At 71.8% G+C, this 112,394-nt stretch carries 97 protein-coding genes, 6 tRNA genes, 3 pseudogenes and 1 riboswitch (1 of these 107 running past the window's edge); of the genes and pseudogenes, 52 read left to right on the forward strand and 54 right to left on the reverse strand.

Going from position 1 to position 112,394, the window contains the following annotated elements; all coding sequences use genetic code 11:
• Positions 1-35: 35 nt before the first annotated feature.
• Positions 36-503: a hypothetical protein gene (locus ACBJ32_RS13240; protein WP_375126957.1), complete on the forward strand. Its 468-nt coding sequence runs from the start codon at positions 36-38 to the stop codon at positions 501-503.
• Positions 504-538: 35 nt separating this feature from the next.
• Here the strand turns inward: ACBJ32_RS13240 and ACBJ32_RS13245 are convergent, their stop codons facing one another.
• From ACBJ32_RS13245 to ACBJ32_RS13255, 3 genes are all read right to left on the reverse strand, one after another.
• Positions 539-967: a YybH family protein gene (locus ACBJ32_RS13245; RefSeq protein WP_375126958.1), complete on the reverse strand. Its 429-nt coding sequence runs from the start codon at positions 965-967 to the stop codon at positions 539-541.
• A 299-nt stretch (positions 968-1,266) separates the two neighbouring features.
• Positions 1,267-1,431 carry a hypothetical protein gene (locus tag ACBJ32_RS13250; RefSeq protein ID WP_357892021.1) on the reverse strand — a complete coding sequence of 55 codons (165 nt, stop codon included), beginning with the start codon at positions 1,429-1,431 and terminating at the stop codon, positions 1,267-1,269.
• Positions 1,432-1,553: 122 nt separating this feature from the next.
• Entirely contained in the window at positions 1,554-1,970 is a 417-nt protein-coding gene (locus ACBJ32_RS13255) for a GNAT family N-acetyltransferase (RefSeq protein WP_375126959.1), read from the reverse strand.
• Between the two features lie 179 nt (positions 1,971-2,149).
• Here ACBJ32_RS13255 and ACBJ32_RS13260 point away from each other — a divergent pair, with 179 nt between their 5' ends.
• Positions 2,150-2,896: a BTAD domain-containing putative transcriptional regulator gene (locus tag ACBJ32_RS13260; RefSeq protein ID WP_375126960.1), complete on the forward strand. Its 747-nt coding sequence runs from the start codon at positions 2,150-2,152 to the stop codon at positions 2,894-2,896.
• Between the two features lie 64 nt (positions 2,897-2,960).
• On the opposite strand, the gene ACBJ32_RS13265 is transcribed toward ACBJ32_RS13260, so the two are convergent.
• The 7 genes from ACBJ32_RS13265 to ACBJ32_RS13295 form a co-directional block, all read right to left on the reverse strand.
• Positions 2,961-3,146 carry a hypothetical protein gene (locus ACBJ32_RS13265; RefSeq protein WP_375126961.1) on the reverse strand — a complete coding sequence of 62 codons (186 nt, stop codon included), beginning with the start codon at positions 3,144-3,146 and terminating at the stop codon, positions 2,961-2,963.
• 34 nt (positions 3,147-3,180) lie between these two features.
• Positions 3,181-3,339, reverse strand: a complete 159-nt coding sequence (locus ACBJ32_RS13270) for a hypothetical protein (RefSeq protein WP_357892033.1) — start codon at positions 3,337-3,339, stop codon at positions 3,181-3,183.
• A complete protein-coding gene (locus ACBJ32_RS13275; protein ID WP_375126962.1) occupies positions 3,312-5,207 on the reverse strand; it encodes an ABC transporter ATP-binding protein in 1,896 nt (631 codons plus the stop codon). The genes ACBJ32_RS13270 and ACBJ32_RS13275 overlap by 28 nt, the downstream gene beginning before the upstream one ends.
• A complete protein-coding gene (locus tag ACBJ32_RS13280; RefSeq protein ID WP_375127745.1) occupies positions 5,197-5,619 on the reverse strand; it encodes a S26 family signal peptidase in 423 nt (140 codons plus the stop codon). The genes ACBJ32_RS13275 and ACBJ32_RS13280 overlap by 11 nt, the downstream gene beginning before the upstream one ends.
• A 5-nt stretch (positions 5,620-5,624) precedes the next feature.
• Positions 5,625-6,137 carry a TlpA family protein disulfide reductase gene (locus ACBJ32_RS13285; protein WP_375126963.1) on the reverse strand — a complete coding sequence of 171 codons (513 nt, stop codon included), beginning with the start codon at positions 6,135-6,137 and terminating at the stop codon, positions 5,625-5,627.
• Entirely contained in the window at positions 6,137-6,652 is a 516-nt protein-coding gene (locus ACBJ32_RS13290) for a MauE/DoxX family redox-associated membrane protein (protein ID WP_375126964.1), read from the reverse strand. Before ACBJ32_RS13290 ends, ACBJ32_RS13285 begins: the two co-directional genes overlap by 1 nt.
• 105 nt (positions 6,653-6,757) lie before the next feature.
• On the reverse strand, positions 6,758-7,933 hold the full coding sequence (locus ACBJ32_RS13295; protein WP_375126965.1) for an erythromycin esterase family protein: 1,176 nt from the start codon (positions 7,931-7,933) through the stop codon (positions 6,758-6,760).
• Between the two features lie 205 nt (positions 7,934-8,138).
• Here ACBJ32_RS13295 and ACBJ32_RS13300 point away from each other — a divergent pair, with 205 nt between their 5' ends.
• The 3 genes from ACBJ32_RS13300 (at position 8,139) to ACBJ32_RS13310 (ending at position 10,619) form a co-directional block, all read left to right on the forward strand.
• Positions 8,139-8,981, forward strand: coding sequence for an alpha/beta fold hydrolase (locus ACBJ32_RS13300; RefSeq protein WP_375126966.1), 843 nt, complete (start codon positions 8,139-8,141; stop codon positions 8,979-8,981).
• Between the two features lie 98 nt (positions 8,982-9,079).
• Positions 9,080-9,559 (forward strand): MarR family winged helix-turn-helix transcriptional regulator, encoded by a 480-nt coding sequence (locus tag ACBJ32_RS13305; RefSeq protein WP_375126967.1) that lies wholly within the window; start codon positions 9,080-9,082, stop codon positions 9,557-9,559.
• Between the two features lie 139 nt (positions 9,560-9,698).
• Positions 9,699-10,619 carry a CAP domain-containing protein gene (locus ACBJ32_RS13310; protein ID WP_375126968.1) on the forward strand — a complete coding sequence of 307 codons (921 nt, stop codon included), beginning with the start codon at positions 9,699-9,701 and terminating at the stop codon, positions 10,617-10,619.
• 319 nt (positions 10,620-10,938) lie between these two features.
• Here ACBJ32_RS13310 and ACBJ32_RS13315 read toward each other — a convergent pair.
• A pseudogene (locus ACBJ32_RS13315) lies at positions 10,939-11,316 on the reverse strand (nuclear transport factor 2 family protein); the annotation flags it as partial.
• A 7-nt stretch (positions 11,317-11,323) separates the two neighbouring features.
• On the opposite strand from ACBJ32_RS13315, the gene ACBJ32_RS13320 reads away from it, so the two are divergent.
• Positions 11,324-12,346 (forward strand): serine hydrolase domain-containing protein, encoded by a 1,023-nt coding sequence (locus ACBJ32_RS13320; RefSeq protein WP_375126969.1) that lies wholly within the window; start codon positions 11,324-11,326, stop codon positions 12,344-12,346.
• A 61-nt stretch (positions 12,347-12,407) separates the two neighbouring features.
• Here ACBJ32_RS13320 and ACBJ32_RS13325 read toward each other — a convergent pair whose 3' ends face one another.
• Positions 12,408-14,021: an amidohydrolase family protein gene (locus tag ACBJ32_RS13325; RefSeq protein WP_375126970.1), complete on the reverse strand. Its 1,614-nt coding sequence runs from the start codon at positions 14,019-14,021 to the stop codon at positions 12,408-12,410.
• A 137-nt stretch (positions 14,022-14,158) separates the two neighbouring features.
• Complete coding sequence (locus ACBJ32_RS13330; protein WP_375126971.1) at positions 14,159-15,232, reverse strand: TetR family transcriptional regulator; 1,074 nt, start codon at positions 15,230-15,232, stop codon at positions 14,159-14,161.
• Positions 15,233-15,396: 164 nt separating this feature from the next.
• Here ACBJ32_RS13330 and ACBJ32_RS13335 point away from each other — a divergent pair, with 164 nt between their 5' ends.
• The 6 genes and pseudogenes from ACBJ32_RS13335 (at position 15,397) to ACBJ32_RS13360 (ending at position 21,745) form a co-directional block, all read left to right on the forward strand.
• Positions 15,397-16,785: an MmgE/PrpD family protein gene (locus ACBJ32_RS13335; protein ID WP_375126972.1), complete on the forward strand. Its 1,389-nt coding sequence runs from the start codon at positions 15,397-15,399 to the stop codon at positions 16,783-16,785.
• On the forward strand, positions 16,785-17,729 hold the full coding sequence (locus tag ACBJ32_RS13340; RefSeq protein WP_375126973.1) for an ABC transporter substrate-binding protein: 945 nt from the start codon (positions 16,785-16,787) through the stop codon (positions 17,727-17,729). The genes ACBJ32_RS13335 and ACBJ32_RS13340 overlap by 1 nt, the downstream gene beginning before the upstream one ends.
• 100 nt (positions 17,730-17,829) lie before the next feature.
• Positions 17,830-18,603 (forward strand): annotated as a pseudogene (locus ACBJ32_RS13345) (amino acid ABC transporter permease); the annotation flags it as partial.
• A 153-nt stretch (positions 18,604-18,756) separates the two neighbouring features.
• On the forward strand, positions 18,757-19,512 hold the full coding sequence (locus ACBJ32_RS13350; RefSeq protein ID WP_375127746.1) for an amino acid ABC transporter ATP-binding protein: 756 nt from the start codon (positions 18,757-18,759) through the stop codon (positions 19,510-19,512).
• A gap of 27 nt (positions 19,513-19,539) precedes the next feature.
• Positions 19,540-20,700, forward strand: coding sequence for an FAD-binding oxidoreductase (locus ACBJ32_RS13355; RefSeq protein ID WP_357892075.1), 1,161 nt, complete (start codon positions 19,540-19,542; stop codon positions 20,698-20,700).
• A 58-nt stretch (positions 20,701-20,758) separates the two neighbouring features.
• A complete protein-coding gene (locus ACBJ32_RS13360; RefSeq protein ID WP_375126974.1) occupies positions 20,759-21,745 on the forward strand; it encodes a substrate-binding domain-containing protein in 987 nt (328 codons plus the stop codon).
• Positions 21,746-21,789: 44 nt separating this feature from the next.
• Here ACBJ32_RS13360 and ACBJ32_RS13365 read toward each other — a convergent pair whose 3' ends face one another.
• The 3 genes from ACBJ32_RS13365 to ACBJ32_RS13375 all read right to left on the reverse strand — a co-directional run bounded on the left by ACBJ32_RS13365 (position 21,790) and on the right by ACBJ32_RS13375 (position 27,768).
• Entirely contained in the window at positions 21,790-23,061 is a 1,272-nt protein-coding gene (locus ACBJ32_RS13365; protein ID WP_375127747.1) for a M1 family metallopeptidase, read from the reverse strand.
• Entirely contained in the window at positions 23,058-26,888 is a 3,831-nt protein-coding gene (locus tag ACBJ32_RS13370; RefSeq protein WP_375126975.1) for a Pls/PosA family non-ribosomal peptide synthetase, read from the reverse strand. The genes ACBJ32_RS13365 and ACBJ32_RS13370 overlap by 4 nt, the downstream gene beginning before the upstream one ends.
• Positions 26,889-27,081: 193 nt before the next feature.
• Positions 27,082-27,768 (reverse strand): GntR family transcriptional regulator, encoded by a 687-nt coding sequence (locus tag ACBJ32_RS13375; protein WP_375126976.1) that lies wholly within the window; start codon positions 27,766-27,768, stop codon positions 27,082-27,084.
• Between the two features lie 75 nt (positions 27,769-27,843).
• On the opposite strand from ACBJ32_RS13375, the gene ACBJ32_RS13380 reads away from it, so the two are divergent.
• The 8 genes from ACBJ32_RS13380 (at position 27,844) to ACBJ32_RS13415 (ending at position 34,816) form a co-directional block, all read left to right on the forward strand.
• Positions 27,844-28,641 carry an FAD binding domain-containing protein gene (locus ACBJ32_RS13380; protein WP_375126977.1) on the forward strand — a complete coding sequence of 266 codons (798 nt, stop codon included), beginning with the start codon at positions 27,844-27,846 and terminating at the stop codon, positions 28,639-28,641.
• Positions 28,642-28,719: 78 nt separating this feature from the next.
• Positions 28,720-29,277, forward strand: a complete 558-nt coding sequence (locus ACBJ32_RS13385; protein WP_375126978.1) for a (2Fe-2S)-binding protein — start codon at positions 28,720-28,722, stop codon at positions 29,275-29,277.
• The gene (locus ACBJ32_RS13390) at positions 29,277-30,656 is read left to right on the forward strand and encodes a xanthine dehydrogenase family protein molybdopterin-binding subunit (protein ID WP_375126979.1); all 1,380 of its coding nucleotides are present in this window, start codon (positions 29,277-29,279) and stop codon (positions 30,654-30,656) included. The genes ACBJ32_RS13385 and ACBJ32_RS13390 overlap by 1 nt, the downstream gene beginning before the upstream one ends.
• Positions 30,657-30,659: 3 nt before the next feature.
• The gene (locus tag ACBJ32_RS13395; RefSeq protein WP_375126980.1) at positions 30,660-31,676 is read left to right on the forward strand and encodes a xanthine dehydrogenase family protein molybdopterin-binding subunit; all 1,017 of its coding nucleotides are present in this window, start codon (positions 30,660-30,662) and stop codon (positions 31,674-31,676) included.
• Positions 31,666-32,523, forward strand: a complete 858-nt coding sequence (locus ACBJ32_RS13400) for an AAA family ATPase (RefSeq protein WP_375126981.1) — start codon at positions 31,666-31,668, stop codon at positions 32,521-32,523. The genes ACBJ32_RS13395 and ACBJ32_RS13400 overlap by 11 nt, the downstream gene beginning before the upstream one ends.
• Entirely contained in the window at positions 32,516-33,631 is a 1,116-nt protein-coding gene (locus ACBJ32_RS13405; RefSeq protein ID WP_375126982.1) for a VWA domain-containing protein, read from the forward strand. Before ACBJ32_RS13400 ends, ACBJ32_RS13405 begins: the two co-directional genes overlap by 8 nt.
• A gap of 5 nt (positions 33,632-33,636) precedes the next feature.
• Positions 33,637-34,539: an amidohydrolase family protein gene (locus tag ACBJ32_RS13410; RefSeq protein ID WP_375126983.1), complete on the forward strand. Its 903-nt coding sequence runs from the start codon at positions 33,637-33,639 to the stop codon at positions 34,537-34,539.
• A gap of 1 nt (position 34,540) precedes the next feature.
• Complete coding sequence (locus ACBJ32_RS13415; RefSeq protein ID WP_375126984.1) at positions 34,541-34,816, forward strand: YciI family protein; 276 nt, start codon at positions 34,541-34,543, stop codon at positions 34,814-34,816.
• Positions 34,817-34,863: 47 nt separating this feature from the next.
• Here ACBJ32_RS13415 and ACBJ32_RS13420 read toward each other — a convergent pair whose 3' ends face one another.
• Positions 34,864-35,292: a nitroreductase family deazaflavin-dependent oxidoreductase gene (locus ACBJ32_RS13420; protein ID WP_375127748.1), complete on the reverse strand. Its 429-nt coding sequence runs from the start codon at positions 35,290-35,292 to the stop codon at positions 34,864-34,866.
• A 136-nt stretch (positions 35,293-35,428) separates the two neighbouring features.
• Between ACBJ32_RS13420 and ACBJ32_RS13425 the strand changes: the two genes are divergently transcribed.
• From ACBJ32_RS13425 to ACBJ32_RS13445, 5 genes are all read left to right on the forward strand, one after another.
• Entirely contained in the window at positions 35,429-36,703 is a 1,275-nt protein-coding gene (locus ACBJ32_RS13425; protein WP_375126985.1) for an ABC transporter substrate-binding protein, read from the forward strand.
• A 93-nt stretch (positions 36,704-36,796) separates the two neighbouring features.
• A complete protein-coding gene (locus ACBJ32_RS13430; RefSeq protein ID WP_375126986.1) occupies positions 36,797-39,646 on the forward strand; it encodes an AAA family ATPase in 2,850 nt (949 codons plus the stop codon).
• Between the two features lie 74 nt (positions 39,647-39,720).
• Complete coding sequence (locus ACBJ32_RS13435; protein ID WP_357892117.1) at positions 39,721-39,864, forward strand: hypothetical protein; 144 nt, start codon at positions 39,721-39,723, stop codon at positions 39,862-39,864.
• 25 nt (positions 39,865-39,889) lie between these two features.
• The gene (locus ACBJ32_RS13440; protein WP_375126987.1) at positions 39,890-43,927 is read left to right on the forward strand and encodes a S8 family serine peptidase; all 4,038 of its coding nucleotides are present in this window, start codon (positions 39,890-39,892) and stop codon (positions 43,925-43,927) included.
• Positions 43,928-44,161: 234 nt separating this feature from the next.
• Positions 44,162-47,176, forward strand: a complete 3,015-nt coding sequence (locus ACBJ32_RS13445) for an NACHT domain-containing protein (protein WP_375126988.1) — start codon at positions 44,162-44,164, stop codon at positions 47,174-47,176.
• Between the two features lie 1,004 nt (positions 47,177-48,180).
• Here ACBJ32_RS13445 and ACBJ32_RS13450 read toward each other — a convergent pair.
• The 4 genes from ACBJ32_RS13450 to ACBJ32_RS13465 all read right to left on the reverse strand — a co-directional run bounded on the left by ACBJ32_RS13450 (position 48,181) and on the right by ACBJ32_RS13465 (position 49,913).
• Entirely contained in the window at positions 48,181-48,474 is a 294-nt protein-coding gene (locus ACBJ32_RS13450; RefSeq protein WP_375126989.1) for a hypothetical protein, read from the reverse strand.
• A gap of 356 nt (positions 48,475-48,830) precedes the next feature.
• The gene (locus tag ACBJ32_RS13455; protein ID WP_375127749.1) at positions 48,831-49,076 is read right to left on the reverse strand and encodes a phosphotransferase; all 246 of its coding nucleotides are present in this window, start codon (positions 49,074-49,076) and stop codon (positions 48,831-48,833) included.
• Positions 48,994-49,476 carry a hypothetical protein gene (locus tag ACBJ32_RS13460; protein ID WP_375127773.1) on the reverse strand — a complete coding sequence of 161 codons (483 nt, stop codon included), beginning with the start codon at positions 49,474-49,476 and terminating at the stop codon, positions 48,994-48,996. The genes ACBJ32_RS13455 and ACBJ32_RS13460 overlap by 83 nt, the downstream gene beginning before the upstream one ends.
• 35 nt (positions 49,477-49,511) lie before the next feature.
• The gene (locus ACBJ32_RS13465; protein ID WP_375126990.1) at positions 49,512-49,913 is read right to left on the reverse strand and encodes a hypothetical protein; all 402 of its coding nucleotides are present in this window, start codon (positions 49,911-49,913) and stop codon (positions 49,512-49,514) included.
• Between the two features lie 9 nt (positions 49,914-49,922).
• On the opposite strand from ACBJ32_RS13465, the gene ACBJ32_RS13470 reads away from it, so the two are divergent.
• Complete coding sequence (locus tag ACBJ32_RS13470) at positions 49,923-51,128, forward strand: hypothetical protein (protein ID WP_375126991.1); 1,206 nt, start codon at positions 49,923-49,925, stop codon at positions 51,126-51,128.
• A gap of 68 nt (positions 51,129-51,196) precedes the next feature.
• Entirely contained in the window at positions 51,197-52,123 is a 927-nt protein-coding gene (locus ACBJ32_RS13475) for an endonuclease/exonuclease/phosphatase family protein (protein WP_375126992.1), read from the forward strand.
• 56 nt (positions 52,124-52,179) lie between these two features.
• Here the strand turns inward: ACBJ32_RS13475 and ACBJ32_RS13480 are convergent.
• The 11 genes from ACBJ32_RS13480 to ACBJ32_RS13530 all read right to left on the reverse strand — a co-directional run bounded on the left by ACBJ32_RS13480 (position 52,180) and on the right by ACBJ32_RS13530 (position 62,970).
• A tRNA-Leu gene (locus ACBJ32_RS13480) sits at positions 52,180-52,253 on the reverse strand.
• Between the two features lie 117 nt (positions 52,254-52,370).
• Positions 52,371-52,446 (reverse strand) — tRNA-Pro (locus ACBJ32_RS13485).
• Positions 52,447-52,658: 212 nt separating this feature from the next.
• Complete coding sequence (locus ACBJ32_RS13490) at positions 52,659-53,726, reverse strand: mechanosensitive ion channel family protein (protein WP_375126993.1); 1,068 nt, start codon at positions 53,724-53,726, stop codon at positions 52,659-52,661.
• A gap of 12 nt (positions 53,727-53,738) precedes the next feature.
• Positions 53,739-54,734, reverse strand: coding sequence for a ribonucleotide-diphosphate reductase subunit beta (locus ACBJ32_RS13495; RefSeq protein ID WP_357869579.1), 996 nt, complete (start codon positions 54,732-54,734; stop codon positions 53,739-53,741).
• Between the two features lie 13 nt (positions 54,735-54,747).
• Entirely contained in the window at positions 54,748-56,904 is a 2,157-nt protein-coding gene (locus tag ACBJ32_RS13500; RefSeq protein WP_375126994.1) for a ribonucleoside-diphosphate reductase subunit alpha, read from the reverse strand.
• A gap of 109 nt (positions 56,905-57,013) precedes the next feature.
• A riboswitch (cobalamin riboswitch) is annotated at positions 57,014-57,210 on the reverse strand.
• 4 nt (positions 57,211-57,214) lie between these two features.
• Positions 57,215-58,276, reverse strand: a complete 1,062-nt coding sequence (locus ACBJ32_RS13505) for a Bug family tripartite tricarboxylate transporter substrate binding protein (protein ID WP_375126995.1) — start codon at positions 58,274-58,276, stop codon at positions 57,215-57,217.
• A gap of 97 nt (positions 58,277-58,373) precedes the next feature.
• A complete protein-coding gene (locus ACBJ32_RS13510) occupies positions 58,374-59,150 on the reverse strand; it encodes an SAM-dependent methyltransferase (RefSeq protein WP_357869571.1) in 777 nt (258 codons plus the stop codon).
• 70 nt (positions 59,151-59,220) lie between these two features.
• Positions 59,221-61,041 carry a glutamine--fructose-6-phosphate transaminase (isomerizing) gene (gene glmS, locus ACBJ32_RS13515; protein WP_375126996.1) on the reverse strand — a complete coding sequence of 607 codons (1,821 nt, stop codon included), beginning with the start codon at positions 61,039-61,041 and terminating at the stop codon, positions 59,221-59,223.
• An 11-nt stretch (positions 61,042-61,052) separates the two neighbouring features.
• Positions 61,053-61,328 (reverse strand): hypothetical protein, encoded by a 276-nt coding sequence (locus ACBJ32_RS13520; RefSeq protein WP_357869566.1) that lies wholly within the window; start codon positions 61,326-61,328, stop codon positions 61,053-61,055.
• 69 nt (positions 61,329-61,397) lie between these two features.
• Positions 61,398-62,174: an ABC transporter permease gene (locus tag ACBJ32_RS13525; protein WP_375126997.1), complete on the reverse strand. Its 777-nt coding sequence runs from the start codon at positions 62,172-62,174 to the stop codon at positions 61,398-61,400.
• Positions 62,158-62,970, reverse strand: coding sequence for an ATP-binding cassette domain-containing protein (locus ACBJ32_RS13530; RefSeq protein WP_375126998.1), 813 nt, complete (start codon positions 62,968-62,970; stop codon positions 62,158-62,160). The genes ACBJ32_RS13525 and ACBJ32_RS13530 overlap by 17 nt, the downstream gene beginning before the upstream one ends.
• 58 nt (positions 62,971-63,028) lie before the next feature.
• On the opposite strand from ACBJ32_RS13530, the gene ACBJ32_RS13535 reads away from it, so the two are divergent.
• The 6 genes from ACBJ32_RS13535 (at position 63,029) to ACBJ32_RS13560 (ending at position 66,356) form a co-directional block, all read left to right on the forward strand.
• Positions 63,029-63,640: a TetR/AcrR family transcriptional regulator gene (locus tag ACBJ32_RS13535; RefSeq protein ID WP_375126999.1), complete on the forward strand. Its 612-nt coding sequence runs from the start codon at positions 63,029-63,031 to the stop codon at positions 63,638-63,640.
• A 66-nt stretch (positions 63,641-63,706) separates the two neighbouring features.
• Positions 63,707-65,893 carry an N-acetylmuramoyl-L-alanine amidase gene (locus ACBJ32_RS13540; protein ID WP_375127000.1) on the forward strand — a complete coding sequence of 729 codons (2,187 nt, stop codon included), beginning with the start codon at positions 63,707-63,709 and terminating at the stop codon, positions 65,891-65,893.
• 91 nt (positions 65,894-65,984) lie between these two features.
• A tRNA-Gly gene (locus ACBJ32_RS13545) sits at positions 65,985-66,056 on the forward strand.
• Positions 66,057-66,071: 15 nt separating this feature from the next.
• Positions 66,072-66,142: transfer RNA gene (locus ACBJ32_RS13550), tRNA-Cys, on the forward strand.
• A 49-nt stretch (positions 66,143-66,191) separates the two neighbouring features.
• Positions 66,192-66,263 (forward strand) — tRNA-Gly (locus ACBJ32_RS13555).
• Between the two features lie 21 nt (positions 66,264-66,284).
• A tRNA-Val gene (locus ACBJ32_RS13560) sits at positions 66,285-66,356 on the forward strand.
• 7 nt (positions 66,357-66,363) lie between these two features.
• Here ACBJ32_RS13560 and ACBJ32_RS13565 read toward each other — a convergent pair.
• Positions 66,364-67,041, reverse strand: coding sequence for a GNAT family N-acetyltransferase (locus ACBJ32_RS13565; protein WP_375127001.1), 678 nt, complete (start codon positions 67,039-67,041; stop codon positions 66,364-66,366).
• Between the two features lie 170 nt (positions 67,042-67,211).
• Here ACBJ32_RS13565 and ACBJ32_RS13570 point away from each other — a divergent pair, with 170 nt between their 5' ends.
• A complete protein-coding gene (locus ACBJ32_RS13570) occupies positions 67,212-67,997 on the forward strand; it encodes a hypothetical protein (protein WP_375127002.1) in 786 nt (261 codons plus the stop codon).
• Positions 67,998-68,080: 83 nt separating this feature from the next.
• Here ACBJ32_RS13570 and ACBJ32_RS13575 read toward each other — a convergent pair whose 3' ends face one another.
• Both ACBJ32_RS13575 and ACBJ32_RS13580 read right to left on the reverse strand, forming a co-directional pair.
• Complete coding sequence (locus tag ACBJ32_RS13575) at positions 68,081-68,392, reverse strand: DUF6401 family natural product biosynthesis protein (RefSeq protein WP_357869552.1); 312 nt, start codon at positions 68,390-68,392, stop codon at positions 68,081-68,083.
• Positions 68,393-68,419: 27 nt separating this feature from the next.
• A complete protein-coding gene (locus ACBJ32_RS13580) occupies positions 68,420-69,589 on the reverse strand; it encodes a 4-hydroxybenzoate 3-monooxygenase (protein ID WP_375127003.1) in 1,170 nt (389 codons plus the stop codon).
• A gap of 79 nt (positions 69,590-69,668) precedes the next feature.
• Here ACBJ32_RS13580 and ACBJ32_RS13585 point away from each other — a divergent pair, with 79 nt between their 5' ends.
• Entirely contained in the window at positions 69,669-70,418 is a 750-nt protein-coding gene (locus ACBJ32_RS13585) for an IclR family transcriptional regulator (RefSeq protein WP_375127004.1), read from the forward strand.
• Between the two features lie 22 nt (positions 70,419-70,440).
• Here the strand turns inward: ACBJ32_RS13585 and ACBJ32_RS13590 are convergent, their stop codons facing one another.
• Positions 70,441-72,207 (reverse strand): thiamine pyrophosphate-dependent enzyme, encoded by a 1,767-nt coding sequence (locus tag ACBJ32_RS13590; protein WP_357869543.1) that lies wholly within the window; start codon positions 72,205-72,207, stop codon positions 70,441-70,443.
• A gap of 88 nt (positions 72,208-72,295) precedes the next feature.
• Between ACBJ32_RS13590 and ACBJ32_RS13595 the strand changes: the two genes are divergently transcribed.
• Positions 72,296-73,189 (forward strand): SDR family oxidoreductase, encoded by an 894-nt coding sequence (locus ACBJ32_RS13595; RefSeq protein ID WP_375127005.1) that lies wholly within the window; start codon positions 72,296-72,298, stop codon positions 73,187-73,189.
• 71 nt (positions 73,190-73,260) lie between these two features.
• Complete coding sequence (locus ACBJ32_RS13600) at positions 73,261-74,679, forward strand: NAD(P)/FAD-dependent oxidoreductase (protein WP_375127750.1); 1,419 nt, start codon at positions 73,261-73,263, stop codon at positions 74,677-74,679.
• A gap of 79 nt (positions 74,680-74,758) precedes the next feature.
• On the opposite strand, the gene ligD is transcribed toward ACBJ32_RS13600, so the two are convergent.
• Together ligD and ACBJ32_RS13610 are read right to left on the reverse strand one after the other, a co-directional pair.
• On the reverse strand, positions 74,759-75,958 hold the full coding sequence (ligD, locus tag ACBJ32_RS13605; protein ID WP_375127006.1) for a non-homologous end-joining DNA ligase: 1,200 nt from the start codon (positions 75,956-75,958) through the stop codon (positions 74,759-74,761).
• 47 nt (positions 75,959-76,005) lie between these two features.
• Positions 76,006-76,755, reverse strand: coding sequence for a crotonase/enoyl-CoA hydratase family protein (locus ACBJ32_RS13610; RefSeq protein ID WP_375127007.1), 750 nt, complete (start codon positions 76,753-76,755; stop codon positions 76,006-76,008).
• Positions 76,756-76,979: 224 nt separating this feature from the next.
• On the opposite strand from ACBJ32_RS13610, the gene ACBJ32_RS13615 reads away from it, so the two are divergent.
• Positions 76,980-79,298 (forward strand): DUF4132 domain-containing protein, encoded by a 2,319-nt coding sequence (locus tag ACBJ32_RS13615; RefSeq protein WP_375127008.1) that lies wholly within the window; start codon positions 76,980-76,982, stop codon positions 79,296-79,298.
• On the opposite strand, the gene ACBJ32_RS13620 is transcribed toward ACBJ32_RS13615, so the two are convergent.
• On the reverse strand, positions 79,279-80,949 hold the full coding sequence (locus ACBJ32_RS13620) for an acyl-CoA dehydrogenase family protein (RefSeq protein WP_375127009.1): 1,671 nt from the start codon (positions 80,947-80,949) through the stop codon (positions 79,279-79,281). The two genes, ACBJ32_RS13615 and ACBJ32_RS13620, sit on opposite strands and share 20 nt — an antisense overlap.
• A gap of 49 nt (positions 80,950-80,998) precedes the next feature.
• On the opposite strand from ACBJ32_RS13620, the gene ACBJ32_RS13625 reads away from it, so the two are divergent.
• Entirely contained in the window at positions 80,999-81,700 is a 702-nt protein-coding gene (locus tag ACBJ32_RS13625; protein WP_375127010.1) for a PaaX family transcriptional regulator C-terminal domain-containing protein, read from the forward strand.
• On the opposite strand, the gene ACBJ32_RS13630 is transcribed toward ACBJ32_RS13625, so the two are convergent.
• The 3 genes from ACBJ32_RS13630 to ACBJ32_RS13640 all read right to left on the reverse strand — a co-directional run bounded on the left by ACBJ32_RS13630 (position 81,690) and on the right by ACBJ32_RS13640 (position 84,926).
• A complete protein-coding gene (locus ACBJ32_RS13630; RefSeq protein ID WP_375127011.1) occupies positions 81,690-82,718 on the reverse strand; it encodes a hypothetical protein in 1,029 nt (342 codons plus the stop codon). The two genes, ACBJ32_RS13625 and ACBJ32_RS13630, sit on opposite strands and share 11 nt — an antisense overlap.
• A 63-nt stretch (positions 82,719-82,781) precedes the next feature.
• Positions 82,782-84,179, reverse strand: a complete 1,398-nt coding sequence (locus ACBJ32_RS13635) for a glutamate--cysteine ligase (RefSeq protein WP_357869514.1) — start codon at positions 84,177-84,179, stop codon at positions 82,782-82,784.
• A gap of 36 nt (positions 84,180-84,215) precedes the next feature.
• A complete protein-coding gene (locus ACBJ32_RS13640; RefSeq protein WP_375127012.1) occupies positions 84,216-84,926 on the reverse strand; it encodes an SDR family oxidoreductase in 711 nt (236 codons plus the stop codon).
• A gap of 102 nt (positions 84,927-85,028) precedes the next feature.
• Here ACBJ32_RS13640 and ACBJ32_RS13645 point away from each other — a divergent pair, with 102 nt between their 5' ends.
• Positions 85,029-85,859 (forward strand): helix-turn-helix transcriptional regulator, encoded by an 831-nt coding sequence (locus tag ACBJ32_RS13645; RefSeq protein WP_375127013.1) that lies wholly within the window; start codon positions 85,029-85,031, stop codon positions 85,857-85,859.
• Between the two features lies 1 nt (position 85,860).
• Positions 85,861-86,889 (forward strand): zinc-dependent alcohol dehydrogenase family protein, encoded by a 1,029-nt coding sequence (locus tag ACBJ32_RS13650; protein WP_375127014.1) that lies wholly within the window; start codon positions 85,861-85,863, stop codon positions 86,887-86,889.
• Between the two features lie 7 nt (positions 86,890-86,896).
• Here ACBJ32_RS13650 and ACBJ32_RS13655 read toward each other — a convergent pair whose 3' ends face one another.
• Positions 86,897-87,385 carry a carboxymuconolactone decarboxylase family protein gene (locus ACBJ32_RS13655; RefSeq protein ID WP_357869504.1) on the reverse strand — a complete coding sequence of 163 codons (489 nt, stop codon included), beginning with the start codon at positions 87,383-87,385 and terminating at the stop codon, positions 86,897-86,899.
• A gap of 171 nt (positions 87,386-87,556) precedes the next feature.
• Between ACBJ32_RS13655 and ACBJ32_RS13660 the strand changes: the two genes are divergently transcribed.
• Positions 87,557-88,165, forward strand: coding sequence for a response regulator transcription factor (locus tag ACBJ32_RS13660; protein ID WP_357869501.1), 609 nt, complete (start codon positions 87,557-87,559; stop codon positions 88,163-88,165).
• A 5-nt stretch (positions 88,166-88,170) separates the two neighbouring features.
• On the opposite strand, the gene ACBJ32_RS13665 is transcribed toward ACBJ32_RS13660, so the two are convergent.
• The 6 genes from ACBJ32_RS13665 to ACBJ32_RS13690 all read right to left on the reverse strand — a co-directional run bounded on the left by ACBJ32_RS13665 (position 88,171) and on the right by ACBJ32_RS13690 (position 97,730).
• Positions 88,171-90,156, reverse strand: a complete 1,986-nt coding sequence (locus ACBJ32_RS13665; RefSeq protein ID WP_375127015.1) for a prolyl oligopeptidase family protein — start codon at positions 90,154-90,156, stop codon at positions 88,171-88,173.
• A complete protein-coding gene (locus ACBJ32_RS13670; RefSeq protein ID WP_375127016.1) occupies positions 90,153-91,823 on the reverse strand; it encodes an ATP-binding cassette domain-containing protein in 1,671 nt (556 codons plus the stop codon). The genes ACBJ32_RS13665 and ACBJ32_RS13670 overlap by 4 nt, the downstream gene beginning before the upstream one ends.
• A complete protein-coding gene (locus ACBJ32_RS13675; RefSeq protein ID WP_375127017.1) occupies positions 91,820-93,715 on the reverse strand; it encodes an ABC transporter ATP-binding protein in 1,896 nt (631 codons plus the stop codon). The genes ACBJ32_RS13670 and ACBJ32_RS13675 overlap by 4 nt, the downstream gene beginning before the upstream one ends.
• Before the next feature lie 66 nt (positions 93,716-93,781).
• Positions 93,782-93,913, reverse strand: coding sequence for a SapB/AmfS family lanthipeptide (locus ACBJ32_RS13680; protein WP_103955008.1), 132 nt, complete (start codon positions 93,911-93,913; stop codon positions 93,782-93,784).
• The gene (gene lanKC, locus ACBJ32_RS13685) at positions 93,900-96,446 is read right to left on the reverse strand and encodes a class III lanthionine synthetase LanKC (protein WP_375127018.1); all 2,547 of its coding nucleotides are present in this window, start codon (positions 96,444-96,446) and stop codon (positions 93,900-93,902) included. The genes ACBJ32_RS13680 and lanKC overlap by 14 nt, the downstream gene beginning before the upstream one ends.
• 135 nt (positions 96,447-96,581) lie before the next feature.
• Positions 96,582-97,730, reverse strand: coding sequence for a sensor histidine kinase (locus ACBJ32_RS13690; RefSeq protein WP_375127019.1), 1,149 nt, complete (start codon positions 97,728-97,730; stop codon positions 96,582-96,584).
• Positions 97,731-97,939: 209 nt separating this feature from the next.
• Between ACBJ32_RS13690 and ACBJ32_RS13695 the strand changes: the two genes are divergently transcribed.
• Together ACBJ32_RS13695 and polX are read left to right on the forward strand one after the other, a co-directional pair.
• Positions 97,940-98,908, forward strand: a complete 969-nt coding sequence (locus tag ACBJ32_RS13695; RefSeq protein ID WP_357869484.1) for an aldo/keto reductase — start codon at positions 97,940-97,942, stop codon at positions 98,906-98,908.
• Positions 98,909-99,127: 219 nt separating this feature from the next.
• A complete protein-coding gene (polX, locus tag ACBJ32_RS13700; protein WP_375127020.1) occupies positions 99,128-100,807 on the forward strand; it encodes a DNA polymerase/3'-5' exonuclease PolX in 1,680 nt (559 codons plus the stop codon).
• Here polX and ACBJ32_RS13705 read toward each other — a convergent pair whose 3' ends face one another.
• The gene (locus tag ACBJ32_RS13705) at positions 100,808-101,155 is read right to left on the reverse strand and encodes a hypothetical protein (RefSeq protein WP_375127021.1); all 348 of its coding nucleotides are present in this window, start codon (positions 101,153-101,155) and stop codon (positions 100,808-100,810) included. It abuts the gene before it with no gap.
• 197 nt (positions 101,156-101,352) lie between these two features.
• Between ACBJ32_RS13705 and ACBJ32_RS13710 the strand changes: the two genes are divergently transcribed.
• The 3 genes from ACBJ32_RS13710 to ACBJ32_RS13720 all read left to right on the forward strand — a co-directional run bounded on the left by ACBJ32_RS13710 (position 101,353) and on the right by ACBJ32_RS13720 (position 104,554).
• Complete coding sequence (locus ACBJ32_RS13710; protein ID WP_375127022.1) at positions 101,353-101,514, forward strand: hypothetical protein; 162 nt, start codon at positions 101,353-101,355, stop codon at positions 101,512-101,514.
• 198 nt (positions 101,515-101,712) lie between these two features.
• A complete protein-coding gene (locus ACBJ32_RS13715; RefSeq protein WP_375127023.1) occupies positions 101,713-102,759 on the forward strand; it encodes a sulfite oxidase in 1,047 nt (348 codons plus the stop codon).
• Between the two features lie 142 nt (positions 102,760-102,901).
• Entirely contained in the window at positions 102,902-104,554 is a 1,653-nt protein-coding gene (locus tag ACBJ32_RS13720; RefSeq protein WP_375127024.1) for a wax ester/triacylglycerol synthase domain-containing protein, read from the forward strand.
• On the opposite strand, the gene ACBJ32_RS13725 is transcribed toward ACBJ32_RS13720, so the two are convergent.
• The gene (locus ACBJ32_RS13725; protein WP_375127025.1) at positions 104,492-105,037 is read right to left on the reverse strand and encodes a TetR/AcrR family transcriptional regulator; all 546 of its coding nucleotides are present in this window, start codon (positions 105,035-105,037) and stop codon (positions 104,492-104,494) included. The genes ACBJ32_RS13720 and ACBJ32_RS13725 overlap by 63 nt on opposite strands.
• Before the next feature lie 212 nt (positions 105,038-105,249).
• Here ACBJ32_RS13725 and ACBJ32_RS13730 point away from each other — a divergent pair, with 212 nt between their 5' ends.
• Positions 105,250-105,825, forward strand: coding sequence for a TetR/AcrR family transcriptional regulator (locus ACBJ32_RS13730; protein WP_375127026.1), 576 nt, complete (start codon positions 105,250-105,252; stop codon positions 105,823-105,825).
• Positions 105,822-107,336, forward strand: coding sequence for an MFS transporter (locus tag ACBJ32_RS13735; protein WP_375127027.1), 1,515 nt, complete (start codon positions 105,822-105,824; stop codon positions 107,334-107,336). The genes ACBJ32_RS13730 and ACBJ32_RS13735 overlap by 4 nt, the downstream gene beginning before the upstream one ends.
• 195 nt (positions 107,337-107,531) lie before the next feature.
• Here ACBJ32_RS13735 and ACBJ32_RS13740 read toward each other — a convergent pair whose 3' ends face one another.
• On the reverse strand, positions 107,532-107,966 hold the full coding sequence (locus ACBJ32_RS13740) for a helix-turn-helix domain-containing protein (RefSeq protein WP_357869460.1): 435 nt from the start codon (positions 107,964-107,966) through the stop codon (positions 107,532-107,534).
• A gap of 144 nt (positions 107,967-108,110) precedes the next feature.
• Here ACBJ32_RS13740 and ACBJ32_RS13745 point away from each other — a divergent pair.
• Positions 108,111-108,449, forward strand: a pseudogene (locus ACBJ32_RS13745) (STAS domain-containing protein); the annotation flags it as partial.
• A 161-nt stretch (positions 108,450-108,610) separates the two neighbouring features.
• On the opposite strand, the gene ACBJ32_RS13750 reads toward ACBJ32_RS13745, so the two are convergent.
• Positions 108,611-109,540 (reverse strand): aldo/keto reductase, encoded by a 930-nt coding sequence (locus tag ACBJ32_RS13750; RefSeq protein WP_375127028.1) that lies wholly within the window; start codon positions 109,538-109,540, stop codon positions 108,611-108,613.
• A gap of 36 nt (positions 109,541-109,576) precedes the next feature.
• Here ACBJ32_RS13750 and ACBJ32_RS13755 point away from each other — a divergent pair, with 36 nt between their 5' ends.
• A complete protein-coding gene (locus tag ACBJ32_RS13755) occupies positions 109,577-110,545 on the forward strand; it encodes an alpha/beta hydrolase (RefSeq protein WP_375127029.1) in 969 nt (322 codons plus the stop codon).
• Here ACBJ32_RS13755 and ACBJ32_RS13760 read toward each other — a convergent pair.
• Positions 110,538-111,560, reverse strand: coding sequence for a polyprenyl synthetase family protein (locus ACBJ32_RS13760; RefSeq protein ID WP_375127030.1), 1,023 nt, complete (start codon positions 111,558-111,560; stop codon positions 110,538-110,540). The two genes, ACBJ32_RS13755 and ACBJ32_RS13760, sit on opposite strands and share 8 nt — an antisense overlap.
• A 120-nt stretch (positions 111,561-111,680) precedes the next feature.
• On the opposite strand from ACBJ32_RS13760, the gene ACBJ32_RS13765 reads away from it, so the two are divergent.
• A protein-coding gene (locus ACBJ32_RS13765) for a cytochrome P450 (RefSeq protein WP_375127031.1) crosses the window boundary here: on the forward strand, positions 111,681-112,394 show its 5' portion. The gene runs 633 nt beyond the window's last position; only the first 714 of its 1,347 coding nucleotides appear in the window; the start codon lies at positions 111,681-111,683; its stop codon lies off the right edge, out of view.

The following is a 112,394-nucleotide window of genomic DNA, read 5'->3' on the forward strand; positions in this document are numbered from 1 at the left end:
CCCCACCGCTCACGCAGTAATCACTGGAGAGCCGGATGATCGGGAAACCATCACGTCCGGTTCGGCGGGAGGCCGCGCGGAAAAGGACCAGCTCACCGCTGACACCTCGCCGCGCGGCCGACCCATCCGCCTGGCTGGTCCGCTACCGCCGCCTGGCGCGGATCTACGAACGCAAGCCTGCCCATCACGACGCCATGATCTGGTGGGCCACCGTGCACCAGATGACCCGCCGCCTGACCCGCGAACTGGCAGGCCTGCCATCCCCAAGCCGCTGGAGCGACCCACCGCCGCTACCGGTCTTGTCCAGCCCCGACCGGCGCGGCAAGGTCCTGCAACTCCTGGCCGCTCAGCCGTGGCGAGTCTGGCGAGGCAGCGAGCTGGCCGCCATCCTCAAGATCGAGAACGTCAACAGCTTCCGCGTTCAGTTATCCCAATGGTCCCACCAGGGCTACATCAACAAGCTCGGACCGGCTCTCTACGGGCCCACGCCCGCCAGCACTTAAGCCTTTGTCAGCAGGCTCCTAGCCGGAAGCCCGGCTCACGTCTCCGGCGGGAACCAGGCCTGCATGTTCTCCGGGTTGATCGGCACCGAGATGTGCTCGTGCGTGATCGTCCACGTGCCGCCCGAGCGCCGGCAGCAGACGGTCGATCGCACCCAGATCGAGATCGGGAGCCCGTTCTTGCGGGTGCCGCTGTCCAGGTGGAGCATGTTCACGAACGCCACGTCCGCGTCCGTCGCGATGGTGAGGTCGTGGGTCTCAAGGCTGATGGGGCCGTCGTACTCGTCGAACCACCGCACGAAGTTGCGGCGGACCTCCTCGGTCCCCACGAACTGCAGAGGGGGGACGACATCGTAGTAGACGATGTCGGGAGAGTAGAGCGACATGAGCCGGTCGATGTCCTTGTCCTGGGCCGCCTGAACCCGGCTGTCCAGGAGCGCCCTGACCTCGGAATCGCTGGAAGTCATCGCATCCTCCGTTAAGGATCCGGGCGCGACCGGCTCACCCGGCCGCGCCGCTTGTGGTCTCGCTCCTTCGACGGCGCAGCCCGCGGAAATGTGAGGCGCCCGCACCGCCCGCCTCGCGCGGGCAGGTGGGGCCGGAGCCGGTCTCCGGACGGGTGAGACTTCCGGAACGGGAGTGCGAAGGTGCCGCTCCCGCGCGACCTCGGGCCAGGATCGGCCGGTCCTCGCGACGATGCGGCCCATGTCGGGGGCGACGGCCGGACACGGAGGGGAAGGGGGTTTGCGGCGATACGGCCGGCCGGTCAGGACCCTTCGTTCGGGTCGCTCGCGTGGCCCTGCTGCGGCGTCTCCGGCTCGGACGGCCGGGGTGCCTCGCTGGCGATCCGGTGTACCGCGTCGCGCCTGTTCTTGAGGTGCTCGGTGTCGTCCTGCCATTGGACGCTGCGGCGTCGGGATGTCTCAGACATGGCTGCCACCGTAGCGGCGCGATCTTCAAGGCCCGGTCATGTGCGCCCCCGCCTTCGGCCTCGCGGGACCGGAGGCGGGCGGGCGCAGCCGGCCCTGCACCGCGCGATCAAGTCGGCGCCGATCAGTTCATCGGCCAGGCGTACTCGAACTCGGGCAGCTCGAAACCCTGCGGGAAACGGCACACGCGCTCGTCCGTGCGGCGCGCGCCGTGTCGTTCGTAGAAGGCGACGGCGCGCGCGTTCGCGCTGAGCACCTCCAGGTAGACCTCCCTGCCGGGGTGCTCGTCCGCCGCCCACGCCAGCCCTCGTCGCAGCAGTCGCGTTCCGACGCCCGATCCGGTGCTCCCCGGCCGCACGTGGAGGTTGTCGAGCAGGATCCGCCCGCCGGGAGCCGGAAGCAGGTAGGCGAAGCCGAGCAGCCCGCCATCGCCGTCGTGGGCGACGAGCAGCTCCGATCCCGGCACAGGCGAGGCCAGCCGTTCGCGCCACAGCGTCAGCCGGTCCTCGGCCAGGGGGCCGTTCAGAAAGCTGCCGGGCATGATCCCCGCATACGCCGAGCGCCAGCTGTCCACGTGCAGGGCAACAATAGGGACAAGGTCGTCGAAAACGCCCGTTCTAATCTGCATGGCGCAGAGCATCCCATGCCGCCGTGCGCTGAACCCGCCCGCCATACCCGCGGCATACTCGCCCCGATCAGAATGCCGATCGGAGGTGAACGATGTTCCAACTGTTGGGGCACATGACGGTGGTCGACGGCGGGGGCCGCGCGATCAACGTCCGGGCCGCGAAGCAGCAGGCGATCCTCGCCGTGCTCATGCTGCGCCCGGGCGCAGTGGTCAGCGTGGATCGGCTGATGACGGAGCTCTGGCCGGACGAGCTGCCCGCCACGGCGAGAGCGAGCCTGCAGACGTACGTTTACCGCCTGCGGCGCACCCTGGCACCGCTCGCCGCGCACGGGGTCGACCTGATCACCCTGGGGAACGGTTACACCCTGGTCGTGCCGGATCGAGCGGTGGACATCAGGACGTTCGAGCAGCGCTTCACCCGGGGATCGCAGGCGCTGACCGCGGGCAGCCCGGCGGAGGCGGCCCGGCTGCTGCGGGAGGCACTGGACATGTGGCGCGGCCCGCTGGCGCCGGAGATCGACGTCGAAACCGTCCGCCGCGAGCGCCGCCGCCTGGACCTGGTGCACCTCACCGCGTCCGAGCTCTGGGCGGCGGCCGGGCTGCAGCTCGGCCTGCATGACGGCGTCATCCCGGAGCTGGAGCGCCTCGTCGAGGCGCACCCTCTGCGCGAGTCCCTGTGGGAGATGTTGCTGCGTGCCCTGGCCGCCCGCGGCCGCCGCGCAGAGGCGCTGGCCGCCTACCGGCGCATGCGGGACATCCTGAGCACCGAACTCGGCGTCGAACCCGCCGACCACCTGCGCCGCAGGCATCAGGACATCCTCCGCGGCGCGTCGTTCTGACGCCGCTCATCGGCGGGGTATCCCCCTGGCCGGCGCCTGGCCAGGGGGAGCTCCCTCTACCTACCTAGGCGCACTGCTTCCGCCAGTAGACGGTGCAGTCGCTCCTCCAGCACTTGAAGTACGCGCAACAGATGCTGCCGGTACAGGTCGTGTGATCGAGGATGCAACGTGCGGTGCACGCGGCCTGCGCGTCGCCGGCCGGTACGACGAAGGCGACGATCCGGTCCGCCAGTGCGGTGATGGTCTTCACCTGTCCCACCTCTCTCCGTCGGATCTCCGTCGGATCAGTCGCACACCACGACCGTGTGAACGGAGCAGTCGCCGTTGACGCACCGCATCCTGTAGCACCCCGGGGACGGCTGGCCGACGACCGTGCACCTCGGGGTGCACGCCGCGTCAGCCTTGACCGTGGGGATCAACCGGTCGATGAGCTTGTCCAGCATTCTGTCTTCACCTCCTTTCTCTCCTCGGGTTCACCTGGCGCGCTCTCACGGGAGGGCGTCCCGTGATAGCCGCGGGCTTGGAGGCGGAAGAGGCGGGCGTAGGCGCCGTCCACCGCCATGAGGTCGTCGTGGCCTCCCCGCTCGGCGACGACCCCGTCCTTCAGGACGACGATCAGGTCGGCGTCCCGCACCGTGTTCAGCCGGTGGGAGATGAGCAGGCTGGTCTGGCCCGCCCGGTGGTCGCGCATCCGGGCGTGCACGTCGGCCTCGGCTTCGGGGTCGAGGCCGGAGCTCGGCTCGTCGAGGATCATCAGGTCCCGCCCGTCGCGCAGGAAGGCTCTGGCCAGGGCGGTCCGCTGCCACTGGCCGCCGGAGAGCACGACGCCGGTCGAGGGGTCCTCGCGGTCCTGCTCGCCGGCGAACATGCGGGTGAGCAGCGTGTCGTAGCCGCGTGGCAGGGATGTCAGCAACTCGTCCACGCCTGCCCGCCGCGCGGCGGCGCGGATCCGGCTCAGGTCGTCGCGGGCGCCGACGTCTCCCACGCCGATGTTGTCGCGGGCGGAGAAGTCGTAGGCCATGTGGTCCTGGAAGACGCCGCTGATCCGCTCGCGCAGCGCCTCCGGCCGGACGTCGCGCAGGTCGGCTCCGTCCCAGAGGATCGCTCCCCGGCTCGGGTCGTAGAACCGGCAGAGCAGCTTGACGAGCGTGCTCTTGCCCGCGCCGTTGAGCCCGACCAGCGCCACGGCGGCGCCGTACGGGATGAACAGGTCGACGCCGCGCAGGATCCAGGGGTGGTCGTCGCTGTAGCGGAACCACACGTCGCGCAGTTCGATCCCCCGGCGCAGCGGCGGTAGCGGCGCGGGGTCGGCAGGCAGGGCGAGGTCGGGCTCGGCCCTGACCACCGCCACGTAGTGGCCGAGGAGCCGCAGGTTGTGCTGGGTCATCGCGATGCCGTTGACCAGGGTGTCGAGCGCGCCCTGGACCGCGACGACGGCGACGGTGAACATCGACACGTCCCCGACGGTGAGCGTGCCGGTCCGGGCCGCGGCGATGGCCCAGACGAGCCCGCCCCCGGCCACCACGGCGGACAGCAGGGCGAGCGCCCCCTCCGCCGACAGCTCCCTGCGGTCCATCCGCCGCTTGCTCGCATGAGCCGTCGACAGCTCGGCCATGAGGCGGCGGCGCAGGAATCCGCCCAGGTTGAAGAGCCTGATCTCCTTGGCCGCCTCGATCGTGCTGAGCAGCGTGCCGTAGAAGAACTGCCGCCGCTCCGCGGGGCCGATCTCCCACATCATGGTCGTGCGCTGGCGGGACAGCTTCAGCTGCGCGACGAGCGCCGGTACGGCGGCGCACAGCACGATCAGCGCCATGGCCGGGCTGATCACCAGCACGGACCCGACGAAGCCGATCACGCTGACGGCGGAGCGGACCAGGCCGAACGCCTCGGTGACGATGCCGTCGGCCCTGGACGTCCCCTCCTGGGCCAGGCGCAGCCGGTCCAGGAAGGGTGGATCCTCGAAGGGCCGGAGCCCGGGGAATCGGGCCGTGGCCGCGAAGAGCCGGTCCGTCGTGACGGCCACCATGGCGCGGCCGATCTGGCTGCCGAGGTAGCGCGAGCAGTGCGGCAGGATCGCAGCGGCGACACCGGTGCCGGCCAGCCCCGCCGCGAGGCCCAGCAGCTCCGCCAGGGACGCCGTCCCGGTGAGGCCGTCGATGACCAGCTTGGTCAGCCAGGCCGCCGCGATGGGCGCCGTGGCCGTGCCCAGCAGGGTGAGCGCGTACCCGATCATGGGTACGGCGGCGCTGCTCCAGCCGATCGCCGCCGCCTCGCGCGCGGAGGCGGACAGGCGCGCCCCGTCAACGGTCATGCTGCGGCCCCAGCTTCCTGATGGTGACGGCGTGGAGGTCGTCGGCGTGGAAGAAGCCGTGCTCGCGGGAGTCGAAGCTGGCCTCGGCGTTGTCGCCGATCAGCACGAACCTGCCGGCCGGGACGACGTCGTCGGCGACGGCCTCCCGCACCTCCTCCGGGACCGGATCGCCCGGCAGGGCGGCGACGCGTTTGATCAGGAACTTGCTGCCGTTCGGGCGGGGGCTCAGGACGACGGCGATCTGCCCGTTGCGCAGCGCCGCCAGGTGCGTGCGCCGGGACAGGAGCCGGTCCCCGTGGGCCAGCGCCGGAGCCATGCTGTTGCCGCGGACGCGGATCACCACGTAGGCCGCGCGCAGCCGTACGACCAGCAGGGCCAGAGCGGCGAGCCCGCACGCCGCCGCGAGGAACATCCGGCTCACTGCGCCTCGACCTCCACAGGCATGGTGTGGCCGCTGCCGGCGACCGTCCCCCCGGCGTCGATCGTGATGACCGTCGGGAACGCGCTGACCTTGAACGCCGTCTGAACCGGGCCCTGGGGCACCTCCGTGACGACCCGGGCCACCTGCGCGAGCCGATCGATGTAGGCGCCGGCGTCCTCGCCGGGGGTGGCGGCGACCACGGCGAGCACGCTGTCCGACGTGCCGCGTGCCCGCTCCGCGAAGAGCGGGAGCAGCTCCTTGCAGGGCTGGCAGCCCGGGGAGAAGAAGCCGACCAGCGCGGGCGCGCCCAGGAGCTCGTCGGAGACCGGCTCGCCGCTCGTGGTCATGGCGGCGAACCGCGGGACCCTCGCGCCGGGCGCGAGCCCTTCCGCCATCATCGACGGCGGCGGGCTCTGCCTGCGCAGCCGGCGGATCAGACCGACGGTCAGCAGCAGGTTCACCATGCACAGCAGCCCGGCCAGCACGACCGCGGCGACCAGGTACGCCATCACACCCTCCCCGTTCTGTCCATGAACAAGCCGGCGATGTCGTCGAAGGCGATGAAGACGACCGCCCCCGCCAGCCCGGCCGGTATCGCCACCGCCAGCGCCGCCGCGTCGGGCGGGCCGCCCGGGAAGGCCAGCGCCGTCCCGCCCAGCGCCACCACCAGCAACAGCAGGGCGTTGCGCACCAGGTGCAGCCGGCCGAGCGGGACCGCGGACGGGCCGAAACAGCGGCACGACATCCGCACGCCCCGCCGGACGGTGACGGCGATCACCAGGCTGAACGCGCCGAGCATGATCCCGCCGAGGAGCAGCCCGATCTCCGGGATCACCATGAGCGCCGCCGTCGCCGCCTCGCCGATCGCGACCGCGCCGGCCACGGGCCGGCGCAGCCGTTCCGGCACCATCACCAGGCTGGACGCGAACGAGCGCAGGTCCGCGCGGCTGCGCAGCTTGGTGAACGCGGCAACGGCGAACACGGCCCCGATCAGGACCTGGGATGCGACGAGCAGGAGATCCACAGTCCGGATATTTCATGACTCCGCTAGCCCGCCCGTCGCGCGCCACTAGCCCGCCCCTCGCGCGCCGATGGCCCGGCCCGCCGGCGAGGGACCCCGCCGCGTGCGTCAGCCCAGCTTCTTCAGCCTGACGGCCCGGTCGAGGAAGACGATGCCGTCGATCAGGCCGAGCTGGGCCGGGTCCAGCGGGAAGTAGGCGAAGTCGCGCGAGACCCGCGGGGCGGGCTCCGTGACGGCCTCGGCCAGGCGGCGGGCGTCGATGAGGGAGCGGTCCCACGGGAGCGTGGACAGGACGCCCTCGACGGTGTCCGGGGGCGGGGTGTCGTCGCCGACCGTGCCGAAGGCGGAGGCCAGGAAGGCGTACCGGTCGCCCAGGTGCGCCCCGGCGATCGCGCCGGCGCTCCACCACTCCAGCCGCTGGTCGCCGAATTGCATGGAGGTCTTGTTCCGCTGCAGGTGCAGGTTGCTGGCGAAGACCAGGGCGGGGCCGTGCTCGGCGACGGCACGCAGGTTGGCGGCCATCATCGCGTCCCGCAGGGCCGACAGCCGGGTCCACCGCGCCGGGGACGCGTCGGCCATCCAGTAGTGGTAGCGGAGCAGGCCGGTGGCGGTGCGCGCGTACAGTGCCGCCCGCTCCCCGTCCCGCGCGCCCAGTTGCGGCGCCTGCGTGTCGAGCAGCGCCGCCAGGTCGTCGGCGATCAGTCGCAGCCGCTGGGCCTCGGCGGACCGGCCGATCGACTGGGCCGGGTCCATGGCCGCGGCCTCGTTCGCCCACCGCTCGTCCGGGCCGAGCAGCGTGTCGAGGGCGTCCCTGGTGACGACGGCGCCGGGGAGCGGGCCGTCGAGGAGGTCGTGGAGGCCCATGAGCGCCTGGCGCGGGCTCGCCGCCCAGTACTCCAGCGGGCCGTCGAAGCCGAAGAACCGGAGCTTCTCGTCGTGCTCCTCGTTGTAGGCCCGCATCCAGCGTACGAGCTCGCGGTTGGGCGCGAAGGCGCCGAAGCCGTGGCTGAAGCCGCGTTCCATGACGTCGTCGAGCGTGCCCGCGCCCGTCGTGAGGTAGTCGTCCACCACGAGGCCCATGAGGCAGTCGCTCTCGACGGCGAACGACCGGAAGCCCTCGTGCTCGACCAGATGCCGGAAGATCTCGTTGCGCGACTCTCCCAGCTCGTCCACGAAGTGCCTGGCCTCGCCCAGGCCGAGCAGCAGGGGGCGGGCGGGAAGCGAGCGCAGGAACGCCGAGACGCCCGCGCCGTCGAGCGGCCGGGCCGTGTCCTTGATGTCCATCCTTCAACGCTATCGTTGAACCTTCGGTGGAGACTTTTCCGCCATTTCCCTCGTTTGCTCGTCACGAACCTTCAATCGGCGAGCCACCGCATCCCGGTCGGCCCCCTCCCATGTGCGCAGGGTCACATCGCATACGACTACATCGTGCGCGAGGTAATCGTGTACGTTGTGCATGTCGATCCGCACCACTCCCCGGAGGAACCCCATGGCCTACATCACGGTCGGAACCGAGAACACCACCCCGATCGAGCTCTACTACGAGGACCACGGCAGCGGCCGGCCGGTCGTCCTGATCCACGGCTACCCGCTCAGCGGCCACTCCTGGGAGAAGCAGACCGCGGCCCTGCTGGAGGCCGGATACCGGGTCATCACCTACGACCGCCGCGGCTTCGGCCAGTCCAGCCGGCCGACCAAGGGCTACGACTACGACACCTTCGCCGCCGACCTGGACATCCTGCTGCGCACCCTCGACCTGCGTGACGTCGTGCTCGCCGGGTTCTCGATGGGCAGCGGCGAGGTCGCCCGCTACATCGGCACCTACGGCACGGCCCGCGTGGCCAAGGCGGCCTTCCTCGGGGCGCTGCAGCCGTTCCTGCTCAAGACCGACGACAACCCCACCGGCGTGGACCAGTCCGTCTTCGACGGCATCCTGGCCGCGGCGACCGCCGACCGGTACGCCTACTTCGACGCCTTCTACGCGGACTTCTACAACACCGACGAGAACCTGGGCACCCGCATCAGCGAGGCGGCGCTGCGCTCCAGCTGGAACGTGGCGGCGGGCGCCTCCGCGTACGCCTCGACGGCCGCGGTGCCGACCTGGACCACCGACTTCCGCGCCGACGTGACCGCCATCGCGGACTCGAACCTGCCCGCGCTCATCGTGCACGGCACGGCCGACCGCATCCTGCCCATCGACGCCACCGCGCGCCCCTTCCACCACCGGCTGCCCGGCGCCACCTACGTCGAGATCGACGGCGCCCCGCACGGCCTGCTGTGGACCCATGCCGCCGAGGTCAACCAGGCGCTGCTGGCCTTCCTGAAGGGCTGAGCGACCGGGGGGCGGCGGTGATCGTCGGGGGCCGCCGCCGCCCCAACACCTCGCGCGCGACCAAATCGCAGACAGAGCACGGACGATAGGCTGACATCATGGCAGCAACCGCGACTCCCGCCGCGAGCTCGGGCAACGCCGACCCGTTGTCCCCCCTTCTCTGCTTCGACCTCTACGCAGCCTCGCGCAGCATCACCGCCGTCTACCGCACCCTGCTGGACCCTCTCGGGCTGACCTACCCGCAGTACCTCGTGCTGGTGCTGCTGTGGCAGCACGGGCGCGGCACGGTCCGCGAGCTGGGCGAGGCGCTCCGGCTCGACTACAACACCGTGTCCCCGCTGCTGAAGCGCCTGGAGGCACGCGGCCTGATCAGCCGGCGACGCCGCCCCGACGACGAGCGCACGGTGGAGATCACGCTCACCGACGAGGGCCGCGCCCTGCGGGAGCGGACCCGGCACATCCCCGCCGCGATCACCCAGGCGACGGGTCTCGACGACAAAGGCGTGGCCGACCTGCAACAACTGCTCCGTCACCTCACCGTCTCCGCCACCGCCTACGCCGAGACGTCGCCGCACTGACCGGCCTCCGGTACGCCACGTCCGGCCCGTCCCCGGCACCGGCCCAGCCACGCCCCCGCTTGTCACCATATGGGCGAAATGTCCATCTTCGTGGCAAGATGCGGGAGGTCCAGCGTGTTCTGTTCTGGAGGACTCCCCCATGCGTAAACCCCTCGGGCTACTCGCCGCCGTGATCGGCCTCGCCGCCTGCGCCCCGTCCACCGGCGGCGCGCTGGGCGGCCCCTCCGCGGCGTCGCCCGAGGTGACCGCGCCGTCAGGCGGAACGACGCCGGCGCCGACCCGCGAGCCGACGCCCGAGTCGTCCCCCGAACCATCCCCCGAATCGGACGAGTGCCGCGTCAGCGTGGTCAGCCCGGCCATCACCGCGCTGACCATCCAGACCTCGGCCGCCCGCCGCGGCTGCATGCAGCCGGCACTGCTCCGCATCCGGATCAAGCGCGCCGTACGCGGTGAAGACCCGGTGGTCAAGAGCGGCTCGGCCAGGAAGGACCGCATCACCCTGAAGATGGCCTGCGTGCCGGGCACCTACTACGCGGTCGCCACCGACTACCGGAACGGCACCGCCACCTCCAAGGCCGTCCGGCTGACCTGCGCCACCCCCACTCCCACCCCGACCCGCACGCCCACTTCCGCTCCCTCGACGCGGAAGGCGAAGGAGCCGGTGACGTCCGTCGGCACGGCACTGGAGAACCAGGTCGTCCGGCTGACCAACGCCGAACGGGCCAAGGGCGGCTGCGACCCGCTCAGCCACGACGCCAGGCTGCGCAGGGCGGCGTCCGGGCACTCGGCCGACATGGCGAGGAAGAACTACTTCGACCACGACTCCCAGGACGGCCGCGACATGACCGACCGCATCCGCGCGACCGGCTTCTCCGGCTCGGCGTGGGCGGAGAACATCGCGAAGGGTCAGCGGTCCGCGGCCGAGGTGGTCCGCGCCTGGATGAACAGCGACGGCCACCGGCAGAACATCATGAACTGCTCCTACACCCACATCGGGGTGGGCGCGGTCAAGGACGCCAGGGGGCAGATCTACTGGACGCAGGACTTCGCCGCCCGCTGACCTCCCGCCCGGGCCCGTCCGAGCGGTCCGCACCGGCCCGGAGGGCCCGTCCCTTCAGCGCAGTTTCCTGAAGGTCACCTGGATGTCGCCGACGAAGGCCTCGGGGTTCTCGTAGTGGACGAAGTGACCGCCCTTCATGTGGGCGTTGACGTTGATCACGTTGAAGGCGTCGCGGGTGGGGCCGTTCTCGAAGGCGGCGATGCGCTCCTCGACGGTGTTGACGCCGGGCGGGTAGGCGTCGCCGAGCAGGAAGCTGAAACCGGCCGATGCACCAGGAGCCGTTCGTCCTGACGAACCGCGCGTGGTAGTGGCCGAAGCCGTGCATGCCCCGGAAGGGGATGTCCTCGGACACGTCGGCGTCCTCGGGCCGGGTGATGATGTCCTCCATCGCCCACACGCCGTGGGCGGCGGACGCGGAGTCGACGTCGATCTCGTCGGAGAACAGGTGGTGGACCAGGATCACCCCGGGGCCGCCGCCGGCTCCCACCGTGGCGGCGATCCCTTCCCTGCCCTCCATCCGCATCCAGACCGATCCGTCCGGCTTGTGGGGGGTGAACGTGCCGTCCGGCGTGAACAGGTTCGCCAGGTCCTGCCAGCGCTGATGATCCGCGTAGCGGACGTAGCGAAAAATGGACCCGCAAGTCCAAAAAAGCGTGCGGGACCGAGATTGACAGGCCGAGCCGATGTCAACCAACATTGACGCCGTGACCGATCATCCCGGCGCCACCGGCGCGCCCCTGGACGACCTCGTCCGCCGCACGGTCGAGCAGCTGGCCGCCCGGCGGCGGGGCGCCGTCGCGGTCGGCGCGATCCGCGGCGAGGAGACCGCCGTGCACGGGGCCGGCCCGCGCACCCTGTTCGAGATCGGCTCGATCAGCAAGACGTTCACCGCGCTGACGCTGGCCAGGCTGGCCGGGCGCGGCGAGGTCGCCCTCGACCAGCCCGTAAGCGAGCTGCTGCCGGACGGCGCCGCCGTGCCGCTGCGGGACGGCAGGCAGATCGAGCTCGGGCACCTGGCCTGCCACACCTCCGGCTTGCCGAGGCTGCCGAAGGGGCTGATGCCGCGGGGCATGTTCTCCTCCGACCCCTACGCCGGCTGCACCGAGGAGATGCTGCTGGACGGGCTGGAACGGACGCGGCTGAGGTCCGTTCCGGGAAGCCGGTTCCGCTACTCCAACCTCGGCGCGGGGCTCCTCGGCCTGGCGCTGGCACGGCACGCGGGGCTGGACTACGACGAGCTGGTCCAGCGCGAGATCTGCCGCCCGCTCGGCCTGGCGGACACGCGGGTGACGCTCGACGGCGAGCGCGCCGGGCGGCTCACCCCCGGGCACTCCCGCTTCGGCCGGCCCCGTCCGGGCTGGCGGCTGGCGGCCCTGGCGGGGGCGGGCGGGCTGCACTCCACCGTGCCCGACCTGCTGCGGCTGGCCAGGGCCTCGTTCGGGGACGGCCCGGCGGAGATCGCCGAGGCCGTCGCGCTGACCAGGGCGACCGGGCATCCCCTCAGCAAGATCTCGACCGCTCATCCGGGGTGGCTGTCGATGGACAGAGCGCAGGACAAGGGGGGTCCGCGGGTGCTGTTCCACAACGGCGGCACCGGCGGCTACCGCTCCCTGCTGGCCGTGATCCCCGAGCGGCGGGCCGCCGTCGTCGCCCTCAGCGCCGACGCGCGCTCGGTCGACGGGCCGGGGATGCGGCTGCTGTCGGATCTCGCCGGCCACGGCGGGTAGCGGTGCAGCGGTCGAGGCCGCCGTTCCGGGCGATCACCAGCGCAAGCAGGTTCGAGCCGCGTCAGCCGCGCCCGTCCGGCACCGGACGGCGCAGCACCATCCCGGGGCCGCCGCCCGGCGAGCCGTCCTCCAGGCGGAACCCGTCGCCGCCCGCCCGGCGGTCGACCACGACCACCCCGTTGACGAGCACGAAGTCGATGCCGGCCGGCGCGGCGGGCGCGCCGAACGTCGCCCTCTCCCCCACGGTCGCCTCGTCGAACACCACGACGTCGGCCCGCAGGCCGGCCCGCAGGACTCCCCGGTCCGCCAGCCCCATCAGCGAGGCGGGCAGGGAGGTCATCTTCATGAGCGCGGTCTCCAGCGGCAGCGCCCGCTTGTCGCGCACGTACTCGCCCAGCACCTTCGGAAAGGCGCCGTAGCTGCGCGGATGGCACGGAGCCAGCCACGGCTGGTTGAACCCGTCGGTACAGACGGCCAGGTACGGCAGGGAGAGGTAGCGGCGGACGGCGTCATCGCTCGTGCTCAGGTCGCTCCCCATGACGGCGTCGGCACGCTCGTCGGGCAGCATCTCCAGGATGAGCTCCGCGAGCGCCTCCGGTGACGGGGTGCGGCCGCGCGCGGTCAGGATCGCCGCCAGCGACACCCCCTGCCACCGCTGTCCGGCCCCGTCGGTCCAGTCGAAGACCACGACCAGCTCGCCGTCCCCGCCGTGGTAGCGGGTGATGCGGTCGACGATGCCGTCCTTGATCAGCCGGCGGCGGCCGGGGTCGCGCAGGTAGGTGCCGACCAGGGTCGGCCTGCCTGCCGCCAGGTGCTCGCCGGGGATGAAGATGGAGGGGTTCCAGCCGAAGAACTGGTACGGGTACTGGTCCCCCGCCACGTCGATGCCGTCCGCGCGGGCCGCCTCGATGGCGGCGATCACCGCCTCGGTCTTCCACCAGTTGCACGCGCCGTCCGTCTTGAGGTGGGAGAGCTGGACGCGGGCGCCCGAGTCGCGGCCGATCCTGATGCCCTCCTCGACGGCGGCCAGCAGGTGGTCGCCCTCGCTGCGCATGTGGCTGGCGTAGCAGCCGCCGTGCTCGGCCACGACCGTGGCGCAGGCGATCAGCTCCGCCGTGCGGGAGGACAGGCCGGGGATGTACTCGAGCCCGGTCGACATGCCGAACGCGCCGTCCGCCATCGCCTTGCCGAGCACGCCCCGCATGGCCTGGATCTGCTCGTCGGAGAGCTCTTCGAGGCCGGCCGGGATCCCGCAGGCGTCGCGTACGTACCCGTGCCCGGCGAGCGTGCCGAAATTGACCGCGGGAGGCCGCGCGTCCAGCCGGGCGAGGAGCTCTCCGGGCGCCATCTCCGCCATTCCGCAGTTGCCGGCGAGAACCGTGGTTATCCCCTGCATGAGGTAATTCTTGAAAAGCAGGTGTGCCGGGTCCCGGAAAAGGTCGAGATCGGTGTGCGTGTGAATGTCGACGAATCCGGGGCACGCGACGCGCCCGCCGGCCTCGATCACGTCGGTGTCAGGGCCGATCAGCTCGGCCACCTCGTTCCGGCCTCCGACGTGGCTGATCCTGCCGCCGGTGATCGCCAGCGCCGCCGCGTGCGGCAGCGCCGGGTCCATGGTGAGCACCGAGGCGTCGAGCACGACGACGTCCGCCGCGCCGCGGCGTGAATCAGGCATGCGAGTTCCGTTCCGTCTCCTCCGGGCAATTGCAGGATTGTCGGCACGGCGGCGCGGCGGTGTCAAGGAAAGTAATGCGCCGCGCGCGAAGTCGTATTTCCCGGCGAGAAAATGACGGTCGGGCCAAGTACGTCGATTCAGCGCGGGCCGGGCTCGAGCAACCCGGCCGGCACGCCGAGCTGCTCGGCCGTGAACCGGGCGAGCAGCCGCCGTGCCGTCTCCGCGGACATGTCGCTGTAGCCGAGGGTGTTGCGCACGGCCAGGCTCTCGGCGATGGCGACGTAGCGCTCGCACACCTCGGTGAGCGGCGCGACCGGCGTGAACGTCCCGTCCCGCACGCCCGCGGCGAACACCTTCAGCACCGCGTCCGCCCACCTGCGCGACATCCGGACGCACTCGTCGAGGAAGGCCGAATGGCGCCTGACCCGCGCCCACACCTCCAGCCACAGCAGGTACTCCTCGAAGGTGCCCTGGTCGCCGGGGATGCTGAGCTCCAGCAGGTGGCGAAGCTGGCCGATGGTGCTCACGTTCTCGTCGAGCAGGCGCTGCAGGGTCACGTGCAGCTGGTCGCCCGCCCAGCGGAAGGCCGCCAGCAGCGCCTCGTCCTTGCTCCTGAAGTAATAGTGGATGCTGGCGTTCGACACCCCGGCCTCGCGGGCGATGTCGGCGATGCGGGTCGCCTCGATGCCGCGCTGGGCCATGAGCCGGCACGCCGCGATCCTGATGCGGTCCTCAGGGCTGCCCGGGTCGGGGGCCCGGTCGGGCCGGGTGTGGCCCTGCTCCTTCCACAGGCCTGCCAGCCTGTGCAGCAGAGCGGCGCCGTCGCCGCCCGCCTGGAGCACCTCGTCGATGCGCCGGGTCATCCGCCAGGCCCGCCGGTAGTCGACGCCCAGCGCCCCCGCCACCCGGTTCGGGCGGGCCTTGCCCGGGGAGTCCAGCATGATCACGACGGCGTCGAGCCAGGCCGCGAGCGGCACGGGAGAGCCGGCGAACGGCGTGGTGGAGGCGGGGTAGACGTGCGCGCCGCAACTGTCGCACGCGTACGCGCGCCGTCGCGAGACCCGGTGGAACGAGCGGTGCGCCCCGCACCGGCGGCAGAACGGCGCCTGGCCGCCGGGGGCGTGGACGGCGCTCCAGAGCAGAGCCAGCGCCGCCTCCTCCTTCGCGGCGTCCGGAGCCGGCGGGGCGGTGGTACTTGCTTCTACAGGCATTTTCACTCTTCCGGCTCTCCGCAAATACAAGGTAGGACGTTTCTTGACAAGCCATTGTGGCGAATGAAATTGTTTCCCGCATCAAAGATATACCTTCAGAAACATTGGAGTAACAAATGTCGGCGCCGTTTCGTGATGATCTCCGGAGCGCGGGCCCGGCCTGGATGCGCGGCGATTCCCCGGCGGCGGACTTCATCACCAAGCTCACGTGGGAACAGTTGCCCCGCGAGGTGATCGACCGGGCCGTGATGTGCCTGATCGACACGCTCGCGGCCATGCTCGCCGGCCGGGCGTCCACGTCAGCGCGCGTCGCCGACGACCTCGCGCACGCCTGGTGGCCCGCCGGAACCGCCACGTCGATCGTCAGCGGGAGCCCGCTGGCCACGGGCGGCGCCGCCTTCGCCAACGCGGTCGCGGCCAACGCCGTGGACATCGACGACTGCGGCATCTACACCTGGGGCCACCCCGGCGCCCAGGTCGTCCCCACCGCGCTCGCCCTGGCCGAGGAGCTGCGACTCAGCGGGCGCGAGCTGATCACCGCGATCGTCGTCGGGTACGAGATCGCCTTCCGCGCCGGCCGCTGCGTCAACCACGACCAGAGCGCGGTCCACTCGGCGGAGCGCACCTACCGGGCCTGCGGGTCGTGGGGCGCGGTGGCCTGCGCCGCGATCGCGTGCCACGTTCACGGGCTCGACGAGGACGTCACACGCCACGCGCTGGGCATCGCCGAGTACGACTCCCCCGACCTGCCGATGATGCGCGCCATCGACACCCCCGGCATGGTCAAGCACGGCGTCGGCTTCGGCGCGCTCACCGGCCTGCTGGCGGCGGACCTCGCCCGGCGCGGGTTCACCGGGATCGAGCCCAGCCTCGACCAGGAGCGCTTCGACCCGTACGTGGCGGACCTGGGCAGCGACTACTACCTGCCCCGCGGCATCACCTGGAAGCGGTACTCCAGCTGCGCCTGGACCCACCCCGCGCTGCTCGCGGTCGAGAAGCTGCGGACGGAGCACCCGCTGCCGGCCGAGTCCGTCGCCCGCGTCGTCATCGAGACCTACCCCGACGCCGCGCGGCTGGGCACGCGGCTGCCGCGGTCCACCGAGGAAGCCCAGTTCAACCTGGCCTGGCCGGTGGCGGCCATGCTGGTGGACGGCCGGGTCGGGCCTGAGCAGGTGGCGGACGCGCGCCTGGGCTCGCCGGAGATCACCGAGCTGTGCCGGCGCATCGACGTGGTGGTGACGGACGACCTCACCCGCCGCTACTACCTCTCGGAGGTCAACGACCCGGAGGGCAGCGACTCCGCCGTGGTCACCGTCACGCTGACCGACGGCACCGTGCTGTCGTCGGGCCGGGTCGACCACGTCCTCTACCCCGAGCCCGGCTGGACCCTTGACGAGATGCGGGACAAGTTCTCCTGGCTGGCCGCCGGCCGGCTGGAGCCTGCGTCGATCCCCCGGCTGCTGGCAGCCCTGGCGAACCTGGAGTCCGCCGACGACAGCTCCGTCCTCATGCGGGACCTGGCGTCGTCCCTGATACCGGTTGGAGCACACTGATGAGAGCACGACGCAAGACGTTCCTGAGCGTGGTGGCGATGGTCGTCACGCTGGGCGGATGCGCCCTGGCCGCCGACCCGCCCGCCCCCGAGGCGGGCGGCCGGGGGAGCACCGCCCCGGCCGCCGCGACACCGGCGGCCGACTCCGCCCTGCACGACCTGCTGCCCGAACGGATCAAGTCGGCCGGCGTCATCCGGGTGGCCAGCAACATCCCCTATCCGCCCTGGGAGATGTACACGACGGCCGGCGGCCGCCAGCCGACGGGCATCGACTACGACCTCTCCCAGGCGCTGGCCGCCAAGCTCGGCGTCAAGGCCTCCTTCGACCAGACGGCCTTCGACAGCATGATCCCCGCCGTTCTGGCAGGCAAGGCCGACATCGTCATGGCGGGCATCTTCGACACCCCCAAGCGGCGCGAGTCGCTGAGCTTCGTCGACTACGCCAAGGACGGCTACTCCCTGCTGGTCGCCAAGGGCAACCCGCAGGGCATGAAGGACGTCACCGACCTGTCCGGCAAGACCGTCGCGGTGCAGAGCTCCACCTCGGAGCAGGCCGCGATCGGCAAGCTGAGCAAGCGGTTCGAGTCGCAGGGCAAGGCGGGCGTCACGGTCCTGGCGTTCCCCGGTGACAGCGAGGCCTTCCTGGCCATCAAGAGCGGCAAGGCGGTGGCCCGCGTGCAGGCCACCTCCGCCGCCGCGTACGCCGTCAAGACCTTCGAGAACGGGAACGCGTTCGAGCTGGTCGACGCCCCCTCGATCACCGAGGAGTTCGGCGGCGGCATCGAAGGCATCGGTGTCCCCAAGTCGGACACCGCGCTCCTGACGGCGCTGCAGAAGGCGCTGCAGGCGCTGATGGACGACGGGACCTACCTGAAGATCCTCTCCAAGTACGGTGTGGAGAACATCGCGCTGGCCAAGGCGGAGATCAACCAGGGGACCGACTAGGGCGCCCGTCCCGCGAGAAAGAGAAAGTGTTGTGACCTCCTTGGCACCCGCTGACACCGTCCCCGCCCCCGCCGGGAAGCGGCCGCCTCCCGTTGCCGTGGTGCCGGTCCGCCGGTACGGCCGCTGGGCCGCGGCGGCGCTCGTCGCGTACCTCCTGTTCGCCCTCGGCTGGTCGTTGTGGCACAACCCCAACCTCGACGTCACCTCGATCCGGCAGTACCTGTTCGCGCCCTCGATCCTGCACGGGCTCGCGGTCACCGTCGAGCTGACCCTCGTGGCCATGGGCATCGGCATCGCCGGCGGCGTGCTGCTCGCCGTGATGCGCCTGTCGGACAATCGCGTGCTCTCCGCCGTCGCCTGGGGCTACATCTGGTTCTTCCGGGGCACGCCCCTGCTGGTCCAGATCATCTTCTGGGGATTCCTGGGCGCGCTCTACCCGAACCTCTTCCTCGGGATCCCGCTCACCGGCGTCGTCTTCGGCTCGGTGCCCACGAGCTCGCTCATCGGCGCTGCCACCGCGGCGGTGCTGGCGCTGGCCACGAACGAGGCGGCCTACTGCGCCGAGCTCGTCCGTGCGGCGATCATCTCGGTCGACGGCGGGCAGCGCGAGGCGGCCATGTCGCTCGGCATGTCCTCGGCCCGCAGGATGCGGTTCGTGATCCTGCCGCAGGCCATGCGGGTGCTGATCCCGACGCTCGGCAACGAGGCCATCTCGATGCTCAAGATGACCGCGCTGGTCTCGGTCATCTCCGGGCGGGATCTGATGACCAGCGTCCAGCAGATCTACCAGCAGAACTTCAAGATCATGCCGCTGCTGGTCGTGGCGTCGCTGTGGTACCTGCTGCTGACCTCGATCGTGAGCATCGGCCAGCACTACGTGGAGCGGTACTTCGGCCGCGGGTTCGGCGTCAAGCCGTCCGCCGCGCACGAACGCCGGGCGCGCCGCCGCGCCGCCGCGCGGGCCAAGGCCCGGGCCACGGCCCCGGCGGGATACGGGACGGCGCCCGATCACGTGGACGGCGAGCCGATGGTCCGCGCGGAGCAGGTGTGGAAGTGGTTCGGCTCCGCCGACGTGCTGCGGGGCGTCGACCTCACGGTTCACCCGCGGCAGACGCTCGTCCTGCTCGGCCCTTCGGGCAGCGGCAAGTCCACCCTGTTGCGCTGCGTCAACGCGCTGGAGCGGGTGGACTCGGGGCTGCTGGAGGTGGAGGGCCGGCGGGTCGGGCTGCGCGAGGCCGGCGGCCGGCTGCACGAGATGACGGAGGCGGAGCTGTGCCGGCAGCGGGCCCGCATCGGCATGGTGTTCCAGCGTTTCAACCTGTTCCCGCACATGACCGCGCTGGAGAACGTGATGCTGGGCCCCAGGCGGGTGCTCGGCCTGTCGCGCGAGCGAGCCGAGGCGGAGGCCGAGCGGCTGCTGACCCGGGTCGGCCTGCGCGACAAGCTCGACGCCTACCCGGCGCAGCTCTCGGGCGGGCAGCAGCAGCGGGTGGCCATCGCGCGCGCCCTGGCGATGAAGCCGCACGTCATGCTGTTCGACGAGCCGACCTCGGCGCTCGATCCCGAGCTGGTCGGCGAGGTGCTCGACGTCATGAAGGACCTCGCCCGGCAGGGGATGACCATGATCGTGGCCACGCACGAGATCGGGTTCGCCAAGGAGGTCGCCGACACCGTCGCCATGCTCGACGGGGGCGTCATCATCGAGTCCGGCCCGCCGGGGGAATGCCTGGTGGCCCCGAAGGAGGAGCGCACGAAGGCGTTCCTGTCCAAGGTCCTCGCATAATCCGTCTCTCTCTGGAGGTTTTGAGCAGTGCCCGAGGTCATCGTCGTCGGTGCCGGCGTCATGGGGGCGTCCACCGCGTTCCACCTTGCCGAACGCGGGGTGCGTTCCGTCACCGTCGTCGACGCGCGACACGCGGGCGAGGGCATGAGCAGCCGCTCGTCGGCCCTCGTCCGGATGCACTACACGTTCGAGCCGGAAGTACGCCTGGCGGTGGACAGCCTCGCCTTCTTCCGCGAGTGGCCGGAACGGGTCGGCCGGCCACCGGTGTTCCGCGAGTGCGGGTTCGTCCGCATCGTCTCGCCCGGCGAGGCCGACCTGCTGCGCAAGAACGTCGAGATGCAGCAGGCGTGCGGCGCCGAGGCAGAGGTGATCACGGCCGGCGACCTGCTGGAGCTGGAGCCGCGCTGGCAGCTCGACGACGTGGTCGCCGCCGCGTACGAGCCCCGGGCGGGCTACGGCGACGGCGCCGTCGTGGCGGGCGACTTCCTGTCCCGGGCGCGGGAGCTGGGCGTCGCCTACCGTCCCAACACCCCCGTGCGCTCGCTCCTCGCCGACGGCGGCGGCCGGGTCCGCGGGGTGCGCACCGCCGAGGGCGACCTCACGGCCGATCTCGTCATCCTCGCCACCGGGGCCTGGACCCGTCCGCTGCTCGGGACGGTGGGTGCGGACCTGCCCATCGAGGCCGAGTACCACGAGGTGGCGGTCCTGCGGGACGGCCCGGACGGGCCGGCTTCCCGGGTGGCGTGCATCGACTCGGGCACCCGTACGTACTTCCGCCCCGAGCCGGGCGGGAACCTGCTGCTCGGCGACTTCGTCGGCCCGCGTGCCGGGATCGACCCCGACGACTTTCCCCAGGTGCCCGGTGAGGCGAACGTGGTGGAGATGGTCGGGCGAGCCGCGCGCCGCGTCCCCGCCCTCGCCGAGTCCGGCATCACCCGCGGCGTGACCGGCATCTACGACATGTCGCCCGACGCCCGGCCGATGCTGGGCCCGGTGGCCGGGATCGAGGGCCTGATCGTCGCGGCGGGCTTCTCCGGGATGGGCTTCAAGATCTGCCCGGCGGTCGGCCGCGCGCTGTCCGAGCTGGCCCTGGGCGAGCCCCAGACGGTGGACGTCTCCGCCTTCTCCCCCGGCCGCTTCGCCGAGGGCAGGCCGATCACGCCCCCGTACGGCTACACCGACGACTGACCGGGCTGGGGGATCGCGGCGCGGCGGCTCGGCAGACCAGCCGGTAAATTACCGGAACGTGACCCGATACCGGGAAATCTGCACCGACCTCGCTCACCGCATCATCGCGGGGACCCTCCACCCCGGGGACGAGCTGCCGGGCATCCGCGATCTCGCCCGGCAGTGGCACACCACCGCCTCCACCGTCAGCCGGGCACAGCGCCGGCTGGCCGACGCCGGAGTGCTGGAGCTGGCCGACCGCCGCCGGGCCCGCGTGACCCCCGGCGCCGCGCTCGCCGCCCGGCGGTTCCTGCACGTGGACTCGGTCCTCACCCTCGCCGGCAGCGACGATCCCGCCCTCGACCTCCTCACCGGCGCGCTCGACGGAAGGCTGAGCGTCGTCACGCGCGAGGGCAGCATCGCCGGGCTCAGCGCGGTGCGCCAGGGCCACGCCGACGGCGCCGCGATCCACCTGCTGCACCACACCGGCGCCTACAACGCGCCCTTCGTGCTCGGCATGCTGCGCGGCCTGGAACCGCACCTGATCCACCTCTGGCGGCGCGAGCAGGGCCTGATCGTGCCGCCGGGCAACCCCGACCGCATCACCGGCATCGCCGACCTCGCGGCGCGTCGCGTCGCCACCCGGCGCCCCGGCACCGGAACCCGGATCCTCCTGGACCGGCTGCTCCTGGCCGCCGGTCACGACCCGGACGGCCTGCGAGGACCGCAGGTGGGCTCCCATCTCGAGGTCGCCCTGGCCGTGGCCACCGGCACCGTCCACGCCGGCCTCGCAGTGCGCTCGGCCGCGACCGACCTGGACCTCGAGTTCATCCCCCTGGCCTGGGAGGACTTCGACATCGGGCTGGCCGGGCACGCCCTCGACTCGGCCGCCCATCTCATCGCCGCACTACGCACGCCTGCCCTGCGTGACAGGATCTCCTCGCTGGGCGGCTACGACACCTCCAGGTCCGGCGACGTCACGAAGCTCTCCGGCCCCGACGCGAGCGGGACCCGGGCGCCGGGGCGCGGCCGGAGCCGCCGAGCGGCACCGGAGGGGCACGCATGACCGTCCGGGGATGAACACCGGCCCGGGGCACACCAAGCAGGCGGTCAGGCCAGGCCGGGCAGCGGCTTGTCGTGCAGCCAGGCGGACAGCAGCGGCCCGACCGGTCGCGAGGTGTGCTGCTGGACGTGCCCGGCGAACTCCCGGGTGGTGACGGTCCCGTGCCGGTGCCCGGCGGTCCAGGCGCGCAGGGCGGCGAAGAACGCCTCGTCGCCCATGGCCGCGCGCAACGCGTGCAGGGTCAGCGCGCCACGCTTGTAGACGCGGTCGTCGAACAGCGTCCGCTCGCCGGGGTCGGCCAGGATGAAGTCCTGCGGGAGCAGGCTGAGGCGATGCCACCACCGGCGGGCGTGGTCGCCGGCGGGCGGGCCGCCCGACGCCTCGGACCAGAGCCACTCGGCGTAGGCCGCGAAGCCCTCCTGCAGCCAGATGTCGCTCCAGCAGGCCACGGTGAGGCTGTTGCCGAACCACTGGTGCGCCAGCTCGTGCGCGACCAGCCGCTCGCAGCCGCGCACGCCGTCGACGTGGTTCCTGCCGAAGATCGACATGCCCTGGGCCTCCACCGGGATCTCCAGGTCGTCGTCGGCCACCACGACGGTGTAGCCGGTGAACGGATAGGGCCCGAACAGGTCGCCGAACAGCGCCGTCATCTGGTCCTGCCGGGCGAAGTCGTGGCGTACGCGGGCGGCCAGCCGCGGCGGGCAGGCCAGCCGGGAGCCGCCGTACTCGAAGACCTGGTAGCGCCCGATCTGCACGCTCGCCAGGTAGCTCGCCATGGGTTCGGCCTGCTCGTAGACCCACGTCGTGTTCCCGGCGCCGCGCCGCCTGTCCACGAGCACGCCGTTCGCGATCACCTGGTACGGCGACGCCGTCGTCACGGAGATGCGGTACGACGCCTTGTCCCCCGGCCGGTCGTTGCAGGGGAACCAGGACGGCGCGCCGATCGGCTGGCCGGCGACGAGCGCGCCGTCGCTCAGCTCCTCCCAGCCCAGCCCGCCCCAGGGGCTCGGCACCGGTGCGGGCTTGCCCGAGTAGCGCACCTCGACGACGGCCCGCTCCCCCGCCGGCAGCGGCGTGGGCGGCGTCACGCGCAGCTTGCCCCCGCCGTGCGTGTACCGGGCGGTCACGCCGTCGACCGTGACGCCCGCGACCCGGAGCCTGCCGAAGTCCAGGTCCAGCGCGCTGAGGGGCTCGGCGGCCGACACCGTCAGCCGGGCGGTGCCGTCGAGCCGGTTGGCCTGGATCCGGTAGGCCAGCCTCAGGTCGTAGTGCGAGACGCCGTAGCGGTGGTCGCCGTGCCCGGGGAAGTACGGTGTCATCGCCACGCCGAGATCGGGTTGCCGAACCAGCGGGTACGGCCGGGCACGTTCTCGCCCCGCATGACCAGGGAGGCCGGGCCGACCGTGGTGTCGGTGCCCACGAGCGCGGCCGGCAGCACCACGCCGTGCGGGCCCAGCGTCGCGCCGGCCTCGAGCGTCACCGTGTCCATGCTCATGACCCGGTCGTGGAAGAGATGTGTCTGCAGGACGCAGCCCCGGTTGACGCACGCGCCGTCGCCCAGGGTCACCAGGTCCGCCTCGGGCAGCCAGTACGTGTCACACGTGACCCCATGTCCGATGCGTGCCCCGAGCGAGCGCAGCCACACGTTGAGCGGCGCGGTTCCCAGCCACGGCCGCGCGAACCAGGGCGCCGCCAGCACCTCGACGAAGTTGTCCGCCAGCTCGTTGCGCCACACGAACGAGCTCCACAACGGCCGGCTGCCGGCCCTGATCCGGCCGACCAGCAGCCACTTGGCGGCCGTCGCGACCGCCGCCGCGACCACGCCCGCGGCCATCATGACCACGCCGCTCAGCGCGGTCGCCGCGGCGTGGCCGTACCGGGAGGCGAGGGCGGCGAACGCGGCGGCGGCCAGGACGGCGAGCGCGAGGGCGCACATGGCGGGCACCACGCGGAACGCCTCGACGACGGCCCGCGCCACCCTGTACCGCGCGGGCGGGTCGTAGGTGCGGTTCCTGTCGCCCTCCTCCGCGGTGCGGCGCAGCTTCATGGGCGGCATGCCGACGTACGACGAGCCGGACTTGGCCTTCTTCGGCGTCGCCGACAGCACCCCGACCAGGCCGTCCTTGGGCACCTTGCGCCCGGGGGCGGTCATCCCCGAGTTGCCGAGGAAGGCGCGCTTGCCGATCCGCGCCGTCGCGATGCGCATCCAGCCGCCGTCGAGCTCGTACGGGGCGACCATCGTGTCGTCGGCCAGGAAGGCGCCGTCGCCGACCGACGTCATCGTGGGCAGCGCGAGCACCGTGGACAGCTCGACGCCCCGGCCCACCTTCATGCCGAGCGCCCGCAGCCACGCCGGGGTCAGGACGCTCGCGTACAGCGGGAACAGCCAGACGCGGGCCGAGGCCATCAGCCGCCCGGTGGCCCAGGCCTGCCAGGCCTGGCGGCTGTGCACCGGATGTTGCCCCGCGTGCAGGCCCAGGCCGAGCAGCCGCACGCTGACCAGCGTGAGCAGGGCGAAGACGGCCATGCCGGCGACCGTCGCGAGCGGCACGCCGGCCAGGGCGGCGGTGAGCGCCTGGCCGAGCGTGCGCGTCCCGCCGGCGAACCAGGCCAGGACGGCGAGGGCGGCCCCGGCCGCGACCACCGGGAGCAGGCTGAGCGCGAAGGCCGTCACGCCGTACAGCGCCGTCCCCCAGGCGGAGCGGGCGGCCCGCTCCCCCGGCTTGCGCGACTTGCCCTGCCGGAACGCGGGCACGCCGGCCCAGAGCTCGCCCGACGGCACCGCGCCGGCGACCGCCGATCCGGGCGCCACCTGCGCGTTCTTCCCGATCTTCGCGCCCGGCAGCAGCGTCGAGCGGGAGCCGACGGTGGCGCCGGCGCCGATCCGGATCTCGCCGAGGTGCAGGACGTCACCGTCGTACCAGTGGCCGCTGAGGTCCACCTCCTGCTCGACCGACGCGCCCCTGCCCACCTTGAGCAGCCCCGTGACGGGCGGGGGCGAGTGCAGATCGGCGTCGGCGCCCACCTGGGCGCCGAGCAGCCGGGCGTACCAGGTCATCCAGGGCGCGCTGGCCAGGTCGGGGACGCCGAGCCTGGCCGCGAACTGCTCGGCGAACCAGAGCTTGAGATGGACGGCGCCACCGCGCGGGTGGCTGCCCGGCCGTACGCCGCGCAGCAGCAGCCGGGCGAGCGCCGCCGACAGGCCGATCCGTCCCATGGGGGTCAGGAACGCCAGCGCGCCCAGCGTCACCCACCACCAGGACAGCGCCGGGGCCCACGGCGGCGCCAGCACGTTGCCGAGCGCGGCCAGCGGCACGACCCAGCGCATGGCGCCGGCGGTGAGCAGCGGCACCATGAGCAGCGCCTGGATCACCGAGGCCCGGCGCGGCATGGGCGTCACGGGTGGCCGGCCGGGCTCGGGCTCGCCCCTGGTGACCAGGAGCCCGGCCAGCCCGGACAGCGTGGGCTGCGCGTACACGTCGCCCACCGCCACGTCCGGGTAGTCGGGGCGCAGCACGGACACCAGCCTGGCCGCCGCGAGGCTCGTGCCTCCGTTGGCGAAGAAGTCGTCGTCGGGCCCTTCCGGCGCCACCCCCAGGATGGCGGTCCACTGCTCGGCCAGCAGCGCCTCGGCGGGGGTCAGCTCGGGGGACGGCGTCTGCCCGGCCAGCGGCCAGGGCAGCGCGTCGCGGTCGATCTTGCCCGAGGTCCTGGTCGGGAGCGAGGCGACCGGTGCCAGGCGCGGCACCAGGGCGGCGGGCAGCGAGTCGGCGAGCAGCTCGCGCGCTTCGCCGGCGTCGAAGCCGGGGCCGGTGACGACGTACCCGACGAGAATCTGATGCCCGCCGCCGGCGGTGCGTACGGCGGCGGCCGCGCCGGTGACGCCGGGCAGCGCCTGTAACGCGGCGTCCACCTCGCCCAGCTCGATCCGGCGCCCGCCCAGCTTCACCTGGTCGTCGGCCCGGCCGACGAACACCAGGCCCTCGGGGTCGGCCCGGACCAGGTCACCGCTGCGGTAGGCGCGTGCCCAGCCCAGCGACGGCAGCGGCGCGTACTTCTCGGCGTCCTTCTCCGGGTCGAGGTAACGGGCCAGGCCGACGCCGCCGATGACCAGCTCGCCGGTCTCCCCCATGGCCACCGGCTCGCCCGAGTCGCCGACCACGGCCAGGTCCCACCCGTCGAGGGGCAGCCCGATGCGTACGGGCTGCCCGCCGGTGAGCGGCGCCGCCGACGCCACCACCGTCGCCTCGGTGGGCCCGTAGGTGTTCCACACCTCCCGCTCCGGCACGGCCAGCCGCTCGGCCAGCTCGGGCGGGCACGCCTCCCCGCCGAAGACCAGCAGCCGGATCCCGGCGAGGTGCTCGACCGGCCAGAGCGCGGCCAGCGTCGGGACGGTCGAGACGACCGTGATGCCCCTGTCCGCCAGCCAGGGGCCGAGGTCCATGCCCGTACGCACCAGGGCCCTGGGCGCGGGCACCAGGCAGGCTCCGTGCCGCCAGGCCAGCCACATCTCCTCGCAGGAGGCGTCGAAGGCCACGGACAGCCCGGCCAGCACCCGGTCGCCGGGGCCCAGCGGACGCTCCCGCAGGAACAGCCCCGCCTCGGCGTCGACGAACGCCGCCGCCGACCGGTGCGTCACCGCGACGCCCTTCGGCTTGCCGGTGGATCCGGACGTGAAGATGATCCACGCGTCGTCGTCCGGCTCGGGCGGGCCGCCGCCGTTCCTGAAGCCCTCGTGCACGGTGACCTTGCCGGTGATGACCGCGTCCACCGCGGCTTCGGTGAAGACCAGTCCGGCGCGCTCGTCCGGGTCGTCGGCGTCGACCGGCACGTACGCGGCGCCGGCGGCGAGCACGGCGAGGATGGACAGGTACAACTCGGCCGTCCCCGACCCGATCCGGACGCCCACCCTGGCGCCGCGGCCGATCCCGGCCTCCGCGAGCTCCGCGGCCATCCGGTCCACCTCCGCGCGCAGCGCGCGGTAGCTCAGGCACACGGTGCCGTCGTCCAGCGCGGGCGCGTCCGGGTGCAGGCGCGCGGTCTCGTCGAGGATGTCGACCAGGGTGCGGGGTGGCGGCGCCAGCACGCCGGCGGGAAAGACCGCGGAGGCGGCCTTGGGACGTACCTCGACCGAGTCGCTACGCAAACGCTGCTCCTTGGGGTCAGGCGGTCGATGCCTTCAGAAGGCACACAGCATTCGCATCATCCGCCACCGTCGTGGCGATCGCGCCACCCAAGACCCAACGGCTGCCGCGGTCGCGCCTATTCCGCTCACCCGTCGCGCGACCGCCGACGCCGCCGCTCGTCCCCGACCGCCGTCGCGCGACCCGCGACCGCCGTCACCCGTTCCCGTCCTGGCGTCTGGGCATCCCGTACGGGTCGTGCGGCGTGTCGGCGTAAGCCCACTGGTGGTCGCGGGCGTGACGGCAGGCCGTCTCGACGTCCCCGGCGCGCATGACCTCCAGCAACTCGCGGTGCTCCTCGGCGACCCGCGCCAGCTCCGGCATGGTGACCATCAGGGCGATGGCCGTGCGCGCCTCGATCTGCAGCGCCTCCCAGGCGCGGGCCAGCAGCCCGTTGCCGCCGGCCTGCACGACGTGCCGGTGGAACCGGGCGCTGGCCAGGCCGATGCCGGGCACGTCGCCGTCCCCGGCGCAGCGGTGCATCTCCTCGACGGCCTCCCCCAGCAGGTCGAAGGGGACGGCTCCGGCCAGCATCGCGAGCCGCGTCGCGGTCTCCTCGAGTGCCGCCCGCAGGATGTAGGCCTCGCGGATCGTCTGCTCGGCGAAGGGCAGCACCCGGCTGCCGTGACGGGGCTGGCTCTCGATGAGGCCGAGGCCCTCGAGTTGCCGCAGCGCCTCCCGGACCGGGGCCTGGCTGGTGCCGAACTCCAGGGCGATCTTGGTCTCGATCAGGCGGTCGCCCTCGCCGAGTTCGCCCGCGACGATCCGCTGCAGCAGGCCGTCACGGATCTGCCGGCTCAGGGTCGGCCGTGCGGAGCGCGGAACTCCCGTGGATTCGGACAACAAGCCTCCCGTGCCCTTGACTCTTGGATCATCCCATCTACTCTCCAATTATCGATATCGATAATTGGAGCGTAAATGCTGATATCGGTTGAGATGCCGGAGAGTGCCGAGGCGGCTCGTGCGGGCCTCAGGACGGGGGCCGTCCCCCTGGGCGGCGGCACCCACCTGATGACCCGGCTGAACGACGAAGCCGGGGGCGAGCTGCGGCTCGTCAGCCTGCGCAGGGCGGGACTGCGCGGCATCGACGTCGACGGCGCCACCGTGGTCCTGGGCGCGGCCACCACGCTCGCCGACATCGAGGACGACGCCCGGCTGAGCTACCTGTCCCCCTGCGTGCGCTCGATCGCCTCCCCTCCGGTCCGCAGCCTCGCCACGGTGGCCGGCAACCTCTTCGTGCCGCAGCCGTACGGCGACCTGGCGGCGGCCCTGCTCGCCCTGGACGCGGAGCTGGACGTGCTCGGCGCGGGCGGCGTGCGGCGCGAGCCGCTGGAACGGATCGTCACGGAGGGCCTGCCCGCGGGCGAGCTGGTGACCCGGGTCCGGTTCACGGCCCCGGCGGCCGGCACGTTCCGGTTCCACAAGGCGAGCCGGCGGCGGCTCAACTCGGGATCCATCGTCACCGTGGCGGCCCGGATCACGGTCGAGGACGGCGTGGTCGGCGACGTCCGGCTCGTCCTCGGCGCTCTCGCGCGCCGCCTGGTGCGGGCGGCCGGCGCCGAGCGCGTCCTGCTGGGCGCGCCGCTCACCGCCGAGGTCGTCGCCGAGGCGGCCGGAGCGGACGTCGTCGAGCCGTTCGACGACGCCTACGCCTCCGCCTGGTACCGCGCCCGGGTCTACCCCGTCCACCTGCGTCGTGCCCTGCTCGGGGCCTGAAGGGGGCCGCCATGGGCCTGAGAAGGGGCCGGCTTTGAGCTTGAGAAGGGGCCCGATGTGAGCTCGAAAGGGGAGCGTATGCCCTCGACCATCGTCACGCTCAGACTGAACGGCACCGAGCGGGAGCTGATCGCCCGCCCGTCGACCACACTGCTGGACGCCCTGCGCGAGACGTTCGGGCTGATGGGGGCCAAGCGCGGGTGCGGGCAAGGGGGCTGCGGCAGCTGCACGGTGCTGCTGGACGGCCGGCCGGTGGTCTCGTGCCTGGTTCCCGTCGTGACGGTCGACGGCTCCAGCGTGGAGACGATCGAGGGCCTGGCCGACGGCGACCGGCTCAGCGACGTGCAGCAGGCGTTCGTCGACCTCTTCGCGACGCAGTGCGGGTTCTGCACCCCCGGGATGATCATGTCCGCCACCGCGCTGCTCGACCGGAAGCCGGACCCGACCCGCCAGGACGTCACCGAGGCGATCTGCGGGAACGTCTGCCGCTGCACCGGATACGAGCCGATCATCGCCGCCGTCCTGACCGCCGCGGAACGCCGCCGCGGCGCCCCGCCGGCACCCCCCGAAGCCGGCGGCCCGCCGGCACCCCCGATGGCCGGCACCCCGGTGGCGCCCGCGAAGGCCGACGCCTGATGGGCCGCGTCACGCCGATCGACGAGGCGTACTTCAAGGGCGAGCGGGCGGGCGACTTCACCGTCATCGGTTCCGCGGTCCAGCGCTCGGACGCCCGCGGTCACGTCACCGGCCGCACGGTCTTCTTCGAGGACCTGACGCCGCCGGGGCTGACGCACGTCAAGATCCACCGGTCCACGCGGCACCACGCCCGCCTCGACCGGGTGGACGTCTCCGGCGCCCTCGAAGTGCCGGGCGTGCTCCGGGTCATCACCCACGAGGACGTGCCGAACAACTGGTACGTCGTGCTGCGCCTGATCGGTGTGGGTCCCGACGACGAGCCGGTGCTGGCCGAGGACCGGGTCCTGTACCGCGGCGAGCCGATCGTCGCCGTGGTCGCCGAGACCGAGGAGGCCGCCCGCGAGGGCGCCGCCAGGGTCGTGGTCGACTACACCGACCTGCCCGCCGTGCTCGACGTCGAGGAGGCGCTGGCCGAGGGCGCGCCGATCATCAAGCAGGCGGGCACCAACCACTTCGTCTACGAGGGACACCACTGCCGCCGGATCCGCTTCGGCGACGTCGAGCGGGGCTTCGCGCAGGCGGACCGGATCATCGAGGGCCGCTACAGCTCCTCGCCGATCGAACACGCGCCGACCGAGCCGACCGGCTGCATCGTCGTCCCCCAGGGCGACGGCCGGCTGCGGATCCACAGCAACACCCAGGCCGCCTTCTTCACCCTGGACAACACCGCGCTCATCCTCGGCGTCCCGCCCACCAGCCTGCGCGTCGTCGGTGGCACCGTCGGAGGCGGCTTCGGCGGCAAGGTCGACGTCATCGTCGAGCCTCTGGCCTGCATCGCCGCCATGCTCACCGGCCGGCCCGCCAAGTACGTCTACAGCCGCGCCGAGGAGATGCAGGTGTCGTCCACCCGCGCGGCCGAGCACATCTCCATCAGGGACGGCGTCATGGACGACGGCCGGATCGTCGCCCGCCAGGTCACCCTCCACGTGGACGCGGGCGCCTACTCCCGGCACACCCCGTACGGCGTCACCAAGGCGGCGGCGCACATGCCGGGCCCGTACACGATCCCGAACGTCCACGTCGACTGCTACTGCGTCTACACGAACCGGACGCCGTCCAGCGCCATGCGCGGGTTCGGCGTCACGATCGGCGACTTCGCGCTGGAGTCGCAGATGGACCGCATCGCCCGGGAGCTGGGCCTGGACCCGCTCCAGTTGCGGCTCAGGAACGCCTACCGGGACGGCGACATGAAGGCGCATCGCAAGATCGCGTCCGGCACGGCGCTGGTCGAGGTGATCCAGAGCGCCGCCGGCCTGGTGGGGCACGACCTTCCACCGGAGTACCGGGCGATGTCGTCGACCGATCGGCAGGAGGGCTGAGCGATGACGTTACGGCGAGGGCGCGGATACGCGGCCGTCAACTACCCGACCGGGATGAACCTCGGCGGCGACCCGTCGCAGGCGCTCGTCCACGCCACCACCATGGGCGGGTTCGTGGTCACGCTCTCCTCGGTGGATCTCGGCCAGGGGCTGCGGACCGTCGTCGCCCAATGCGCGGCGGAGACGCTCGGCGTCCCGCTCGGGAACATCATCGTCGACACCGCCGACACCGACACCGGCCCCCACTGCATGGGGACGTTCGCCAGCCGCGGCACCCACCGCGTCGGCAACGCCGTGGTCATGGCGGCCCGCGAGGCCAGGGAGGTCCTGCTCCAGGTCGCCGCCGACGAGCTGGAGGTGGACGCGGAGGACCTGGAGACCGACGGCACGGGCTTCGTCCGCCTCAAGGGAGCGCCGGAGAAGAAGATCCACGTCAGCGAGGTCGCGCTCGCCGCGCACTTCCGGCAGGGCCGGACCATCTCCGGCCGGGGCATCTTCCTCAAGGAGCCGAGCACTCCGGTGCCGGAGACCGGCGAGATGGACCCCGACTCCTGCCAGGCGCACGCGTGCACGGTGGCCGAGGTCGAGGTCGACGACGAGACCGGCGTCATCGAGGTGCTGCGGCTCTACAACACCTACGAGGTCGGCCGGGCGCTCAACCCGGCCATCGCGACGCAGCAGGTCGAGGGCGGCGCCTGGATGGGCCTGTCGCATGCGCTGTTCGAGACGACGGAGCCGTACTATCCGCATTCGCGCGAGCACGGCCCCGTCGATTTCGTCGAGTACCTGATGCCGGGGCCGGCCGACCTCCCGGCGCAGACGAGCGTGTTCCTCGAACGGCCGGCCGGCAACGGGCCGTTCGGCGCCAAGGGCATCGGCGAGATGACGGCCAACGCGCCGATCCCCGCGATCGCCAACGCGGTGTACGACGCGGTCGGCGTGCGGCTGACGAGCATGCCGTTCACCCCGGAGAAGGTGCTGCGCGGACTCGACGAGCTGCGGGCCGGCCGTGCCGGCTGATCAGGAGGCGCTGGGCCGGCGGCTGGGCGAGGAGGGCTACCTGGCCGACGAGGGCCTGCTCACCGCCGTCCACCTGGCCGGCGTGCTCGGGCTTCCGCTGCTGCTGGAAGGCGAGCCGGGGGTCGGCAAGACGGAGATCGCGAACGTCCTGTCCCGGGTGCTCGGCCGCGAGCTGATCCGCCTGCAGTGCTACGAGGGGCTGGACGCCTCCCAGGCCCTGTACGAGTGGGACTACCCGAAGCAGCTGCTGTCCCTGCGGGCCGCCGAGGTGGAGGGGCGCGGCGCCGGCGACCTGTACCGGGAGGAGTTCCTCCTGCAGCGCCCGCTGCTGAGGGCGCTGCGGGCGGTCTCCGGCGCGGTGCTGCTGATCGACGAGATCGACCGTGCGGACAGCGAGTTCGAGGCGTTCCTGCTGGAGTTCCTCGGCGACTTCCAGATCACCATCCCGGAGATCGGCACCATCAGGGCGGCGAGCGCCCCGTTCGTCGTCCTCACCTCGAACCGGACCCGCGAGCTGCACGACGCGCTCAAGCGCCGGTGCCTGTACCACTGGATCCCCTTCCCCGACGCCGAGCGGGAGCGGGCGATCATCCAGGCGCAGGCGCCCGGCCTGGACGACAGGAGCGCGGCCCGCCTCGTGGCCGCCGTGCACCGGATCCGCGGGCTGGCGCTGCTGAAGCGGCCGGGGATCGCGGAGTCGGTCGCCTGGGCCCGCGGCGTGCAGGCGCTGGCCGGCGAGGGTTCGAGCCGGCCGGAGGCGATGCGCAGGTCCGCCGGGCTGCTCGTCAAGCACGAGGAGGACCTGGCGCTGGTCAGCCGCCATGCCGCGGAGGTGTTCGGTGACTGAGCGGTCCCTGGTCGCGCGCGTCCGCGATCACGTGCACGGGTTCCTGCGGGACCTGCACGATCAGGGCCTGCGCGTGCCGGTGTCCAAGCAGCGGGTCTTCCTCCAGGCGATCGAGGCCGTCGGCCCGCGCGACGCCACGCACCTCTACTGGATCGGGGCGAGCACGCTCACCATGTCCCGCGCGGACCTGGAGGTGTACTCCCCCACGTTCGAGCGCTGGTTCGGGGAGGCCGGGACCCGGCCCGTTCCCGATCGGGAGCTTCCGGACGAGGAGGTCCCCGCGCCGCGCGGGAAGGGGGACGAAGCTCCCCTCACGGCGACGTTCGGCGGGGAGGCGGGCCTCGCGGCCGGCTCCGCGGAGCGCGAGAGGCGCCCGGTGTTCGGCCCGGCGAGCGAGGAGGACCGGGCCGTGCTCGCGCTGCTGCGGCGGGAGCTGCGCGGCGCGATGCCGACGGTCCGGTCACGCCGCCGCCGGCCCGGCCGCCGAGGCCCGTGGATCGACGTCGCCAGGATGTACCGCGAGTCCTGGCGCGGCCACGGCGAGATCGTGACGTTGCGGCGGCGGGACCGGCCGCGGCGGCAGCGCCGGGTGCTGCTGCTCATCGACGTGTCGGGGTCGATGAAGCAGCACAGCGCCGGCTACCTGCGCTTCGCCCACGCCGCGGTTGGCTGCCTCGATCGGGTCGAGGTGTTCACCTTCGGCACCCGGCTGACCCGCGTCACCGGGCCGCTGCGGGCGCGGGAGGTCGACACGGCCGTCGGCTCGCTGAGCGAGGTCGTCCTGGATGCCGAGGCGGGGACGCGGATCGGCGTCTCGCTCCAGGAGTTCCTCGGCAACGCCCGGTATGTCACCATGGCGCGCGGCGCCCTGGTGATCGTGCTCTCGGACGGCCTGGAGCGCGGCGACTGCCGGCCCATGCAGGCGGCCGTACGGCGGTTGTCGCTGCTGGGCCACCGGTTGTCGTGGTGGACGCCGCTCGCCTGCGACCCGGCGTACCGGCCGGTCACCCGCGGCATGTCGGCCGTGCTCGGCGACCTGGACACCATCGCGGGCGTAGCTGACCTGCGAACGGCGTACGAGCAGGTACAGATCATGGCCAGGGAGTGATCGTCATGTCCGAGGCGTACACGGGCGACATCGTGGACTCGCACCATCACATCTGGCGGACCCGGGATCTGCCCTGGCTGTCCGGCCCGATGGTGCCGCGGATCTTCGGGCCGTACGAGGCGATCAGGCGCGACTACCTGATCGGCGAGTACACCGCCGAGGCCACGGCCTCGGGCATCGGCGAGTCGGTCTACGTGCAGACGAACTGGCCGCTCGACCGGGTCGTGGACGAGGTGCGCTGGCTCCGCGACGTCCACCAGGAGACGGGGTGGCCGATGGCCGTCGTCGCGGCGGCCGACCTGTTCGACGACGCCGCTCCGGAGGTCATGCGACGCCAGGCCGCGCTCACACCGCTGGTGCGGGGAGTCCGGCAGCAGCTGCACTGGCACCAGCGCCCGGAGTTCCGGTACGCCACCGCGCCCGACCGCATGCGGGACCCGGTCTTCCGCAAGAACATCGGCGCGCTCGCCGACCTCGGCTGGCTGTTCGAGCTGCAGGTCTTTCCCGAGCAGATGCCCGACGCGGTCGCGTTGGCGGCGGCCTTCCCCGACGTCACCTTCGTCCTCGTGCACGCGGGCATGCTCATCGGCCCGCAGTACGCCGAGTCGTGGCGCGCCGGGATGGCCGCGCTGGCCGAGCGGCCGAACGTCGTCGTCAAGCTCACCGGGCAGGGCACCTTCGTCCACCGGGTGGATCCCGGCCTCATCTCCTTCGTCGCCGGTGAGGTGATCGGCCGGTTCGGCGCCGGCCGGGCCATGTTCGGCAGCAACTTCCCGGTCGAGAAGCTCTGGACCACCATGCCGCACCTGGTCGGCACGTGGAAGGACGCGCTGGCACACCTGTCGCCGGCCGACCAGCGCGCCATTTTCGCCGGCAACGCACGACGGGTATACGGGCTGGGAGGCTGACATGGCACTGTTCGTTCTGACCTACGGTTACCACGACACTCCGTTGAGAGCGGAGCGCCGCGAGGACCATCTCGCGCATCTGAACAAGCTCCTGGAGCAGGGCAGCCTCGTCGCGGCAGGCCCTTACACGGACCTGACGGGCGGCATGATCATCCTGCGGGCGGAGGACGAGGCGGCGGCGCGGGCGCTCGTCGACCAGGACCCCTACACGCAACTCCAGGTCACCAAGGACCGCACGCTGCGGGAATGGCGGGTGACGGTCGGCTCGCTGGGCTGAGGCTCGGGGAAGGGCGGCCGGCGGCACGGGTGCCGCCGGCCCGCCGGTCACTTGGGGTCGAGCACGAACACCGGGATCTGCCTGTCGGTCTTCTCCTGGTACTCGGCGTAGGACGGGTAGGCCGCGACCGCCCGCTCCCACCACTGCGCCCGCTCGGCGCCCTCGGCCTCGCGCGCGACGTACTCCTTCGTGACGGTCCCGTCCTGCAGCGTGAACTCGGGGTGCGCCTTGATGTTGTAGTACCAGGTGGGGTGCTCCGGAGCGCCGCCCTTGGAGGCCACGACCGCGTACCTGCCCTCGTGCTCGACCCGCATCACGGGGGTGTAGCGCAGCTTGCCGGTCTTCGCGCCGCGCAGGGTGAGCAGCACGACCGGCGATCCGAGGATCTCGATGCCCTCGGTGGTGCCGGTCTCAAGGATCTTCTTCGTCTGGTCCCGCACCCAGTCGCTGGGGCTGAACTCCACGTCGTCCGCCATGCCCACGATCAACAAACCTCGCGCCGCTCTCATTCCTGCTGGAATGCCTGCGCGGCGGCGGGAGCCGGAGGTAGCCTTGCGATCTTGTTCGGCCTCCTTCGGAGAGCCGTCCTGAAGCCCTGCGGGAGGTAGGACCGTGAGCTCCGGCAAGACGACGGTGACGGCGGCGTGCCTGGCCGCCGCTGTACTGATCGCCACTTCGGCCTGCGCCGGCGGGAGCGCCGGCAGCGAGGTCACCTTACGCTTCGCCTACTGGGGCAGCGACGTGCGGCAGAAGAGAACCGAAGAAGCGATCAAGAAGTTCGAGGCGAAGCACCCGCACATCGACGTCGTGGGAGAGTTCTCCGACTTCGGCGGCTACTACGAGAAGCTGGCCACGAACGTCGCGGGCGGCAGGGCGCCCGACGTCATCACGATCGAGATCCGCGGCCTGCGGGAGTACGCCGAGCGCGGCACTCTCGCCGACCTGTCCGGCGAGGTCGACACCGCCGGCATCGACAGCAAGGTGCTGGCGACCGGCGCCATCGGCGGGAAACAGTTCGCGATCCCCACGGGCGTCAACGCCTGGTGCCTGGTCGCGGACCCGAAGGCGATCGAAGGCGCGGGCCAGCGCCTGCCCGACGACACCGCGTGGACCTGGGAGGAGTACATCCGCCTGGCGGCCAGCATCACGGCGAGGACCGGCGGCAAGGTGTACGGCACGCAGCAGGCCTTCAACCCGGCCTTCCTGCAGATCTTCGCCGCTCAGCGAGGCGAGCCCTTCTACGACGGCAGCAAGCTCGGCATCTCGGCCGACACGATCAAGGCCTGGTGGACCGTCCACCGGAAACTGATCGAGACCGAGGGCTCCCCCGACGCCGCCAGGAGCATCGCCCTCGGCGCCCAGAACGTCGACCGGTCGCTGTTCGCCACCGGCAACGGCGCCATGGGCATGTGGTGGAGCAACGAGCTCGGCGCGATCAACAAGGCGTCGGGCGGCAAGGAGATGGAGCTGCTGCGGATGCCCAAGGTACGGCAGGCCGCCCCGGGCGGCATGTTCCTGCAGCCCGCGATGTTCTACACCGCCGCGGCGAAGTCCGCGCACCCGGCGGAAGCCGCCGAGTTCATCGACTTCATGATCAACGACCCGGAGGCGGGCGCGATCATCCTCAGCGACCGCGGCCTGCCCGCCAACTCCAACGTGCTGGCAGCGGTCCGGGACAACCTGCCCGAGGCCGACAAGAAGACGCTGGCCTTCCTCGACGAGATCAAGGGCGAGCTCACCGACCCGCCCGCCGCCCCGCCGAAGGGCGCCAGCGCCATGGAGGACATCCTCAAGCGGTACACCGACGAGGTGCTGTTCGGCCGCATGTCCCCGGACGCCGCGGCCCGCAAGTTCATCACGGAGGCCAACGCCCTGATCGCAGGCTGACCAGGCCCAGGGTCTCCTGCGTGCCTCTCCCCGGTCGCCGCCGGGGTCAGGACGGATCTTGCTGGATGCCCAGGTGTGCAGAACAATGATCGGATGCACGCTGGGCGGGTGGTCTCCCCGGTTCTGGTAGGGCGGGAGAAGGAGCTCGCACGGCTCGTCTCGCTCGTCGCCACCGCGCCCGCCGTGGCGGTCGTCGAGGGTGAGGCCGGCATCGGCAAGTCGCGTCTGGCGGCCGAGCTGCTCGGCGCGCCGGCGGTGGCCGGCCTGCGGGTGCTCGGCGGGGCCTGCGTGCAGATCAGGGAGCCGTTCCCGCTGGGGCCCGTCGTCGAGGCGCTGCGGGGGCGGGCGTCCGACCTGGCGGAGGCGGACCTGTCACCGGTCGCGGGCGCCCTGCGCGAGCTGCTGCCCGAACTCGCCGCGGCGCTGCCGGCCGCGCCGCCTCCGCTGGACGACCGGGCGGCCGAGCGGCACCGGGTCTTCCGGGGGCTCGCCGAGGTGCTGGGCGCGCTCGGCCCCGCCATCCTGGTCATCGAGGACCTGCACTGGGCGGACGGGCAGACGGTCGAGTTCCTCACCTATCTGATGTCCGTGCTGCCCGGCACGCTCCGCGTGCTGCTGACGTACCGGGGCGAGGAGGCGCCGGCCGCGGTGCGCGCGATCACCGCGCGTACCGCCGACACGATCAGCGGCGAGCACCTGGTGCTGCCGCCGCTCGACGCCGCGCAGACGCGGGCCATGGCCTCGGCGATCCTCGAGACCGACGAGGTGACGGCCGAGTTCGCCGAGCACCTGTACACCCGGGCCTCGGGCCTGCCGCTCGCCGTCCAGGAGCTGCTGGCGCTGCTGCGCACCCGGGGGACGCTGATCAGGTGGGAGGGCGGCTGGGCGCGGCGGGCGCTCGACGAGCTCGACGTGCCGAGCGGCGTGCGCGCCTCGGTGCAGGAGCGGGTCGCCAGGCTCTCCCCGGGGGCCAAGGAGGTCGCGGAGCGGGCCGCCGTGCTGCACGTGCCGGTGCCCGTCGGCCTGCTCGCCGGCGGTGACGTCGAGGCGATGGACGAGGTGCTCGGCTCGGGGCTGCTGACCGGCGCGGACGGGCTGGTGGGGTTCCGGCACGCCCTGGCGGCGCAGGCGGTGCACGACGCCATCCCGCTCGGCCGCCGGCAGGCGCTGCACGCCGCCGCCGCCGACACCGTCCGCAGGCTGCGCCCGGTGCCGCTGGGGCGGCTGGCGCACCACCTGCGTCACGCGGGCCGTACCGGGTCGTGGCTGGAGACCGCGGTCGCGGCGGCCGAGCAGGCGTCGCGGCTGGGCGACGACGCCGAGGCCGGGCGCCTGCTGGAGGACGTGCTGAACAACGCCGACCTGCCGGCCGGACGGCGGGCGGAGCTGACGGTGAAGCTCGGCTGGGCCGCCCTGGAGCTGCTGCGCCCGCCGCCCGTCGTGCCCCTGATCATCAGGGCGCTGGAGCAGGACGTTCCCCGCCCGCTGCGCGGCAACCTCCGGCTGCTGCACGCCCTGCACCTGGAGCGCACCCGGACCGACAACGCCGGCGTCCCGGACGCTTTCGCGCAGGCCGCCGAGGATCTTGAGAGCCAGCCGGGGCTGGCCGCCTGGGCCATGGTCGGCGTGGGCCATCCGACCGGCGGACGGCCGGTCGGCGAGCGGAAGGTCTGGCTGCAGAAGGCTCTGGCGACCCTGCCCGCCGTCGACGATCCCGCCATGCGGATGCTGGTGCTCGGCAAGGTAGCGATGATCCTCGTGGAGGTGGGCGATCCGCGCTGGGCCGGGCTGACGGACGACCTGCGGCGGGAGACCGCCGGCCGCAGGCTGCTGCGCCGCGAGGTCAACGCCTACCGCTCCATCGGGGGCGGGGCCGTGTTCAGCGGCCACCACCGCGAGGGCCGCCGCCTGCTGGTCGCCGCGATCGAGGAGGGGGCCGAGCCCGACCTGCGCGGCCGGTTGGAGCTTCGTGGCCTGGTGAACCTGGCCGTCGCCGACTATCTGGACGGCGCGTGGGAAGGGCTGGCGGCGCGGCTGGAGAAGCTGCTGGACGACTTCGGGGACGAACCCGGGGAGCGCGTCCTCCTGGACATCGTGACCCTCTGCCTGGACGCGGTCCAGGGCCGCCGGGAGGTCGGGCTGCCACTCCTGCTCGACGTGATCGACACGGCCCGGACGCGCGGGCATTTCGACGATCTCGTCCTGCCGGTCGCCATGCTGCTCAGGCTGGCCACCGCGCGGGGCGCGCCGGAGCCGGCGATCGCGACGGCCGCCGAGGCCGCCGTCCACTGGGAGGCGAGCGGCCTGTGGCCGGTGGCGGTGCGGGTGCTGCCCGCGCTGACGGAGGCGCTGCTGGCGGCGGGGCGGTTCGCCGACGCCGTGGACGTGGTCGAGCAGCACGCCTCCCGGCTGGCCGGGCTCGACGCGCCGCTGGCCGGGCCGGTCCTCGGGCACGCCCGCGGCCTGCTGGCCGAGGCGGAGGGCCGCTGGGCGGAGGCCGGGGCCGGCTTCGCCGCGGCCGCGGACGCGTTCGAGCGGATCCCGGCCCTGTACGAGGCCGCGCAGGCGCACGAGCACGCGGCGGCCTGCCTGTTCGCCTTCGACGAGCCGGGCGCCGCCGGGCGGCTCCGCCAGGCGGTCACGCTCTACGCGGACCTCGGCGCGCGCTCGGACCTGGATCGCGCGACCGGACTGGGGCGCAGGTGGGGGATCCGCCCGCCCGCGCCGGCGCAGCACGGGCCCGCGCAGCCCGGAGGCGATCACGCGCTGTCGGCCCGCCAGGAGCAGGTGGCCAGGCTGGCGGCGGAGGGGCTGACCAACCAGGAGATCGCCAGGCGGCTGTTCCTGTCGCCGAAGACGGTGGACAAGCACGTGAGCGCGGCCATGCGCAAGGTGGGCGCACGATCGCGGACGGAGCTCGCCCGCCTCCTCCCCGGCACCTGAATACCCAGAATGGGGATTTTTCCCCATAGGGCACCCCATACCCCACCCCACGCGGCGACCGCCACACTTCCGGCATGTCCGAAATTCCGCCAGAGCCTGGTCCGCAGGACCTGGACGGCCCCGACCCGGCCGGACGGGGCGTCCCCGAACCGGCCGGCGCCCTCGATCAGGACGCCCCGGCACCGCCCAGGCCTCCTGACGGCTTCGAGCCCGTGTAACCCCCTCCCCTTCAGAAAGGCCACCATGGCTCTGCCCCGCCCCCCGTTAGCACGCCGCGCAGGCGTGCTGCTGACCGCCGTCACGATGCTCGCCACCGGACTGGCAGCCGTTCCCGCGTCCGCGACCTCCGCCCCGCCGGCCACCCCCGCCCCCACCGCCGCCTCCCCCGCGGAGCAGGCTGTGCCCCTGAGCGGCGTGCGCGCCGCGAAGGTCGTCGTCACGCTGATCACCGGTGACAAGGTCCAGCTCACCCGGGCCGCCACGGGCAAGTACCGGGTCGAGCCGGCCCCCGGCACCCGCCAGGGCGGTGGCCGGATCAACCTGTTCACCCAGTTCACCCCGGACGGCGTCTTCGTGCTGCCGGACGACGCGGTCGCCGCCGTGCAGGCGGGGCTGCTGGACAAGCGGCTGTTCGACGTCAAGTACCTGGCCGAGAACGGCTACGCCGACGACGCGACCAAGAAGCTGCCGGTCATCGTCCAGTACCCCGAAGGACAGCCCGAGGCGTCGCTCAGGCGCTCGGCCGCGAACGTCCCCGCCGGCGACCCCACCCGGACGCTGGAGAGCATCGACGCCTCGGCCCTCGACATCGCCAAGGCCGAGGCGGGCACGTTCTGGGAGGCCGTACGCGCCGAGCAGGCCGCCGGGCAGGGTCTGGCCAGGACGCCGGGCGCCCTGGGCTCCGGCATCGCCAAGATCTGGCTGGACGCCAAGGTCAAGGCCGACCTGGACGTGAGCGTGCCGATGATCGGCGCGCCCGCGGCATGGGAGAGCGGCTACGACGGGACCGGGGTGAAGGTCGCCGTCCTCGACACGGGCGCGGATCTCGGCCATCCCGACCTGTCCGGCAAGGTCGCCGACAGCAAGTCGTTCGTCCCGGACCAGCCCGTCCAGGACGGGCACGGGCACGGCACCCACGTCGCCTCGACCATCGCCGGCAGCGGCGCCGCCTCCGGCGGGAAGCACAAGGGCGTCGCCCCCGGCGCGCAGCTGGTCGTGGGCAAGGTCCTCGACGACGCGGGCTCGGGCATGGAGTCGTGGATCATCGAGGGCATGGAGTGGGCCGCCCGCAGCGGATCCAAGACTGTCAGCATGAGTCTCGGCAGCAGCGTCCCCAGCGACGGCACCGACCCGCTCAGCCAGGCCGTCAACGATCTGACCGCCGAGACCGGCACGCTGTTCGTCATCGCCGCCGGGAACCTCCACAACAAGGAGAGCATCAGCGCGCCGGGCGCCGCGGAAGCGGCGCTGACCGTGGCAGCGGTGGACAAGAACGACCAGCTCGCCGGGTTCTCCAGCCGGGGCCCGCGCGTGGACGACGGCGCGCTCAAGCCGGACATCGCGGCACCGGGCGTGGACATCGTGGCCGCGCGGTCGGCCGGCACCAGCATGGGCGCCCCGGTGAACGAGCACTACACCGGCGCTTCCGGCACGTCCATGGCCACGCCCCACGTGGCGGGCGCCGTCGCCATCATGGCGCAGCAGCACCCGGACTGGACGGCCCAGCAGCTCAAGGCCGCGCTGATGTCGACCGCGAAGGACGACGGGTTCACCGTCTACGAGCAGGGCGCGGGGCGGGTCGACCTGGAGCGGGCGACCCGGCAGCGGGTCTTCGCCGCCGGCGGCCCGACCGGCGGCCGGGTGGACTTCGGCCTGCTCGACGAGTCCGGCACGCCGAGGACCGGCCAGGTCTCGTACGTCAACCTGGGCGACCAGCCCGTCACGCTCGCCCTGAAGGCGGCGATGAGCGGCGGCGCCAAGGTGGCGGTCGCCGACGCGACGCTGACGGTCCCCGCCGGCGGGACGGCCGGCACCACCGTCACCCTCGACCCGGCCGGGCTCCCCCTGGGCACCTACAGCGGATCGGTGACGGCCGAGGCCGACGGCGTCCGGCTCACCACGCCGGTGGGCGCGGTGCGCGACGTCACCAAGTACGACCTGACCATCCGCACCCTCGACCGGGACGGCAAGCCGCGCACCCCGACGGCCATGAGCGTCGTGGACGTCGAGGGCGCCAAGGGAGAGCTCGGCCCGTACCACGTGCAGGAGGACGGCGTGGTCGTGACCCGGGTTCCCGAGGGCACCGTCAGTGTGCTGCAGGTGCTCGACTGGGTGGACGGCGACGACCGCGCCAACCGGGGCTGGCTGTTCGAGCCGGAGCTCACGATCACCGGTGACACCGAGCTGGTCCTCGACACCCGCAAGGCCACCGAGATCCGCTTCACCGCCCCGAAGACCGCGCAGCCGCTGAACAACTACTACGACCTGTTCTTCCAGCGCACCCTGCCGGACGGCCAGGTGTTCGGCGGCACCCTCCTGAACGGCAGCCCCATCGGGGCGTGGGAGAAGGTGTGGGCGCTGCCCACCGAGAAGGTCACCAAGGGCGCCTTCCGCCTCACCGGCCAGTGGGAGCTCGGCGTGCCCGAGGTCACGATGACCATGCGTACGCCGCGGCGCACGACCCTGCACCCCGTCTCCCGGGTGCACCTCATCGACCGGGTGGAGCTCCATGCCGGCCACGTCCCCTTCGAGGGCACCAAGGACCTGCGGGTGGTCGACGGCGGCAAGGGGCTTCCCGAGGATCTCGCGGGCAAGGACCTGCGCGGGGCGCTCGTCCTGATCGACGCGGAACCCGCGCAGGGGGTGTTCGGGACGGCGTGCGGGCTGCAGGTCGAGCGCGTGGGACCGATCAGGGACGCCGGTGCCGCCGGCATCCTGGCCTTCAACGACCGGCAGGCCGTCTGCCCGATCCCGCTGGCCATCACGCAGAAGCCGTTCAGCGGCCCGCTGCTGCCCGTCGGCATCCCCGTCGCGTACATCTCGCACGCCGAGGGCATGAAGGTGCGCGAGGCGGCCGGGCGCGCGCCGGTCACCATCCGGGTCGAGGGCACGCCGAACACGCCGTACTCCTACGTGTTCAAACCGTACGCGGACGGGCGGGTCCCCGACTCCATGCACTACAGGGTCACCGAGCGCCAGCTCCACCGCGTCGACCTGGAGGTGCACGCCGGGCCGTACACCAGGTACATGAACTGGCGCAGCACGTGGCGGACCGACGATGTCTCCTACACCTCGACCAGCACGAACGCGCTGCACTGGTCCTACCCGCTGCCGAACCGCAGGTCCCAGTGGGTGTGGCCGCTCGACTCCCGGCTCGTGAGCCAGGCGGGCATGTCAGCGCTGGTCACGGCGGACCCGGCCGAGGAGGTGGAGGAGACCCGCTACCGCACCGACGTCTTCGACCGGCCGGGGCGCACGGCCCAGCAGTGGTTCGCCACGCCGAGCACGCCGGGCGCCGCCACCGCGAGCGACAAGGTGTACAGGCTCGGTGACCCGGACGCCAAGCCGCTGGAGCAGCTCTACCTCGGGATCCCCTGCGCGATCTGCGTGCACGACGGCAACCTCTGGGTGACTCCGTCGATGGTCAGCGGGGTCGGGGAGCGGCGCGACGACGGCGTGGTGTTCGGCGACATCCAGCCCCGGTACGAGCTCCACCTGTACCGCGACGGCAAGGAACTCCCGAACGCGCCCGTCGAGCCGTTCGCGACGCTGCCGCGCTACCCGCTGCCCGAGGGGGCGGCCACCTACCGGCTGACGGCGAAGAACGACCTCCAGGATCTGGAGTGGACGTTCACCGCCCCGCCGGGCAAGGAGCAGGTGCGGCCGGGCGTCAACTGCTACGCCTGGTGGATCGACGGGCCGGTCGAGCAGTGCCGCACCGTACCCGCGGTGTACGTCAGCCACGACCTCGGCGGCACCCTGTCGATCGACAACACGGTGGCGGCCGGCCGCCGGCACACCTTCCAGATCGAGGCCTACCACGGGCCCTCGGCCGGGAAGATGCCGGCGATCGCGGGCGTACGGCTCTGGACGAGCACCGACGACGGCGCCACCTGGCAGCAGGCCGACCTCAGGCGAGGCCGGGACGGCATCTACACCGCCACCGCCGAGTATCCGCACTACCGCGCCACCAAGGGCGCGGTCAGCCTGAAGGCTGAAGCGTGGGACGCGGCCGGCAACCGCGTCAAGCAGACCACGCTACGCGCGTTCAACCTCCGCTGACGGGCTCACGCCCCTGAGCGCTCCCACCGCGGCCGCCCACCCGGACGGCCGCGGTGCCGCGCGTGCGGAGCGGCCACAGAAGTGCCGCCCCGGGACACGCAGTAGCCCCTGAACCATGACGGGCATCTGTCCGACCGCTCACCGATGAGGTCCGGGCCCTCGCAACGCCCATCGGCGACGGGCACGGCCTGCGACGGCATTGCTTACGAGAGGGTGCGCGGTGATGCTCGAACCGTGACGAACGGCTGGTTCAGCTACACCAACGCTGTCAGGATTCTCGGTGCGGATACCGGGCTCGTCGATGCTCTCGACCGGCTGACAGGCGGGCTGCTCCTGGCGGCGACCGGGGGTGGCAGCCAGCTCGCGCTCAGCCTCTTCGACGCCAAGGGTGAGCTTGCCAGGCTCAGCCGGCAACTCGGGACCGGCCTCGGCGACCGCCTGCGCGGGCTGGATCGTTTCTCGCGCACCCAACGTATCGCGGCCGCTCACACGGTCATCGTCGTGACCGCGTTCTTCGAGGCGGCGGCTGAGGGTGGCCGTCGTTTCAGCGACGAGGAGCTTCGCCTGTTGCGGCAGGAGGAGCTGGCAATCGCGGGGAGCGGAGGGGCCGAAGGCTCCGCACTCGGCGACCTGGTGGACCGGCTCTTGCGCATGCGGGTGCCATGCCCGAGCCCCGCGTCGCCGTACGAGAGCGTTCTTCAGGACCTGGAGTCCCACTATGCCGAGCTCGGCTCGCGGCTGAAGTCGTTCATCAGCGGGCTGCGGCGGTGGGAGTCGATGGACGAGACACGTCGCGGCCGTCACGACGAATGGCTCGCCACGGAGCTGCCGGTCCAGGCGCGTGAGCGGTATGCCGACCTCTTCCACCGGCTCGAAGCCGAGGTGCCGGAGGTCGCGTACTGGAGCAACCGGGTCGATCACCAGGCCACTCGGGAGAGGCTGGACGCCGGCCTGAGTGAGCTGCGGAGACTGCTGGAGTCGGTGGGGTCGGGGTCGGAGCCGCATGGTGTGCGTGACGCCCTGTCCCGCGCCTATCGCCTGGCACTCGGCAAGCCCATCCTGTCGGCCACGGAACTCCCCGCGGGCGTGACGATCCCGTCGCTGAGCGACGCCTACATCAGCCCCTGCTTCCGCCTCACAGCAGCCGGCAGCGCGGCCGCACCGGCAGAGGACAGCTGGTGGGCGGAGGTGCCGGTCCAAGCAGATCTCCGTGCCTTCCTCTTCGGCCACCTCACACATCCTGCCGCCACCCGGTACCCGCTGTTGGTGCTCGGCCAGCCGGGAGCCGGCAAGTCCGTCCTGACGAAGGTCCTCGCCGCCGAGCTGCCGGCAGGTGAGTTGGCGGTGGTCCGCGTGCCGTTGCGCGAGGCTCCCATGGAGACGGACCTGCAGACGCAGATCGAGCACGCGATACGCCAGGCGACGGGTGAGCACCGCCCGTGGACCTCGGTCCACGAGGCCGGCGTGGTGGCGGTGGTGCTCCTTGACGGCTTCGACGAGCTGCTCCAGGCCACGCGGATCGGCAACTCCGACTATCTGGAGCGGGTGGCGGCGTTCCAGGAGCGTGAGGCCGCCCAGGGCAGGCCTACCGCGGTGATCGTGACCAGCCGTACAGCAGTCGCGGACCGCGCGCGGCTGCCCCTGGGCAGCGCCATCATCCGCCTGGAGCCCTTCCGACGAGACCAGGTAGCCCGGTGGGTGGGGATCTGGAACCGGGCCAACGCCACCGATATGGACACCGACGTCGTACTTTCCTTGGGGGAACTCGCCACCCAGCCGCTGCTGTTACTGCTGCTCGCCCTTTACGACGCGGAAGGCGACCCGCTCCGTCGCGAGGGCGAGCTGGCCCGGGCCGAGCTCTACGAACGGCTTCTCGTCCGCTTCGCCCGTCGTGAGGTCATGAAGTACGGATCCCGGCTCAGCGAGGCAGAGCTCGAGCAGGCCATCGACAGAGAACTGCTACGGCTGTCCGTTGTCGCGTTCGGCATGTTCAACCGGGACAGCCAGTGGATCACCGAGGACGAGCTGGAGGCTGATCTCCAAGCCCTCTTGCCCGAACCCCCCGTCTCCTCCCGGAGCTTCCAGCCCGCCTTGAGCGCGAGCCAGCTGGCCGTGGGACGCTTCTTCTTCGTCCATGAGGCTCAGGCGCTCCAGGACGAGCGGCGGTTGAAGACCTACGAGTTCCTGCACGCCACGTTCGGGGAGTACCTGGTCGCCCGGCTCACCGCGCAGGAAGTGCGCCACCTCCTGGCGCAGGCCCGGCTTTCCGCCTCCAGGGCCAGGCGCACCAGCCCCGACAGCGCCTTCCTGCACGCTCTGCTCTCCCACACCCCGCTCTCCTCCCGCGAGTCGATCCCGGAGTTCCTGCACGAACTGCTCTCCGGACTGCCCGAGGGAAAGGACCTCCTGCTCGGCATGTTCCGGGACGCGCTCATGTCCCGCACCTCATCGACGTATGACGCCTATCAGCCGGGACGCGTGGAGGCGTTCAGGACGGTTCCGGCCCGGTTCGCCGCCTACAGCGTCAACCTGTTGCTCCTCCTCGTCCTGGCGTCCGGGGAGGTCTCGGGCGGAGAGCTCTTCGACGAGCCGGGATACGTGATCGCCAGGTGGCGCGGCCTGGCTCGCCTCTGGCAGTCGCAGATCGGCTACAACGCCTGGTTCAACCTGATCCATGCCATCGACCTCGAGCGCGTGGGCACGGGCGAGGCACGCGACGTGATCATCCGCTGGGCCGCCGGGCGCCTGCCGGATCTGCCCGACGTGGATCCGTACTGGACCTACCACTCGGCCACGCGCGGCACCCACTCATGGATGATGAACGAGTTTCAGCCGTCGGCGCGGCAACTCCGTTTCGTCTGCGGCTATGAGGAGGATGCCCTGCTGCACACCGTGCAGCCGCTGGCGGACGAGCTCGGCACATCCATCATGACCTTCGCCGGCTTCTGGCCGGACCGCGCCGTCTCACCGGCCAACGCTCTGCTCCGCCTGTGGCTGCTGTCCAGCCGCCGAGCCGGCCTTTCCGAGCTCGCGGCTGCCTACGTCGAATGCCTGCACCTGAGCCAGGCGTTCGCCCCCTTCGCCCAGCGTGACGCTCACTCCTACCTCGACCTGGTCCTCGGACACCTCGATCTGGACGCCCACCGGTTGCGGGGCGTGCTGCGCCTCGATGAGGTACCGCTGGGCTCCGGCGAGCCGGAACTCGCCGAGAGAATACGGGCGGAGTTGACGCGGCTCGGATTCCGGTAGTGGCCCGGCTTCGGTAGCGGTGCCATGGAGGTGGAGCCTCCGTCGGTGCGGTCGCGCTCGGCCGTACCACATGAAGAAGCCGGCTCTCCGCGCCGAATTGGCGGCGGTGGAGCGGGGCTTTGTGTTCTCTGTCCTGATTCTGCGTGACCGGCCGCCAGCGTTACAGGTGACACGCCCAAAGCCGCAGGTCACATGCTGTCCAGCGACACCATCCCGACACGCAGTGCCAATCTGAGATGTTCACTTCTGTCTCCGCCTCGTCTCCCCGACCAGGCCGAACGCCTGGTCCGGGGCGGAGTCAGAAGGGCCGCCATGCGCCGTCTCGCTCCCCCGCCGTCAGCACCGCCGCTCTGCTGCTCCTCGCCCCGCTCCCCGCCGGCGCCGCCCTGCCGGCCCGCCTGGCATCCCTGCCGTCGTCGAGGCTCGCTCCGGACCGGCCGCCACCACGATCGCCGAGGGGTCGCACGCGGGCACCTACGGCATCACCGGATCCGGGCCGATGGCCAGTGCGACGCCCGCGCGAGTCAAGCACGACCGGGGCCTGTCCACGCGGGTCTCGGAGCGGATGGCGCTGGAGGAGATGCTCGCCACCTGCTGACCACCACGGGAGACCGACCCACATCGAAGGAGCAATCATGCGCCCAGCCGTTCGAACCGTCCTCGCCGTAGTCGCCGCCACGAGCTGCGCCCTCACCTCCACCCCGGCCATGGCCGCGGCACCAGCCGGTAACGCCCCCATGTGCGTGGCCGTCTGGCAAACAACGGGACGAATCACCAAGACCGGGTACGCCCGCAACGACTGCACCTCCCGGCTCCGGCTGAAGCTCAAGTGGGCTCGCGGAACAGACAGCGCATGCCAGACGGTCGACCCAGGCGAAACGATCTGGCACCAGGTCCCGCGAGGCGTCCGTTCGTTCGACGGCGCAGACACCTGTTGAAGATCGCGGCACGCCCCCACCTGGAGAAGCGCCGCCCAGCCCAAGGGGGTCGAGCGGGGTCTCGCGTCAGGTCAGGTGGCAGGTGAATCCGTCGACGCTGCTGCTGAGACGGGCGAAGAACACGATCTCGCAGAAGTACGTGCCCGCGTCCGGACCGGTCTCCAGCGTTACGTGCGCGTTGTAGCCGTCCCAGGCCCCGGAGCACGGGTGGCCGCTCACGTGCAGACTGCCGTTCTCCATCTCGAGCACGTACCCGCTGTCACACGAGTACAAGGCGGCGGAGGCGTGCGCTGGTGCTGCCGGCGTGGAGGTTGCCAGCAGCGCCCCGCCCACGATCAAGGCGACGCGGTTGGTGGTCATGCCTCGACGGTAGAAACGGACTTCGGAACGACCTAGATGCCGTCTGTCACCGAGAGATGTGTGTTCCTCACACGCCAGAGCAGGCCCCCGCCCCGGTCCGCGAGAACCAGAGCGGGGGCTTCGCGTTGCAGGGCGACAGGTCCATCGCCCGGCTGGTGGGCGTCAGCCGCTCCGCCGTCTACACCACGTGCCCGAGTTGAAGTCCAGCGGCGACCGCCAACACCGTCGCGGCCCTCGCTGCACGCGCCGAACTCGCCGCCGGCGACCGAGCCACGCCATCACCCCGCGCTCCATGACACCTCTAGGTGAGAAGCACCTGGTCGAGGGCGTGATCGCCGATGGCCGCCATGCCAGGGTCATCGGCCGAGCAGGCGACCAGAGCAGTGCCTATGGCGAGGGCCCAGCCCCGTGCGCGCTCCCAGGTCACCTCGTCGGCGTCCACGCGGCGGTGCGTCGGGCGGCGCGGGCCGGTGGAGGCCTGTCATGAAGTCGGCCAGCGGGACGGCGATGCCGGAACGGTCAGGCGGCGGCACGTCGGCGACCGTGCGGCCTTCGATCCAGGGCGCGATCGTCCACGGCCACGGGTAGCCCTCGCCGGGCACGCCGGTCCTGACGGGTACGGGCAGTGCGACCTCGACGTAGCCCGGCCAGGACGGGCAGCCAGCGTTGCTCGTTGACGATGAGGTCGACGGCAACCCGGCGGCGCGGCAGCCGTACGGACAGGTCCGCCCCCAGGCGGTGGATGACGTTGTCCCAGCCGTTGGCAACGGCGGTAAGCGGGCCTGCCAGATCCGGGTGCTGCGCGCGGATCAGGCGGTCAACAAGGTCGTCGTCGATGTCGGCTTCCGCTGCCGGGGTGTTCATGCCGCAACGACAGTGCGGGACGGCCTTGACGGACGTAGGCGCTGCAGCCGGACATGCCTGGTTGTCGCCGTGGACGCCGTCGTGCCTGGAGATCCGCTTGACCGTCAGCTGATCGCCCGCGTGGACGGCCTGGCTCATCCGAGATCTCATGTGTCCTGGCATCCGCGGGCTTCTCACTTCTGGATCTGCTCGGCGATCTTCTCCTCGATGAGGTCGGCGAGCCGTATCTCATACACGGTGTACTCGCGGATCTCGCCGTTCTCCTCGTACGTCGTGATGCCGTCGCCGAAGCGGCGCCGCACCGCCTCCAGCGCCGGTCCCACCTCGCGGGAGGCCGCCAGAGCCGCGGGCGGCATGCCCAGCAGCACATCGAGCAGGAGGCTGAAGCCTTCCGTCTCGCCGTCCTCGTCCTGGACGGCCAGGTCGGCCCGCTGCCGGATCTCGGCGGCGATCGCTGACGCGGCCGGAACGGACCCGGCGTGCGCAAGGAAACCCCCTCTTTCTCGCGACCCGACGACGTGCTGGCTCCGCGAGCAGCGGTCCCCCAGCTCGATGCCATCGCCTGGTGGTGACATGATCCATGGGTGGATTCGCTGCTCGAAACGTTGATGCGGATTGACTGGGACAGCCTCGATCACGCCTACGGGCGGGCCTCGGATGCGCCGGGGCAGCTGCTCGCGCTCGTCGGAGACGATCCTGAGGCCCAGAGCGCCGCTGTCGGCTATCTGGATGGCGCGATGCTGCACCAGGGCAGCGTCTGTTCCGCGACAGGGCCGTTCATCAGGTTCGTGGCGGCGGCGCTGGCGGATCCCGCGACGGACGTGGTCGTCGAGGATGTCCTTCCCTGGGATGCTGAGCCTCGCCCGCTGCGGGCCGCGCTGCTGGAATACCTGGCAATCTTCGTCGAGGCCTGCGACCTCATGAGAAGCGACGAGGAACTGCTGCGTGAGGCCCACCCGGCCGGACGCGACGAGGCGGACCTGCAACGGATCCGCGACGCCGCCCGCGCCTGCGACTGGACCCTTGACCCGGATCCGGCGACGCGCACGCCACCGCCCGCCGCCCTGCTCGAGGCGGCCGGCGACACCGGGTACCGCAAGGCGATGGCGGCCCGGGACCTGCTCGCCTGCAGAGAGGTGGTCCCCGACGTCCACGCCGCAGCCCTCCCGCTGATCACCGCTGCGGAGCCCGCCGTCCGGATCGCTGCGATGACCGCGGCGGCGTACTGCCTCGACCATGAGGCGCTCGGCCACGCCCGGGCAGCGCTGATCGAGCTCATCACGGACACGGCCGTCGTCTCGCCCGATCCGGCGGAGCGGGCGACCATCGCCTGCCTGCTCACGTCCTTGGGCGAGCTCCCGGAGCAGTTGCTGAGCGATCCTCACCCCGGGGTCCGCGCCTGCGCGGCTCTGGCGCCCGGCTTCGCGGGCGATCCGCGGGCCACGAGCGCCTTGGTCGCCGCCCTGGAGAACCCCCAGGAAGCCGATCACTGGTTCGACCGCCATCTGCCCGGCCAGGAAGGCTGGCTCCACTTCGACCTCGCCCGCACTCTCGCCGAACGCGCGGACGACCTCGACACCGTCCTGCCCGCCGCCCTGGGCCTGGCCACCCTCTCCTTCACCCTGGACTACCGCAACGACCTCGCCCCGTTCGTCGCGCTGGCCTTCCCGGAGCCGCTCACCGAGCACACGGTCCTGACACCAGCCCAACGCGCCCTGCTGGCGGCCCTCCTCGAACACCGGCACCTGCCGTTCGACGAAACCCTCTGCCGCCGCCTCCTGGACAGCTAGGTCAAGCCCGCACCCCAGCTGGTCCGGTGGCGGATGCGAGATCAAGGATCATGTGCTGAGGTGTGCCCATGACTGTCATGCGTGCCGTATGCGCCACCGTGGTGTTGCTGATCTCGGCGTTATCACCGCTGCCCGCCTCGGCGAGCTCCACGGCCACCTACCAGATCTGGCACTGGAACATCGCCGGTCACGGTTACCATCTCGGCTCCACCACCGACGGCATCCTGCAGGCGATGGGCGGCTCCATCAGCGGACGCAACCCGCATTTCGTCTCGGTCAACGAGATCTGCCACAGCCAGTACGACGCCATGATCGACTACCTGCAGAAGATCGGCTGGCCGCAGAACCCGCTCAACTTCGCCCGCTACGAGCCGATGAGACCCGCCGACGGCAGCTCCTACTGTGCCGGCACCGGCATCGGCCAGGCCCTGTTCAGCCGCTTCCCCCTGGGGCCCACCGAGCGTCACACCCTGCCCTACGACGGGTCCGACAAGCAGCGCAAGCTGCTCTGCGCGCCCATCGCGACCAGGACTCGCGTGAAGTTCTGCACCACGCACCTGACGTTCGACCGCGCCTACCAGGCCGCCCAGCTCACGTACGTGCGGGACATCCTCGACCGCGACCACGCCCAGGGCGACACCGTGCTCATCGCCGGCGACTTCAACGTCCAGCCCGGCGACGCGCTGCTCGACACCTGGTACCACCCCGGCGTCGACACCGTGAACAACGCGAACAACAGCGGCCGGTACCACGAACTGGACGATCAGGACTCGAAGTGCCCTGGCTGGGGCGAGCAGACGACCGAGAGCAGCCCCACCCTCGGAGCCTGCGGCCAGCCCCGCAAGGTGGATCTGATCTTCGCCGCCGCCGACCGGTTGGTGTCCTATTCCGCTGACTCCCAGCCCATCGGCCACCTCTGCGGCGCGAATCGTGACAAGGCATGCTCCGACCACCGGATGGTCAACGCCTTCGCCACGGTGACGGTCGCCGACTGACAGTGATGATGGAGCTGGACGCTTCCCTGCCAGGGTTACGTTCAGGGTCTTCTGTGTGCCGCTCCAGGGATTCGAACCCTGAACCTCCGCCTCCTGAAGACGGCGCCTCTGCCAGTTGGGCCAGAGCGGCTTGGGCCCCGGGCTTGGCTGGCGTGGGCCGGCCCGGGGCGAGGGCGAGGTCCGGCCGGGGGGCGCCATTCCCGCCGGCCAGGCCGTAGCCCGCGGCCCTTTTCTTTCAGGGCCGTCGTCCGAGTGGCAGGATTCGAACCTGCGGTGCTCCTGCTCCCAAGGCAGGCGGGCTGACCAAGCTGCCCCACACTCGGTTGACGAAATAAATGAGGAAGCCGCCTCGAAGGTGGTCCGAGACGGCTTTCCGGGAACCTCTGCGAGGATCAGCCGGAAAGCCTTCGCCGCAGCTCAGGCAGGGTGGCGGCGGAGGGTCGAGTCGTCATCGGGTTGAGCACTTCGCCGCCTTTCTCGCTCGCTGCTGGACGATGTCCACGGTAAACCGGTGATCGGGTCGCGTGCCACTTAATTATTCGCCGGCGCCGACGCGGCCCCCCGGGGTTTCGACGCGGAAGCGGGGCAGAGAATCCGGGTAGTTGTCGCGGACGTAATTGACCAGGAATTCGCGGACGTCGCACTTGAGGTCCCAGGAGGACGGCGAGTCGGCGGCGCTCATCAGGGCGCGCAGTTCGACCAGGCCGTTCGGCAGCACGTCCGTGACCTGGAGGGTCCAGTCCTTCTGGTCCCACAGCGGGTTGCCCTGCAGGAACTCGTAGAGCGCGTCGCGCAGCTTCGGGACCGGGACCGACCAGTCCACCCGCAGCAGGCACACGGCCAGGACGCGGCTGCCGTGGCGGGTCCAGTTCTCGAACGGGTTCTGGGTGAAGTACGAGACCGGGAGCACGAGGCGGCGCTCGTCCCACAGGCGCACCACGACGTACGTGAGCGTGAGCTCCTCGATGCGTCCCCATTCGTCCTCGACGACGACCACGTCGTCCAGGCGCAGGGCGTCGCTGAAGGCGAGCTGGAGGCCGGCGAGCATGTTGCCGATGGTGGGCTGGGCGGCGATGCCGACGATGGCGCCGGCGATGCCGGCCGAGGCGAGCAGTCCGGCGCCGAGCGCGCGGACCTGCGGGAAGGAGAAGAGCATCGCGCCGACCGCGATCACGATGATGATCGCGGCGGCGACGCGGCGGACCAGCGCGATCTGCGTCATGATCCGCCGCGCCCGCCGGTTGCGCTCCCCCTCGACCAGCACCAGGCGGTCGAGGATGACGTCCGTCAGCGCGTACGTGGCCTGCACGATCAGCCACGTGACCGCGGCGATCGTGGCCAGGCCCAGCACCCGTTCGACGGTGCCCGCGGTGCCCTTCTCGCTGGCCGAGTCGCCGAACATGCCCGGCCCGAACACGAGGTTGAACGCCACCACGGCGGCCACCGAGAAGGCCGGCCACGTGCAGTGCTCCACCAGGTGACGGGCCAGCGCCCATTTCCGGCCCACCTTGGTGAGAACTCTTCTGGACACCTCCACCAGCAGGATCGCGCCCACCACCGAGATGACGAGGATCGGCCAGTCAGCCGGAGACTGCACGCTCATGCCCCCAATGTCTTAGAACGTCTCGTCAAAGGTCACATTTCCCTCAACTGCCACTTGATACGCGGAGACACGCCGTTCGAAGAAATTGGCCAGCTCCTGCACGTCCTGCAACTCCATGAACGCGAACGGGTTCGCCGAGCCGTAACGCCTGGGCATACCCAGCCTGACCAGGCGTTGGTCGGCGACGTACTCCAGGTACTGGCGCATCTGCGCCACGCTCATGCCGGGCATGCCCTCCCCGCACAGATCCTCGGCGAAGGCCAGCTCGGCGGCCACCGCCTCCTCCAGCATCAGCGTCACCTGCTTGCCCAGCTCGTCGTCGAACAGCGACGGCTCCTCGGCCCGCACGGTGTCCACCACGCTGAACGCGAACTCCATGTGCATGGACTCGTCGCGGAACACCCAGTTCGTCCCCGTGGCCAGACCGCCGAGCAGGCCGCGGGAGCGGAACCAGTAGACGTAGGCGAACGCGCCGTAGAAGAACAGGCCCTCGATGCAGGCGGCGAAGCAGATCAGGTTGAGCAGGAACTGGCGGCGCTCGGCGGCGGTCTCCAGCCGCCGCAGGCTCTCGATGGAGTCGATCCACTTGAAGCAGAACTCCGCCTTGTCGCGGATCGACGGGATGTGCTCGATCGCGGCGAACGCCTTGACCCGCTCGTCCGGGTCGGGCAGGTACGTGTCGAGCAGCGTGAGGTAGAACTGCACGTGCACGGCCTCCTCGAAGAGCTGCCTGCTGAGGTAGAGGCGCGCCTCGGGGGCGTTGACGTGCTGGTAGAGGTTGAGCACCAGGTTGTTGGCCACGATGGAGTCGCCGGTGGCGAAGAACGCGACCAGCCGGTTGATCAGGTGCCGCTCCTGCGGCGTCATCCTGGCCAGGTCGGCGAGGTCGTTGTGCAGGTCCACCTCCTCGACGGTCCACGTGTTGCGGATCGCGGCGCGGTAGCGCTCGTAGAAGTCCGGGTAACGCATGGGCCGGAGGGTGAGGTCCATTCCGGGGTCGAGCAGCATGAGAAGGGGCTCCTTACTGGCAGGCTTCGCAGGTTTCGGGGTTCTCGAGTGAGCACGCCACGGCCGTCTCCACCGTGGCGACGGTGGTCTGGGCGATGCGGGTGGCGGGGCGGGAGCGCAGGTAGTACGTGGTCTTCAGGCCCTGCTTCCAGGCGTAGGCGTACATCGAGGAGAGCTTGCCGATGGTGGGGCTGGCCATGAAGAGGTTGAGCGACTGCGACTGGTCGATGTACGGCTGGCGCGCGGCGGCCAGGTCGATGAGTGCCTTCTGCGGCAGCTCCCAGGCCGTGCGGTAGAGCACCTTGAGGTCGTCGGGGACGCCGGGCAGCGCCTGCACCGAGCCGTCGGCCCGCTTGAGGTCGTCGCGGAGCTGCTGCGTCCACAGCCCGCGGGCCTGCAGGTCGGTCACCAGATAGCGGTTGACCTGCAGGAACTCGCCGGACAGGGTCTCGCGCTTGAACACGTTGGACACCTGCGGCTCGATGCACTCGTAGCAGCCGGCGATGGAGGCGATGGTGGCGGTGGGCGCGATGGCGATCATGAGCGAGTTGCGCAGGCCGGTGCGGGCGATCTTCTCGCGCAGCGCGTCCCACCGCGGGGACGAGGCCGCGCCGTAGTGGTCAGGGTGCAGGACGCCGCCGGCCGCGCGGGTCTCGTCGTACGACGGGTGCCGGCCGCGTTCGGTGGCGAGGTCGGCCGAGGTGTCGTACGCCGCCAGCGCGATCTCCTCGGAGATCCTGGTGGACAGCTCCAGCGCCCGCGGCGAGTCGAACGGCAGCCGCAGCGCGAAGAACACGTCGGCCAGCCCCATCAGGCCGAGCCCGATGGGCCGCCAGCGCTTGTTGGCCGCCTCGGCCTCGGGCGTCGGGTAGAAGCCGAGGTCGATGGTGCGGTCGAGGAAGCGTACGGCGGTACGCACGGTGCGGCGCAGCCGCTCCCAGTCCACGTCCCCCGCCACCAGGTGGGCGGCCAGGTTGATCGAGCCGAGGTTGCAGACCGCGGTCTCGGCGTCGCTGGTGACCTCCAGGATCTCGGTGCACAGGTTCGACAGGTGGATGACGTTCTCGGGGCGGGCGGTCTGGTTGGAGGTGCGGTTGGCGGCGTCCTTGAACGTCATCCAGCCGTTGCCGGTCTGGGCGAGGGTCCGCATCATGCGGCCGTACAGGGTGCGCGCCGGGATCTGCCTGACATATCGCCCCTCGGCCTCGTAGGCGCGGTATCTCGCCTCGAACGCCTCCCCGTACAGGTCCGTGAGGTCGGGCGTCTCCTTCGGGTCGAACAGCGACCACAGCTCGTCGGACTCGACCCGGCGCATGAACTCGTCGGGCACCCAGTTGGCCAGGTTCAGGTTGTGCGTACGGCGGGCGTCCTCGCCGGTGTTGTCCCGCAGCTCCAGGAACTCCTCGATGTCGGCGTGCCAGGTCTCCAGGTAGACGCAGGCCGCGCCCTTGCGCCGCCCGCCCTGGTTGACCGCGGCCACGGACGAGTCGAGCGTGCGCAGCCAGGGCACGATGCCGTTGGAGTGGCCGTTCGTGCCCCTGATGAGGGAGCCGCGCGAGCGCACCCGGGTCCAGGAGATGCCGATGCCACCGGCGTACTTGGACAGCCGCGCCACCTGACCGTACCTGTCGTAGATGCCCTCCAGCTCGTCGCGCGGCGAGTCGAGCAGGAAGCAGGAGGACAGCTGCGGGCGCCGGGCACCGGAGTTGAACAGGGTGGGCGAGCTGGGCAGGTACGACAGCGTGGACATGAGCCCGTACAGCTCGGCCGCCTCGGCGACGCTCTCCGACAGCCCGCAGGCCACGCGGAGGAAGAAGTGCTGCGGCCGCTCGAGCACGTCGCGGGTCTCGGGGTGGCGCAGCAGGTAGCGGTCGTAGACCGTGCGCAGCCCGAAGTACTCGAACCGGTCGTCGGCCTCCTCCGAGACGAGCGCGTCCAGCTCGGCGGCGTGGGCGGCGACGAACTCGGCCAGCGTGTCCTGGACCAGCCCGGCCGCGTGGGTGGCCGCGATCGACTCGGAGAACGAGCGCACGCCGTGCCCGGCGGCCTCGTCGGCGATCTCCTCGGCCAGCAGCCGGGCGGCGACCCGCGAGTTGGCCGGGTCGGCGATCACCCGCGCGGCGGCCTCCTCGATGGCCAGACGGCGGTCAACCTCGACGATCTGAGTCATGTTCGCTCTCCTCATCCCCGTGAGGGCATGCGAGAGCACGGCAGCACGCCATGGCATACCGCGTCGCGCTCCGGCCCACCCTCGAGACCTTGAACACCTCATGCCGGGCAGCACCCGGCACACCGCTGGCAGGTCTTCGGGCTCGCGGGCACGCTCGATGGCACCTACTGGCCGTCGCTTCCCGGATCTCTCCAGTGCCGATGACGGCGGTCGTTCCCGCTCACCGCTGCGGGGCAGCCCCGGAATCGCACCGGGTTCCCTTTTGCTCCGCCTCCTGGGAGGCGAACCAGCGACGAGCAGGATCCTACATCTAGTGGCCGTTCCCGCAACTACCCCAGCATGTTGTGGCTTTGGTGGAGTCGAGCAGGCCGAGATCCCGCAGTACGGCGCGGGTACGGGCGATCTCGGTGCCGAGCCAGCGGGCGAAGTCGTCGCCGGCGAGCGGGATCGGGACCCAGCCGGCCGCCAGGCAGGCCGCCTCCCAAGCGCTGGACCCGATCACCTCCTCGCACATGCGCACGGCCGACTCGCGGCTCTCGTCCGGCATGTCCTCGGGCCCGAACGCGGCCGTCCAGTCGGCGAAGTCCACCCGCACGCCGCACTCCAGGAGCGTCGGCACGTCGAGTTCGGGCACGCGCCGGGCCGTGGAGACGGCGAGCGCCCTGACCCGGCCGCGGCCGATGGGGGCGCGCCAGTCGGCCAGCGGGCCCGCGGCGGCGGCCACCTTGCCCGACAGCAGCGCGGAGACGGCCTCGCCCGTCCTGGGGTAGCCGGTGTAGTCGACCCGCCTGCCGTCCGCGCCGATGGCCCTGGCGATCAGGCCGAACAGCAGGTGGTCGGGTTCGCCCTGCGGCCCGCCCGCCAGCAGGGTCTGCTGGGGGCTGGCCAGGAGGCGGGCGGCGAAGTCGTCGAAGTCCCGCAGGGGCGAGCGGTCGGGCACGACCACGACCTCGATCTGGCCGCTGAGCCTGGCCAGCGGGGTGGCGGTGTCGAGCAGGCTCTGCGTGTTGTTCAGCTCGGCGCTGGCCAGCGCGGGCAGGCCGCTCACCGTGATCGCGAATCCGGCCCCGGCCACCGGGCCGCCGGGGCCGCTCCCGTCCGCCGGCCCGCTGCTACCCGCCGGGCCGGCGCCGGTCGCCGGGCTGCCGCCGATCGCGTGGCTGACGGCCGCCGCGAAGCCCGCGGCGCGGGCCGCGCCGGCGAACGCCTGCCCCACGCGGGCCCAGCGGCGCCCGCCCGCGTTGATCGAGAATCCGGTACGCACCACGTTCCCCGCCCGTTCCGTGCCGCAACCGGCCACGCAGGCGATGGCGCCGAGCCCGCAGGCGAGGAACCGCCGCCGGCGCATGTGCTTCTCCCCCGGATCCTCCATTACTCTAGGTTATTAACCCATTACTAGACGCTCTACACGGGGGTCGCGATCAACAGTCAAAACCGCTATTCTTCGCGATTTTTCGTGATTTTCAGGCTTAACTGACTTTCTTCCCGACTCCGGCCATCAGCGACGACGGCAGCGACCAGTCCCCCACCAGCTTGGGCCGGTCCGGCCGCCAGTCGGTCGCCTGGACGAGCCCCGGCGGCTCCAGCGGCCAGCCCCCGAAGAACGCGCGGATCTGCCCCGGGGACCGGTCGGTCCCGCCACCGGCCGACGAGCCCCGGTAGACCCTCCTGGCCCGCTCCTCGTCCTCCAGCCCCCCCAGGGTCGTGGCGTGCGTGATCACCAGGAAGCCACCCGGCGCCATCCGCTCGCGCAGCACGGCCACCGCCCGCTGCGGCCCCGCCGAGTCCGGCAGGAAGTGCAGGATCGAGACCAGCAGCACCGCGATCGGCCGGTCGAGATCGAGGAACTCGCCGGCCCTGGCCAGCACGTCCTCGGGGTCGAGCAGGTCGGCCTGGACGAAACGGGCCCTGCCCGGCGAGTGCCGGAGCAGGGCCGTGGCGTGTGCGGCGACGACGGGGTCGTGATCGACGTAGACGACCCTGGCCCCGGGCGCCACCTCGTGCGCGCTGCCCTGGGTGGGCAGCCCGCTGCCGAGGTCGAGGAACTGGTCGACCCCGGCGCGGGCGACATGACGTACGGCACGCTGGAGGAAGGCCCGGTTCGCGCGGGCCAGCGGGACCGCCTCCGGGATCAGCTCGGCGAGCTGGTCGATGGCCTGGCGGTCGACCGCGAAGTTGTCCTTCCCGCCCAGCATGTAGTCGTACATGCGTGCGGGATGAGGCTTCTGGTGGTCGAACTGCCGCACAGTATCGAATTTATGTCGTATCCAGCCGGATAACACTACCTTGGGAAGATTGTGGCTGAATTCAAGTCGGCTATTCGACCGTAACGCTCTTGGCCAGATTGCGCGGCTTGTCCACATCGCGGCCCAGCGCCACCGCGGCGTGGTACGCCAGGAGCTGCAGCGGGATCGTGAGCAGGATCGGGTCCAGCTCGATCTCGTTCCTGGGGATCACGATCACGTCGTCGGCCAGCTTGGCGTCGGGCTCGCGGTGCCCGACCATGAGCACCTGGCCGCCGCGGGCGCGGATCTCGCCGAGCGTGGTGAGATTCTTGTCGAGCAGCTCGTCGTCGGGCACGATCGCGACCGTCGGCATGTCGGGGCCGATCAGCGCGAGCGGGCCGTGCTTGAGCTCGCTGGCCGGGTACGCCTCGGCGTGCACGTAGGAGATCTCCTTGAGCTTCTGCGCGCCCTCGCGGGCCACCGGGTAACCGCGCACCCGGCCGACGAACATCATGCTCGGGTGCGGCGCGTACTTCTTGGCCAGCTCGGCGATCTTGTCGCCCTGCTGCAGGATCTGCTCGATCTGGCCGGGCAGCTTGCGCAGGCCCTCCACGATGCGCCGCCCGTCGGCGGGCGACAGGTCGCGCACGCGCCCGAGGTGCAGCGCGAGCAGCGCGAACGCCACCGACGTCGAGGTGAACGCCTTGGTCGAGGCGACCGAGACCTCGGGTCCGGCGTGCAGGTAGATGCCGCCGTCCACCTCGCGCGCGATGGCGCTGCCCACGGCGTTGACGATGCCGATGACCCGGCCGCCCTTGCGCTTGAGCTCCTGCACGGCGGCGAGGGTGTCGTAGGTCTCGCCCGACTGGCTGATCGCGACGTAGAGGGTGTCGGGGTCCACGACGGGGTTGCGGTAGCGGAACTCGCTGGCCGGCTCGGCGTCGGACGGGATGCGCGCCAGCTCCTCGATGAGCTGGGCGCCGATCTGGCCCGAGTAGTACGCCGACCCGCAGCCGATGATCTTCACCCGGCGGAAGCCCCTGGTCTCGCGGGCGTCCATGTTCAGGCCGCCGAGATGGGCCACGTGGAAGCGCTCGTCGAGGCGGCCGCTCATGGTGCGGGTGATCGTCTCGGGCTGCTCGGAGATCTCCTTGAGCAGGTAGTGCTCGTAGCCGCCGGTGTCGTAGTGGCCGGCGTCCCAGTCGACGGTCAGCGGCTCCTTGGCCGTCTCGCGGGCGTCGCTGGCGAAGGTGTGGAAGCCGTCGGCCTTGAGCACGGCCAGCTCGCCGTCCTCCAGGTGCACGACCTGGCGCGTGTAGCGGACCAGCGCCGCCACGTCGGAGGCGGCGAACATCTCCTTCTCGCCGATGCCCAGCACGATCGGACTGCCGTTGCGCGCCACGACCACCTCGCCCGGCCGCTCGGAGTCGATCACGGCGATGCCGTACGTGCCCACGACGCTCTTGAGCGTCTTCCTGACGGCCTCCTCCAGCGAGTCGTTCTCGTCCACCGCGGCGGCGATCAGGTGCGCGAGCACCTCGGTGTCGGTCTCGGAGGCGAACACCACGCCGTCGGCCTCGAGCTTGGCGCGCAGCTCCGCGGCGTTCTCGATGATGCCGTTGTGCACGACCGCGATGCGCTCGTCGGTGGACAGGTGCGGGTGCGCGTTGACGTCGCTGGGCACGCCGTGCGTGGCCCACCGGGTGTGCCCGATGCCCAGACCGCCCTTGAACCTGACCGGCACGACCTTGGCCAGATCCGCCACCCGGCCCTTGACCTTGCGTACCTTCAAGCCCTTGTTGGACACCACGACCCCGGCCGAGTCATAGCCCCGGTACTCCAGCCGCTGCAGGCCCTCCAGCAGGATGGGCGCGGCGTCCTTGGGGCCGACATAGGCCACGATTCCGCACATCGAGGTCTCCTCTATCCGTAAATGATCCTGCGTAGCTGCCTCAGGGACAGCTCTGGAGCCGCTACCCGCCGGCTCCGTAAGTCGGCGGCGATCCGGGGAAAGATCTCGTCATTGGTGAAGCCCTTGGACTTCAGCTCGCCGTGGCGGCGGCGGACGTACTCCTCGGTGGACTCCGAGAAGTACGACAGCACGTCGGCGACCACGCGGGCGGCCTCGCCGGGGCCGAGCGGGCTCGTCCTCGTGAGGTGCGCGATGAGATCTTCGTACGGATGCCGTGCCGTGGACACAGACGAGGACACTACGGCTCTGGAACGAGACACGCCAACATCCTGCCCGATATCGGGCAGGAAATGCTTCTAGGCGATGGCCGCACGGCTCCAGCCCTTGCTCAGCCGCCAGCAGGCGAAGGCTCCGGCGGCCAGGCCGAGGCCCGCGAGCACCGCCGCCGGGCCCGCCGTACCGGCGAGATCGCCCCTGACCGCCGCCTGCAGCATGGTCGTCGCCCAGTAGCCGGGCGAGACCGGCGCGACGGCCTGCGCCCAGCCGGGCATCAGCGCGTACGGGACCAGCGCACCGCCGAGGGCACTGACCGACAGGGCGGCGATGTTGCACAGCGTGCTGAGCTCGCCCTGGCTGCGCACGACACCGGCGATGGCGGTGCCCACGCAGAGCAGGGCGAAGCTCCACGCCGTCACGGCCAGGACGAGCGGCCCGATCGACCCCGCCGCCGGGCGCATGCCGACGGCGAGCACGCCGTAGCCGAGCAGCACGGCCTGCTGGACGACCAGCACGGCGAAGACGGGCAGCGCCTTGCCGATCATCATCTCGAGCACCGTGGCCCTGGTGGCGCGCAGCCGGTTCCAGGTGTGCCAGGTGCGTTCGGTGAGGGTGGCGGTGGCGACGTCGGCCATCGACAGCACCGAGAACATCACCAGCAGGCCCGTGACCGCCTGCGTGGGTTCGCCGAGCATGCCCTTGAAGATCAGCATGAGCACCATGGGCATGACGAGGTAGCTGACGAAGTGGGCGGGGTCGCGCCGGCGCAGCAGCACGTTGTGGCCGGCCAGCACGGCGATCCGGCGCGCACGGCTCTTGAGCAGGTGGCTCTCGCGGGGTTCATGCGGCACGGTCATGGGACAGCTCCCGATACAGGTCGTCGAGCGAGGGCTGGCGGATGTCGATGCCCTGTACCGGGCGGTCGAGGTCGCGCAGCAGGGCGGCCAGGGTGGCGGTCGGGTCGGTGGTCGTGATGGCGATGTCCTGGCCGCCGTCCACGCTCACCCGTACCTCCGCCGGCAGGTCCTTGAGCAGCTCGGCGCCGGTGCCGCGGGCGATCACCCGGCCGTTCCCGGCGACGGCCACCGTGGCGGCCAGCTCGGCCAGCTCCGGCAGGTAGTGGGTGCAGTAGACGACGGCCGCGCCGCGTTCGGCCCGCCGCCGCACGGCCGCCAGCAGCGCCGTGCGCGTCTCGGGGTCGGCGCCCGCCGTGGGCTCGTCGAGCAGCAGCACGTCGGGGTCGGCCAGGAGGGCGGTCGCGGCCTGCGCCCTGCGCTGCTGGCCACCGGAGAGCACGCCCACCCGCCGGTCGAGCACGCCGGTGAGCGCCAGCTCCTCCGCCGTGTCCTCGACCGCCGCGGCCAGGGCCCGCCCGCGCAGCCCCGCCAGGCCGCCGAACAGCCGCAGCGTCTCCCGTACGGTGACCGAGGGGTAGAGCGCGAGCTGCTGCGGCGCCACCCCCACCTCCCCCTCGACCCGCACGGACCCGGCGTCCGGCACGGTCAGCCCCGCGGCGATCTCGAAGAACGTCGTCTTGCCCGCCCCGTTGTGCCCCACCAGCCCCGCGATCTCCCCCGGCGCCACTCGCAGGTCGAACCCGTCGAGCGCGGTGACGTCGCCGTACCGCTTGACCAGCCCTTCGGCCCTCAGCATGACCATCACATCCTTCTCGGTCTACGTCGTAGACTGCTCTACACTGTAGACTCGGCGCGTGCGAAAGCTCAAGACCTCCCGGCAACCGGAAATCCTCGACGCGGCGCTCGCGATCGCCGACGAGCGCGGGCTCGACGCCCTGTCCATGCGGGCCGTGGCGGAGCGCATCGGGGTGACGCCCATGGCCCTGTACGGCTACTTCCGCAACAAGGACGAGCTGCTCGACGGCCTGGTGGGGCGCCTGCTCACCGAGCTCGCCCCCGCCGAGCCCGGTGGCTCGTGGCAGGAGCGGCTGGCCTCGGTCGCGTGGGCGACGCGGCGGGTGGCCAGGCAGCACCCTTCGGTCTTCCCGCTGTTGCTCTTCCGCGCCTCGGTGACGCCGGACGGGGTGCGCGTCGTGGACGCGATCTACCAGGCACTGCTGGAGGCGGGGGTGCCGGAGGCGGAGGTGCCGCGGATGGAGCGGCTGGTGAGCACGTTCGTGCTCGGGTTCGCGGTCTCGGAGACCAACGGGCGCTTCTCCAGCGCCTCGAACGAGTCGCGGGCGCGGCGCGGCGACGCGGACGCCCCGGCGCACCGGAGGCTGGCGGAGCATCTGACGGTCGATGACTGGGATGCCGAATTCGCCGCGGATCTGGCTGATCTCATGCGTATCATCCGACCCGTCTGACACATCCCTTTCCTGGGAATAGTTACGCTGAGTAGTCGTATCGTGACTTTCCTGGGGAGATGTTTCATGCAGCTCTGGCTCGCCGTCGTCCTGGCCGCCGGCGTTCTCACCGCACCCGCCGACGTCCCGCCGCTCACCGCGCCCGACGTGGGAAGGCAGGCCGAGTTCGCCGCGGCCGCGCGGGAGTACGGGGTGCCGGAGAGCGTGCTGCTCGCGGTGGCGTACCTGGAGTCGCGGTGGGACGCGAACGGGGGGCGGCCGAGCACGGCAGGCGGCTACGGGCCGATGCACCTGGTGGACGCCTTCCCCGGCGACGTACGCGCCCACGGCCACGCCTCCGCGCACGGGGAGACGATCATCGGGGACGCCCTCGGCGACCCCCGCGGGGACGACGCCCGGCCCATGTCCACCTCGGTCACCGAGGCCCTGTCCCGCTCGGCGCTGCGCACGTCGGCGGCGGCCCCGCCCCGCACGACCCTCCCCGAGGCCGGGCGGCTGATCGGCGTGGAGCCCGCGCGCCTGCGGACGGACCCGGCGGCGAACATCCGCGCCGGCGCCGCCCTCCTGGCCTCCTACCAGGAGCGCCCCAGCGCCGAGCCCGCCGACTGGCACGGGGCCGTCGCCCGGTACGCGGGGACGGATGATCCGGTGGCGTCCCGGGCGTTCGCGGACGAGGTGTTCTCGGTGATGCGGGAGGGGGCGCAGCGCCGTACGGACGACGGTCACCTGGTACGGCTCGATCCCGTACCGGACCTGCCCGCGGCGCGCGGGGGCGCGACACCGGTGGACGCGCGGCCCAGCGCCACCGCCTCACCGGCGAACCCGCACCCCGGCCCCGCCGCCTCATCCGCGGCCCAGCACCCCGGCCCGGCCACCTCACCCGCACCCCGGAACCCCGGCCCGGCCACCTCACCGGCGGGCCGGCAACCCGATCCGGCCGCCTCACCGGCGGACCGGGAACCCGACACCGGCATCGAGGGGTGGCCGGACGACGAGGCGGGCCTGCTGGCCGGAGCGGACGCCGAAGCCCTGTGGGAGACCACGCCCAAGGGCCAGCCGTCGACGCAGGCCGAGTGCCCGTCCTCGCTCACCTGCGAGTGGATGCCCGCCGCCTACAAACGCTTCGGCAAGAAGAAGGACCGCGACTACGGCAACCACGACCACCTGGCCCGCAAGCGCTCGGTCGACTACATCGTCATCCACGACACGGAGGGCACCTACCAGGGCATCCCCAGCCTGATCCGCAACCCGAAGTACGTGAGCTGGCACTACACGATCCGCTCCAGGGACGGACATGTCGCCCAGCACGTGCCGACGAACGACATCGCATGGCACGCGGGCAACTGGGACGTCAACACCCGCTCGATCGGCATCGAGCACGAGGGCTACCTGGCCAAGGGGGGCGCCTGGTACACGGAGGCGATGTACCGGTCGTCGGCCAGGCTGGTCAGGTACCTGGCCGCCAAGTACGACATCCCGCTCGACCGGGCCCACATCCTCGGCCACGACAACGTCCCCGGCACGACCCCGCAGACGGTCGCCGGCATGCACGAGGACCCGGGACCGTACTGGGACTGGGAGCACTACTTCGAGCTCATGAACAAGCCGTTCAAGGCCGCCAAGAACGGCGATTCCATCATCATCCGCCCCTCGTACGCCTCCCACCGGCCGCGCTTCACCGGCTGCGTGGCCACCAAGCCCGCCCAGGCCTGCCCGGCGCACGGGGCGTCCACCGTCTGGCTGCACAAGGCGCCGAGCCAGAGCGCTCCCCTGGTGACCGACCTCGGCAAGCACCCGGGCAAGCCGAGCACGTACAGCGTGTACGACCACAGCGCCCGTGCCTCCACCGGCCAGCGTTACGCCGTCGCGGACCGGCAGGGGGACTGGACGGCGATCTGGTACCTGGGGCAGAAGGCGTGGTTCCACAACCCGGCCTCGAACCCGACCGCCATCCCGGCCAGGGGCCCGATGGTGACGCCGCTGTCGGGCGAGGTGAAGGTGTACGGGCGGGCGTACCCGGAGAAGTCCGCCTACAAGAGCGCCGCGTACCAGCCGCTGACCCCGCTCAAGTACAAGATCGCGCCGGGGCAGACGTACACGGTGGGTGACACCGTCACCGGCTCCTATTACGCCGCCAACGCCTACTCCCCGGCCAAGCATGTCACCACCACCGGCAAGACCCGCTACCACCAGATCCAGCTCGGGCACCGGGTGATGTTCGTGATGGCCAAGGACGTGCGTTTGATCGGTTGAATTTCGCTCCGCGGGCCGCGCAGTGCGCACGGGCACTCTCCGGAGACGATATGGTTTTCCCGTGGCCCGGCGCAGGTAGCCGGAGGCTCACGCGGAAGTGGCTCAGTGGTAGAGCATCACCTTGCCAAGGTGAGGGTCGCGGGTTCGAATCCCGTCTTCCGCTCGGAGCAAGACTCCTGGTGGAGTGGCCGAGAGGCGAGGCAGCGGCCTGCAAAGCCGTCTACACGGGTTCAAATCCCGTCTCCACCTCGGTGATCTGCGGACCCTCCAGGATCCGCTAAAGTAAGTCCAGCGCCATGCGGAAGTGGCTCAGTGGTAGAGCATCACCTTGCCAAGGTGAGGGTCGCGGGTTCGAATCCCGTCTTCCGCTCTGAGTTTCCAACTCAATAAAGGACGATTAGCTCAGCGGGAGAGCGCTTCCCTGACACGGAAGAGGTCACTGGTTCAATCCCAGTATCGTCCACCCTCTCTTATGAGAGTGCGACCCCAGGCTCGTGGCTTTCCGCCGGAGTCTGGGGTTTGTCGTTTCCGGCCCGCCCTTCCAGCAGCCGGACCAGCCGCGCCCTGCACTGCGGCCACTCCTCGGCGATGACGGAGAACATCGCGGAGTCGCGCAGCAGGCCGTCCTCCCCCGGCGCCCACGACGGCGACCACCTGCGCAGTACGCCCTCGAACCGCGCGCCCACCTTCTCCAGGGCGGCCCGCGAGCGCTCGTTGCGGGCGTCGGTCTTGAGATCGACCCTGGCCACGCCCCAGCTCTCGAAGGCGTGGCCGAACAGCAGCAGCTTCGCCTCCGTGTTCACGCCGGCGCCTCGCGCGGATCCGCCGAGCCAGGTGAACCCGATCTCGACCGCGCACAACCGGTCGCCTCCCGGCCACAGGCGCGGGTCCCAGTAGGCGGTGACGCCGACCGCGCGGCCCGACGCCCTGTCCACCTGCGCGTACGGCGCGAGCCGCCCCGCCGCCTGACGCTCGAGCTGCGCGTCGATGTAGGCGCCGACCTCGTCCGCCCTCGGCACCCAGGTGAAGGCGAACGCGCCGCGGTCCTCCTCGGCCGCCACGGCCAGGTCGCCGGCGTGGTGATGGCCGAGGGGCTCCAGGCGGACGCGCGCGCCTTCGAGCACGGGCCCCTCCAGCGCGAAAGTCATCGATGCACCCCCAGAGTGATCATCCTTGCCGCGCCAGAGCCGAGCGTCAACGGTGGCGGTGGCCGACCATGGGGGATATGTCGCCTTGTGCGAAGTTTTGGGGACAGAGCGTGTATATACCGATTAAGGGCGGGTAGCGCCGATGCATTGGCTCCTCGGAGGAGGAAACCGTGGATATCAACATCGGCCAGGGCCTGTCAGACGCCTGGCGGCAAATAGCGATGTTCGTGCCGAGGCTGGTCGCGTTCCTGGTGATTCTGCTCATCGGGTGGATCGTGGCCAAGGCTCTGGAGAAGATCGTCGACAAGGTGCTCGAACGGGTCGGCTTCGACCGAGCGGTGGAGCGCAGCGGCGTGCGTCGCTGGCTGGAGCGCAGCAAGTACGACGCCAGCAGCCTGCTCGCGAAGATCGTCTTCTATGCGATCCTGCTGATCACCCTGCAGATGGCCTTCAACGTCTTCGGCCCCAATCCGGTCTCGGCGCTGCTGGCCGGCGTGGTCGGCTGGCTGCCCAAGGCCCTCGTGGCCATCGTGATCATCGTGGTGGCCGGGGCGGTGGCCAAGGCCGTCAAGGACATCGTGGGCGGCATGCTCGGCGGGCTGTCGTACGGCCGCTGGCTGGCGACCGCGGCGGCGGTGTTCATCTGGGCGCTGGGCATCATCGCCGCGCTCAACCAGATCGGCGTGGCCACGACCGTGACGACGCCCGTGCTCGTCACGGTGCTCGCCACGATCGGGGCGATCGCGGCGATCGGCATCGGGGGCGGGCTCGTCCGGCCCATGCAGCAGCGGTGGGAGCGCTGGCTGGGGCGGATGGAGCAGGAGGCTCCGCAGGCCAGGGCGCACGCCGAGGCGTACCAGCGGGGGCGTGAGGACGCCCGCGCCATGACGGAGGAGACGGCGCCGATCCGGACGTCGCCCGGCGGAGCGCACCGCTCCGACATGCCTCCGGGCTGAGGCCCGAGGCGAACGCCCGGGGCGCTCCCCGGGCTGAGGCCCGAGTGCCCCGGGCGAACGCCTGGGGCACTGCCCGTTCAAGCTCAGGCGGGGTGGCCGTCTTCCAGCAGGTCGAGCTCGCGGGTCAGCCAGCACACCGCCGTCAGCCGCAGCGACGGCGCGTCCGGCTCGCCGGTGAAGGCCCAGCCGCGGTGCCGCAGCTCGTCGAGGAAGCCCAGCAGGTAGTCGCCCAGCGTCTCCCGGTCGAGCGGGATGGCGTCACGCAGCACCGCCGCGTGCTGATCGACCGCGGCCACCAGCCCCGGATCGCCGTCCATCCTGGCGAGCTGGGCGTCGCCCAGGGCGTGCATGAGCCAGCGCAGGGGCGAAACCGCCCAACCCTCCTCGAAGACCACGCGCCAAGGCTAAGGCATGTCCCGAGGTCAGCGGCCCGGCTCGAACGGCAGGCCCACGTAGTTCTCCGCCAGCGTCGTGGCCGCCGCCTCCGACGACGTCACGTAGTCAAGGTAGGACAGCTGCAGCTTCCGCGCGTACGGATCGTCCTCCTCGAACGTGTGCAGCAGCGTCGTCATCCACCACGAGAAGTGCTGGGCCCGCCACACCCGCTTCAGGCACGCGTCCGAGTACCCGTCGAGCAGCTCGGTGGAGCCGCTCCCGAAGTACGCCGCCAGCGCCTCGGTCAGCACCCGCACGTCGGCCACGGCCAGGTTGAGCCCCTTGGCCCCGGTGGGCGGGACGATGTGGGCGGCGTCCCCCGCCAGGTAGAGCCGCCCGTACTGCATGGGCTCGGTCACGAACCCGCGCATCGGCGTGATGCCCCGCTCCATGATCTCGCCGGTGGCCAGCGTGAAGCCGGGCACGGTCTCCAGCCGGGTCCGCAGTTCCGCCCAGATCCGCTCGTCCGGCCAGTCGTCGAGCCGGGCGTCGGCGGGGACCTGCAGGTAGAAACGGCTGACGGCGGGCGAGCGCATGCTGTGCAGAGCGAAGCCGCGCTCGGTCCTGGCGTAGATCAGCTCCTCCGACGACGGCGCCACGCGCGCCAGGATGCCGAGCCAGGCGAAGGGATAGTCGCGCTCGAAGACGCTCAGGACACCCTCCGGGACGGCCGGCCGGGACACCCCGTGGAAGCCGTCGCAGCCCGCGATGACGTCGCAGTCGAGCCGCTCGCCGCCGAACGTGAGGTACGGCTGCGACTCCAGCGAGTGCAGCTCCACGTCCTCGACCTCGAACCTGACGTCCCCGCCCGCCGCCAGCCTGGCCGCGATCAGGTCCTTGACCACTTCCTGCTGCCCGTACACGGTGATGGACCGGCCCGGCACGAGCTTGTCGAACGCGATGCGGTGCCCCGCGCCGCCGTACCTGAGCTCGATGCCGTGATGCGGCAGCCCCTCGCGCAGCATCCGCTCGCCGACGCCGGCCTCCACCAGCGTGTCCACCGTGCCCTGCTCCAGCACCCCGGCGCGCACGCGGCGCTCGACGTAGTCGCGGCTGCGCTTCTCCAGCACCACGGAGGAGATGCCGCGCAGGTGGAGCAGGTGTGACAGAAGCAGACCAGCGGGGCCCGCCCCGATGATCCCGACCTGAGTTCGCATGAAGGAAGCATCCAGCCTCGAGCGGGTTCGCGCCGAGAGGACTCTTCCACTCAGTGGAAAATTCATGCAGGATTGCGGCATGTCAGGCGGAGCCCGGGAGGCGGGGCGCTCGGTGACGTCCAAGGTGCTGGCCATCCTGGGGGCGTTCGACGCGGCGCGCCCGCAGCTCACGCTGACCGAGCTGGCCGCGCGCAGCGGGGTGCCGCTGAGCACGGCGCACCGGCTGGTCGGCGAGCTGGAGGAGTGGCAGGCGCTCAGCCGTTCGCCCGACGGGCGACTGCGGGTCGGGCCGCGGCTGTGGGAGCTGGGCCAGCTCGCGCCGAACCGGCTGCAGGAGCTGGCACATCCGTGGTTGCAGGACCTGTTCGGCTCCACGGGCGAGAACGTGCACCTCGCGATCAGGGACGGCCTGGAGGTGCTGTACGTGGACAAGGTGTACGGCAGGCGGGCCGTGCCCATCGTGTCCAGGACCGGCGGCCGGCTGCCGATGCATCCCACGGGGGTCGGCAAGGCGCTGCTGGCGTACGAGCCGGACTGGTTCGTCAGGTCCTACCTGGCACGCAAGCTCGAACGCCCCACCCCGCACACGATCACCGAGCCGGGGCGGCTGGCCAGGGAGCTGACGGCGGTGCGGGCGCAGGGGTACGCGCTCACCTATGAGGAGATGACGCCCGGCTCGTGCTCCGCGGCGGCCCCGGTCCTGGTGGACGGCCGGCCGGTGGCGGCGCTGGGCATCGTGCTTTCCTCGCGCCGCGCCCGCGAGCTGCCCCGGCTGGTGGAGCCGCTCCGCGCCGCCGCCGCCGGCATCGCCACCGCGTACGGCGGTTAGTCGCTCCCACCGCGTACGGCGGTTAGTCGCTCAGCTTCTGGATGCGGTCCTTGAAGAGCGTGGTCGCGATGGCGGCCTTGTGCGGCTGCCCCTTGAGGAAGGCCTGCGCGAAGCTCTTGGCCTGGTCGTAGGAGACCTTGCCGGGCATGGGCGGCTCGTTCGGGTTGACGTCCACGTCCACGAGCGCGGGACCGTCGTGGTGGAGCGCCTGCCCGATCGCGTGCGCCACGTCCTCCGACTTGGTCACCTTGGCCCCGAACCCGCCGCACGAGCGCGCCCAGGCGGAGAAGTCGGCCTCGGGCTGGGCGTAGCGCACGCCGTGCTCCGGGTAGCCGAGCACCATCTGCTCCCACAGGATCTGCCCGAGCGAGTTGTTGTTGTTGATGACGACCTTGACCGGCAGCCTGTGCTGCACCGCGGTAAGGAACTCGGCCATCAGCATCGAGAAGCCGCCGTCCCCGACGTAGGCGATGACCTGGCGGCCGGGGAAGGCGTGCTGCATGGCGATCGCGTACGGCAGGCCGGGGGCCATCGTGGCCAGCGTGCCCGACAGGTAGAACTCGCGCCCGCCGCGGATCGTCCAGTGGCGGGCCGCCCAGGTGGCGATGGTGCCGCTGTCGCAGGTCATGATGGCGTCGTCGGTGGCGAGCTCGTCGAGGATGGACATCACGTACTGCGGGGCGATGGGGTCGCGGTCGGGGTTCTCCAGGGACTCCATGTCGGCGCGCCACTTGGCCATCATCTTCTGATATTTCGCCAGATGGCCGTTGTCGTCCCGGCGGCCCAGCAGCGGCAGCAGCGCCCGCAGGCCCTCCTTGGCGTCGCACACCACCGGCACGTCCGTCGCGATCCGCGCCCCCGCCCTCGTCGGGTCCGCCTCGAACTGCACCACCCGCGTGTCGCGCACCTCCGGCAGGAACTTGGAGTAGGGGAAGTTCGTGCCCACCATGAACAGCACGTCCGCCTCGTCCATCAGCTCCTCGCTCGGCCGGGTGCCGAGCAGGCCGAGCCCGCCCGTCGTGTACGGCGAGTCGTCGGGGACGACCGCCTTGCCCGGCAGCGTCTTGACCACGGGTGCCCCGAGCGCCTCGGCCACGGCCAGCACCTCTTCCCTGGCGTGCAGCGCGCCCTGCCCGACGAGCATGGCGGGCCGCTCGGCCCGGTTGAGCACCTCGGCCGCCCACTCCACGTCCTCCTGCCTGGGCAGGCCGGGCGGCTGCAGGTAGACGGGCGCCGTCTGGGGCGCCCGCACCGGGGCGACGCTCTTGTACGGGTCCGCCCCCGCCTCGGCCACCTGGATGTCGTTGGGCAGGGTGAGGTGGGAGACCCCGCGCCGCGCGTAGGACGTACGGATGGCCAGGTCCACCAGCGAGGGGAGCTGGGCCGGGTTGGTCACCATCATGTTGTACTCGGCCACGTCGGCGAAGAGCTTGTCCAGGTGCACCTCCTGCTGGTAGCCGGTGCCCAGCACGGACGTCTCCTGCATGCCCGTGATGGCCAGCACGGGCACGTGATCGAGCTTGGCGTCGTAGAGGCCGTTCAGCAGGTGGATGCCGCCGGGGCCGGAGGTGGCCAGGCACACGCCGATGCGCCCGGTGGCCTTGGCGTAGCCGGTGGCCATGAACGCGGCGGCCTCCTCATGGTGGACGAGGACGAAGCGCACCCGGTCGCGATGGCGCCGCAGCCCTTCCATGATGCCGTTGATGCCGTCGCCCGGCAGGCCGAAGACGGTGTCGACGCCCCATGCCGCGAGCCGTTCGATCAGGGATTCGGATGCGATTCGAGCCATGTGTGCGGCCCTACCCCGCTCTGCCGCCCGCAGACGCGGAACAGGGATTCATTGGCATTTCTCGAATGTGGCGGGTAGGGGACCCCACATGCGCATTCTGGTCACGGGAGCCACCGGCACGTTGGGCGGGGCACTGGTGCCCGCGCTCCTCAAGGCGGGTCACGAGGTGCGGGGGCTGAGCCGTACCAAGCGGGACGGCCGCGGCAACGTCGAGTGGATGTGGGGCGACCTCTTCTCCGGCAACGGCGTCAGGGAGGCCGTGGACGGCGTGGACGCGATCGCCCACCTGGCCACCAGCGGCCGCAAGGGACGCGGCGCGGTGGACGTGCCCGGCACCAGGACGCTGATGATCCTCGCGCACGCGGCCGGGGTGCCGCACGTGCTGTTCACCTCGATGGTCGGCGCCGACCGCGCCGCCTACGGCCACCTGCGGCACAAGCTGGAGGCCGAACGGCTGGTGCAGGAGAGCGGGCTGGGCTGGACGATCCTCCGCGCCACCCCGTTCCACCAGTGGCTGCACCGGCGGCTGCGCGACTACGCCTCGCTGCCCGTGCTGCCCGTGGACCGGTCGTTGCCCTGGCAGCCGGTGCACACGGGCGAGGTGGCCACGCGCGCCGCCGCCCTGCTCAGCGCGGGCCCCGCGCACCGGGAGATCGAGTACGGCGGGCCTCAGGTGCTGGACACCGAGGAGCTGGTCAGGACCTGGCTGAGCGCCTCAGGGCTGCGCCGGCCCTGCCTGCCCGTCCGCTATCCGGGCCGCCTGTACGCGGCGCAGCGCGCGGGCGACCTCACCACCGACGCGGCGCCCAAGGGCGAGATCACCTGGCACGACTACCTCATGCCGCCGCCCCCGTTCCTGTCGGACGACTTCGCCTCCGAGCACACCGCCTCCCCCACCAGCCCGGCCACGCAGCCGGAGCAGGACCCTGACCTGCACGTATACGGGGGCGACGAGGGGTACGAACGCCCGACACGAAGCTAGCCGGACGTCCAGTTTTATTACACTTCGCCGCCTTGTTGCTTTCTGTCTGTTATTAGAAGATGTGTCCGGTGATGAGAGGCATCCCGCTGACCGAGGACTTCGCCAACGGCGGGGTCTCCTTCTGGTACCGGCAGATCGGCCTGCCCATGCGGCGGCCGGCCCTGCCGGGGCCGCGCGAGTACGACGTCGCCATCGTCGGCGGCGGCTACACCGGCCTGTGGACCGCGTACTACCTGAAGCAGGCCGACCCCGGCCTGCGGATCGCGATCCTGGAGAAGGAGTTCGCCGGGTTCGGCGCGTCGGGGCGCAACGGCGGGTGGCTCTCGGCCGAGTTCGCCGGGTCGCGCAAGCGGCACGCCAAGGCGCGCGGGCGGCAGGCCATGATCGATCTGCAGCGGGCCATGTTCCGGTCCGTGGACGAGGTCATCGAGGTGACCCGCGCCGAGGGCATCGACGCCGACGTGCACAAGGGCGGGCTGATCCACGTCGCCACCAACCCGGCCCAGCGCCGCCGCCTGCGCGCCGGTGTCGCCGACCTGCGGGCCTGGGGCTACGGCGAGGACGACGTGCGGCTGCTCGGCCGCGACGAGCAGCGCGAGCGCGTGCAGGTGGCGGGGGCGCTGGAGGCGTCGTACTCGCCCCACTGCGCCCGCATCCAGCCCGCCAAGCTGGCCGTCGGGCTGGCCGCCGCGGTGGAGCGGCTGGGCGTGCACATCTTCGAGGACACGACGGTGACCGAGATCCGGCCCAGGCGGCAGGGAACTGCGGCGTCGGCGGTCACCACGCGGGGCCTCGTCTCGGCCGAGTACGTCATCCGCGCCACCGAAGGCTTCACCGCCAGCCTGGCCGGGCAGCACCGGCAGTGGCTGCCGATGAACAGCTCCATGATCATCACTGAGCCGCTGCCCGCCGACGTGTGGAAGCACCTCGGCTGGCAGGGCAACGAGCTGCTGGAGGACGAGGCCCACGCCTACGTCTACGCCCAGCGCACGGCCGACGACCGGATCGCGATCGGCGGGCGCGGCGTGCCCTACCGCTTCGGCTCCCGTACCGACCGGCGCGGCGCCACCCAGGCGCGGACCGTCGCCCTGCTGTGGCACATGCTCGTCAAGCTCTTCCCCGCCGCCGCCGACGTCCGCGTCCAGCACGCGTGGTGCGGGGTGCTGGGGGTGCCGCGCGACTGGTGCTCGACCGTGCACCTGGACCACGCCAGCGGCCTCGGCTGGGCCGGCGGCTACGTCGGCAGCGGCGTCACCACCACGAACCTGGCCGGCCGCACGCTGCGCGACCTGGTGCTGCGCCGCGAGAGCGAGCTGACGGGGCTGCCGTGGGTGGGGCGGCAGGTGCGGCAGTGGGAGCCGGAGCCGCTGCGGTGGGCGGGGGTGCAGCTCATCTACGCGCTGTTCCGCGCCGCCGACCGCCACGAGAACGAACGCGTCGCCACGACGTCGGCGTACGCGCGCCTGGCGAACCTGATCTCAGGCCGCTGAGCCCGCGCCGCCGATGCCGGAAGCCTGATCTCGCGCTGCCGATGCCACGAAGGCTGAGGCTGCGCCCGGGCCGCCGGCCTCAGGATTCTGGGGCGCCGCGCCCCCACGGGTCGTAGTCGACCTCCAGCGGCTCCTGCGGCGGCCGCTCGCCCTCCGGCACGTGCTGCAGGTTGACGCGGATGCGGTACCACACGCTGCTGCGCCCCCGCATGCCGTCCACCAGCACGTCGGCGGCCTCCAGCCGGGCGGCGACCTCGGGATGGCGGGCCTTCCACCGCTCGAACCCCGCCATCGCCTGGTCCTTGTGCTCCGCCTTGGCGATCTCGATCACCGGCATCGTCTGCTGCCTGCGCCCGCTGCCCTTCGGCGGCTTGGGCGCCGGGCCGAGCTCCTCGGCCAGCTCCAGCAGCCCGTCGAGCGAGCCGGGGTGCAGGTCCATGTCCTCCCACGGGTCGCCGCGCTCGGCCAGCCGCTCGGGCACGGTGTCGATGGTGAACGCCTCGGGCCGGCAGCCCGGCACCTCGTCCCAGGTCAGCGGGGTGGACACGCGGGCGTCCTGCACGGCGCGCACGGAGTAGGCGGAGGCCACGGTGCGGTCGTAGGCGTTCTGGTTGAAGTCCACGAAGACGCCGTGCCGTTCCTCCTTCCACCACCGGCTGGTCGCCAGATCGGGGGCGCGCCGCTCCACCTCGCGCGCCACCGTCTCGGCCGCCTTGCGCACCTTCACGAACGGCCAGCGCCGCTCGATCCGGGCGTAGACGTGGAACCCGCGCGAGCCGGACGTCTTGGGCCAGGCCACGAGCCCGTAGTCGGCCAGCACCTCCCTGGCCACCTGCGCCGTGCGCAGCACGTCGGCCCACTCGACGCCCGGCACAGGGTCGAGGTCGATGCGCAGCTCGTCGGGCCTGGACAGGTCGTCGGAGCGCACCGGGTGCGGGTTGAGGTCGACGCAGCCGAGGTTGACCACCCAGAGGAGCTGCGCCAGGTCGGTGCAGACCACCTCTTCCGCGCTCAGCCCCGAACGGTACTTCAGCTCGGCCACCTCGATCCAGTCGGGCCGCTTGGCCGGGGCCCGCTTCTGGAAGAACGCCTCCTGCTCGATGCCGTGCACGAACCGCTTGAGCACCATCGGCCGCCCGTGCACGCCGCGCAGCGCCGCCTCCCCCACGGCCTGGTAGAACCGGACCAGGTCGAGCTTGGTGCGGCCGGACTGCGGGAAGACGACCTTGTCGGGGCTGGTGATGCGGACCTCGCGCCCGGCGACCTCGATGTCAGGCATGAAGGTCACGATACGCGGGCCGACCGACAACCCCCGGGGAGCGCCGATCACGGATCCTGGAAGGTGCCGTGGCGGCCGGCCCCCGCGGCGAAGCGGGCCGCGCCGTCCGACGCGTCGGGCAGCGACACCAGGCCGTGGCGCAGCTCGTTGCGCATCGCCACGCCCTCCTCCAGGCCGTCCTGCTCCAGCACCGACATCCGGTCGCCGCGCAGGCACTCCTGCGGGAACCGCGCCAGCTCCCCGGCCAGCGCCTCCGCGTGCTGCCTGGCGGTGCCGCCGGGCACGAGCCGGTTGGCCAGCCCCCACGCGTACGCCTCGGGCGCCTCGACGGGCCGGCCCGTGAGGATCATGTCCAGGGCCCGCGACGTGCCGATGAGCCGCGGCAGCCGTACGGTGCCCCCGTCGATGAGCGGCACGCCCCACCTCCGGCAGAACACCCCGAACACCGCGTCCTGCTCGGCCACCCGCAGGTCGCACCAGAGCGCCAGCTCCAGCCCACCGGCCACGGCGTGCCCGGAGACGGCGGCGATGACCGGCTTGCTCAGGCGCAGCCGGGTCGGCCCCATCGGCCCGTCGCCCTCCTCGCCGACGTGGTTGTCGAGCGACTTGAGGTCGGCGCCGGCGCAGAACGTGCCGCCCTCCCCCCACAACACCGCCACGGCGGCGTCGGAGCACTCGAAGTCACGGAACGCCTCGGTCAGCGCGTCGGCGGTCTTGCGGTCGACGGCGTTGCGCGCCTCGGGCCGGCTGATCACCACGGTGGTGACCGGGCCCTGGCGCTCCATGCGTACGGTCATGCGACCCTCCTCGGGGGAACGTGCGGTGGCTCTCCTCGGGGAACGTGCCGAGCGTACGTCGATGCGGTGGTACGGGCCAGGGACCGGCGGCGCGGATCGCGGGGAGACGTTCGCTTGAAAGACGACCGTTCCGGGCTCGTTTCCATCCGCTGCCCCGGTTCTGTCGTCCTCGGTTGCTATAGATGAGCGCCATCGTCCGGCACGACAACGGGACAGGATGGCCGATGGACGCTTGGGGTGACCTCACCGAGGAAGACGAGCGGGAGTTCGCGCGGCTCGACGCCGCCTTCGAGGCCGGTGAGCCGCTGGCCGGCGAGCGCGATGCGACGTTCGGGACGTGGGCGCACGTCAGGTTCTGCGCCGCTCCTGGCGACGAGCGGCGTCGCGCGCTGCTCGGGCAGGTGACCGAGCGCGTGACGGAGTGGGACAAGAACACGGTCTCCGGGCTGTGGCGGGTGTCGGGCCGGGCCCCGCACCCGGCCTCCGCGGACGATCCGGACTTCTACCGGGTGCCGGTGGCCGCCGCCGCCTCGATCCCCTACTCCGAGCGGCGGTTCGCGCTGCGCTGGTGGGACCTCAGGAACATACGCTGGTACGACGACCGCTTGTGGCAACTCATCGGCGATCAGTTGACGGAGCTGCTCAGCGAGCCGGAGACCGACGACCCGGCCGAAGCGGTCCGCAACCTGCTCTGGGACGAGGACGCGTTCGTGACGCGGCTGGCCGGTGAGTTCGCTGCCCGGCTCGGGTCCCCTGAGGTGCGGCCACTGCTGCGGCACTGGTGCACCGCTACCGCCTCCAAGCCCAGCCCACGGTGGACTCAGCAGGCCAAGGAACTGCTGAACGCGTCGGCCATGAACGTCATCCCCGAGGTGCTACGCGCGCTGGCGGTCCATCGCGAGGCGGTGGTCCGGCATCTGTACGCCGACAGGGTGCACGCCGAGACCGTTTTCCTGCGCCAGTGCACCGCCACGGCGCTGCGTGGCCTGGTGTGGACCTGCGAGCTGATCGACGAGCCGTGGGTGGTTCCGCTGCTCGGCGACGTGGCCGTGACGGCGGGCACGGGCATCGGCGGCTCGGGCGCGAACGCGCGCAGCGAGCTGCTGGCCAACGCCGCGATCGGGGTGCTGGCCAGGCGCGGCGGCCTCGACGTGGTCGCGCAGCTCGCCCGCGTGCAGGCGAAGGTCCGCAAGAAGACGATCCTCGCCGCGGTGGACCGCACGCTGAACGAGGTGGCCGAGGGGGCTGGGCTCTCCCCCGAGCAACTGCTGGACCGCACCGCGCCCACGTTCGGGCTCGACACCGACGGCACCCGTACCGAGCAGGGGCTGTGCCTGTCGCTGGACGGCAAGATCACCTACAACGGGCGCGAGACCATCCCCAAGGCGGTGGATCGGGAGCTGCTCGCCGGGTTCAGGGCCACCGCCAAGGAGCTGAGGAAGGCGGTGCCCGCCGAGCGGTTCCGGATCGAGCGGGCGCTGGCCACGGAGCGGATCTGGCGGTGGCGGGACGTGTGCGCCCACTTCCTCGACCACCCGGTCGTCGGCGCGTTCGCCCGCACCCTGATCTGGGAGATCCTGCAGGGCCCCGCCGGGCTGCCGGTGCGGGTGGACGGGGCCTGGGAGCTGACCGACCCGGCGGGCCGCCGCATCCAGCCCTTCCCCGACACGCCCGTCCTGCTCTGGCACCCCATCGCGCACAGCGCGCAGGAGGTCCGGGGGTGGCGTGACCACCTCATCGCGAACGAGCTGCGCCAGCCGTTCAAGCAGGCCTTCCGCGAGGTCTACCTGCTCACCCCGGCCGAGGAGGAGACCCGCCACCACTCGCGCCGCTTCGCCCGGCACCTGCTGCGCTACGGCCAGGCCAAGGCGCTGCTGACCGAGCGCGGCTGGAGCGGCATGTCGCTGGGCCACTGGGGCCTGCTGTACGGCTCCGGCGAGGCCGAGGCCACCAAGGAGCTGCCCGGTGGCCTGACCGCGCACTGGGACTTCCACCTCGACGAGGGCTCCTTCGACCGCGACGGCGGCGGCACCGTCTCCATCTGCGTCAGCGGCGACCTGCGCTTCACCGCCGAGGGGCGCGGCGTGCCGCTGGCCGAGGTGCCGCCGCTGACGCTGTCGGAGGTGCTGCGTGACGCCGACCTGGCCGTCGGCGTCACGTCCACCGGGCTGGATCCGGAGGGGCACGGCGAGTACTGGGAGTCGTACGGGTTCGGCGAGCTCAGCGAGTCCGCCGAGATGCGCCGCGACGCGCTGGCCCGGCTGCTGCCCCGCCTGGCCGTCGCCGGCCGGTGCACGCTGTCCGGCCGGTTCCTGCACGTCAAGGGCGACCTGCGGACGTACAAGATCCATCTGGGCTCCGGCAACATCCTCATGGAGCCCAACGACGCCTACCTGTGCATCGTCCCGGGCGGTGGCGGCGACCAGGTGTTCCTGCCGTTCGAGGAGGACGGCGGCATGTTGTCGGTCATCCTGTCCAAGGCGTTCCTGCTGGCGGCCGACACCGCGATCACCGACCCGTCGATCACCCGGCAGCTTCGCTGACGCTGAAGGCGCCCGCGAGCAGTTCGTCGAAGGGGTCGTCGGCGGGGCGGTCGAGGCCGCGCAGCGGGCCCGGGTCCACCAGGTGCGCCTCGGCGTACAGGCGGGCCACGAGCGCCTTGCGGCCGTCGTCGAGCCCCCACGTGGCCTGGTCCTCCAGCAGCGCGGCGGCGTAGACGTCGGCCATGAACTGCGCCAGCGGGTAGAGCCGCGCCTCGGCCGCCGGGTGCTCCAGCGCGGACCACGCCTCGATGGCCTTGGTGAGGTCGTCGATGCGGGTCCGTACCAGGTCGGAGGTGGCCAGGGCGCGCAGGTGGTCGAGGAAGGGCAGGTGGGCGCGTTCCTTGAGCATGGCGCGGCGCACGTCGAGGCAGAGGATGTTGTCGCCGCCCTCCCAGATCGGGTTGACCTGCGCGTCGCGCAGCAGCCGGGCCACCGGCCACTGCTCGATGTAGCCGTTGCCGCCGTGCACCTCGATGGCGTCGGTGGCGGCGGTCACGCCGAGGCGGGCGGCGCGCAGCTTGATCAGGGCGGGTGCCAGGCGCAGCCGGGGCCCGACGTGCCCGTCGAACACCATCGCCTGCGCGGCCTCGACCTCGACGATCAGCTCGCTCAGCTTGCGCCGCACGAGCGGCTGCTCGGCGAGCGGCCGGCCGAACGCCTCGCGGGCGCGGGCGTAGCAGAGCGCCTCGACCAGCGCGCGCCTGGCGACGCCGACGCCCATCATGGCCACGCCGAGCCGGGAGGCGTTGGTGAGCTTCATCATCGTGCCGAGCCCCGAGCCGGAGCCCTCGCCGGCCAGCAGGAACGCCTCCGCGCCTGCGAGCTCCACCTCGGCCGAGGCGACGGACCTGGTGCCGAGCTTGTCCTTGAGCCTGCGGATGCGCACCCCGTTGCGGCTGCCGTCGCGCCGCTCCCACAGCACCAGGAACGGCGCCACGGCCCCATCGGGCAGCCTGGCCAGCACGACGAACGCCGAGCCGTTGGCGTTGGAGGCGAACCACTTGAACCCGGTCAGCAGCCACGCGTCACCGGCGGGCACCGCCTCGGTCTCCAGCGCCGCCAGGTCGGAGCCGCCGGTCCGCTCGGTGAACAGTTGTGCGGCCTCGCCGGAGTAGAAGCCGTTGGCGAAGATCTCCCGCACCCGATCGCGTACGTCCGGCGGCGCGTGCTTCTCGGCCAGCGAGACCACCATGTCCCCGCCTGTGCCAAGCGCGCAGCCCATCCCGATGTCGGCCTGGTCGAGCAGGTACGTCCACGCGGCGCCCAGCGCGGCCGGATCGGCTCCGTTCGCGCGGGCCTGCCCGGCGAAGGACGGGGAGGTGAAGTTGTCGGCCATCAGCGCCTGCCGGGCGGTGTGGAACGACGGCGGCATGACGACCTGGCTGACGTCCCTGCCCCACTTGTCGTACTTCTCCAGCCGTGGCGGGTTGCGGTCGGTCTCCTCGGCGCATTCGGCGACGAGGCCGCCCATGAGCTCGCCCAGCCGGTCGAGGCGCGGCTCCGCCCAGGCGTAGCCGTCACCCAGGTGCCGCCGCATGAGCAGGCGGAGCGTGGGGTCGCAGCGCCACCAGTTGCGCCCGGCGCCGCCCTGGTAGGACTCGGTGGCGTAGCGGTCGCTGCGGTCGAACGGTTCGATGAGATACCGGCCCATACCCGCGAGTGTTACATATACTCGACACGCGATGGAAGAGCGTAATAGTTTGAGCGCCCGTTCAGCGGTGCTGAGCGCGCTGCTCGGCAGCCACCCGCCCCGGCTGCCCGCCCGCCACCTGGTGCGCATCGGCGCGCTGTTCGGCATCGCGGAGGGCACGGTCAGGGTGGCGCTGTCGCGCATGGTCGCGGCCGGCGACCTGCTGCAGGCCGACGGGCAGTACACGCTGTCGCAGCGGCTCGTCGAGCGCCAGGCCCGGCAGGACGAGAGCCGCGACCCGCACACGCGGCCGTGGGACGGCACGTGGGAGGTGGCCGTGGTGACCGCCGAGCGGCGCGCGCCCGCCGACCGGGCCGCGTTCCGGCACACGATGACCGCGCTGCGCCTGGCCGAGCTGCGCGAGGGCACCTGGCTGCGCCCGGCGAACCTGGTGCGCGCCACCTGGCCGGAGATCGTCACCGCGCAGTGCACGCTGATCGACGGCCGCCCGCGCCGCGACCCCACCCCCCTGCTGTGGGACCTGGACGGCTGGGCGGCCGAGGCGCGGCGCCTGGAGCGGGCGCTCGACCGCGCGCAGGGGCTGGCCGAGGGCTTCCTCGTCTCGGCCGCCGTGCTGCGTCACCTGCTGGCCGACCCGCTGCTGCCCGCCGAGCTGCTACCGGACGGCTGGCCGGGCGCCGGGCTACGGGCCCGCTACGACGCCTTCGACCGCCGTTACCGCGAGGTCCTCCAGGAGCACCTCAGAGGCTGACGCCGAAGACCGTCCGCTTGCCCCTGAACTCGCTGACGCTCCAGAGCTTGCCGTCCTGCACCGTCAGGTCCTCGGGCCCGATCGGGAACGGCCTGGTCTCCAGCTCCTCGCCCTCGTACACCAGCAGCTTGCCGTTGGCGGCGGAGCCGGCCGACTGGCTCAGGTACCACTTGGCGCGGTACGTCATCGCGCCCTGGATCTTGGGATGGCCCATGACGAACGCGTCCACCGGCTCCCCGCCCTCCAGGTCGAGGTTCCAGCGCCCCACCCAGCCGTCGGGGGTCTTGTCCTGGTACTGCCCGGTGATGAGCCTGGGCGTGTCGCCGCTGCGGTCGATCGACACGAACGAGAACCGCGGCCCCGGCCGCGCCACCTTCCAGAAGTCGGTCTGCGGGATGACGTAGCGGTAGCCGAAGGCGTGCAGCTTGCCGCCGTGGCGGCCGACGCGCTTGCCGTCGCCCAGGTCGTTCTGGGCGGTGCGCAGGTCGAGCAGGTTGCCGAGGTCGAAGACGCGCAGGCCGCGCGTGGTGTCGGCGACGTAGAGCAGGTCGCCGTAGCAGGCGATGCCGCCGGCGTGGATGCCGATCGGCCCGTACGAGCCGTCCGGCTTGGCCTGCACCAGCAGCGCGTGCTGGTACTTCAGCGACTTGGGGCTCAGGAACGACACCCTGATGCCCCGCTCCCCCGCCTCCGGCTTGAAGTACCAGCTCACCATGAACGCGGGGATCCCGATGGTGCCGGAATCCTCGCTGCCGGTCAGGCCTTGCGGGTACCAGTCGGCGGTGTCCTGGTCCTTGGCGTCGAAGGCGTACCACTCGGCCGGTCTGGGCCGCATCGAGCCCATGGCGGCCGCGGCCCCCTTGCGCTCGCCGGCCCTGTTGGCCTGCGCCAGCACCGCCTCGACGGACGTGCCGCCGATCTCGCCGGCCAGCTTGGCCGCCCCCTCCGCCAGGTCCCCCGTCTCCCGAATGAGGGCAAATGCCGCCTTGTCGGTGGGAACCATCCCCGTACCCGCCATATCTGCCTCACCTTTTCCGTCTCTTGACCAGTTTGACGGAACGGGGATGGGCAAGGTTGGCGATCACTTCCACAAATGCACAGGAGTCCCCGAGAGCGCCAGCTCGCGGTAGCGCCGGACGAGCTCACGCCGGTCGCCGCCGAAGCGCTCCAGCGCCTCGCGCTGCCACGCCGAGCCGGTGCGGCGCAGCCGGGTGCGCTGCGCGATCACGTCCAGCGCCCGGTCCGCGTCGTTCGGCGCCACCCCGGCGCCGAGCAGCCCCTTCCTGGCTTCGGGCAGCAGGTGCAGCACCAGCTCCGCCGCGTCGTGCTCGCCCTCCATGCCGGGCCAGGAGAGCTTGGCGTCCAGCCCGTGCATGGCCGCGCGGTAGAAGTTCTGGTACGCCGTGGCGAACCGGTAGCCGGTCAGGTCCCGCTCGGCCTGCGACAGCGTCAGCCCGAGCAGGAAGGCCGTGTTCGCCGCCATGTCCGCGCAGGAGGGCCCGGCGGGCAGCGCCCGCATCTCGATGCGCAGGTGGCCGCCGTCGGCGGGGTCGTAGACGGGGCGGTTCCACTGCCAGATCGTGCCCTGGTGCAGCCGCAGCTCCGGCACCTCGTACCGGTCGGCCCCCTCGGTGAGGTCGGGCACGATCGGGTCGTAGTCCTGCACGTACCGCTCGAACAGCTCGTGCGCGCCCTCGCGCACCCAGTCCGAGCCGAACGTCACCCGCCCGTCCCTGCGCTCGCGCCGCTGCACGTCCCGGTCGTCGGCGGCCTCCTCCATCAGCGCGATGCGGGTCTCCTCCCACAGCTCGCGCCCCAGGAAGAACGGCGAGTTCCCGCACGCCGCCAGCACCGGCCCGATGGCGAGCTGGGCGGCGTTGAACAGCCGGGCGAAGTGCTCGGGCGGCGTGCGGACGTGCACCTGCCAGGAGGTGTTGGCGCTCTCCAGGATCACGTCCTCGACCGAGAGCTCCAAGTCGTCGATCTTGACGAGGAACGGCTCCAGCCGCAGCCTCCTGATGCCCCTGCTCATGGCCCGGTATCGGTTCTGGTCGCTCATCGCGCCCAGCGTGAAGTCCTCGGTGTCGAGCGTCGGCAGGATGCCGATGGGCAGCGCGCCCCCGCCCGCCACGGCCCCGTCCACCTTCGTGATCGTCTCCTGCACCTCGGCGCTCAGCCGCTCGAAGGGCCTGCCCGCCAGGGGCAGCGGGGTCAGGTTCACCTCGATGTTGTAGCGGCCCAGCTCCAGCACCACCCGGTCGTCGCCCAGGGCCTGCCGTACCTGGTCGTTGCGGGGCAGCGGACGCCCCTCGTCGTCGATCAGGAACAGCTCCAGCTCGGCCCCGATCGTGATCGGGCCCTGACCGAAGCCGGGGGTGTCGAGCAGCTCGCGCAACACGCCTAGCTGCTCCCGGATGCGTTCCCCGAAGCGGGTGTACTCCGCCTCGGTAAATCGCTCCTTATCCAGATCTCTTCCCATCACCCCAATCTGTCCCAAATGTCAGCCTTGACACCTTCACCAGCGGACGGTGCCCGCATCCTCCAGATAGGCGCCGGTGGGACCGTCCTCGTCCAGGGTCGCGAGCCGCACCGCGATGGCCGCGCCCTGCTCGGCCGTGCGGAACCCCTGGTGATCGTTGAGGTCGGTGGCGCAGTAGCCGGGGTTGGCCGCGTTCACCTTGATGGGGGTGTCCTTCAGCTCCTTGGCGTAGCAGACGGTGACCATGTTGAGCGCGGACTTGGAGGAGTTGTAGCTCAGGGCGTTGAACTCGCCGAAGGGGCTGGCCGGGTCCATCGCCATGGCCAGCGAGCCGAGCTCGCTCGACATGTTCACGATCCGCCCCGCCCGCGACCTGCGCAGCAGCGGCAGCATCGCGTTCGTGACCGTGACGACGCCGAACACGTTCGTCTCGTAGACCTGCCTGAGGTGCGCGGCCGTGGCGGCGCTGGGCAGGAACCCGGCCGGGTCGCCGGTGATGCCGGCGTTGTTGACCAGGACGTCCAGCCGGCCGTACTCGCTGTCGATCCACTTCGCGGCGGCGGCCACGCTCTCCCCGTCGGTGACGTCGAGCCGGACGTACGGCTGCCCCAGCCGTTCCGCGGCGAACCTGCCGCGCTCGTCGTCCCGCGCCCCCACGATCGTGGTGACGCCCTGCTCCGCCAGCAGGCGCGCGATCTCGTAGCCGATGCCCTTGTTGGCACCCGTGATGAGTGCGATCTTCGTCATGCCTCCCACGTTCGCCCAGGTCAGGGGCTCGCGGGAGAGACCTGGAGAGGCTGGGATCAGCGGTACCACCCACAGGGCCGCGTTTCGGCCGAGGATGGAGGCATGAACCGCGACGAACTCGCCGAATTCCTCCGTGTCAGGCGCGCCCATGTCACCCCCGCGGACGTGGGCCTGCCGGCCGGCGGCAGCCGCCGCACGCCCGGCCTGCGCCGCCAGGAGGTCGCGCAGCTCGCGGGCATGTCGATCGACTACTACATCCGGCTGGAGCAGGGAAGGGGCCCGCACCCGTCCAGGCAGGTGCTCAACGCGCTGTCCCGGGCCCTCATGCTGGGCCAGGACGAGCGCACCCACCTGTTCCACCTGGCGGACCAGCCGCTGGACCCGCCCAGGATCAGGGAGGACGTGCCGGGGAGCCTGCTGCACCTGATCGCTTTCCTGGAGGAGGTGCCGGCGTACGTCCTGGACGCCCGCTACGACATCCGCGCCTGGAACACCATGGCCGGCGTGCTCATGGGCGATCTCGACGCCACGCCGCCCGACCGGCGCAACGTCATCCGCTGGGTCTTCATGTCGCCCGACATCGCCGAGCACCTCACCGACGAGGAGAAGGGCCGCTTCGCCCGCGCCTCGGTCGCCGACCTGCGCATCGCCGCCGGCCGCTACCCCGAGGACCGGGCCATCCAGGCGCTGGTGGCCGAGATGCTGGCGCTCAGCCCGGAGTTCGCCGAGCTGTGGTCCAGGCACGAGGTCGCGGTACGCAGGGAGCAGCGCAAGCACGTCCACCACCCGGTCGTCGGCACGATCGAGACGATCTGCCAGGTCATGCCGGTGCCCGACCGCGACGATCTGCGCCTGGTGCTCTACACCACCGAACCCGGCTCGCCATCGCACCGGGCCTTGCGCGAGCTGCGGCAATTGACTCTAAGCTCATGAGATGCGAGCGGTTGCCTTTGACATCTTCGGTGGGGAGCTCGACGTGCGCGAGCTGCCCGACCCTTCCCCGGCCGCGCACGGAGCGGTGATCAGGGTCGAGGCGACCGGGCTGTGCCGGTCCGACTGGCACGGCTGGCAGGGTCACGACCCCGACATCAAGGTCCTGCCGCACGTGCCGGGGCACGAGCTGGCGGGCGTCGTCGAGGCGGTGGGCCCCGACGTGCGCGGCTGGCTGCCGGGGGCCAGGGTGACGGTGCCGTTCATCTGCGCGTGCGGCTCCTGCGCCTCCTGCAACACCGGCGAGCAGCAGGTCTGCGAGCGGCAGACGCAGCCGGGCTTCACCCACTGGGGCTCGTTCGCCGAGTACGTCGCCATCGACCACGCCGACGTCAACCTGGTCTCCGTGCCCGAGGACATGGCCTACGCCACCGCGGCCGGCCTCGGCTGCCGCTTCGCCACCGCGTTCCGTGCCGTGGCACAGGTCGGCCAGGTACGCCCGGGGGAATGGGTGGCCGTGCACGGCTGCGGCGGCGTGGGCCTGTCGGCCGTGATGATCGCGACGGCGGCCGGCGCCCGGGTCGTGGCGGTGGACATCAGCACCGACGCCCTGCACCTGGCGGAGCTGGCGGGGGCCACGCACTTCGTCAACGGCTCTGCCGGTGACGCGGCGGCCCAGGTCAGGGAGCTGACCAGGGGCGGCGCGCACCTGTCGATCGACGCGCTGGGCAGCCCCGCGACGTGCGCCGCCTCCGTCGAGAGCCTGCGCCGCCGGGGCAGGCACGTGCAGGTCGGGCTGCTGCCCGGCGGGGCGACGCCGGTGCCGATGGGCCGGGTGATCGGCCACGAGCTGCGGCTGCTGGGCAGCCACGGCATGGCCGCGCACGCCTACCCGCCCATGCTGGAGATGATCAGGGCCGGGATCCTGCACCCCGACCAGCTCGTCACCCGCACGATCGGGCTCGCCGACGCCGGCAAGGCGCTGGCCTCGATCGGCTCCGTGCCGGGCGTCACCATGATCACCCCCCGCTGATCGGTGCTCAGTCCTCCGGCCGCACCCTCAGCGTTCTGAGCACCAGGGCCAGCATGCCGTGGTGGGCCACGAGCATGATCAGCTCGATCCGGCCCGCCTCGTCGTAGCGGTCGCACAGCGCCGCCCACGTCGCGTCCGTCAGGTCGCCGGCGTAGTAGAGGTCGTCGGCCACCTGGAGCACGAGCTGGTCCTCGACCGACCACAGGGCGTCCGGCCTGCGCACCAGCTCGACCTCCTGCGGCGTGAGGCCCGCGTCCAGGGCGAGGCGGGCGTTCCTGGCCCACTCGTAGGCGCTGCCGCAGTGGTGGGCGGTGCGCAGGATGGCCAGCTCGCGGTCCCTGGCGGGCAGCGTGCCGTCCTGCAGCGTGCCGTGGAGGTGCCGCCACGCCTGGTACAGGCCCGGGTGGCGGGCCAGGGTGGCGAACACGTTGTACGGATGGGCCTTGGTGAAGTCGTCCCATTGTTCGGGCGGAAGGGGCCGCACGCGGGGTTTCATGTTCGTCAACATCTCCCAACCGGCCAGACGCTTGGTAAGCCTCCATCAGGGTACGAGCCGTCCGCGATAAAACGGCTTTACGGCTAAATAGAAGTGCTTTTCTTGATTGGGTCAATACGGCAGGATAAAGAGGCCCGCAGACGTTGCAAGCCTGGTCGACCGCAAGGACGCATGGTGATTCGAACGTTGCTCGCTGAGGACATGAACCTGGTACGAGGGGCGCTCGTGGCGCTGCTGGCCTATGAAGAGGACATCGAGGTCGTGGCCGAGGTCGATCGGGGTGATCGCATCCTGGCCGCGGCCCGGGCCTCCCGGCCCGACGTCGCGGTACTCGACATCGCGTTACCCGGCATGGACGGGCTCGACGCGGCGCGTGAGCTGCACGAGAAGTTACCCGAGTGCGGGGTGCTCATCCTGACCGGGGTCGGCACCCCCGGGCTGCTCAAGAAGGCGCTCGACGCGCACGTACGCGGGTTCATGGCCAAGGACGCGCCCTCCGGGCGGCTGGCGGACGGCATCCGCAGGGTGGCCGACGGCGAGCGGGTCATCGACTCCGAGCTGGCGATCGCGGCCATGCGGCCGGCCGATGCGCCGCTGACGCCACGCGAGCTGGACGTGATCGGGGCGGCGGCGGACGGGGCGTCGGTCGGGGAGATCGCGGCCTCGCTGTATCTGGCCGAGGGGACGGTCCGGAATTACCTGTCCAGGACCACGGCCAAGCTGGGAGCGCGCAGCAGGATCGACGCCATCCGCATCGCCAGGGAATCGGGTTGGATCTGAAATGTTTAAATTCCTGAATTCAGTCCGGTATGTGCCGCCAGAAAGGCCAGCACGTCGGCGGCCAGCGCGACGGAGCGGCTGACCGCCCGGGCCCCGTGACCCACGTCCGGCTCGTGGCGCAGCAGGACCGGCCGGTCCCCGCCGGTCGCCCACTGCAGCGCCGCGCACATCTTGCGGGCGTGCATGGGGTCCACCCGCGTGTCGGCCGCCGCCGCCGTGAACAGCGTCGCCGGGTAGCCGGCGGCCTTGCTCACGTGGTGGTAGGGCGAGTAGCCGAGCAGCCAGGCGAGCTGCTCGGGGTCGTCCGGGTCGCCGTACTCGCCGGTCCACGAGGGGCCGAGGCCGCTGAGGTGGTAGCGGGCCATGTCGAGCAGCCCGGCCGAGCACACGACGGCGGCGAACAGGTCGGGCCGCTGGGTGAGCGCGGCCCCGACGAGCAGGCCGCCGTTCGACTCGCCCCAGATGCCGAGCTGCTCGGGTGTCGTCCAGCCGTCGGCGATCAGCTTCTCGGCGGCGGCCACGAAGTCGTCGAACACGTTCTGCTTGCGCTCCAGCATGCCGTCGCGGTGCCACGCCTCGCCCTCCTCGCCGCCGCCGCGCAGGTTGGCGATGGCCAGCACGCCGCCCGCCTCGACCCAGGCCAGGGAGTCGGCGGCGTAGCCGGGCATGAGGGGGATGCCGAAGCCGCCGTACCCGCTGAGGATCGCCGGGCGCGGGCCGCCCTGGGAGGGGCGCGCGACGACGACCATGCGGATCAGGGTGCCGTCGGCGGAGGCGTACTCGATGTGGGAGCTGCGCACCTCCGGCAGCGTGACGCGGCCGGGCGCGGCGGACCAGCGCGTGGTGGCGTCCGTGCGGGCGTCGTAGCGCCAGATCTCGGCGGGGGTGACGGCGTCGGTGTAGGCGAACCACGCCTCGGGGCCGCCTCCCGGGCGGGAGGTGAGCGAGGCGATCGAGCCGTTGCCGGGCAGCGGCACGGTGCCCAGCCGCTCCCCCGTGCGGGCGTGGTGCACGGCGATCTCGCCGACCGCGTGCCGCGTCCTGGACACGAGCAGCCGGTCGCCGTCGAGCAGCGTGAACGCCCCCAGCACGGCCTCCGTGTCCTCCGGGATCAGCTCCCGCCAGGCCGTGGGATTCCCCGGGTCGGCCACGCAGAGCCTGCGGCGGGGCGCGTCCCTGTCGGTGAGCAGGTACAGGCGGCCGTCGCAGGCCACCGCGCCGGCCGTGCGGGCGTGCGAGCCCTCCTGCACGGGACGGGGCGCCGGGTCCTGGCCGGCCAGGTCGGCCAGCCAGAGCGAGTTGCCCGACGCGGTGCCCGCCGAGATCGTCAGCCAGCGGCCGTCGGGGCTGATCTGCACGCCGTACGAGATCGCGCCCCTGGTGAACACGGGCACGTCGGGCTCGGCCGAGCCGATCGTGTGCAGGAACACGCCCTGCCGGAAGCGGACGTAGTAGAACGACTCGCCGCCCGGCAGCCAGGCGACCGCCGAGTAGCGGCAGCCGCCGATGGGCCCGTCGACGACCGCTCCGGTGGCGAGGTCCCGCACGTACAGGCAGGCCTTCTCGTCGCCGCTGCGCGAGGTCTGGTACGCCAGGCGGCGCCCCTCCAGGTCGGGCTGCCAGTCGTCCAGCGTCGTCAGGCCGCTGGGGTCCAGCTCCATGGGGTCCAGCACCACGCGGTCGTCGCAGCAGAGCACCGGGTGCTCCTGCGACGGGGACTGGCGCAGGTGGAAGCGCTTGTCACCGCGCCACACGGGCGGGGTCACCAGGCCCGTCTCCCTGAGCTCGGTCAGCCGCGCCAGGAACCGCTCCCGCTGGGGCAGCGCGGCGGCGCTGTCGCGCCACAGCCGGTCCTGGGCCGCCAGCCACGCCTGCGTGCGCGGGTCGGCGGGGTCCTCCAGCCAGCGGTACGGGTCGTCGATCTCGTGGCCGTGGCGGCGTTCGGTGAGGGGGAGGCGTTCGGCGGGCGGATAGCTGTCTTGAAATTTCATGACACGGGCTCCGGGTGCCAGTGGCCGGCCAGGTCGGCGTACAAGGGGGAGGTCCGGATCAGCTCCTCGTGGGTGCCGAGCGTGATCCGGGCGCCGTCCATGAGCAGGATGCGGCGGGCGCGCAGGGCGGAGGTCAGGCGGTGGGCGATCACGATGAGCGTGCCGCCTCTCCGGGCGAACGCGGCCTCGGCCCTGGCCTCGGTGGCGGGGTCGAGGTGGCAGGTGGCCTCGTCGAGGATGACGATGCGGGCGGGGGCCAGGTAGGCGCGGGCCAGGGCGATGAGCTGGCGCTGCCCTGCCGAGAGCGCGCCGGGCTCGACCTGCGCGTCGTACCCGCCCAGCTCGTCCACCAGGCCGCCCGCGCCGACGGCCTCGACGGCCTCGACGACCTCCGCCGGCCCGGTGCCGGTTTCCGCGTGGTAGAGCAGGTTCTCCCGGAGCGTGCCCCTGAAGACGTACGCCTCCTGGGGGATCAGCACGCGGGCGGCGGGGTCGAGCTGGTCGGCGGGCACGCCGCCGACCAGCACCTCGCCCTCACCGGGTCGCAGCACGCCGCTGAGCAGGGACGCGAGCGTGGACTTGCCCGCCCCGCTGGGCCCCACGATCGCCAGGTGGTCGCCCTCGGGGACCGTCAGGTCCAGGCCGTCCAGAACGGGCGCGGAGTGCGGGCCGTAGGCGAAGGTGACGGCGTCGAGCCGGATCTCGCTCGCGAACGGGCGGATCGTGGAGGGGGCGGGGGCGGCGGGCGGCGCCATGGCGAGGATGCGGCCGAGCGAGACGGCGAGCCGGACGCCGCTGACGCCGAGCCCGTGCACGAGCCCGCCGAGCGCGGGCGCCAGCGACTGGGCGACGTACGCGAGGGTGCCCACGATCACCCCGGCCCCCACGCCCCGGTCCAGCAGCCACGGGGTTCCCGCCAGGACGAGGACGACGGGCAGCCAGCCGCCGACGGCCAGGGCCGCGGTGCGGGCGGCGCTCACCCGGGCGAGCGTGCGCGCGGCGGCGGCCTGCGCGCCGACCCGGCGTTCGAGCCGGCCCGTCACGCTCTCCCGCAGGCCGCACGCCTCGATGTCGCGCAGCCCGCCCGCCATGTCGGTCATGGCCTCGGCCAGCCGCTCGTCGGCCAGCAGGTACGCGCGCTGCCGCCGGGCCAGCGCGGGCAGCGAGGCCAGGAAGAGCCCGAGCCCGGCCAGGAAGGGCGGCATGACGAGCACGAGCGTCTCGGGAGCCAGCGTCAGCAGCCCCAGCACGACGCTGACCACCGTGAACACGAACCCGCGCACGGTCGTGACCACGGCCGCGAAGGCGTCCCTGGCCAGCTCGACCTGGAGCCCGGCCCTGGCCACGGCCCCGCTGTCGCGCCCCGAGCCCGTCCTGAGCGCGCCCTCCACCACCCGCGTCAGGAGGTCGTCCCTGAACGGCTCCGCCACCGCGGCGACGGCCAGCACGACCTGCCGCGCGGCCACGGCCCCCGCCAGCCACGTGAGTCCGAGCGCGGCCAGCCAGCCGAGCCCGATCATCGGCTCGGCCGCACCGAACCCGTCCTCGATGGAGCGGGCGACGGCATGCCCGATGAGGAACGCGGGCGCCGCCTCGACCACCGACCAGAGCCCGAGCTTGACGAGCTGCCGCGGCTCCCGCCGCAGGGCGCGGACGAGCGGGTTCATGGCGCGGCTCCCTGGGCTCCCCTGGCTTCCTGGACTTCCTCGGCTTCCTGTGTTCCCGCGGCTCCCTCGGCTCCCTGGAAGACCGCCCGGTAGGCCGGGTCCTGCCACAGCACGTGGTGCGGCCCGCACGCGCGGACCGTGCCGCCGTCGAGCCAGACGACCTGGTCGGCGCGGGCGGCGGTGGCCAGCCGGTGGGCGGCGATGAGGCGGGTGCGGCCGAGCCGGTCGGTGGTGAGGGCCTGGCCGACCTGGCGCTCGGTCACGGTGTCGAGGCTGGAGGTGGCGTCGTCGAGCACGAGCAGCCGCTCCCCCCGGGCGAACGCCCTGGCCAGGCCGATGCGCTGCCGCTCGCCGCCGGACATGGGCGCGTCGCCGAGCGGGGTGGCGAAGCCGAGCGGGAGCCGCCGGACGAACGCGTCCGCGCACGCGGCCTCGGCGGCCTCCGCCACCCGACGCGCCGCCGGCAGCCGACCGTCGAGGACGGCGGCCTCCGTGACCCGCTGCGCCGCCGGCAGCCGGCCGTCGAGGACGGCGGCCTCCGCGGACAGGCCCGGGCCGGCGGCCGCCCCCTTCCTGACGGGCGCCGGCTCGGGGGCGGTGGGGCTGGTGGGGCTGGTGGCGCTGAGGGGGCTGACCGGGCTGATGGCGTCGCCGATGGTCTCGCCGACCAGGACCGGGCGTTCGAAGGCGTAGCCGATCGCCCGCCTCAGCTCCTCCTCCGCCAGCTCCGCCAGGGGCACGCCGTCGAGCAGGACGGTGCCGCGCTCGGGGTCGGCCAGCCGTCCCGCCAGCGCGGCCAGCAGCGACTTGCCCGACCCCGACCGCCCGACGACGGCGGTGACGGATCCGCCGGGGAGCGTGAGGTCGCCGATGGCCAGGCCGCCGGCGGCCACGTCGCGGAACTCGACCGTGCCGGGGCCGGGCGGGAGCGCGCGGGTGCCGTACCGGACGGGTGGCAGGTCGAGGACCTCGGCCACCCGTCCGGCGGCGGCGCGCGCCCTGGCCAGGCCGCTGATGTGGCCGAGCGCCGTGCTGAGCGAGGCCCCGAGCACGGCGTAGCGCGCGGCGGCGTACAGCTCTCCGATGGTGAGGTCGCCCGCGGCGAGCATGAAACCGCCCACGGCGAGGACGGCGACCTCCAGCAGCGGCACGACCAGCCCGGACCGGACGGCGGCCGAGGCGTTGGCCCGCCACAGCGCCATGCCGTGCGTGCGCAGCCCGGGCAGCGGCGCGAGCACGCGGCGCGACTCGCGGCCCGCCGTGCCCGCGGCGGCGATCGTGCGGGCGCCGCCCAGCGCCTCCACGAGGCGGGCGGCGATCTCGCCCTGGGCCTCCTGGTACCCGCCCGCGAGCGTGGTCGTCGTGCGCAGGAAGGCACGCAGGACGAAGAGGATGACGACGATGCCCGCCCCGAGCGTCAGCGTCAGGACGGGAGCGATGAGGGTGAGCGCGACCAGCGCGCCGGCCGTGGGGACGAGCAGCGCGAGGGCGCTGGTCACCGTCTCGGGCGCCCTGCCGACCTCCTCGGCGTTCAGGCCGGCCCGGGTGACGAGCTCGCCTTCCGGGAAGCGGCGGGTGGCCGCCGAGCCGGTGCCGAGCACGTGCCGCAGCACGCCGGAGCGCAGTGTCGCGGCGGCGTGGGCGCCGCTGGCGCCGCGCGCCCAGACGCCGAGGCTCTCGCAGAGCATGACGGCGGCGACCGCGCCGGCGCAGAGCGCCAGCCAGGGGGTGCCGCCGGGCTGGCGGGTCACGAGGGCGTCCACGGTGCGGCCGATCAGGTACGGGATGGCCAGCTCGCCGGCCGCTCCCACGACTGCCGTGCCGGCCAGCACGACGGGCCATGGGCCGCCGCGCCGTACCGCGCTGACGACCAGCCGGTCTCCTGCCCGCAACGCGACCCCTCCTCTCGTGCATGTCCCCGCGCCGTGATGGACGGCGCGGGGACCTCTATTCGCACATCAGTGGCAGAGAGCGACACTGAGGTTGCTGGGCTTGCCGGAGTGGCAGGAGAGAACGGTCAGCGTGCTGCCGCCGCTGGCCACGTCGCTGGCCGCGGGAGCCTCAAGACCCTGAAGGTCAAGAAGTACCATGTCGTACACCTCCTTCCGTGGTGTCGTCGGGGAGAGGCCGCTCGGGTGCGGCCCCGAGGAACGGCAGATGGCAGGGTTTTTCGCCCATCACCGAGGCGAGGGCGAAGAGCACGCCGGCCGTTCCGGTCGCGAAATCCATGGACAGGCGCAGGAGCTGGTCGCCGGGGAAGGCCAGGCCACCGGCGTACGGCAGCGCGTGCCACCGCAGCCCCTTCACCAGTTCGGGCACGTCCCCCGCGCCGGCCGCGATGAGCCCGGCGCGCCCGGTGAACAGCCCGGCCTGCACGAAGAAGCCCGCGCGTCCGGCGAGCCGCAGCTCGGCCAGCGCCGTCGCGAACGCCTCGTCGTGCCGGTGCCGCAGGTAGCGCTCCAGCACGAGGGCGATCCCCGCGGACCCCTCGTCGAGGTACGGCAGCAGCCGCCACCCCTGGTTGACCTGGAGCGAGCCGTCCTCCGAGTGGCGGCAGCGCCGCAGGTCCTGCCGGAGCGCGGTGGCCGCCAGGTCGAGCAGCGCCGGGTCGCCGGTGTGCTCGTAGGCGTGCAGGAACAGCAGCGCGGGGCCTGACGAGCCGTGCATGAGCCCGGCGCGCGGGTTGGCGCCGCCGCTGATCTCGGGCACGGAGGTGTCGAGCCGCCCGGCGCAGATGTCCACCGCGCGCAGGGCGAGGTCGGTGTACCCGAAGTGAAGGAGGTTCAGCCCGATGCCGGGCAGCCCGGAGATGAGCGCCGATTCCAGGCGGTCCCACTTCTCGCGCAGGCAGACGTCGATGAGGTCGTGCGCGTCCTGCTGGTGTCCGAGCAGGCCGAGCACGTACGCGATGCCGTGCAGCCCGTCGTACAGGCCGAGGCCGGAGCCCTGGACGGGGCGGCGGGCCCGCTCGCACAGCCAGCGCTCGTACTCGGGAAAGGGCCCGAGGCCGGTGCTGTGCAGGGCGAACAGCACGCCGGCCGCGCCGTGTGCGAGGTTGAGCCCGCCGCCGGGCTTGAACTGGCCCACGTCGCCGGGGAAGAGCCGGTCGTCCCGTCCGGGCGTGGCGGCGGCCACTATCGCCTTGGCCATGGCGTCCCGCAGCTCGGGCCAGCTCGCCACGCCCGGCATGGGCACGGTCGTGTCGTCGCGCGCGCCGCCCGCGATGGTGGCGACGGCCTCGTCGATCACGCCGCGGGGCACGGGGAACGTCTCCTTGACGATCTCTCCGAGGTGGGCCACCTTCGGCCGGTGCAGCGGCAGCATGATCGTGCACTGCGGCGCGAACAGGCCCAGGCGCAGGCAGGCCAGCGCGTACCGGTCCACGTCCACGCCCTGGCGGTCGGCCGGGGCGGCGAAGGCGGGATGGGCGAGCGCGGCGCGTCCCCTGTCGTCGGCGAGCGTGGCGACCTCGTAGTCGATCAGCGCCACCCGGCCGTCGTCGGTCAGCAGGATGTTGTCGGGGTGCAGGTCGCCGAAGACGACCCCGCGCTCGTGCAGCGAGCCGACCGCGCGCGTGACTTCCTCCAGCGTCTCGACCGCCCACTCGGTGTACTCGGCCAGGTCCCGCTCGGTGCAGGTGGCACGGGTGAGCGGGTAGCGGTGCACGAGCCGCCGCTGGAGCGGCGTGCCGTCCACGAACTCCTGCACGAGGAAGTGGTGCTCGCCGAGCGTGAAGTAGCCGCGCAGCGCCGGGGCCGCGGGCAGGCCAGACAGGCGTTCGAGGATGTCGCGCTCGTGCTCGATCCTGGCGACCGCGTCGCGGCCCGCCGCGTCGAGCCCGGCGTGCGGCCTGGCCTCCTTGAGCACCACGCGCTCGCCGGTCCGCGTGTCGCGGCCCAGGTAGACGCCGCCGCCGTTGGAGAAGTGCAGGACGCTCTCGATCGTGTACGGCAGCCCGGTCGTCGTCACCGAGTTGCGGGCGGCCAGCTGCGGCTCCAGGAACGCCGGCAGCGTCGTCCACGGCGGCACCGAGAACGTGGCGCCCCGCACGTCGGGCACGAGCGTGCCGTCGCCGTCCTCGAGGGCCAGCACGCGCTCGCCCGCCGGGGACAGGCAGTGGCGCTCGGCGAAGCCGCCGTACCTGATGAACAGCGGTCCTTCGTTGTAGCGCAGATCGCTGAGGATGTACGGGCCGCGCACGTCGCGCAGGAGCTCGTCGAGCTCCTTGAGCACCAGTTCGAGCTGTGCCTCGTCGCGCGGGTAGATGGTGATGAGCTTGCCGCTGGAGGCTCGGGAGGCGGCCTTGGAGTTCACCATGACGAGCACGGGCAGGCCGCGCAGGAACTTGAACGCGATACCGCGCGGCAAGCAGTAGTCCCAAATGGCTTCGATGGCTTTTTCCGCGTCCTCGACGCGGGCCGACACGTGAATCTTCCAGCCCTGCGAAGGCAGTGGCGGCTCGTTGTCCGGAGCGAAATAGCACCAGGTGTCGGTGAGGGCCGAGGACCAGCCGGCGGGCAGTGACCTGCGCAGAATGGGAAAGTCGGCGTCTTCGGCCGTGCTGTGCTCAAGGCTGTCGTAGAAATACTGATCGGCCAGGCAATACAGCTCGTACTTATCCATCTGGGCGGGACCTCCAGGGCGGTGTGCTCAGTAGCCTCTCGCCGTTGGAGCCGTCCGGCTAGTCACATTCTTCAGCACGAATACAGGCTTATGTGTATGGCATTTGTGAAATCCACACCATTGACCGGGAGGCGGTTATTTCTTCCGTGGGACGTACACGCTGAAGGTGAATTGGCCGGTCCTGGAGGAGGTGGCCTCCAGCCAGCCGCCGAGGCCGGAGACGCGCTCGGCCAGGTTCAGCAGGCCCTGGCCTGCGTCGCCGGGGCGGCGTGGCGGGCGCACCCCGTCGTTCCTGATCGTCAGGCGCACCATGTGGTCACGTTCCAGGAGATGCATCGAGCACTGGCGGGCCTCCGCGTGGCGCAGCACGTTCGTGACGCCCTCGCGCAGGGCGTGCGTGAGCGCCTCCTCCACGTCGCCGGGCAGGTCTCGGCAGGACACCCTGATCTGGCAGCGCACCCGCGCCGACTCCAGCAGGGAGCGCGCCGAGCCCAGCTCGGCGGCCAGCGTGGAGCTGCGCAGGCCGTGCGCCACGGCCCTGACGTCGGTCGAGAGGCTGCGCAGCAGCTCCACCGTCTCGCTCACCTCCTCCCGCGCCTTCTCGTCGCGCTCGGCGACCAGCCGCTCCAGGAGCTGCGCCTTCAGCACCAGCACCGTCAGCCGGTGGCCGACCAGGTCGTGCAGGTCGCGGGTGAAGCGGCGGCGCTCCAGGGCGACGGCCCTGCGCATGACCTCGGTACGCGCCTCGCCGAGCTGCTTGGCCCGCCTGGTCAGCGTGAGCACCGCGTACTCGGCCAGGCCGGCCAGCGGGGCGGCCAGCGCCCACAGCGGGTCGATCATGGACCGGTCGGGAGCCGCCAGCACCACCGGCCCGCACGCCAGGGCCAGCAGCACCAGCACGATCGAGCGGATCCGGCCCGCCATCACCAGCAGCGCGCCCGCCAGCAGCCCGCAGACCGGGGTCCACGCCGCGCCGAACACGGTCAGCGGCAGGTACGTCAGCCACGCCTGCACGGCCACGATCCACCACGCGCCCGCACGGCGTACCGGGGTCTCGGTGATGAACCTGACATGCAGGGCCAGCAGCACGAGCAGCGTCAACGCGCCCTCGGCCACCGCCCCCGACCTCGCCAGCCCGGTCAGGATCGGGACCGACAGCCCGGCGATCCCCGCCCCCAGCCCGAGGCCGCCCAGCCAGTAAGGGGACGAGAAATCCTTGAGCCGGGCGCGCAGGCCCTTCCACCTGGCACGCCGATCGCGGAGCTTGGCACGCGCCCTAGACATGAGTCCACGGTGTGTGTCTTCCACCTCACCCCCGGTATGCGTTCGGGTCTGCCGGATCAGGCACGTCGCCAGGCGCCCACCGTTTTGCAACGTTCCTCTAATCCACTTGATCGGCATCGCCCGTGTAAAGGTCATTTCCGTTTTTGGACAGGTGATTTCCCGTGGACCCCCTGGGTAGCGGCGACATATCTGGTCATATGGTGAACTTCATGGAGTACACGCGACTGGGTAACTCAGGTTTGAAGGTCTCCCGGCTGTGCCTGGGCATGATGAGCTACGGCGACCCCGCCAGGCAGCAGTGGGCGCTGGCGCGGGACGAGGCGGAGCCCCTCGTCCGCAGGGCCGCCGACGCGGGCGTGACGTTCTTCGACACCGCCGACGTCTACAGCGCGGGCGCGAGCGAGGTCGTGACCGGCGAGGTGCTGCGCGCGACCTTCACCAGGCGTGAGGACTACGTGCTGGCCACGAAGGTGTACTTCCCGATGGGCAGGGGACGCAACGACCGCGGCCTGTCGCGCAAGCACATCCTTGACGCCATAGACGCCTCGCTCACCCGGCTCGGCACCGACTACGTGGACCTCTACCAGATCCACCGCTGGGACGACGAGACGCCCATCGAGGAGACCATGGAGGCGCTGCACGACGTGGTCAGGGCGGGCAAGGCCCGCTACATCGGGGCGTCGAGCATGTGGGCCTGGCAGTTCGCCAAGGCTCAGCACGTGGCCGAGGTCAACGGGTGGACGAGGTTCGTCTCGATGCAGAACCACTACAACCTCCTCTACCGCGAGGAGGAGCGCGAGATGCTGCCGCTCTGCGCGGACCAGGGCGTGGGCGTGATCCCCTGGAGCCCGCTGGCGCGCGGCGTGCTGGCCAGGGCCGGCTCCGCCACCACGACCGCCAGGACGGGCTCGGACGAGCGGATCGACCACCTGTACGACCCGGAGAACGACAAGCTGATCATCGAGCGGGTGGCGCAGGTGGCGGCGGACCGCGGGCTGCCCGCGGCGCAGATCGCGCTGGCCTGGGTGCTGCACAGGGGCGAGATCAGCGCGCCGATCGTGGGGGCCACCAAGGAGCGGCACGTGGACGACGCCGTGGCCGCCGTGTCGGTGACGCTGTCGGAGGAGGAGATCGCCTTCCTGGAGGCGCCGTACCGGCCTCGCGAGGTGCGCTTCTGAGCTGCGGACCGCCTCGGCGACGGCGGCGGCCCGCTCCCCCGGCAGCCCGCGACGCCGAGGAGATCGCCCTGCGCTTCCTGCGGCAGGTGGCGTCCGATCACGCCGCCGGGCTCAGCGTCCGGTGGATCGACCAGCACGACGAGACCGTCACAGCGAGGACCGTCGTAGCCAGGACTGTCGTAGCCAGGACTGTCGTAGCGGCCCCCTAAGGTATGGGGCATGCGGGCAAACGAGGAAGCGGCGGCAGCGCTGCAGGAATACGCGGAGCTGTTCGCGCTCTCCGGCGGCGACGCCTTCCGGGTGCGGAGCTACCAGAAGGCGGCCAAGGCGATCGCCGGGTATCCCGAGGACATCTCGGTCGTCGACGTGCGCTCCGTGCCCGGGGTGGGCGAGGCCATCGCCAAGAAGATGGAGGAGTTCCTGCAGCGCGGGAGCTTCCGGCAGCTCGACGACCTGCGGGGCCGCGTGCCCGACGGCGTGCGGCGGCTGACCAGGGTGCCGTCCCTGGGGCCGAAGACGGCGATCATGCTGTTCGAGGACTACGGCATCGACTCCACCGCGGCGCTCAGCGAGGCGATCACCTCCGGCCGCCTCGACGGCGTCAAGGGCCTCGGCCCCAAGACCCTGGCCAACCTGCTCAAGGGCGTCGAGCAGCTCGAGCAGTCGGGCCGCCGGGTGCACATCGGCGTCGCGATGTCCCTGGCCGAGCAGGTGATGGGCTCGCTGAAGGCCGAGCGCATCGCGTACGCGGGGTCGCTGCGCCGGATGCGCGACACGATCGGCGACATCGACATTCTCGCGGTGGCGCCCGAGTCCATCATGGCCGACTTCCGCGCCCAGCCGTACGTCGCCGAGGTCATCGCCGCCGGCGACAAGAAGACCTCGATCCGCACCACGTCCGGCATCCAGGTGGACCTGCGCGTGGTGCCGGCCGGCTCGTGGGGCGCGGCCATGCAGTACTTCACGGGCTCCAAGGAGCACAACGTCGCCATCAGGGAGATGGCGGTGAAGAAGGGCTGGAAGCTGTCCGAGTACGGGCTGTTCGAGGGCGAGCGGGTGATCGCCGCCGAGTCCGAGGAGGACATCTACGACGCGCTCGGCATGCAGTACGTGCCGCCGCCGATGCGCGAGGACGGCGGGGAGGTCAAGGCGGCGCTCGCCGGCGAGCTGCCCGTCCTGGTCGAGCTGGCCGACCTCAAGGGCGACCTGCACACCCACACCGACCTGACCGACGGCATCGCCTCGCTGGAGGACATGGTGGCGGCCGGTCACGCCCGCGGCTACGCCTACTACGCGGTCACCGACCACGCGCCCGACCTGGCGATGCAGCGCATGACCCTGGACAAGGCGCTCGAACAGCGGGGCCGGGTCGCCGAGCTGCAAGCGAAATATCCCGACATGCGCCTCCTGCACGGCACGGAGCTCAACATCGCCCCCGACGGCTCGGTCGACTGGCCGGCGGAGGTCCTGCGGGGGTTCGACGTGTGCGTGGCCTCGGTGCACTCGCACTTCGGCATGTCACGCGACGAGATGACCCGCCGCTTCATCGCCGCCTGCGAGAACCCGTACGTGGACATCATCGGCCACCCGACGACCCGCAAGATCGGCAAGCGCGAGCCCGTGGACGCCGACTGGGACGCCGTCTTCCGCGCCGCGGCCCGCACCGGCACCGCCATGGAGATCGACTCCTACCCCGACCGCTCCGACCTGCCGTCCGACCTGGTGCGGCTGGCCAGGCATCACGGGGTGAAGTTCTCGATCGACAGCGACTCGCACGCGATCCCGCACCTGGCCAACCAGCGGTTCGGGGTCGGGATCGCGCAGCGGGCCTGGTTGACCACGGATGACGTCATCAACACGTGGCCGCTGGAGCGGCTGCTGGCCTTCCTGGGGCGCTGATCACTCCCCCGTCCAGACCTGGAGGCGGTTGCGCCAGACCCAGTGGCCCTTGTGGTCACCGCTCTTGATCCGCACCCAGTGGCCGGGGCCGCGGCCTCTGGCGGCGCAGGTGGCCTTGACGGGGTCGTCGGACGGGGGGAACTCGGCCGTCTTGCGGTGCTTCTTGCCCGGGCCCAGCCTGATGGGGGCCGGATCGTCTGCCTGATTGACGTAGTGGCAGGTCGGGGAGTGGCGGGCGGCGGTCTCGGCGGTGGCCGGGGTGAGGGTGGTGACGGCGAGTGCGGTGGCCGGGGTCAGGGGGGTGATGGCGAGTGCGGCGCCCGTGACGAGGCGGGTTGCGGCTCCCATGAGCGGTCCCCTTTCGACGGTGTCCGCGCCCTCTGCTCACAAATACGGACTTAACGCCATATATGCGGATGTTTTGCCCCGACCTTGGGGGTTCCGTCAGGCACCGATGGGACACAGGCCGACCAGAACGGCTCTCTGGCTGACGAACTCTGGGCGGATGCGCCCGCCCCGAAACACCCCCGTCGGGCCCGCTGCCCGTGACGTTCGACGAGTGGTTGAGCGCCGCGAGCAAGGACGCCGGCACGTACGCCGAGTCCGCCTGCCAGGCGACCCGCTGGTTACGCGACAACGGAAGGGGCCGGGGCCTCCTGTCCCCGATCGAACGCCTCAACACCGGTACCCCCGTCGAACCGGGCTGAGCCGGCACGCCACCCCACGAGGAGATGGCCCGCGGAGGCGTTGGGGTGGGCCTGACCTCGGGTAGGGGTCTGCGTGCGGCACGAATGGAACGTTCCCGCAGGGCCGAGGAAGATTTTGGCAATGAGGGGCGCGCGGAGACAGCTCGAGGAGATTAAATGGTTTCCTGGTAGGAAATAGGTATTAAGAGGTGATGCTCCATGAAGCAGGCCACCGCGGCGATCGTGAAGCCGCTGCCCGACCACCTGTTCAGGGTCCACGGCAACAGCGCCGAGATGCGCTGGGAGTCCATGGCGGGGCTCGGTTACCACACCCCGAACGACCGCTTCTTCGTCCGCAACCACACCTACACCCCGCTCATCGACGTCACCACCTGGCGGCTGAGCGTCCATGGGGAGGGCGTGCGATGTCCGCGCGAGTTCAGCTACGAGGAGCTGCGTGCCATGCCGTCGCGCACGTACGACGTGGCGATCGAGTGCGCGGGCAACGGGCGGCGCTTCTACCGCACGCAGCAGCACGACGGCGCCCCCGGCACGCAGTGGGGGCTGGGCGCGATCGGGGTGGCGCGGTGGCGCGGGGTGCCGCTCAGGTACCTGCTCAGCCAGGCCGGGGTGCGGCCCGAGGCGGTGGACGTGCTGCCCACCGGGCTCGACGCGCCGTTCGAGGACCACGGTCATGTCCGCCGTCCACTGCCCATCGGCAAGGCCATGGACGACGTGCTCGTCGCCTATGAAATGAACGGCGTCCCGCTGCCGCCCGACCATGGATTTCCGGCACGGCTGGTGGTGCCGGGATGGGTGGGAATAGCGTCGATCAAATGGCTCGGCGACATGGAAATCTCGACCGAGCCGCTCTGCACACCGTGGAACACGGTGTTTTATCCCGACGTCACGACGCAGCCGGTGAAGAGCGCGTTCGAGGTCCCCTGGAATGCGCGCGTGCCTGTCACGGGCCCGCACATCCTGCGCGGCCGATCCTGGTCGGGCCGGGGCCGGATCGTCAGGGTGGAGGTCAGCTTCGACGGCGGGCTGAGCTGGCGCACAGCAGAGCACCATGGCCAGCACCTGGTCAAGGCCTGGTTGCCCTGGCACGTCGCCTGGGCTCCTGAGCGTACGGGCACGCGCCTGCTCATGGCGCGCGCCACGGACGAGACCGGCGCCACGCAACCCCTCACCACGCCACGCCACCCGTTCGGGTACCACTTCGACGCCGTCGTGCGACACCCCATTCACGTCGTCAATGGATAGGAAATTGTCACCGATCCGGGCTGAGCTGGAGATTTCCATTATCACTCGTACGGCGCACCCGAATTCATCTGAAAGACTCGCGCAGAAACCTCGCGGAAACCCCCTGGTGTGATGCTGTCCGCACCAGGGAAAAGGAGAGCCGATGCGCCAGTTGACCGCACTCGACGCCCAGTTCCTCAATGTCGAAACGCCCACGACCGCCGCGCACGTGGCCGGGCTGGCGATACTCGACCCGGCGGACGGCGCGGTCACCAGGAGCTCGCTGGCAGAGCTGCTCCTCGATCGCATCCACCTCTCCCCCGCGCTCAGCCTGCGCCTGGCCGAGGTGCCGCTCGGCCTGGACCACCCCTACTGGGCCGCCGATCCCGGCTTCGACATCGACAACCACCTGTTCGAGATGACCCTGCCCGAGCCGGGGGACCACTGGCAGCTCGCCGACGCCGTCGCGCGGATCCACGCCCGCCGGCTCGACCGGGCGCACCCGCTGTGGGAGATGCACCTGATCAACGGGCTGGGCGATGGGAAGGTGGCCGTCTACACGAAGGTGCATCACGCCGCCATCGACGGGGTCTCGGGCGCGGAAACCCTCGCCACGCTGCTCGACTTGACCCCGGACGGGCATCTGACGCCGAGAAGCCGCCACCCGACGGCGAGGAACGGCGGAGAAGCGAAGGCGAGCGGCGACGCGAGGCCGACGGCCGTGGGCACCGTCGCCTGCCAGTCCGGCTCCGGCCAGGCACACCGCGCCGCTCGTCCGCATGGCCCGGCCCCCGCGCACGGCGGGAACCCCGGCCTTTCACGCGACATCGCGCCGGCCCACACCCCCGACGACGCTCCCGGCCTGATCGGGATGCTGGCCGGGGCCGCGTTCCGTACCGCCACGCATCCCGCCCGCGCCGTGCGGTCAGTGGTCAGAGCCGCAGGAGACCTGGACGCCATCCCGGTCGTGGGGGCCCTGCCCGGCGCGAAGCTGGTCGCCAAGGCCGCGCGGATGGTGACCCGCGACCAGCATCACCGCCCCGAGCTGCCCGGCCTGGTCGTGCCGCGCACCCCGCTCAACGGCCCGATCAGCGCCCGCCGCCGCCTCTCGTTCGGCTCGCTCTCGCTCAAGGACGTCAAGAACGTGGCCAAGGCCAACGGCATGAGCGTGAACGACGTCGTCATGACCCTGTGCACATCGGCCCTGCGCTCGTGGCTGCGCGAGCGGGACGCGTTGCCGGAGGAGCCGCTGGTCGTGGCCGTGCCCGTGGCGGTACGCAGCGCGACGGCCGGGGACCTGGTCGGCAACCAGATCTCGGCCATGGTCGCCCCCATGCCCACGAACCTGCCCGATCCCAGGGAGCGCCTGCAGGCGGTCGTCGCCGCCATGGGCACGGCCAAGCGACGCTTCGCGCTGGCGCCGGCGACGTGGCTGGGCGAGCTGTGCTCGATCCTGCCCGCACCGCTCACGAGCCTCGCCACCCCGGCGATCTTCCGGCTGGCCGGGATGGCGTGCCCGCCGATCAACCTCATCGTCAGCAACGTTCCCGGCCCGCAGTTCCCGCTGTACCTGTGCGGCGGCCGGGTGCTGTCGTACTACCCGCTGTCCGTGCTGACCGACATGAGCGGCGGCCTGAACATCACCTGCTTCTCCTACGACGGCATGCTCGACTTCGGCATCGTGGCCTGCCCCGAGCGGGTGGACGACGTGTGGGGCCTGCTGGAGCACCTGCGTACGGCGCTGGACGAGCTGCTAGACGAGCGAGTGGGCGATGAGTTCCGCGACGGCGTCGGGGTCGATCTGGTGGCCCGTTAGCTGGCAGAGGTTCTCCTGGTAGATCAGGATGGCGGCGAACGTGGCGGCCGCCACCTCCAGCCTGGCCGCGTCGCCGCGCGCGCCCGGCAGGGCCAGCCCGAGCGCGAACCTGGCGCGCCTGGCCAGCTCGCCGTTGAGGCGCCCGAGGCGCTCCTTGACCGAGCCGTGCGTGTCGGCCTCGCGGAACAGGATGCGCCGCATCGCCGGTGAGGCGCGCAGCGGCAGCACGCGCGCCAGCCTGGCCAGCGTGCCCGCAGGGTCGCCCGGCACCGCGTCGACCTGGTCGTCCTCCTCGACGTGCGTGCGTTCGTTCACGAGGGCGACCAGTACGTCGATCTTGCGCGGGAAGTACTGGGAGATCAGCTCCTTGGGTACGTTCGCGAGTTTGGCGATGACCACGGTCGGGGTGGCCTCGTAGCCGCCACCCGCGAAGAGCTGCTCTGCCGCGTCCAGGATGCGCGTGCGCGCGTCACCGATCACCACAGCTCCGAACCATAGCCCCACCTGCGACTCCATCGCCATCAGGGGAGAGCGAGAGGCACCTGCCGAGCCATGCGCGGTCGGGCTCGGCTGCGCTCTGGGCCGCCGAACATGCCGGGCGAATCAGGTGAACTTTCGCTCGACTACCCGAGGAACGAGTCGTTCGAGTATCGTATGAGACATAGATGTCTCAAATGATACGTAGGTGTATAAACATGGCCGCCACACGTGACCAGATCTTGAAGGCCGCGATCCATCGCCTCAACGAGAGCCCGGCCGCCTCCATGGCGCAGCTCGCCGAGGCCGTGGGGATCAGCAGGGCCACCCTGCACCGCCACTTCAGCAGCCGCGACGAGCTGATGCTGGCCCTCGCCCACCGCGCCTACGACCACTGGGAACGCCTGCAGGTGACCAGCGGCGTGGCGGCGGCGACCGCGTCCGGCGACCCCGAGGCGCTGGAGCGGGCGATGAACGAGCTGCTGGGGGGCGTGATCGACATGGCCGACGAGTACGGGTTCGGCCTGACCGACGACCGCCTGGCGAGCCATCCCGAGCTGAAGCGGCGCACCGACGAACTGGAGGAGCGCGAGATCGCGCTCTACGCCGCCGCCCAGCGCGCGGGCCTGCTGCGTGCCGACCTGCCCGCCCGCTGGATCAGCAACACCGTGTACGGGCTGCTCGTCACCGTACGGGAGAGCCTGCGCAACGGGGACGTCGCCCGGCGGGACGTGCCGCGGCTGCTGATCAGCACGTTCCTGCACGGCACCGCACCTGGAAGGGAGGAAGGATGACGATCACCACATCGCCCGTCTCGTCGAGGCGGCGGTGGGCGGGCCTGGCCGTGCTGTCGGCCAGCGTGCTGCTCGTGGTCATGGACATGACCGTGCTGAACGTCGCCCTGCCCGCCATCTCCGAGGACCTGCGGCCGGAGTCGACCGAGCTGCTGTGGATGGTGGACGCGTACGCGCTGGTCCTGTCAGGGCTGCTGGTCACCGTGAGCGCGCTGGGCGACCGGTGGGGCCGCAAGCGGATGCTGATGACGGGGTTCGCGGTGTTCGGGCTGGCCTCGCTGGCCGTGCTGGCGGCCGACAGCCCGCTGGGGGTGATCGCGGTACGGGCGCTGCTCGGCGTCGGCGGTGCCATGATCATGCCGTCCACGCTGTCCATGATCCGGAACCTGTTCGCCGACCCCGCCGAGCGGGCGAAGGCGCTCGGCGTGTGGTCGGCGATGGCCGCGGTCGGCGCCGCGCTGGGGCCCGTCGTGGGAGGCGTGCTGCTGGAGCATTTCAGCTGGCACGCCGCGTTCCTGGTGAACGTGCCCGTCATGGCCGTGGCGATCGGGTTCGGCCTGTTCCTGCTGCCGGAGTCCAGGAACCGGACACCCGGCCGCTGGGACGCCGTCGCCACGCTGCTGTCGATGGCGGGCATGGTGGCCCTGGTCTACGCGATCAAGAACTTCGGCAAGTACGGCCTCACCTCCCCCGCAGCCCTGGTGGCCGCCGTGGTCGCGGTGGTGGCGCTGGGCTGGTTCGCGGTCCGGTGCCTGCGCAGGGAGGATCCGCTGCTGGAGCTCAGGCTGTTCCGCAGCGCCCCCTTCTCGGCCGGGGTGGTGACGGCGCTCGTCACGTCAATCGCGATGGCTTCCGTGTTGCTGCTGCTCGCGCAGTGGATGCAACTCGTCCAGGGGTACGGCCCGCTGGAGACGGGCGTGCGGCTGCTGCCCGCCGCGCTGGCCGCCGTCATCGCCTCGCCGCTGGCCCCCTCGCTGGCGGCGCGCATCGGAGCCCGTACGGTGCTGGCCGGCGGGCTGGCGCTGACCGGGCTGGCGTTCCTGCTGCTGGTCGTGGTGCCCGGCCCGCTGGGGTACTGGCCCGTCGCGGTCGCGCTGACGCTGATCGGCCTAGGGAACGGCTCGCTCGCGATCGCCTCGGCCGCCATCATGTCGGGCTCGCCACCGGCGAAGTCGGGCAGCGCGGCCGCCATCGAGGAGACCAGCTACGAGCTGGGCGGGGCGCTCGGCGTGGCCGTCCTGGGCAGCGTCGCGGCCGCCGTGTACCGGAACGAGGTGGCGTACACGGGGCCGGGCGCTGGGGTCGCGCGGGAGTCCCTGGGCGGGGCGCTCGACGTCGCCAGGGAGCTGGGGGCGGCGGGCGGCCGGCTCGCCGCGCAGGCCACGGCGGCGTTCACCGACTCCCTCGTCCTCACCAGCGGGGTCGCGGCCGTGCTGCTGGGGGCGGGCACGCTGGCGGTGTGGTGGCTCACGCCGCGCGACCTCGACGTGTCATCGGCGGACCACCACTGACCCACCCACGGCACCCGCCCGTCCCGCCGCATTCCTCGCCTCCCGGGAGGCCACCAGGTGCGCAGGGGCGCCGCAAGCCAGGCGGGCGCAGGCCGGCAGTCGGGCCAGGCGCAGGCCGGCGGATGCGGGCCGGGCGGCGCGGGCCGGGCGGCGCGGGCCGGGCGGCGCGGGCCGGGCGGTGCGGGCTGGTGGGTGTTACAGGTCCGGGCCGGCGACCTGGTCGGCTACGCGGCCGATGCGGGCCAGGCGGGCCAGGGCCGGGCGGGCCAGCACCTCGCCGATGTCGTGCAGGGCCACGATCAGCTCCTCCACCCCGTCGAGCGGCATGTCCGGCTCCCTGCTCAGCAGGATCCCCCGGTAGTCCTCGGGCGAGACGGCCCCGCCGGGCAGCTCGATCCGTTCGTCCTCGACGCGGAACAGCACCGGGACGGACGTGTCGAGGGCCAGCGCGAGCGCGGTCAGCTCCGCCGCCGTGAAGGACCGCTGGCCGCGCTCGGCCTGGTGGACGGCCTGCCGGCTCCACGGCCTGTCCAGGTAGCGCCCCAGCGCCTCGCCCAGCTCGGTCAGCGACATCCGGCGCTCCGCGCGCAACCGGGCGATCTGCCGCCCGATGGCCTCTTCGACCCGCATTCCCTCACCCCTTCCACCCGGTTGTCATTCTGCACGATGACACCGACAGCCACCCATTGACAGCCGCGCGCCCGCCGCAGTACTGTAAATGCACAGAGTTCCCCGTCAATGTAGTCGATGACACGAGCGATGGTGAGGCGCGAGATGCAGGACATCGTCATTGAGGTGGTCGGACCGGTCGGCGGCTGCGCCGTGCTCAAGGTCGCCGGCGAGGTCGACGTGTTCACCGCCCCCAAGCTGCGCGAGCAGATCATCGACCTCGCGGCCAAGGGCACCGTGCACGTCATCGCCGACCTGAGCGAGGTGCAGTTCCTCGACTCGACCGGGCTGGGCGTGCTCGTCGGCGGTCTCAAGCGGCTGCGCACGCAGGACGGCTCGCTCGCGCTCGTGATGACCACGGACCGCATCTCGCGCATCTTCAAGATCACCGGCCTGACCGCCGTGTTCGCCTCCCACGCCTCCGTCCAGGACGCGATCGCCGCCGACCCGCACTGGACGCAGGCCGTCGAGGGCGAGGCGGGCAGCGTCGCCGAGTGGTGCACGCGGCAGGGCCTGCCGGCTGCCTGACCCCCGGGCACGCCGAAGTCCCCTTGCCACCGCACGCCGGCCGCGGCGGCAAGGGGTCCGGCCGTGCCCGCACAGCGTCAGGAGCGGGAGGCCTCGTCGAGGATGGCGAGCTCCTCGGCGCTCAGCGTCAGCGCCGCCGCCTCCATCAGCGGCCGCAACTGCTCCAGGTTCCGCGCGCTGGCGATCGGCGCCGTGACCGTCGGCTGGGCGGCCACCCAGGCCAGCGCCACCGAGGCAGGCGCGGCCCCCCGCTCCCTGGCCAGCCCGATCAGCGCCTCCACCGTCCTGGGTCCGTGGGCGGTCTCCAGGTACTCGGCCGCCTTCCCTGCCCGCGGGCTGTCCACGGCCACGCCGGGCGCGTACTTGCCGGTCAGGAACCCGCGTGCCAGCCCGAAGTAGGGCACGCTGGACAGCCCCTCCCCGGCCACGACCTCCCGCAGCTCGCCCTCGTAGCCCCGCTCGACCAGGTTGTACGGCTGCTGCAGCGCGACGTACCTGGCCAGCCCCTCCGCGTCGGAGATCTTGAGCGCCTCCGCCAGCCGCCCAGCGGAGTAGTTGGACGCCCCGACGTGGCGGACCTTGCCCTCCTGGATCAGCGCGTCGAACGCGGCCAGCGACTCCACCAGCGGCGTGTCGTGGTCGTCGACGTGCGCCCAGTAGAGGTCGATGTAGTCCGTACGCAGCCGCCGCAGCGAGTCCTCGACCGCCGTCCTGATCGTCGCCGGCGCGAGCCCTTCGAGCCCCTCCAGCATGCCGACCTTGGTGGCCAGCACGATCGAGTCGCGGTTGCGGCGCGAGGCCAGCCACTCGCCGATGATCGTCTCAGAGGTGGACTCCCCCGTGGCCCAGTACGGGTAGACGTCCGCCGTGTCGAGGAAGTTGCCGCCGCCGTCGACGTAGGCGTCCAGGATGGTGAACGACGTCTCCTTGTCGACCGTCCAGCCGAAGACGTTGGTGCCGAGCGATATCGGGAACACGGACAGGTCCGTGGTGCCTATGGATCTCATCCCGCTATTATCCGCACATCCAACAAGGAGATCGCGATGCGGCCCCGGTTACGAGGATGCCTGGTCAGCGTGGTGGTCGCCGCCGGTCTGTGCCTGGCGGCCGTGGCGGTGCTGCGGCCCGGCGATCAGGATCCGCCCGGCCAGGAACCGGCTCGGGAACCCGCTCCGGCCCGGACCGAGCTCGTGAGCGAACGCCGGTTGGACGAGCGCAGGATGGAGCTGACGATCAGGTCGCGGGCGCTCGACGCCACCGCGAAGGTGCGCCTGCTGCTTCCGCGCGGCTGGGAGTCCCGTACCGGCTGGCCCGTGCTGTGGCTGCTGCACGGCGGGCTCGACGACCACACCTCGTGGACCGCCAGGACCGACGTCGAGGCCCTCACCCGCGACACCGGCGTGCTCGTCGTGATGCCGGACGGCGGCGAGTGCGGCAGCTACTCCGACTGGTGGAACGGCGGGGAGGGTGGCCCGCCGCGCTGGGAGAGCCACCACCTGGAGGAGCTGCTGCCGCTGCTCGAAGCGCGCTACCGGGCGGGCCCGCGGCAGGCCGTCGCGGGGTACTCGATGGGCGGGCAGGGCGCCATGCTGTACGCGGCCAAGGGGCACTTCGAGGCGGCGGCCTCGTTCAGCGGCGCCCTGCACATCCTGGGCCCCGGCGTCCCGCAGGCCGTGATGGCGGGCACCGCGATCGGCTGCTTCGGCACCGACTGGAAGCGCATCTGGGGCGACCCGGAGGAGCAGCGCGAGGTCTGGCGCGCGCACAACCCCTACGACCTGGCGGACAAGCTGAAGGGGGTCCGGCTGTACGTCTCCGCCGGGGAGGGCGACCTGGTGGAGGACCTGGCCAACCGGGCGGCCAGGGCGTTCGCCGGCCGCCTGGAGGAGCTGGGCATCCCGGTGCGCACCCATTTCCACCGCGGCGGGCACAACCACACGTCCTGGCAGCGGGAGCTGCACCGGGCCTATCCCATGCTGATGTCCGCCATCGGCGCGCGGCAGGTCAGCTGACGCGCTTGACCAGCGAGTCGCACAGGGCGCGGAGGTCTCGGGCCTGCGGCAGGCACTGGTCCAGGGTGCCCAGCGCCGACGACAGGTACCGCTCGGCCAGGGCCTGGGCCGCCGTCCGGCCACCGGCCCGCTCGGCCAGGTCTGCGGCGTACCGTACCGTGTCGTCGTCCGTCGCGCCCGACATGAGGACGGCTGACAGCTCGCGGGCGGCCATGGTGCCCGAGGACAGGGCGGCGAGGATCGGCAACGTCTTCTTCTCGCGTCGCAGGTCGCTGTGCACGGGCTTACCCGTGACGTCCGGGTCCCCCCAGATGCCCAGGATGTCGTCCACGATCTGGAAGGCCACGCCGAGATCCCGTCCCACGTCCCACATCCGCTGGGCGAGCTCCGGAGCGCCTCCCATCTCGACGCCCGCCGCCGCGGCCGCCCCCAGCAGGCCGCCGGTCTTACCGGCCGTCATCTCGAGGTACTCATCGGTGGAGACCCGGTCGTGCCCGTCCCAAGTACGCTGCTCGAAGGCCATGTCGGCGGTCTGGCCCTGCACGAGCTCGACGAGTGCCGCCGACAGGTGGCGCATCGCCCCTGGATGGCCGGCGAGCTGCCTGACGGCCAGCGCCAGGAGCGCGTCACCGGTGACCAGGGCCGGCCCCACGCCGTACGCCTTCCAGAGCGCATCGCGATGCCTGCGCCGCTCGTCGTTGTCGATGATGTCGTCGTGCACCAGCGAGAAGGCGTGCACCAGCTCGACGGCCACCGCCGCCGGCAGCGCCGGCTCCGCCCTGCCGCCTGCCGCCTCCGCGCTCAGCAGCGCGATGGCCGGACGCAGGCCCTTGCCCGCGCTGTGATCGCGGGGCGTGCCGTCCATGCCGGACCATCCCAGCGTGAACGCCGCCATCGTGGCGCCCCAGGGATGCAGGACGGCGACGGCCTCGCGGAGCGCGGGCTCCACGAGCCTCCGGCAGCGGGCGACGGCCTCCTCACCGGGCCCGATGGGGGCTGAGTGGCCGACGTCCATGCACGTGCTCCTTGCTCACCGCGATCTTGAAATTATCAGAAGTGTCGTGTGATACTCCACGAGCAGCTTAACTTTTGTCAGTGAATGTCCGTCATCCGAGACGGATGCGATGGAGGTCCGGTGTCGTTCGGCGGCGTGCCGACCCGTCATGCCCAAACCCTGCCCCTTCTCCGATTCCTGGCAAGGAACGCACGTGACCCCCTCCGCGCCGTCGAAGAGGCGGGCCGGCAAGCGAACGGCGAGCTCGTCCGGCTGAACATGGGCCCGTTCCGCCCGTACCTGATCACCCATCCGGACCACGTGCAACACGTGCTCAAGACGCACCAGCCCAACTACCTCCGGACGGGCATGTTCTGGGACCCGCTGGGCCCGCTGATCGGGCAGGGCATCCTGTCGGACGGCCCCGGCTGGAAGGCCAGCAGGAGCATCCTCCAACCGATGTTCACGGCTCGCTACGTCGACTCGCTCACCCAGCGCATGGCTGCGATCGTCACCGATCTCATCGACACGGTGGTGGTGCCCGGGCGGCCCATCAACATCGCGGACACCGTCTCCGCCCTGATCCACCCGGCGATCGTCCGGCTCTTCCTGGGCTCCACGATCTCCGACGCGGACATCGAACGGCTGGCGCCGGCCTACGACACGGGCGTGACCGCCCGTTCGATCCGGCTGCTGCTGCCGTCCGTTCCTGAGCGCTTCCCGTTACCGGGCGACCGCGCGTTCCGGGAGGCGATCAGGACCATCGACGAGGTCGTCTACCCCCGCATCCGGTACGCCAAGGCCCGCGGCGAGCACGAGAACGACCTCGTCTCCCTGCTGTGCGAGGCCCGCAAG

Origin of the sequence: Nonomuraea sp. GTA35 (genome assembly GCF_041950525.1) — a bacterium.
In the GTDB taxonomy this organism is placed as follows: Bacteria; Actinomycetota; Actinomycetes; order Streptosporangiales; family Streptosporangiaceae; genus Nonomuraea.

What these genes read in the sequence shown, in the direction of transcription:
- ACBJ32_RS13590 (WP_357869543.1), bottom strand. Translation starts at nt 72,207, where the DNA reads ATGGCTCGAATCGCATCCGAATCCCTGATCGAACGGCTCGCGGCATGG.
- ACBJ32_RS13450 (WP_375126989.1), bottom strand. Translation starts at nt 48,474, where the DNA reads ATGACCACCAACCGCGTCGCCTTGATCGTGGGCGGGGCGCTGCTGGCA.
- ACBJ32_RS13645 (WP_375127013.1), top strand. Translation starts at nt 85,029, where the DNA reads ATGAACCGCGACGAACTCGCCGAATTCCTCCGTGTCAGGCGCGCCCAT.
- ACBJ32_RS13340 (WP_375126973.1), top strand. Translation starts at nt 16,785, where the DNA reads ATGAGAGCACGACGCAAGACGTTCCTGAGCGTGGTGGCGATGGTCGTC.
- ACBJ32_RS13415 (WP_375126984.1), top strand. Translation starts at nt 34,541, where the DNA reads ATGGCACTGTTCGTTCTGACCTACGGTTACCACGACACTCCGTTGAGA.
- ACBJ32_RS13330 (WP_375126971.1), bottom strand. Translation starts at nt 15,232, where the DNA reads ATGCCTGTAGAAGCAAGTACCACCGCCCCGCCGGCTCCGGACGCCGCG.
- ACBJ32_RS13255 (WP_375126959.1), bottom strand. Translation starts at nt 1,970, where the DNA reads ATGCCCGGCAGCTTTCTGAACGGCCCCCTGGCCGAGGACCGGCTGACG.
- ACBJ32_RS13630 (WP_375127011.1), bottom strand. Translation starts at nt 82,718, where the DNA reads ATGGCGGGTACGGGGATGGTTCCCACCGACAAGGCGGCATTTGCCCTC.
- ACBJ32_RS13735 (WP_375127027.1), top strand. Translation starts at nt 105,822, where the DNA reads ATGACGATCACCACATCGCCCGTCTCGTCGAGGCGGCGGTGGGCGGGC.
- ACBJ32_RS13350 (WP_375127746.1), top strand. Translation starts at nt 18,757, where the DNA reads ATGGTCCGCGCGGAGCAGGTGTGGAAGTGGTTCGGCTCCGCCGACGTG.
- ACBJ32_RS13440 (WP_375126987.1), top strand. Translation starts at nt 39,890, where the DNA reads ATGGCTCTGCCCCGCCCCCCGTTAGCACGCCGCGCAGGCGTGCTGCTG.
- ACBJ32_RS13695 (WP_357869484.1), top strand. Translation starts at nt 97,940, where the DNA reads ATGGAGTACACGCGACTGGGTAACTCAGGTTTGAAGGTCTCCCGGCTG.
- ACBJ32_RS13275 (WP_375126962.1), bottom strand. Translation starts at nt 5,207, where the DNA reads ATGACCGTTGACGGGGCGCGCCTGTCCGCCTCCGCGCGCGAGGCGGCG.
- ACBJ32_RS13435 (WP_357892117.1), top strand. Translation starts at nt 39,721, where the DNA reads ATGTCCGAAATTCCGCCAGAGCCTGGTCCGCAGGACCTGGACGGCCCC.
- ACBJ32_RS13580 (WP_375127003.1), bottom strand. Translation starts at nt 69,589, where the DNA reads ATGCGAACTCAGGTCGGGATCATCGGGGCGGGCCCCGCTGGTCTGCTT.
- ligD (WP_375127006.1), bottom strand. Translation starts at nt 75,958, where the DNA reads ATGCCTGACATCGAGGTCGCCGGGCGCGAGGTCCGCATCACCAGCCCC.
- ACBJ32_RS13495 (WP_357869579.1), bottom strand. Translation starts at nt 54,734, where the DNA reads ATGCTGCTCGACCCCGGAATGGACCTCACCCTCCGGCCCATGCGTTAC.
- ACBJ32_RS13270 (WP_357892033.1), bottom strand. Translation starts at nt 3,339, where the DNA reads ATGCTGGACAAGCTCATCGACCGGTTGATCCCCACGGTCAAGGCTGAC.
- ACBJ32_RS13660 (WP_357869501.1), top strand. Translation starts at nt 87,557, where the DNA reads ATGGTGATTCGAACGTTGCTCGCTGAGGACATGAACCTGGTACGAGGG.
- ACBJ32_RS13680 (WP_103955008.1), bottom strand. Translation starts at nt 93,913, where the DNA reads ATGGTACTTCTTGACCTTCAGGGTCTTGAGGCTCCCGCGGCCAGCGAC.
- ACBJ32_RS13730 (WP_375127026.1), top strand. Translation starts at nt 105,250, where the DNA reads ATGGCCGCCACACGTGACCAGATCTTGAAGGCCGCGATCCATCGCCTC.
- ACBJ32_RS13705 (WP_375127021.1), bottom strand. Translation starts at nt 101,155, where the DNA reads ATGGGAGCCGCAACCCGCCTCGTCACGGGCGCCGCACTCGCCATCACC.
- ACBJ32_RS13540 (WP_375127000.1), top strand. Translation starts at nt 63,707, where the DNA reads ATGCAGCTCTGGCTCGCCGTCGTCCTGGCCGCCGGCGTTCTCACCGCA.
- ACBJ32_RS13665 (WP_375127015.1), bottom strand. Translation starts at nt 90,156, where the DNA reads ATGAAATTTCAAGACAGCTATCCGCCCGCCGAACGCCTCCCCCTCACC.
- ACBJ32_RS13655 (WP_357869504.1), bottom strand. Translation starts at nt 87,385, where the DNA reads ATGAAACCCCGCGTGCGGCCCCTTCCGCCCGAACAATGGGACGACTTC.
- ACBJ32_RS13715 (WP_375127023.1), top strand. Translation starts at nt 101,713, where the DNA reads ATGAAGCAGGCCACCGCGGCGATCGTGAAGCCGCTGCCCGACCACCTG.
- ACBJ32_RS13260 (WP_375126960.1), top strand. Translation starts at nt 2,150, where the DNA reads ATGTTCCAACTGTTGGGGCACATGACGGTGGTCGACGGCGGGGGCCGC.
- ACBJ32_RS13505 (WP_375126995.1), bottom strand. Translation starts at nt 58,276, where the DNA reads ATGGAGGATCCGGGGGAGAAGCACATGCGCCGGCGGCGGTTCCTCGCC.
- ACBJ32_RS13240 (WP_375126957.1), top strand. Translation starts at nt 36, where the DNA reads ATGATCGGGAAACCATCACGTCCGGTTCGGCGGGAGGCCGCGCGGAAA.
- ACBJ32_RS13390 (WP_375126979.1), top strand. Translation starts at nt 29,277, where the DNA reads ATGGGCCGCGTCACGCCGATCGACGAGGCGTACTTCAAGGGCGAGCGG.
- ACBJ32_RS13585 (WP_375127004.1), top strand. Translation starts at nt 69,669, where the DNA reads ATGTCAGGCGGAGCCCGGGAGGCGGGGCGCTCGGTGACGTCCAAGGTG.
- ACBJ32_RS13635 (WP_357869514.1), bottom strand. Translation starts at nt 84,179, where the DNA reads ATGGGAAGAGATCTGGATAAGGAGCGATTTACCGAGGCGGAGTACACC.
- ACBJ32_RS13720 (WP_375127024.1), top strand. Translation starts at nt 102,902, where the DNA reads ATGCGCCAGTTGACCGCACTCGACGCCCAGTTCCTCAATGTCGAAACG.
- lanKC (WP_375127018.1), bottom strand. Translation starts at nt 96,446, where the DNA reads ATGGATAAGTACGAGCTGTATTGCCTGGCCGATCAGTATTTCTACGAC.
- ACBJ32_RS13600 (WP_375127750.1), top strand. Translation starts at nt 73,261, where the DNA reads ATGAGAGGCATCCCGCTGACCGAGGACTTCGCCAACGGCGGGGTCTCC.
- ACBJ32_RS13595 (WP_375127005.1), top strand. Translation starts at nt 72,296, where the DNA reads ATGCGCATTCTGGTCACGGGAGCCACCGGCACGTTGGGCGGGGCACTG.
- ACBJ32_RS13610 (WP_375127007.1), bottom strand. Translation starts at nt 76,755, where the DNA reads ATGACCGTACGCATGGAGCGCCAGGGCCCGGTCACCACCGTGGTGATC.
- ACBJ32_RS13460 (WP_375127773.1), bottom strand. Translation starts at nt 49,476, where the DNA reads ATGAGCCAGGCCGTCCACGCGGGCGATCAGCTGACGGTCAAGCGGATC.
- ACBJ32_RS13325 (WP_375126970.1), bottom strand. Translation starts at nt 14,021, where the DNA reads ATGCCTGATTCACGCCGCGGCGCGGCGGACGTCGTCGTGCTCGACGCC.
- ACBJ32_RS13380 (WP_375126977.1), top strand. Translation starts at nt 27,844, where the DNA reads ATGCTGATATCGGTTGAGATGCCGGAGAGTGCCGAGGCGGCTCGTGCG.
- ACBJ32_RS13565 (WP_375127001.1), bottom strand. Translation starts at nt 67,041, where the DNA reads ATGACTTTCGCGCTGGAGGGGCCCGTGCTCGAAGGCGCGCGCGTCCGC.
- ACBJ32_RS13295 (WP_375126965.1), bottom strand. Translation starts at nt 7,933, where the DNA reads ATGGACATCAAGGACACGGCCCGGCCGCTCGACGGCGCGGGCGTCTCG.
- ACBJ32_RS13430 (WP_375126986.1), top strand. Translation starts at nt 36,797, where the DNA reads ATGCACGCTGGGCGGGTGGTCTCCCCGGTTCTGGTAGGGCGGGAGAAG.
- ACBJ32_RS13640 (WP_375127012.1), bottom strand. Translation starts at nt 84,926, where the DNA reads ATGACGAAGATCGCACTCATCACGGGTGCCAACAAGGGCATCGGCTAC.
- ACBJ32_RS13525 (WP_375126997.1), bottom strand. Translation starts at nt 62,174, where the DNA reads ATGACCGTGCCGCATGAACCCCGCGAGAGCCACCTGCTCAAGAGCCGT.
- ACBJ32_RS13690 (WP_375127019.1), bottom strand. Translation starts at nt 97,730, where the DNA reads ATGTCTAGGGCGCGTGCCAAGCTCCGCGATCGGCGTGCCAGGTGGAAG.
- ACBJ32_RS13310 (WP_375126968.1), top strand. Translation starts at nt 9,699, where the DNA reads ATGCGTAAACCCCTCGGGCTACTCGCCGCCGTGATCGGCCTCGCCGCC.
- ACBJ32_RS13465 (WP_375126990.1), bottom strand. Translation starts at nt 49,913, where the DNA reads ATGTCACCACCAGGCGATGGCATCGAGCTGGGGGACCGCTGCTCGCGG.
- ACBJ32_RS13410 (WP_375126983.1), top strand. Translation starts at nt 33,637, where the DNA reads ATGTCCGAGGCGTACACGGGCGACATCGTGGACTCGCACCATCACATC.
- ACBJ32_RS13670 (WP_375127016.1), bottom strand. Translation starts at nt 91,823, where the DNA reads ATGAACCCGCTCGTCCGCGCCCTGCGGCGGGAGCCGCGGCAGCTCGTC.
- ACBJ32_RS13750 (WP_375127028.1), bottom strand. Translation starts at nt 109,540, where the DNA reads ATGAGATCCATAGGCACCACGGACCTGTCCGTGTTCCCGATATCGCTC.
- ACBJ32_RS13385 (WP_375126978.1), top strand. Translation starts at nt 28,720, where the DNA reads ATGCCCTCGACCATCGTCACGCTCAGACTGAACGGCACCGAGCGGGAG.
- ACBJ32_RS13285 (WP_375126963.1), bottom strand. Translation starts at nt 6,137, where the DNA reads ATGGCGTACCTGGTCGCCGCGGTCGTGCTGGCCGGGCTGCTGTGCATG.
- ACBJ32_RS13300 (WP_375126966.1), top strand. Translation starts at nt 8,139, where the DNA reads ATGGCCTACATCACGGTCGGAACCGAGAACACCACCCCGATCGAGCTC.
- ACBJ32_RS13530 (WP_375126998.1), bottom strand. Translation starts at nt 62,970, where the DNA reads ATGCTGAGGGCCGAAGGGCTGGTCAAGCGGTACGGCGACGTCACCGCG.
- ACBJ32_RS13365 (WP_375127747.1), bottom strand. Translation starts at nt 23,061, where the DNA reads ATGACACCGTACTTCCCCGGGCACGGCGACCACCGCTACGGCGTCTCG.
- ACBJ32_RS13740 (WP_357869460.1), bottom strand. Translation starts at nt 107,966, where the DNA reads ATGCGGGTCGAAGAGGCCATCGGGCGGCAGATCGCCCGGTTGCGCGCG.
- ACBJ32_RS13250 (WP_357892021.1), bottom strand. Translation starts at nt 1,431, where the DNA reads ATGTCTGAGACATCCCGACGCCGCAGCGTCCAATGGCAGGACGACACC.
- ACBJ32_RS13245 (WP_375126958.1), bottom strand. Translation starts at nt 967, where the DNA reads ATGACTTCCAGCGATTCCGAGGTCAGGGCGCTCCTGGACAGCCGGGTT.
- ACBJ32_RS13305 (WP_375126967.1), top strand. Translation starts at nt 9,080, where the DNA reads ATGGCAGCAACCGCGACTCCCGCCGCGAGCTCGGGCAACGCCGACCCG.
- ACBJ32_RS13395 (WP_375126980.1), top strand. Translation starts at nt 30,660, where the DNA reads ATGACGTTACGGCGAGGGCGCGGATACGCGGCCGTCAACTACCCGACC.
- ACBJ32_RS13420 (WP_375127748.1), bottom strand. Translation starts at nt 35,292, where the DNA reads ATGGCGGACGACGTGGAGTTCAGCCCCAGCGACTGGGTGCGGGACCAG.
- ACBJ32_RS13760 (WP_375127030.1), bottom strand. Translation starts at nt 111,560, where the DNA reads ATGGACGTCGGCCACTCAGCCCCCATCGGGCCCGGTGAGGAGGCCGTC.
- ACBJ32_RS13475 (WP_375126992.1), top strand. Translation starts at nt 51,197, where the DNA reads ATGACTGTCATGCGTGCCGTATGCGCCACCGTGGTGTTGCTGATCTCG.
- ACBJ32_RS13615 (WP_375127008.1), top strand. Translation starts at nt 76,980, where the DNA reads ATGGACGCTTGGGGTGACCTCACCGAGGAAGACGAGCGGGAGTTCGCG.
- glmS (WP_375126996.1), bottom strand. Translation starts at nt 61,041, where the DNA reads ATGTGCGGAATCGTGGCCTATGTCGGCCCCAAGGACGCCGCGCCCATC.
- polX (WP_375127020.1), top strand. Translation starts at nt 99,128, where the DNA reads ATGCGGGCAAACGAGGAAGCGGCGGCAGCGCTGCAGGAATACGCGGAG.
- ACBJ32_RS13280 (WP_375127745.1), bottom strand. Translation starts at nt 5,619, where the DNA reads ATGTTCCTCGCGGCGGCGTGCGGGCTCGCCGCTCTGGCCCTGCTGGTC.
- ACBJ32_RS13335 (WP_375126972.1), top strand. Translation starts at nt 15,397, where the DNA reads ATGCGCGGCGATTCCCCGGCGGCGGACTTCATCACCAAGCTCACGTGG.
- ACBJ32_RS13755 (WP_375127029.1), top strand. Translation starts at nt 109,577, where the DNA reads ATGCGGCCCCGGTTACGAGGATGCCTGGTCAGCGTGGTGGTCGCCGCC.
- ACBJ32_RS13650 (WP_375127014.1), top strand. Translation starts at nt 85,861, where the DNA reads ATGCGAGCGGTTGCCTTTGACATCTTCGGTGGGGAGCTCGACGTGCGC.
- ACBJ32_RS13500 (WP_375126994.1), bottom strand. Translation starts at nt 56,904, where the DNA reads ATGACTCAGATCGTCGAGGTTGACCGCCGTCTGGCCATCGAGGAGGCC.
- ACBJ32_RS13490 (WP_375126993.1), bottom strand. Translation starts at nt 53,726, where the DNA reads ATGAGCGTGCAGTCTCCGGCTGACTGGCCGATCCTCGTCATCTCGGTG.
- ACBJ32_RS13620 (WP_375127009.1), bottom strand. Translation starts at nt 80,949, where the DNA reads ATGGGCCGGTATCTCATCGAACCGTTCGACCGCAGCGACCGCTACGCC.